The sequence below is a fragment of the Pedobacter sp. B4419 genome (assembly GCF_059693725.1).
In genome coordinates this window covers 1960834-2076176 of the sequence record NZ_JCASSL010000001.1, presented here as the reverse complement: position 1 = coordinate 2076176, position 115343 = coordinate 1960834, and the positions used below count along the sequence as shown (strand labels likewise).

Annotated in this window: 100 protein-coding genes and 1 other RNA gene (2 of these 101 only partly in view); 53 read left to right on the top strand and 48 right to left on the bottom strand. The window is 41.9% G+C overall.

Features of this window, described 5'->3' with window-relative positions; translation table 11 throughout:
* The 6 genes from AC570H_RS08630 to AC570H_RS08605 all read right to left on the bottom strand — a co-directional run.
* Positions 1-1517 carry the 5' portion of an ABC transporter ATP-binding protein gene (locus AC570H_RS08630; RefSeq protein ID WP_497353723.1) on the bottom strand. 208 nt of this gene lie to the left of the window's left edge, so 1517 of the gene's 1725 nt are visible here — the first part of the coding sequence; the start codon lies at positions 1515-1517; the stop codon falls past the left edge of the window.
* A complete protein-coding gene (locus AC570H_RS08625) occupies positions 1518-1775 on the bottom strand; it encodes an Imm32 family immunity protein (RefSeq protein ID WP_497353721.1) in 258 nt (85 codons plus the stop codon).
* Entirely contained in the window at positions 1776-2489 is a 714-nt protein-coding gene (locus tag AC570H_RS08620) for a 3'-5' exonuclease (RefSeq protein WP_497353719.1), read from the bottom strand.
* 116 nt (positions 2490-2605) lie between these two features.
* Complete coding sequence (locus AC570H_RS08615; protein WP_497353718.1) at positions 2606-3997, bottom strand: arginine decarboxylase; 1392 nt, start codon at positions 3995-3997, stop codon at positions 2606-2608.
* A gap of 260 nt (positions 3998-4257) precedes the next feature.
* Positions 4258-5169: a citrulline utilization hydrolase CtlX gene (gene ctlX / locus AC570H_RS08610; protein WP_497353716.1), complete on the bottom strand. Its 912-nt coding sequence runs from the start codon at positions 5167-5169 to the stop codon at positions 4258-4260.
* Between the two features lie 183 nt (positions 5170-5352).
* A complete protein-coding gene (locus AC570H_RS08605) occupies positions 5353-6798 on the bottom strand; it encodes an arginine deiminase family protein (protein WP_497353714.1) in 1446 nt (481 codons plus the stop codon).
* A 298-nt stretch (positions 6799-7096) separates the two neighbouring features.
* Here AC570H_RS08605 and AC570H_RS08600 point away from each other — a divergent pair, with 298 nt between their 5' ends.
* Positions 7097-7423: a hypothetical protein gene (locus tag AC570H_RS08600; RefSeq protein WP_497353712.1), complete on the top strand. Its 327-nt coding sequence runs from the start codon at positions 7097-7099 to the stop codon at positions 7421-7423.
* Between the two features lie 92 nt (positions 7424-7515).
* Here the strand turns inward: AC570H_RS08600 and AC570H_RS08595 are convergent, their stop codons facing one another.
* Together AC570H_RS08595 and AC570H_RS08590 are read right to left on the bottom strand one after the other, a co-directional pair.
* Entirely contained in the window at positions 7516-8835 is a 1320-nt protein-coding gene (locus tag AC570H_RS08595) for an alpha/beta fold hydrolase (RefSeq protein WP_497353710.1), read from the bottom strand.
* A 13-nt stretch (positions 8836-8848) separates the two neighbouring features.
* Complete coding sequence (locus tag AC570H_RS08590; protein WP_497353708.1) at positions 8849-10231, bottom strand: hypothetical protein; 1383 nt, start codon at positions 10229-10231, stop codon at positions 8849-8851.
* 136 nt (positions 10232-10367) lie between these two features.
* On the opposite strand from AC570H_RS08590, the gene argS reads away from it, so the two are divergent.
* The 3 genes from argS (at position 10368) to AC570H_RS08575 (ending at position 13680) form a co-directional block, all read left to right on the top strand.
* Positions 10368-12143: an arginine--tRNA ligase gene (gene argS, locus AC570H_RS08585; RefSeq protein WP_497353707.1), complete on the top strand. Its 1776-nt coding sequence runs from the start codon at positions 10368-10370 to the stop codon at positions 12141-12143.
* 113 nt (positions 12144-12256) lie between these two features.
* The gene (locus tag AC570H_RS08580; RefSeq protein WP_497353705.1) at positions 12257-12913 is read left to right on the top strand and encodes a hypothetical protein; all 657 of its coding nucleotides are present in this window, start codon (positions 12257-12259) and stop codon (positions 12911-12913) included.
* Positions 12914-12918: 5 nt separating this feature from the next.
* Entirely contained in the window at positions 12919-13680 is a 762-nt protein-coding gene (locus tag AC570H_RS08575; protein WP_497353703.1) for a sulfite exporter TauE/SafE family protein, read from the top strand.
* A 220-nt stretch (positions 13681-13900) separates the two neighbouring features.
* Here the strand turns inward: AC570H_RS08575 and AC570H_RS08570 are convergent, their stop codons facing one another.
* Positions 13901-15025: an AI-2E family transporter gene (locus tag AC570H_RS08570; RefSeq protein ID WP_497353701.1), complete on the bottom strand. Its 1125-nt coding sequence runs from the start codon at positions 15023-15025 to the stop codon at positions 13901-13903.
* Between the two features lie 326 nt (positions 15026-15351).
* Here AC570H_RS08570 and mnmE point away from each other — a divergent pair, with 326 nt between their 5' ends.
* The 7 genes from mnmE (at position 15352) to AC570H_RS08535 (ending at position 26827) form a co-directional block, all read left to right on the top strand.
* Entirely contained in the window at positions 15352-16713 is a 1362-nt protein-coding gene (gene mnmE / locus AC570H_RS08565) for a tRNA uridine-5-carboxymethylaminomethyl(34) synthesis GTPase MnmE (RefSeq protein ID WP_497353699.1), read from the top strand.
* A gap of 316 nt (positions 16714-17029) precedes the next feature.
* Positions 17030-19156, top strand: a complete 2127-nt coding sequence (locus tag AC570H_RS08560) for an AIPR family protein (protein ID WP_497353697.1) — start codon at positions 17030-17032, stop codon at positions 19154-19156.
* Positions 19157-19242: 86 nt separating this feature from the next.
* Positions 19243-20268, top strand: a complete 1026-nt coding sequence (locus tag AC570H_RS08555) for a type II toxin-antitoxin system RnlA family toxin (RefSeq protein WP_497353695.1) — start codon at positions 19243-19245, stop codon at positions 20266-20268.
* 14 nt (positions 20269-20282) lie between these two features.
* A complete protein-coding gene (locus AC570H_RS08550) occupies positions 20283-20633 on the top strand; it encodes a type II toxin-antitoxin system RnlB family antitoxin (protein ID WP_497353693.1) in 351 nt (116 codons plus the stop codon).
* A gap of 585 nt (positions 20634-21218) precedes the next feature.
* Positions 21219-24461, top strand: a complete 3243-nt coding sequence (locus tag AC570H_RS08545; RefSeq protein ID WP_497353691.1) for a DUF6443 domain-containing protein — start codon at positions 21219-21221, stop codon at positions 24459-24461.
* A 1214-nt stretch (positions 24462-25675) separates the two neighbouring features.
* Positions 25676-26365: a dihydrofolate reductase family protein gene (locus AC570H_RS08540; protein ID WP_497353689.1), complete on the top strand. Its 690-nt coding sequence runs from the start codon at positions 25676-25678 to the stop codon at positions 26363-26365.
* Between the two features lie 117 nt (positions 26366-26482).
* Positions 26483-26827: a hypothetical protein gene (locus AC570H_RS08535; RefSeq protein ID WP_497353687.1), complete on the top strand. Its 345-nt coding sequence runs from the start codon at positions 26483-26485 to the stop codon at positions 26825-26827.
* 174 nt (positions 26828-27001) lie between these two features.
* On the opposite strand, the gene AC570H_RS08530 is transcribed toward AC570H_RS08535, so the two are convergent.
* Complete coding sequence (locus AC570H_RS08530; protein WP_497353685.1) at positions 27002-27568, bottom strand: TetR/AcrR family transcriptional regulator; 567 nt, start codon at positions 27566-27568, stop codon at positions 27002-27004.
* 306 nt (positions 27569-27874) lie between these two features.
* Here AC570H_RS08530 and AC570H_RS08525 point away from each other — a divergent pair, with 306 nt between their 5' ends.
* From AC570H_RS08525 to AC570H_RS08515, 3 genes are all read left to right on the top strand, one after another.
* Positions 27875-28678, top strand: a complete 804-nt coding sequence (locus AC570H_RS08525; RefSeq protein WP_497353683.1) for an SDR family NAD(P)-dependent oxidoreductase — start codon at positions 27875-27877, stop codon at positions 28676-28678.
* Between the two features lie 756 nt (positions 28679-29434).
* Positions 29435-34525, top strand: a complete 5091-nt coding sequence (locus tag AC570H_RS08520; protein WP_497353681.1) for an MBG domain-containing protein — start codon at positions 29435-29437, stop codon at positions 34523-34525.
* 24 nt (positions 34526-34549) lie between these two features.
* Positions 34550-35437, top strand: a complete 888-nt coding sequence (locus tag AC570H_RS08515; protein WP_497353680.1) for a PorP/SprF family type IX secretion system membrane protein — start codon at positions 34550-34552, stop codon at positions 35435-35437.
* 96 nt (positions 35438-35533) lie between these two features.
* Here the strand turns inward: AC570H_RS08515 and AC570H_RS08510 are convergent, their stop codons facing one another.
* Complete coding sequence (locus AC570H_RS08510) at positions 35534-36172, bottom strand: NAD(P)H-binding protein (RefSeq protein ID WP_497353678.1); 639 nt, start codon at positions 36170-36172, stop codon at positions 35534-35536.
* Positions 36173-36421: 249 nt separating this feature from the next.
* Between AC570H_RS08510 and AC570H_RS08505 the strand changes: the two genes are divergently transcribed.
* Complete coding sequence (locus AC570H_RS08505; protein WP_497353676.1) at positions 36422-36991, top strand: sugar O-acetyltransferase; 570 nt, start codon at positions 36422-36424, stop codon at positions 36989-36991.
* A 28-nt stretch (positions 36992-37019) separates the two neighbouring features.
* Here AC570H_RS08505 and AC570H_RS08500 read toward each other — a convergent pair whose 3' ends face one another.
* Together AC570H_RS08500 and AC570H_RS08495 are read right to left on the bottom strand one after the other, a co-directional pair.
* Complete coding sequence (locus tag AC570H_RS08500; protein WP_497353674.1) at positions 37020-37379, bottom strand: DUF1801 domain-containing protein; 360 nt, start codon at positions 37377-37379, stop codon at positions 37020-37022.
* A gap of 107 nt (positions 37380-37486) precedes the next feature.
* The gene (locus tag AC570H_RS08495; protein ID WP_497353672.1) at positions 37487-37738 is read right to left on the bottom strand and encodes a hypothetical protein; all 252 of its coding nucleotides are present in this window, start codon (positions 37736-37738) and stop codon (positions 37487-37489) included.
* Positions 37739-38028: 290 nt separating this feature from the next.
* Between AC570H_RS08495 and AC570H_RS08490 the strand changes: the two genes are divergently transcribed.
* Positions 38029-38457 carry an SRPBCC family protein gene (locus AC570H_RS08490; protein WP_497353670.1) on the top strand — a complete coding sequence of 143 codons (429 nt, stop codon included), beginning with the start codon at positions 38029-38031 and terminating at the stop codon, positions 38455-38457.
* A gap of 106 nt (positions 38458-38563) precedes the next feature.
* Here AC570H_RS08490 and AC570H_RS08485 read toward each other — a convergent pair whose 3' ends face one another.
* Entirely contained in the window at positions 38564-38899 is a 336-nt protein-coding gene (locus AC570H_RS08485) for a hypothetical protein (RefSeq protein WP_497353668.1), read from the bottom strand.
* 680 nt (positions 38900-39579) lie between these two features.
* Between AC570H_RS08485 and AC570H_RS08480 the strand changes: the two genes are divergently transcribed.
* Positions 39580-39771, top strand: coding sequence for a cold-shock protein (locus AC570H_RS08480; RefSeq protein WP_497353666.1), 192 nt, complete (start codon positions 39580-39582; stop codon positions 39769-39771).
* Between the two features lie 157 nt (positions 39772-39928).
* Entirely contained in the window at positions 39929-40384 is a 456-nt protein-coding gene (locus tag AC570H_RS08475) for an NUDIX hydrolase (protein WP_497353664.1), read from the top strand.
* A 1-nt stretch (position 40385) separates the two neighbouring features.
* Here the strand turns inward: AC570H_RS08475 and AC570H_RS08470 are convergent, their stop codons facing one another.
* The 7 genes from AC570H_RS08470 to AC570H_RS08440 form a co-directional block, all read right to left on the bottom strand.
* Positions 40386-41096: a DUF2931 family protein gene (locus AC570H_RS08470; RefSeq protein WP_497353662.1), complete on the bottom strand. Its 711-nt coding sequence runs from the start codon at positions 41094-41096 to the stop codon at positions 40386-40388.
* 3 nt (positions 41097-41099) lie between these two features.
* Complete coding sequence (locus tag AC570H_RS08465; RefSeq protein ID WP_497353660.1) at positions 41100-41405, bottom strand: hypothetical protein; 306 nt, start codon at positions 41403-41405, stop codon at positions 41100-41102.
* A 3-nt stretch (positions 41406-41408) separates the two neighbouring features.
* Positions 41409-41978, bottom strand: coding sequence for a peroxiredoxin family protein (locus tag AC570H_RS08460; RefSeq protein ID WP_497353658.1), 570 nt, complete (start codon positions 41976-41978; stop codon positions 41409-41411).
* A 51-nt stretch (positions 41979-42029) separates the two neighbouring features.
* Positions 42030-42797, bottom strand: a complete 768-nt coding sequence (locus AC570H_RS08455) for a carboxylesterase family protein (protein WP_497353656.1) — start codon at positions 42795-42797, stop codon at positions 42030-42032.
* A gap of 616 nt (positions 42798-43413) precedes the next feature.
* On the bottom strand, positions 43414-45816 hold the full coding sequence (locus tag AC570H_RS08450) for an ABC transporter permease (RefSeq protein ID WP_497353654.1): 2403 nt from the start codon (positions 45814-45816) through the stop codon (positions 43414-43416).
* A 148-nt stretch (positions 45817-45964) separates the two neighbouring features.
* Positions 45965-46780, bottom strand: a complete 816-nt coding sequence (locus tag AC570H_RS08445; RefSeq protein WP_497353652.1) for a hypothetical protein — start codon at positions 46778-46780, stop codon at positions 45965-45967.
* 18 nt (positions 46781-46798) lie between these two features.
* Complete coding sequence (locus AC570H_RS08440; protein WP_497353650.1) at positions 46799-47170, bottom strand: hypothetical protein; 372 nt, start codon at positions 47168-47170, stop codon at positions 46799-46801.
* Between the two features lie 124 nt (positions 47171-47294).
* Here AC570H_RS08440 and AC570H_RS08435 point away from each other — a divergent pair, with 124 nt between their 5' ends.
* The 3 genes from AC570H_RS08435 (at position 47295) to AC570H_RS08425 (ending at position 49722) form a co-directional block, all read left to right on the top strand.
* Positions 47295-47927 (top strand): GyrI-like domain-containing protein, encoded by a 633-nt coding sequence (locus AC570H_RS08435; RefSeq protein ID WP_497353648.1) that lies wholly within the window; start codon positions 47295-47297, stop codon positions 47925-47927.
* Between the two features lie 330 nt (positions 47928-48257).
* Positions 48258-48998: a carboxy-S-adenosyl-L-methionine synthase CmoA gene (cmoA, locus tag AC570H_RS08430; RefSeq protein ID WP_497353646.1), complete on the top strand. Its 741-nt coding sequence runs from the start codon at positions 48258-48260 to the stop codon at positions 48996-48998.
* Between the two features lies 1 nt (position 48999).
* Complete coding sequence (locus AC570H_RS08425; RefSeq protein ID WP_497353644.1) at positions 49000-49722, top strand: methyltransferase family protein; 723 nt, start codon at positions 49000-49002, stop codon at positions 49720-49722.
* A gap of 337 nt (positions 49723-50059) precedes the next feature.
* Here the strand turns inward: AC570H_RS08425 and AC570H_RS08420 are convergent, their stop codons facing one another.
* Both AC570H_RS08420 and AC570H_RS08415 read right to left on the bottom strand, forming a co-directional pair.
* Positions 50060-51499: an alpha/beta fold hydrolase gene (locus AC570H_RS08420; protein WP_497353642.1), complete on the bottom strand. Its 1440-nt coding sequence runs from the start codon at positions 51497-51499 to the stop codon at positions 50060-50062.
* Positions 51500-51561: 62 nt separating this feature from the next.
* Positions 51562-52371 carry an AraC family transcriptional regulator gene (locus tag AC570H_RS08415; RefSeq protein ID WP_497353640.1) on the bottom strand — a complete coding sequence of 270 codons (810 nt, stop codon included), beginning with the start codon at positions 52369-52371 and terminating at the stop codon, positions 51562-51564.
* 379 nt (positions 52372-52750) lie between these two features.
* On the opposite strand from AC570H_RS08415, the gene AC570H_RS08410 reads away from it, so the two are divergent.
* The 11 genes from AC570H_RS08410 to AC570H_RS08360 all read left to right on the top strand — a co-directional run bounded on the left by AC570H_RS08410 (position 52751) and on the right by AC570H_RS08360 (position 67311).
* Positions 52751-56095 (top strand): TonB-dependent receptor, encoded by a 3345-nt coding sequence (locus AC570H_RS08410; RefSeq protein ID WP_497353638.1) that lies wholly within the window; start codon positions 52751-52753, stop codon positions 56093-56095.
* Positions 56096-56153: 58 nt separating this feature from the next.
* Entirely contained in the window at positions 56154-56936 is a 783-nt protein-coding gene (locus AC570H_RS08405; RefSeq protein ID WP_497353636.1) for a S1/P1 nuclease, read from the top strand.
* Between the two features lie 20 nt (positions 56937-56956).
* Positions 56957-58225, top strand: a complete 1269-nt coding sequence (locus tag AC570H_RS08400; protein ID WP_497353634.1) for an alkaline phosphatase family protein — start codon at positions 56957-56959, stop codon at positions 58223-58225.
* Positions 58226-58392: 167 nt separating this feature from the next.
* Positions 58393-58770, top strand: a complete 378-nt coding sequence (locus AC570H_RS08395) for a BlaI/MecI/CopY family transcriptional regulator (protein ID WP_330106373.1) — start codon at positions 58393-58395, stop codon at positions 58768-58770.
* A 59-nt stretch (positions 58771-58829) separates the two neighbouring features.
* The gene (locus AC570H_RS08390) at positions 58830-60770 is read left to right on the top strand and encodes a M56 family metallopeptidase (protein ID WP_497353631.1); all 1941 of its coding nucleotides are present in this window, start codon (positions 58830-58832) and stop codon (positions 60768-60770) included.
* A 26-nt stretch (positions 60771-60796) separates the two neighbouring features.
* Positions 60797-63259: an outer membrane beta-barrel protein gene (locus AC570H_RS08385; protein WP_497353629.1), complete on the top strand. Its 2463-nt coding sequence runs from the start codon at positions 60797-60799 to the stop codon at positions 63257-63259.
* Positions 63260-63608: 349 nt separating this feature from the next.
* Positions 63609-64499, top strand: coding sequence for an SMP-30/gluconolactonase/LRE family protein (locus tag AC570H_RS08380; RefSeq protein WP_497353627.1), 891 nt, complete (start codon positions 63609-63611; stop codon positions 64497-64499).
* Positions 64500-64765: 266 nt separating this feature from the next.
* The gene (locus AC570H_RS08375) at positions 64766-65503 is read left to right on the top strand and encodes an SDR family oxidoreductase (protein WP_497353625.1); all 738 of its coding nucleotides are present in this window, start codon (positions 64766-64768) and stop codon (positions 65501-65503) included.
* On the top strand, positions 65481-66137 hold the full coding sequence (locus AC570H_RS08370) for a Crp/Fnr family transcriptional regulator (protein WP_497353623.1): 657 nt from the start codon (positions 65481-65483) through the stop codon (positions 66135-66137). The genes AC570H_RS08375 and AC570H_RS08370 overlap by 23 nt, the downstream gene beginning before the upstream one ends.
* A gap of 15 nt (positions 66138-66152) precedes the next feature.
* A complete protein-coding gene (locus AC570H_RS08365; RefSeq protein ID WP_497353621.1) occupies positions 66153-67004 on the top strand; it encodes an NAD(P)-dependent oxidoreductase in 852 nt (283 codons plus the stop codon).
* 118 nt (positions 67005-67122) lie between these two features.
* Positions 67123-67311: a hypothetical protein gene (locus AC570H_RS08360; protein WP_497353619.1), complete on the top strand. Its 189-nt coding sequence runs from the start codon at positions 67123-67125 to the stop codon at positions 67309-67311.
* 5 nt (positions 67312-67316) lie between these two features.
* Here AC570H_RS08360 and AC570H_RS08355 read toward each other — a convergent pair whose 3' ends face one another.
* Positions 67317-68102, bottom strand: a complete 786-nt coding sequence (locus AC570H_RS08355) for a mechanosensitive ion channel family protein (RefSeq protein ID WP_497353617.1) — start codon at positions 68100-68102, stop codon at positions 67317-67319.
* Positions 68103-68298: 196 nt separating this feature from the next.
* On the opposite strand from AC570H_RS08355, the gene AC570H_RS08350 reads away from it, so the two are divergent.
* Positions 68299-68481, top strand: a complete 183-nt coding sequence (locus AC570H_RS08350) for a hypothetical protein (RefSeq protein ID WP_497353615.1) — start codon at positions 68299-68301, stop codon at positions 68479-68481.
* 106 nt (positions 68482-68587) lie between these two features.
* Entirely contained in the window at positions 68588-69682 is a 1095-nt protein-coding gene (locus AC570H_RS08345) for a serine hydrolase domain-containing protein (RefSeq protein WP_497353613.1), read from the top strand.
* Positions 69683-69685: 3 nt separating this feature from the next.
* Here the strand turns inward: AC570H_RS08345 and AC570H_RS08340 are convergent, their stop codons facing one another.
* Positions 69686-70402, bottom strand: a complete 717-nt coding sequence (locus tag AC570H_RS08340; RefSeq protein WP_497353611.1) for a L,D-transpeptidase family protein — start codon at positions 70400-70402, stop codon at positions 69686-69688.
* A gap of 8 nt (positions 70403-70410) precedes the next feature.
* Positions 70411-70746 carry a MerR family transcriptional regulator gene (locus AC570H_RS08335; RefSeq protein ID WP_199139355.1) on the bottom strand — a complete coding sequence of 112 codons (336 nt, stop codon included), beginning with the start codon at positions 70744-70746 and terminating at the stop codon, positions 70411-70413.
* A 118-nt stretch (positions 70747-70864) separates the two neighbouring features.
* On the opposite strand from AC570H_RS08335, the gene alaS reads away from it, so the two are divergent.
* Entirely contained in the window at positions 70865-73474 is a 2610-nt protein-coding gene (gene alaS / locus AC570H_RS08330) for an alanine--tRNA ligase (protein ID WP_497353609.1), read from the top strand.
* 72 nt (positions 73475-73546) lie between these two features.
* Here alaS and AC570H_RS08325 read toward each other — a convergent pair whose 3' ends face one another.
* Together AC570H_RS08325 and AC570H_RS08320 are read right to left on the bottom strand one after the other, a co-directional pair.
* The gene (locus AC570H_RS08325; RefSeq protein ID WP_497353607.1) at positions 73547-74041 is read right to left on the bottom strand and encodes a hypothetical protein; all 495 of its coding nucleotides are present in this window, start codon (positions 74039-74041) and stop codon (positions 73547-73549) included.
* 17 nt (positions 74042-74058) lie between these two features.
* Positions 74059-74514 carry a hypothetical protein gene (locus AC570H_RS08320; protein ID WP_497353605.1) on the bottom strand — a complete coding sequence of 152 codons (456 nt, stop codon included), beginning with the start codon at positions 74512-74514 and terminating at the stop codon, positions 74059-74061.
* A gap of 140 nt (positions 74515-74654) precedes the next feature.
* Here AC570H_RS08320 and gatB point away from each other — a divergent pair, with 140 nt between their 5' ends.
* From gatB to AC570H_RS08295, 5 genes are all read left to right on the top strand, one after another.
* Positions 74655-76118 carry an Asp-tRNA(Asn)/Glu-tRNA(Gln) amidotransferase subunit GatB gene (gene gatB / locus AC570H_RS08315; protein ID WP_497353603.1) on the top strand — a complete coding sequence of 488 codons (1464 nt, stop codon included), beginning with the start codon at positions 74655-74657 and terminating at the stop codon, positions 76116-76118.
* A 1-nt stretch (position 76119) separates the two neighbouring features.
* The gene (locus tag AC570H_RS08310) at positions 76120-77232 is read left to right on the top strand and encodes a redoxin domain-containing protein (protein WP_497353601.1); all 1113 of its coding nucleotides are present in this window, start codon (positions 76120-76122) and stop codon (positions 77230-77232) included.
* Between the two features lie 103 nt (positions 77233-77335).
* Complete coding sequence (locus AC570H_RS08305) at positions 77336-78025, top strand: response regulator transcription factor (RefSeq protein WP_199139343.1); 690 nt, start codon at positions 77336-77338, stop codon at positions 78023-78025.
* A 269-nt stretch (positions 78026-78294) separates the two neighbouring features.
* Entirely contained in the window at positions 78295-79017 is a 723-nt protein-coding gene (locus AC570H_RS08300) for an RluA family pseudouridine synthase (protein ID WP_497353598.1), read from the top strand.
* A 66-nt stretch (positions 79018-79083) separates the two neighbouring features.
* On the top strand, positions 79084-80874 hold the full coding sequence (locus AC570H_RS08295; RefSeq protein ID WP_497353596.1) for a chloride channel protein: 1791 nt from the start codon (positions 79084-79086) through the stop codon (positions 80872-80874).
* Between the two features lie 53 nt (positions 80875-80927).
* Here AC570H_RS08295 and AC570H_RS08290 read toward each other — a convergent pair whose 3' ends face one another.
* The 8 genes from AC570H_RS08290 to AC570H_RS08255 all read right to left on the bottom strand — a co-directional run bounded on the left by AC570H_RS08290 (position 80928) and on the right by AC570H_RS08255 (position 87565).
* Positions 80928-82331, bottom strand: coding sequence for a sigma-54-dependent transcriptional regulator (locus AC570H_RS08290; protein WP_497353594.1), 1404 nt, complete (start codon positions 82329-82331; stop codon positions 80928-80930).
* Between the two features lie 59 nt (positions 82332-82390).
* Positions 82391-82764: RNase P RNA component class A (gene rnpB, locus AC570H_RS08285), an RNA gene on the bottom strand.
* Between the two features lie 353 nt (positions 82765-83117).
* Positions 83118-83540, bottom strand: a complete 423-nt coding sequence (locus AC570H_RS08280; RefSeq protein ID WP_497353592.1) for a c-type cytochrome — start codon at positions 83538-83540, stop codon at positions 83118-83120.
* A 1-nt stretch (position 83541) separates the two neighbouring features.
* On the bottom strand, positions 83542-84195 hold the full coding sequence (locus AC570H_RS08275) for an SCO family protein (protein WP_497353590.1): 654 nt from the start codon (positions 84193-84195) through the stop codon (positions 83542-83544).
* 70 nt (positions 84196-84265) lie between these two features.
* The gene (locus AC570H_RS08270; protein WP_497353588.1) at positions 84266-85273 is read right to left on the bottom strand and encodes a hypothetical protein; all 1008 of its coding nucleotides are present in this window, start codon (positions 85271-85273) and stop codon (positions 84266-84268) included.
* Complete coding sequence (locus tag AC570H_RS08265) at positions 85236-86267, bottom strand: cytochrome-c peroxidase (protein WP_497353586.1); 1032 nt, start codon at positions 86265-86267, stop codon at positions 85236-85238. The genes AC570H_RS08270 and AC570H_RS08265 overlap by 38 nt, the downstream gene beginning before the upstream one ends.
* Before the next feature lie 4 nt (positions 86268-86271).
* The gene (locus AC570H_RS08260; protein WP_497353584.1) at positions 86272-87045 is read right to left on the bottom strand and encodes an MbnP family protein; all 774 of its coding nucleotides are present in this window, start codon (positions 87043-87045) and stop codon (positions 86272-86274) included.
* 142 nt (positions 87046-87187) lie between these two features.
* Positions 87188-87565, bottom strand: a complete 378-nt coding sequence (locus tag AC570H_RS08255; protein ID WP_497353582.1) for a hypothetical protein — start codon at positions 87563-87565, stop codon at positions 87188-87190.
* 352 nt (positions 87566-87917) lie between these two features.
* Between AC570H_RS08255 and AC570H_RS08250 the strand changes: the two genes are divergently transcribed.
* Positions 87918-89912 carry a glycoside hydrolase family 2 protein gene (locus AC570H_RS08250; protein ID WP_497353580.1) on the top strand — a complete coding sequence of 665 codons (1995 nt, stop codon included), beginning with the start codon at positions 87918-87920 and terminating at the stop codon, positions 89910-89912.
* Positions 89913-90191: 279 nt separating this feature from the next.
* Complete coding sequence (locus AC570H_RS08245) at positions 90192-90737, top strand: transposase (protein WP_497353578.1); 546 nt, start codon at positions 90192-90194, stop codon at positions 90735-90737.
* A gap of 526 nt (positions 90738-91263) precedes the next feature.
* Here AC570H_RS08245 and AC570H_RS08240 read toward each other — a convergent pair.
* Entirely contained in the window at positions 91264-92997 is a 1734-nt protein-coding gene (locus tag AC570H_RS08240; protein WP_497353576.1) for a phospho-sugar mutase, read from the bottom strand.
* 248 nt (positions 92998-93245) lie between these two features.
* Here AC570H_RS08240 and AC570H_RS08235 point away from each other — a divergent pair, with 248 nt between their 5' ends.
* The 3 genes from AC570H_RS08235 to AC570H_RS08225 all read left to right on the top strand — a co-directional run bounded on the left by AC570H_RS08235 (position 93246) and on the right by AC570H_RS08225 (position 97000).
* A complete protein-coding gene (locus AC570H_RS08235; protein ID WP_497353574.1) occupies positions 93246-94559 on the top strand; it encodes an aspartate kinase in 1314 nt (437 codons plus the stop codon).
* Between the two features lie 177 nt (positions 94560-94736).
* Positions 94737-95927, top strand: coding sequence for a diaminopimelate decarboxylase (gene lysA / locus AC570H_RS08230; protein ID WP_497354908.1), 1191 nt, complete (start codon positions 94737-94739; stop codon positions 95925-95927).
* An 11-nt stretch (positions 95928-95938) separates the two neighbouring features.
* The gene (locus AC570H_RS08225; protein ID WP_497353572.1) at positions 95939-97000 is read left to right on the top strand and encodes a metallophosphoesterase; all 1062 of its coding nucleotides are present in this window, start codon (positions 95939-95941) and stop codon (positions 96998-97000) included.
* A 152-nt stretch (positions 97001-97152) separates the two neighbouring features.
* Here the strand turns inward: AC570H_RS08225 and AC570H_RS08220 are convergent, their stop codons facing one another.
* From AC570H_RS08220 to AC570H_RS08195, 6 genes are read right to left on the bottom strand one after another with little or no spacing between them, the layout of a single operon-like run.
* Positions 97153-97365 (bottom strand): YidH family protein, encoded by a 213-nt coding sequence (locus tag AC570H_RS08220; protein ID WP_497353570.1) that lies wholly within the window; start codon positions 97363-97365, stop codon positions 97153-97155.
* Positions 97366-97419: 54 nt separating this feature from the next.
* Positions 97420-98232 (bottom strand): hypothetical protein, encoded by an 813-nt coding sequence (locus AC570H_RS08215; protein ID WP_497353568.1) that lies wholly within the window; start codon positions 98230-98232, stop codon positions 97420-97422.
* 19 nt (positions 98233-98251) lie between these two features.
* Complete coding sequence (locus AC570H_RS08210; protein WP_497353566.1) at positions 98252-98593, bottom strand: DUF1801 domain-containing protein; 342 nt, start codon at positions 98591-98593, stop codon at positions 98252-98254.
* Between the two features lie 15 nt (positions 98594-98608).
* Positions 98609-98989: an SRPBCC domain-containing protein gene (locus AC570H_RS08205; protein ID WP_497353564.1), complete on the bottom strand. Its 381-nt coding sequence runs from the start codon at positions 98987-98989 to the stop codon at positions 98609-98611.
* The gene (locus tag AC570H_RS08200) at positions 98976-101651 is read right to left on the bottom strand and encodes a DUF3857 domain-containing protein (protein ID WP_497353562.1); all 2676 of its coding nucleotides are present in this window, start codon (positions 101649-101651) and stop codon (positions 98976-98978) included. Before AC570H_RS08200 ends, AC570H_RS08205 begins: the two co-directional genes overlap by 14 nt.
* A 25-nt stretch (positions 101652-101676) precedes the next feature.
* Positions 101677-102867, bottom strand: coding sequence for an acyl-CoA dehydrogenase family protein (locus AC570H_RS08195; protein WP_497353560.1), 1191 nt, complete (start codon positions 102865-102867; stop codon positions 101677-101679).
* Positions 102868-102993: 126 nt separating this feature from the next.
* Between AC570H_RS08195 and folB the strand changes: the two genes are divergently transcribed.
* Positions 102994-103359, top strand: coding sequence for a dihydroneopterin aldolase (gene folB, locus AC570H_RS08190; protein ID WP_497353558.1), 366 nt, complete (start codon positions 102994-102996; stop codon positions 103357-103359).
* Between the two features lies 1 nt (position 103360).
* A complete protein-coding gene (locus tag AC570H_RS08185) occupies positions 103361-104761 on the top strand; it encodes an FAD-binding oxidoreductase (protein WP_497353556.1) in 1401 nt (466 codons plus the stop codon).
* 68 nt (positions 104762-104829) lie between these two features.
* Here AC570H_RS08185 and AC570H_RS08180 read toward each other — a convergent pair whose 3' ends face one another.
* Positions 104830-105321, bottom strand: coding sequence for an acyl-CoA thioesterase (locus tag AC570H_RS08180; protein ID WP_497353554.1), 492 nt, complete (start codon positions 105319-105321; stop codon positions 104830-104832).
* 77 nt (positions 105322-105398) lie between these two features.
* Between AC570H_RS08180 and AC570H_RS08175 the strand changes: the two genes are divergently transcribed.
* On the top strand, positions 105399-105833 hold the full coding sequence (locus AC570H_RS08175) for an Hsp20/alpha crystallin family protein (protein WP_497353552.1): 435 nt from the start codon (positions 105399-105401) through the stop codon (positions 105831-105833).
* A gap of 212 nt (positions 105834-106045) precedes the next feature.
* Positions 106046-107359 carry a nicotinamide mononucleotide adenylyltransferase gene (locus tag AC570H_RS08170; RefSeq protein ID WP_497353550.1) on the top strand — a complete coding sequence of 438 codons (1314 nt, stop codon included), beginning with the start codon at positions 106046-106048 and terminating at the stop codon, positions 107357-107359.
* A gap of 66 nt (positions 107360-107425) precedes the next feature.
* On the opposite strand, the gene AC570H_RS08165 is transcribed toward AC570H_RS08170, so the two are convergent.
* The gene (locus tag AC570H_RS08165; RefSeq protein ID WP_497353548.1) at positions 107426-108358 is read right to left on the bottom strand and encodes a hypothetical protein; all 933 of its coding nucleotides are present in this window, start codon (positions 108356-108358) and stop codon (positions 107426-107428) included.
* A 170-nt stretch (positions 108359-108528) separates the two neighbouring features.
* Between AC570H_RS08165 and AC570H_RS08160 the strand changes: the two genes are divergently transcribed.
* A complete protein-coding gene (locus AC570H_RS08160) occupies positions 108529-109461 on the top strand; it encodes a glycoside hydrolase family 43 protein (RefSeq protein WP_497353546.1) in 933 nt (310 codons plus the stop codon).
* A gap of 168 nt (positions 109462-109629) precedes the next feature.
* On the opposite strand, the gene AC570H_RS08155 is transcribed toward AC570H_RS08160, so the two are convergent.
* Positions 109630-110067: a GNAT family N-acetyltransferase gene (locus AC570H_RS08155; RefSeq protein WP_497353544.1), complete on the bottom strand. Its 438-nt coding sequence runs from the start codon at positions 110065-110067 to the stop codon at positions 109630-109632.
* 127 nt (positions 110068-110194) lie between these two features.
* Entirely contained in the window at positions 110195-110686 is a 492-nt protein-coding gene (locus AC570H_RS08150) for a YajQ family cyclic di-GMP-binding protein (RefSeq protein ID WP_497353542.1), read from the bottom strand.
* Positions 110687-110904: 218 nt separating this feature from the next.
* Here AC570H_RS08150 and AC570H_RS08145 point away from each other — a divergent pair, with 218 nt between their 5' ends.
* The 3 genes from AC570H_RS08145 to AC570H_RS08135 all read left to right on the top strand — a co-directional run bounded on the left by AC570H_RS08145 (position 110905) and on the right by AC570H_RS08135 (position 114566).
* Complete coding sequence (locus AC570H_RS08145; RefSeq protein WP_497353540.1) at positions 110905-111507, top strand: hypothetical protein; 603 nt, start codon at positions 110905-110907, stop codon at positions 111505-111507.
* 113 nt (positions 111508-111620) lie between these two features.
* On the top strand, positions 111621-113678 hold the full coding sequence (gene ppk1 / locus AC570H_RS08140; protein ID WP_497353538.1) for a polyphosphate kinase 1: 2058 nt from the start codon (positions 111621-111623) through the stop codon (positions 113676-113678).
* A 3-nt stretch (positions 113679-113681) separates the two neighbouring features.
* The gene (locus AC570H_RS08135; RefSeq protein WP_497353536.1) at positions 113682-114566 is read left to right on the top strand and encodes a Ppx/GppA phosphatase family protein; all 885 of its coding nucleotides are present in this window, start codon (positions 113682-113684) and stop codon (positions 114564-114566) included.
* A 381-nt stretch (positions 114567-114947) separates the two neighbouring features.
* On the opposite strand, the gene AC570H_RS08130 is transcribed toward AC570H_RS08135, so the two are convergent.
* On the bottom strand, positions 114948-115343 hold the 3' portion of the coding sequence (locus AC570H_RS08130) for an alpha-ketoglutarate-dependent dioxygenase AlkB family protein (protein ID WP_497353534.1). The gene runs 219 nt beyond the window's last position; 396 of the gene's 615 nt are visible here — the last part of the coding sequence; its start codon lies off the right edge, out of view; it ends in the stop codon at positions 114948-114950.

The following is a 115343-nucleotide window of genomic DNA, read 5'->3' as shown; positions in this document are numbered from 1 at the left end:
AATTCGCGCAAAAGGTTAAGCACCTGTGCCTGTACCGATACATCGAGCGCAGAAACCGATTCGTCGCAAATGATAAACTTGGGCTGCAGGGCCAAGGCTCTTGCAATTACAATCCTTTGACGTTGTCCGCCGGAAAATTCGTGCGGATAGCGATCAAAATGCTCAGGTTTGAGGTTTACCTTTTCGAGTAAGCCCAATACATGTGCTTTTCGTTCTTGGTCGTTTTTAAAGATGCCATGCACCTGCAAAGGCTCCATGATCGAATTGCCTACGGTTATTTTGGGGTTGAGCGAAGAGTAGGGGTCTTGAAAGATGATCTGGATATCTCTGCGCATTTTACGCAATTCCTTTCTGCCCAACTGGGTGAGGTCGGTTCCGTTAAAAAGCAGTTTGCCAGAAGTTGGTTCTACCAATCGCAATATGCTTCTGCCCAAGGTAGTTTTGCCACAGCCCGATTCGCCAACCAAACCTAGCGTTTCGCCTGGAAAAACCTTGAAACTGATATCATCGACTGCTTTTACAAATGTTTTGCCCTTACTAAAAAGTCCTTGATTGATCGGGTACCAGGTACAAAGGTGCTGTACTTCAAGTAATGGCTGTTGCTGGTATAGTTTTTCGCGCCTTTGTTCAATTTCGGCATCGGTATAGCTGTTGATTTCCAGCTGATGCTGCAGGGCGACTTCTTTGTTTTCGTTTAAGAAATCGGCTACGGTAGGCAATTTTTTTAATCTTCTTTGTGGCGATGGTCTGCAAGCCAAAAGCCCTTTGGTGTAGGGGTGTTGTGGATTTTTGAACAGTTCCTTGGCTGGTCCCTGCTCTACGATATCGCCTTTGTACATCACCAACAGTTCATCGGCAATTTCGCTGATGACACCTAAATCATGGGAGATAAAAATAAGCCCCATGTTGCGTTCGTCTTTGAGGCGGAGCAGTAAATCGAGGATCGTCTTCTGTACGGTTACGTCTAGCGCGGTTGTAGGCTCGTCAGCGATCAGCAATTCCGGATTGCAACTGAGGGCCATTGCAATCATCACGCGTTGTTTCTGTCCGCCAGAAAGCTGGTGTGGATAGCTTTCAAAAATCTGCTCGGGCCTAGGCAATTGCACTTCTTTAAAAAGAGCGATGGTTTTTTCCTTGGCGGCCTGCTTATCTATTTTTTGGTGAAGCATAATGGCTTCCTGCACTTGGTAGCCACAGGTAAATACCGGATTTAAAGAGGTCATCGGCTCCTGAAAAATCATGGAGATTTTGTTGCCCCTAAAATTCCTGATTTCGTTATCGGAAAGGTTAAGCAGGCTAATATTTTCAAAATCTATCTCGCCATTGATGTGCGTGTTTTTTGAATCGTGCAGACGCATAATGGAGAAGGAGGTCACCGATTTGCCGGAACCCGATTCGCCCACAATGCCGAGCACCTTGCCCTTATCGAGCTTAAAGCTGATTTTATGTACGGCTTCGGTCCAGGTTTTATCTTCCTGGCTATAAAATTCAATCGCGAGTTCCTTAACGTTTAGCATTTATATTTTCTGAATGATTAACTCCTTGGAACCTTCCTCTAAACAACCGTATTCGTCATAGTGAAAATGAGCTCCAGTTGGCACTTCTACTTGGGCTAACGTAAGTAATTGTTTAGCCAAAGAAATTAACCCAGCCTGATTTGCAGAAATAACGATTTGATTGTCAATAATGTTGCTTTCTATAGCAAATCCATCTTCCCAAGTGTTTTGAAGACCTTGCTCCGGATTATATTCAGGAATATTTAGCTTTGTTTCCATCTACATCACTAAGGTAATATTTTCGGATGGAATTGCATTCAAACCTTTAAAGCGCAATAGAATTTGTGCCGTTGTGATGACATCTTTTTGGCAATAGGTCACAATGCGTTGCAGGTCTTTTTCCTTATAATATACCTCTTTAACCTTGCTGCCATCTATATCGTCTTTTGGCGTTGGAATATTGAAAATGGTAGCCAATAAATTAAGCGAGGTATAGTTTTTATAATCGCCAAATTTCCAAAGCTCCATGGTATCGATATGGTTAACCTCCCAAGGCTTTTTGCCGGCTATTTGAAGCTGTGGCGGAATAGCAATGCCATTAATCAACATGCGGCGGCACAAATAGGGGAAATCGAATTCCTTACCGTTATGGGCGCAAAGCAACTGATCGGTTCCCTGTTCGCTTAACAATTTGGCAAAGCCGCTTAAAACTTCAAATTCATCCGCCCCGGAAAAAGAACGGACTCTTAAAAACTGTTGTTTGTGCTGGGCGTGGAAAAGACCAATGCTGATGCAAACGATCTTGCCAAATTCGGCCCAAATGCCGGCGCGGTCGTAAAATTCGGCTGCCGTAAATTCTTCTTTGCGCTGGAGCCTGGTTTTGTGCTCCCAAAGTTCCTGCAAGTGTTCGGGCACTTCTTCGTAGTGCTCAAATTGAGGTACGGTTTCAATGTCGATGACAAAAACCTTGTTTAAGTTGATTTCTTTTAACATGAGCGTATTGTTTTTGATAGGCAATACAAGTTAACAAAAAAAGCCGAAGCTTTTATTCGCAGCAAAACCTCTTCAAACAAAAAATCCTTCTCGGTTGGAGAAGGATTGCTGTATGTTTAGGTGTAGCCCAGAATTTTGAGTACTTGCTTGCTGTTCTGTTCCTCTCCAAATACCTCGAAGTTAAACGTCTCGTCTCTATTGCGTCTGATGATGACGTGCTTAGGACTTGGCAACAAACAGTGGTGGATACCGCCGTAACCGCTCAATACCTCTTGATAGGCACCCGTATTGAAGAAGCCTAAATATTGTACTTTACGTGTTTTTGGCATAAACACACTGTTCATGTGTGCCTCTTGGTTGTAGTAATCCTGACCGTCGCAGGTAATGCCGCCCAAGTTTACGCGTTCATACTCTGCATCCCAATTGTTGATGGGCAACAAGATGTATTTTTGGTTCAAAGCCCAAACATCTGGCAGGTTGGTAATGAAAGAACCATCCAACATCAGCCACTTTTCGCGGTCGTTTTGTTGTTTACGGCCCAATACCTTGTATAAAATGCCCGATGCTTCGGCTACGGTGTATTTTCCAAACTCGGTAATGATATCTGGTTCAACTACATCGTGCTCGGCACAGATTTCCTTGATCCGTTTTACGATTTCGTTAACCATGTACTCATAGTCAAAATCGAATACCAAACTATCTTTAAATGGCATACCGCCACCAATGTCTAAAGTATCCAGGTCTGGATTGATTTTTTTGAACTTGCAATACAAAGTCACGTATTTCTCTAATTCGTTCCAGTAATATGGCGAATCGGTAATACCAGAGTTGATAAAGAAATGCAACAGTTTTACCTTAAAGTTAGGGTTGCCCGAAACCTTGTTGTTGTAAAAATCGATTACATCTTCTAAACGAACACCTAAACGCGAAGTATAGAATTGCGAATCAGGTTGCTCTTCTGCCGCGATACGGATGCCCAGGTTACAAGGGGTATCCATTTCTACCTCGTCGTCGTAAAGGTTAAATTCTTCCTTGTTATCGAGTACGGGAATGATGTTTTTATAGCCATCGTGCAACATATCGATGATATACTGCTTGTACTGGTAGGTTTTAAAGCCATTGCAGATGACAGTGATGCTCTTGTCAAGCACGCCTTTTTTCTCCAACGCATCGATCATCGGCATATCAAAAGCAGAAGAGGTTTCCAAGTGGATGCCGTTTTTAAGGGCTTCTTCTACGATATGTCTAAAATGCGAGCTCTTGGTGCAATAACAATACTTGTAATCGCCGCGATAATTGTTCTTGATAATGGCAGTTTGGAACAACAGTTTGGCCTGTTGGATCTTCTTGCTCACCATGGGCAAATAAGTGAAACGCAATGGCGTACCATAGGTTTCTATCATTTCCATTAAATTTAGATCGTGAAAGTATAGCTCATCGTCTATAACGCTGTAGCCCTCTTGTGGAAAGCCTACGCTCAGATCAAGAAATTCGGAATAACTCTGCATTTATTTACATTAAATATTTTTGCAAAAATGTAATTTTAAATTGAGAATTAGCCGTTAAAAACAAATTTTTTATGCTGCAAACTAGTCATTAGTTTATTGGGTAATTAGCATAGGAATTGCCATTCGGAGTTTAGCGAGGAATCTGCCTCGTGAATAGGTGCCTCGCGCTGTGCTGCATAACAAATCATTCTTGGGTTCCTCAACTATAAACTGGCAATTGAAAACTGCTATTTGGGAACTGAAAACTACCTACTGAATACTTATCTAACCGGCAAATGTACCTCGGCCAACATGCACCTGGCGCTGCCTCCGCCATTGGTTTCAATGGTGTACAAAGGCGCATAAATCAGCTTGCAGTATTTTTCTAGCATAGAAATCTGGTTTTGATCTAGCGATAGATAAGCCTGTTCCGACATCACCAATAAACTGTCGCCCTGATCATTTTGAACCTGTAGCATATTGCCCGCAAAATGGTTCATTTGATCGAAAGTAATCGAAACGATTTCCTTGCCGGTTTGGCTCAGGCTGCCTCTTACCAGTGCCTGCTCGGTTTGGTCTGGAATAGAGTCGAAACAAACAACCGCAAACTTATCGCCCACGCACATCATCACATTGGTATGGTAAATAGGATAGCCCGTTGAATCCACTGCCTTAAAAACAACTGCAGTATAGCCAGTTTTTTGGCAGAATTCTTCCAACACCTTTTCATTAGTTCTCAAAGATAAACAGGCATAGGCTACCTTGTTATCGCGATCGAGCACCAAACTACCGGTACCCTCTAAAAACTGTTCGCTGTTTTCGTAAGTGCTGAGGTCGGTTACTTTGCTGATGTCAAAATCCTTGCCTAAGCTATCAATGATATCTGTTCTGCGTTCGGCCCTGCGGTTCACCGAAAACATAGGGTAGAGGATCACTTCGCCATTGTTATGGAAAGAAACCCAATTGTTCGGAAAGATCGAATCTGGTGTTTCTGGTTGCAGGGTATCGTTAACCACCGTTACTTCAACACCGTTTGCACGCAAGAGCGCTACAAAGCCATCAAACTCCTGTAATGCTTTTTGCTGTACATCGCTTGCCGAATTGGCCTGCTGAAATTTGTTGTTGCCCGCCGTCTGCTCGTTAAATTTGAAATCAACAGGACGGATCATTAAAATATGGTTGGTTGTCTGCATTACTCGATTGTTAGCTGGTTAGTTGTTGGTTTTTTAGTATTAGCTGCTTGCATCTTTCGATTATTGCTTCACTTGTTAATTAGAAATGGTCATTCTGAGCTAAACGAGGAAAATCAACTTTTAACTCTCCACTCCAAACTCCCCACTCAAAACTCCGCACTCCCAACTCTCCACTCAAAACTCTTAAATATCGTCTCTTAAAATAGGCAAGCTCATGCAGTGGAAACCTCCTCTGGCTCTAGAAAGCTCTGCCGACGGCATTAAAATCAAAGTATCTGTTAGCGTATCGGCATTTGCCTTGCCGTTTTCTAAATCTTGGATCAGGTCTTGTACCTTAATCACGTTAAAACCATGGGCCTCAAATGCTTCTACCGTTTTGTCATTGCGGTCGTAGCCCAAAACCACACCTTCTTTAATGGCCAATAAGTTACACGAATCCGTCCACTGCTCTCTCGAATCGTATGGGAAAGTATTGTTGCCACTGTAAATGATCTTTGTAGGTTCGGTACAGCCCAAATCATTTTGACTGATATCGTTTAGCAAAGCCTCTACATGTTCGAAGTATTTTGGCTCGCCCGGTTTGTTTTTGTTAAACTGGATGGCTGTGGTGGCTTCCAATCTTTCAGGTTCCTTTAAAAAATTGATAGGTTCTGAAGCATTGTATTTTGGCGAGTGGGCAATCGAATTCAAAATTACCCAGGTATTGCGTTTCACTTGCGTAAAAACGGTATCCAAGTGCATGTAATCGCGTTTGCTAGGAATTTTTACTACGGTTACTTTCTCCACTACGTTTTGCTCGAACAGCAATTTAATGGCTTCGTTAGCACCCTCTTCTGATGTTCTTTCGCTGCAGCCGATCAGCACATGGTTCGGACTTACCATCATCACATCGCCTCCTTCTAGGGTAGTGCGGTAATGCGTTTCTTCGCCAGGCCTTAAAAAGTGCTGGGTAGGATCTGGAATTTCGATGATGTTGTTCCGGTATTCGGCAAAAACAGGATGGTTAAAGAAAATGTAACGCATCAGCAAGGTTTCACGCACACGGGCCTTTTTTGCCGGTTTATTCAGTAAGATATGGTTATTGATGGTTGTGCCCACATCCCTGGTAAAGATAAGATTGGGAATAGGGGCAAAGATCATCGTATCATCTGCCAAGGTGCCTGAAATAAAGATTTCGGCCAATTCCTGTGGCGCGGTATCTACCAATTGCAATTGCAGTTTATAGGTACAGCCTTCTATAGCCGCTACAGCTGCCACCAGTTTTTTTCTGATCGATTCATTTGCCAAGATCTCGCCCAGCAGGTTTTGTACTTCAATAACCGATTGGGAATTATGGAAATCTGGATCGTTGGGTTTGAAAAAGGAACGATTGGATTCCTCCGAATCGATATGTGCCAATTTGCCTTTGATTTTTTCTGGATCCAGAAAATACATCAACAATTTGATATAATAGTCGTATTCGCCTTTGCGGATGGTATCGAGGTGTACAATGTCTTCGAAAAGCCAATCTTGCGCCTTTGAAGGAACTACTTTGCCTAAGCCGCTGTCTGGGCTATGGATCAGCAATTTACGTAGCCTACCGATTTCTGTATTTACCTTTACTTTGAAATTTTCGTTCTGTGCGCTCATATTTTGGTCTGTATAATGCAAAGCTATCAGATTTTTCGAGAAAGAAAAGCACTGCTTTATTGCTGTAGTTGATCATTTGATGAAGCTTTTGGATGCTCGGAAGCTGGCTTAAGGCTTATGGGTCAGTGGGTTGTCGCTGTTTGTGCCTGAGGTATAGTCAAATAATCAAGTGCTGAATTTAACACGGCAATGCGTTTGCTATTTACATGGCTTTGTCAAAAAATAGAGCATCATTTAAAGATGCGTTATGACTAAATTGTAAAACAACAATTAACCGGAACCCTTAAATTAAATTGCAATGAAAAAAATCATCCTTATGCTTTTGCTTTCTTGCGCTTTTGTAAGCGTAACTGCAGAAAAATCGAATGCTGTGATGCTGAAAAGCGATCCGCCACCAGAACGGACCTATTATTGTGGTTATTTTGAATGGGGAGGCAGCAGCGGTTTGCCCGCAGGAACCTATCAGGTGCTTTCCAGTCCGAGCGACCCTTCGCAAGTACTTTACCTTTATGACCAATGGAATAACGTTACCTACAACTGCTATTTCAGCACTTTCGATTCGACCAATAACGTGGCCTACATTAATACAGGTATAGAAATGATCGGCATGGTCTTGTTGTTCTAAATATTAGTCTCAACACTACGTGTACTTATGATGTACTGACTAATTCAAATTGCCCTAGACGATAGGCCTAGGGCAATTTGATTATCCTTTATTTAGTTCTGTTTTAAAAAATCCAGCACGGTTTGGTTAAAGAGGGCTGGGTTTTCTTCCGGTACAAAGTGGGTTTGGCCTTTTAAAATAAGCACCTGGGCATTCGGGATGCTTTTGCCGATCAGCTGGGTATGCGGTTCCAAAATCAGGTCTTTTTCTCCCGCCAATATCAATGTTTTGGCTTTGATGGCTTGCAGGCTGTTGGAGTCTATCTGCGGTTCGGCCAATATCATTTGCAACAAACGAACGGTGGTTTGTTCCTTAGGGTCATTTTTAGCCTGCAGCTTGCCCAAGTCTTTTTTGGTCTGGTTTAAAATCTTCGAACTTACGGCTTCTTCGCTGGGGTTCAGGTTGGCACCTAGGGCTACAAGCTTCTTCACATAGTCTGGATATTTCATGGCCAAGATCAATCCGGTATTGCCACCATCGCTCCAGCCTACTAGGTTTACTTGTTTCAAATGAAGGCTATCGAGCAGGGTTTTCATGTCTTCGGCAAACTGGTTGTAAGAAAAGCTGGTGCTTTTGGTATCTACGCTCTTGCCTTGTCCGCGCGTATCAACCGCAATTACTTTGTAATGGTTGGCCAATTCGGGAATCTGTGCCTTAAACGCTGCAATAGATCCACCGTTGCCATGCAACAGGAGCAGGGGTTCGCCGGTGCCATAGGTTTCATAATAGATTTTGCAACCCTTGCTGTCTACATATTTTCCCTTGCTGCTGTTTTGTCCGTAGCGCTCAACCACCTTGCCACCTGTAGCGAGAATATGTATATAGTGTTGATACTGCGGGTCCTGGCTCTTTTCTAAAGTAATATTGATCCCCGTTTTGGTTTTGAGCGATTCGGTGCCTTTGTAATCTTTTAAGGGGTTGGTCGATTGTTCGAAATCGCCATTAGACACCTCCATTTTGGTCCACACGCCGGGCTCGGTTTCAATTTCAAGGCTAAAATTGTCATAGTAGAAATGGCCATTGCCTGTGGTATTGATGTACAGCCAGATTTTTTGCGTGTTAGCGCTTATTTTTCCTTTGATCTCGTGTTTACGCCAGGTGGTATCGTTTTTGGCCGCTTTGCTGCTCCTGGCCGTATTGGCAATAAAATCGTAATCGCTTTTGCCTACCTGTAACACGAATAAACCCGCTTGTCCGGTTGAGTCTGTTGGCTGGCTCTTAATGTCAACGCTTGCCCTAAAGGCTTTGTCTATAAATTTTTTAACGGGTATTTCCTTAACCAGGTTTACATCGGTAGTGGTGCTGACTTGGGCAAATGCAGCAATGCTTAAAAACGTTGCAAGTAAAGTAAGGATCGTTTTTCTATGGTTCATATCAGTTGGTGGTTTAGTTAGGGAAGTATTTCGTAAGCAAAGACGCCAAAGTTGACCGATGGCGATTGACAATGAAAAGCTTGGTGCGGTCGCTCAGTGTAAAGATTTTAATGAACTCGGTTTTGCCATCGAGCCTTATGTTTTTGAGTTCGCTAAAATTGCTTTTGATGAAGTCGAGGGTCTGCTGATTTTTTTCCGATACCACCACAACCTTGGTAATCGGCATCGCCTTCATTTTTTCGATTTCCGTTGCCGTAATGGGCGAGCCCATCCTGCTATAGGAATATTTGCGGTAGGTTTTGCGCAAATACTGCATATCCGCCTCCTTGTCTGTTACCATGTAGCGATAGGCGAACAAGTGGTTCAATTCTTTGTTCCAGTGCGCAAATTGGGTATCGTAAATACCAACGTAGGTTTTTACAAAAGCCTCATCCATTGGCTTTTTGGCATCGATGTAATTTTTTACCGTGGGATAGATGGCTTTGGCCATTGCCGCAATGTATTTGTTGGCATACCAATCGTCTTCTTCTATTTTTCCTTTGAGCTGTTCTGTTACATAGGCATTGCCCAAAGCGGTGGCCAGTACTTCGTTTAGTAGCAGCAAGGCATATTGGCTATTGGCTGATTTGGTTTGGTAAAACCATTGCTGCACATTGTTTTTCATAGCCAGCGACTGGTCGTTGTACACAATATGGTAGATTTCGTGCATGGCTACGCTAAACAGCGTCTGGTGGTCTTTGAGCCCTAATGATGCTTCGCAAATAGCTACATTGATAAACGCCCTGGCGCCCAAATTGCCTTTTTCGAGCGAGGGCAACAGACAGATTTCAAAGGGGACCTGCTTATCCCAACTGGTGTTATAGAAAGTCAGTCCCGTTTGAAAGTAATCGGCAAACTGGTTGGAGTTTACGTAATTTATCAAATTGTTTTTTTGTTTATCAAATGCCGCTTTATTTGGTTCGAAAACAAGCTCACGGTAGATGGACTGAAAATGCACTAAAATGGTTATAAAGGCCGAAAGATCTTCGTTTGGAATTAACCCCAACGATTTAGACCTGAATTCGTTAATCGTTTTGCTGGTGGCTAAATTCTTTTCCAATATATCTCTAGACATTAGGCCCACTTTTAATGGCACCGGATATTGGCTAAAAGGGTAGGTGTAATCCAAGCGGAGCTGTTCAAATGTGGCAATCTGTTTTTGGTTGGCTTCGGTAGCATAGGCAGATTTGGCGAAAATAGACTTGAGGTCATTGTCGGGGTAATTGTCTGAAAGCTTGCCGATAAAATCGTAGGTGGCATAAAGTTCCGAGTACTGTACGTTAAAGGAAACGCGGTCTTGGGCAAAAAGCCTGGCACTGGCAAAGAGCATTAATAAAAGAAGAGCAGTTGGTTTCATGAGGATGTTCGGTCGATGGTAAATAAATGCTTGTGCCGGCCAATGTACGAAATTATTCGTAAATAAATAATAGTCTTTGCCACAGATTTGGAGGGTTTGCTCTTTCAGCTTTACGCTTTATTCGCTATTTTTGGGCATGAATTTTATCATTACCGAAACGCTCAAGGCCATCAAAGAACTTTATAACCAAGAAGTTGACGAAAGCGTAATCAATCTGCAAGAAACACGTAAAGAGTTTGAAGGACAAGTAACCATCGTTGTTTTTCCGATTGTGCGATTCTCTAAGCAATCGCCAGAAGAAACTGCAAATGCAATTGGTCAATATTTGGTAGATCGGGTAGAGGTGGTGAGCGGTTTTAATGTGGTAAAAGGATTTTTGAACCTGAGCATTGCCCATAGCTATTGGCTCAATTTGCTGAACAAAGAATTGCTCAGTGCCGATTTTGGCCAAATCAAGCCTAATGGCAGCAAGGTAATGGTCGAATATTCATCGCCAAACACCAACAAACCCCTGCATTTGGGCCACGTGCGTAATAATTTGCTGGGCTATTCGGTAGCCGAGCTCTTGGGCGCTGCAGGCTATGAAGTAATCAAAGTTAATTTGGTGAACGATAGGGGCATCCATATCTGTAAATCGATGTTGGCCTGGCAAAAATGGGGCAACGGCGAAACGCCAGAAAACTCGGGCCTAAAAGGCGACCACTTGGTAGGGAAATACTATGTGGTGTTTGATAAGGAATACAAAAAAGAAATCGATGCATTGGTGAAAGCTGGCCAAACCGAAGACGAAGCCAAAAAGAATGCGCCATTGATCAAGGAAGCGCAACAAATGCTCTTGGCTTGGGAAGCTGGCGATGAAGCTATCATTGCGCTTTGGAAAAAGATGAACGGCTGGGTGTATGAGGGTTTTGAAGTAACCTATCAGAAGCTCGGGGTTGATTTTGATAAATACTATTACGAAAGCAATACTTACCTGCTAGGCAAGGATACGGTTGAAGAGGGATTGGCCAAAGGCGTTTTCTTTAAAAAAGAAGATGGTTCGGTATGGATCGACCTGACTGCCGAAGGGCTTGACCAAAAACTGGTATTGCGTGCCGATGGTACTTCGGTTTACATTACCCAAGATTTGGGTACTGCCCAAATGAAATACGACGATTTCCAAATGGACGAGTCGATTTATGTAGTGGGCAATGAGCAAGACTACCATTTTAAGGTGCTGTTCCTCATTTTAGAGAAATTGGGCAAGAGCTGGGCCAAAGGCTTGCATCACCTGTCATACGGCATGGTTGATTTGCCAAGTGGCAAAATGAAAAGCAGGGAAGGCACGGTAGTAGATGCCGACGACCTGATTGCCGAAATGGTAGACACTGCCAAGGAAAAAACAGAAACCTTAGGCAAAACCAACGATTTTACAGAAGACGAAAAAGCAAAGCTCTACAGCCAGATAGGCTTAGGTGCATTAAAATATTTCTTGTTAAAGGTTGAACCTAAGAAGCGTTTGCTGTTCGATCCTTCAGAATCGATCGATTTTCAAGGCAACACCGGACCGTTTATTCAGTATACACATGCCAGGATCAAATCTTTGCTCAGCAAGGCAAATCATCAGTTAACGGTCGACAGTGCGCTGTATACGGTAGCGTTGGCACCTACAGAGTTAGAAATGATCATGTTGTTGGCTAAATATCCAGAAGAACTGGTCAATGCGGCTAAAGCCTATAGTCCGGCTTTTATGGCTAATTATTTGTACGAGGTGGCTAAGTTGTTCAATAAGTTTTACCATGAAACACCACCAATTGTAAGGGAAGAAAATCAGGTATTGAAACAACACCGCTTAAATATCTGTAAGCTTACGGCCGATGTGCTCAAAAACGGCACACAATTATTGGGTATCCAGGTACCGGAGAGAATGTAATGAAGAGTTCGTTGGTTCACTGGCTGATTAGCTTACTAATCATTGGTTGATTAGCCTAGCGGATTCATTAATCATTTGTTATTACCTATAATAGAAAGTGCTAAATTAATCTTATGAAAAAAGCAATACTGGCTTTTTGGCTAATTGTTTTAAATATTTCAATTTCAAAAGCGCAACAGAAGATTGTCTTTAAAGACGATTTTGAAGATGATACTAATGATTGGAGATATGTTAACAATAAAGAATTTGTAGTTAAGTTAGAGGAAGGCAACCTATTTGTTAGTAAGGCTAATACGAATCGCGTAAATAATGGTTGTCTTTGGTACAAAAAAACAATTAACGATTTCAAGGCGGACCAAGATTTTTCCATCAAGTTTGACGTAAAGGTGCTTGAAAGAGAATTTGATTATGTAGACTTTGATTTTCAATGGGGTAGGATGCAAGAGGCTGACGGTGTTAAAATCAAATCTTTATATCAATTAGATTTTGGAAGAAGAGGCTTGCGACTGTCTAAATTTGAATGGCCAAAAGGATGGACATATTATTCTTGGTCTTATGAATTATTTGATAACAGTCTTTCACCAATTGAATTGAAACAGGATGATTTTAATAATTACGAAATTATTCAGGAGGGAAAGATATTGTTTGTGAAAATTAATGACAAGCTGGTTTACAAATACCCAATCGAGGTAAAGGTTGGAAGTGAAATTGGTTTTCAGAAATGTTTAAAAGGGGGTTGGCTAATGGATAATTTAGTCATTAAACAATAGAACTAATGGTTCAAGAATTAGTGCTCCTCTGTTTGGCTGCTTTTGCCGCTGGTTTTATCGATGCCATAGTAGGTGGAGGTGGCTTGTTGCAAACGCCTGCCATCTTGCTCATCTTACCCCATTATCCGGTTGCCACTTTATTAGGTACTACAAAAATCCCTTCCTTGGCCGGCACCAGTATTGCGGCTTATAAATACAGCAAACAGGTAAAGTTTAATTTTAAGGTCTTGCTGGCTTGCGCTTCTATGGCCTTTTTGGCAGCCCTATTGGGTGCCTATTCGGTAAGCATGATCAACAATCAAGTGATCAAGCCCGTTATTCTGGTGGTGCTGATCTGCGTTGCCATTTATACCTATTTCAACAAACAGTTCGGTATTCAAAAACACAAGAGCCATTCGGTAGCGCAACAGGTTGGCCTGGCTGCGGTTTTCGGACTGGTTATTGGTTTTTACGATGGATTGATTGGTCCGGGAACGGGCTCTTTCCTCATCTTGGTGTTTATCGCCGTATTGGGTTTCGATTTTATTGGGGCAAGCGCACACGCCAAAATGGTCAATATCGCCACTAACCTTGCGGCCATTATCTATTTCAGTTCTACCGGACATGTACTGTTTCAGTATGCCCTGCCCATGGCTGTTTTTAATATTGCTGGTGCATTTTTTGGCACAAGGCTGGCGCTACTCAAAGGCAATAAATTTGTAAGGGTCTTTTTCCTGATCGTTGTTTTCGGTACGATTTTAAAATTCGCTTTCGAACTTTTAAAATAAAGTCCTTAGTTCCTTAGCCATTAACTGATTCGATCCATTCTAGAAAAGGTAACAACAGGTTATAGGCCATCAACTCCTATTCCATCTCACATTTCCCATAATATGCTACGGACTTCAGACTTGGAACTACGGACTTCTTTTAACCCATCTTCCATTTCCCCTCTTACATCTTCTATATACACTTCGTGCTCCGGACTTCAGACTAACCTTGGACTCAAACCTACTTCTTATCAATCACCCCCGATTTGGTAGTTACAGGCCTCTTTTTCCTAAAACCAGGAAAGCTCATCGGACTTTTGCTCGGCCTTTCATCGCCCAATAACACGCCCCATTGTTTAAATGATTCCGTACGGTCGAAAATGATTTTGAGCACGGCAATAATAGGGAGGGAGAGGAACATGCCGGAAACTCCCGCTATGGCCCCGCCAATCAGCACGCCCAAAATTGAGAACAAGGCATTGATTTTTACTTTAGAGCCCACAATGCGTGGCATCAGGATGTTGTTGTCTAAAAATTGAACCGCTGCAATTACCCCTAAAACGGTCAGTACCGGCCAAAGCTCGGTTGAAGAAGTCAAGGTAAGCAATACGCCAATCAGGTTGCCAATCAGTGCGCCTACATAAGGGATCAGGTTCAAGATGGCAAAAATAACGCCGATCAGCAAGGCATGTTTAATGCCGAACAACATCAATAAGCCACCCAATAAAATGGTCATGTAGGTGATTTGGATCAGCAAACCAACCAAATAGCTTTTGATGATCGATTCAGTTTCGTAAACCACTTCTTTTACTTTGGGATGGTCGTCGGTTTTGAACCACATAAAGGTAAAACGAAGCAAAATATCTTTGTAAAAAAGGATCAGGTAGATATAAATAGGCAATAACCCCACAAACACAAACACGCCGCTTAGGGTTACGGCTGCGCCACTGGCTGCACGTCCGCCCATAGAGAGGAGGTCATCGCTTTTTTCCTTTAAAAAGGCTTCCTGTTTGGTGGTTTCTACGCCGGTAAGGTCTTTGATCCACTCTTTGAGCGATTGCAGGTGCTTGGCCACGTTTTGCTTGATCTGCGGAAAATCATCGGCCAAAATGCCGATCTGTGCCGAAAAGAACCATACAATGCCTCCGATAAAAACAAGTACAAACAAAATAGGAAGGATAATGGAAAGCGATTCTGGGAATTTATGCTTCCTTAAAAAACGGTAGATCGGTAAAAGCATAATGCTGATGAAAAATGCCATAATCACCGGCATAATGATGTCTCTGCCCAAAATCAGGATGGCAGCCACCAAAATAATGCCCAATAGTTCAATAGATCGCCTTACGGTTAGCGGTAATTCCTTCATAAGTAGTTTTTAGTTTATGTTTTTCCTGTAGTGTAACACGAATATAGCAAATTTGTTTGCGGCCTTAGCTGATTAGCTTGTTGGTTCATCGGTTGATTGGCTTATTAGTCATTGGTCGATTAGCTTATTGGTCATTCGTTTACCGCGAAGAAAATAGGGATGGAGGCAAACTTCCGACTTCTGACTTCGGACTCCCGACTTCTAAACTCAACCACGGACTTCCGACTTCGGACTCCCGACTTCTAACCCGTCTTCCATTTTACTCCAACCACAGACTTCAAACTGCGGACTCATTTAGCTATCTTTGCAATTCTTCCCATTCGCACATGAGCTACACTACAGATACCATTATTGCCTTGTCTACTCCTCCCGGAAGCGGTGCCATTGGCGTTATCCGTTTATCGGGTCCAGATGCCGTTAATTTAACCAATCAGGTTTTTAAGGGAAAGGACCTGAGCCAGCAGGCAACGCATACCTTGCATTTTGGGCTGATCAGCGATGGAGAAACGATCATTGATGAGGTGGTGGTGGGCTTGTACATCGCGCCCAAATCTTACACCAAAGAAAATGTGGTGGAGATTTCTTGCCATGGCTCTAATTACATTATCCAGCAGATTCTAAATTTGTTGATCAGAAAAGGGGCAAGGGCAGCCAAGCCTGGCGAATTTACCTTAAGGGCATTTTTAAATGGCGCTTTTGACTTGAGCCAGGCAGAGGCCGTGGCCGATTTGATTGCTTCTGATAGCAAGGCTTCGCACGATGTGGCCCTGCAACAGATGCGTGGCGGTTTTGCCAACGAACTGAAAGGCCTACGTGAGCAATTGATCCATTTTGCCTCAATGATCGAATTGGAACTCGATTTTGCCGAAGAGGATGTAGAGTTTGCCAACCGCGAGCAATTGCGCAACCTGATTATGCAGATCAACAAGGTATTGTATCGCTTGATTGCTTCTTTCGAAATGGGCAATGTACTCAAAAACGGCGTGCCTATTGTAATTGCCGGCCGGCCAAACGTGGGCAAATCTACCCTGCTCAATGCCTTGCTCAACGAAGAAAGGGCCATTGTATCAGACATTGCCGGCACCACCCGCGATACCATTGAAGATGAACTGAACATTAATGGGGTGATTTTCCGTTTCATCGATACGGCGGGCATCCGCGATACGGCTGATATCATCGAAGCCAAAGGCGTAGAACGCACCTTAGAACGCATGAAACAGGCCAAGCTGATTATTTACATGGCCGATGCTTTGCAAACGCCCGATGAACTGGCCGAACAGCTGCGTGATCTCAACAAACTGGCCATTCCTTATTTGGCCATCGTGAACAAGGCCGATCTGTTTACGCCCGAACAGCGTGAAGCTTTCGAACAGCAGGAGGTCTTATTTTTAGCAGCCAAAGAGGGCAAAGGCATCGAAGAATTAAAACAGCAGTTATTAGCCAAGGTGAACCTGCACCACATCAATACCAGCGAAACCTTGGTCAGCAATATCCGCCATGTAGAGGCGCTCAAAAATACCGAAACCGCTTTGCAAAGGGTATTGCAAAATATCGACAATCCGGTTACTTCCGATTTCTTGGCCATGGACATCAAGCAGGCGCTCCATTACCTGGGCGAAATTACCGGTACTGTAACGACTGATGATTTGCTGGAGAATATTTTTAACAAGTTTTGCATCGGAAAATAGCTACTGTAAAATCAGTAATAATATTCTCTCTAATCCCTTAGTAATCTGCTTATAAGGGATCATTTTTAAGCATGGGAAATTCATTCTTTTCCTTTGGAACGTGCTTTTAAAGAGGTATCATTAATACGTCAATTAGTACGGTAGTTTTGCTTGCAAAGGCTTTAGGTATTGAGACTTAACAGTTATTTGAGAATGTTTAGGTTAAAATATTTCTTCTTAGGAAACTAATACCGTAATTCATTCATTCATTCATTATTAACTTGTTGTTTCACTCTCATTTTAGTAGTATTGAACTTAGAATTAATACTTTTTATAAATGAGCAAATATACTAGGCAAGATTATTCCTTAATCACAACTTCAATAGAAAACATAAGGGATAATGTTAATGCCTCAACTCCTAGCGAAGCTTTTTACTTTATGGTTTTAGGGGATTTGTTTAATCTTCAAACAGATGAGATTCAAAGTTGCATAACTGATTCACATTATTTATCAAAGCAAGACGGATATAAAGGTCATGATAGAGGAATTGATGCTATATATATTGATGAATCTGTTAAAAATCCAGTCATACATTTATTTAACTTTAAACATGTTGGTAAATATGAAAAATCTCTTTCCAATTTTCCAAGTGGTGAAGTAGATAAAATTCTCAGCTTTCTTAGTCATTTATTTGAAGGAGAAAATGATGCTGTGTTTAAAAACTCAATTAATCAACTTTTGTATGAAAAGGTTCAGGAAATATGGGGTCTATTTGCTGAAAAATATCCTGTTTTTGTGATTCATTTGGTTTCAAATGGCTCTTTGCCTCTAGAAAGTGGAGAACAACAAAGGTTTCAAAAACAGTTAGAGTCATATAGTAACATTGAGCTTAGGTATTTTTTAGCTCAGGATATTGTTGCCAAACTTACGGGCAAACATAGAAAGATAATTAACGCCAAAATTCAAGTAAGTAAAAAAGATTTATTTGAGCAATCTGGTGGGGATACGAGAGCATTAATAATAAATCTAGGTGTATTAGATTGCATTAGAATAGTTTTAAATCAAGAGGATTTAAGAATGGAAGCAAATCTTGATGACTTCTCAAGATTAAAAGATAGCGAAATTTGTGAAGATGCTTTTGATGATAACGTAAGGGTTTATTTGAAGCAAAGGCCTCGAATCAACCAAAATATCAAGCGAACTGTGCTGTCAGATGATAGTTCCAAGTTTTTCTATTATAATAATGGAATAACAATCACTTGCAAAGAGCTAATCTATAACTTAAATCCTTCTTTGCCATTAATTGAATTAAAAGACATACAAGTTGTTAATGGCAGCCAAACTATTCACGCATTATATGACGCCTTAAAAGAAAATTATAGCAAACTAGAGACTGCTACTGTGTTGTGCAGGATTTATGAAATTAAAAGTAGGGAATTAAGCGGTAAAATTGCCCAATTTACTAATAGTCAAAACCCAGTAAATAATAGGGATATAAAATCAATTGATTATGTACAATTAAAGCTGGAGCAAGAATTTAAGCTAAAGGGTTATTTTTATGAAAGAAAGAAGAATCAGTTTGCAGATGAGGCAAAAAATGCACGTTTAGATTCGGAAAAGGTGGGTCAGGTGCTAATGAGTTTTTATAATAATAGTCCGTATGAAGCAAAAAATTCAAAGGCCTCTATTTTTGCGGAAGAGTACGATAAAGTTTTTAGTGAAGATATAGATACAGATAAAGTTTTACTTGCCTACAAATTGTTTGAATTTATTGAAGATAAAAAAAATAAAAAAAGACCTGAACTGTTCACTAATGAAAGTATATATGAAGAAAAATCATATATCATTTATGCTAGTTTATACATTCTTTACTTCGTAAAGGAGCTAGCTTTAAAAAATAATATTGAAATAAATTATAAAAATTTAAATCTATTGGAGGCTCTCTACCCTAAAGCGATTGAATTAACTGAGCGGATTAACAAAATTGGTAAGATTAAATTTAAAAGTGAAAATAGAAGCTTCGCCTTTAATACATTTTATAAGTCACCATTACCCATTATAATTTTTAATTCTCTTGATAGGGAGTCTAAGTTAAGTGACATAAGTTCAATTAAAGATAAAGTTGAGGCATATGGTGATAATGTGTATGTATTAATAAATAAGAATAAGAGTTTAGTTGCCTATGGCGAACCTTCTATTAAGGGCTTTAAAGTGCTTGCCAAAAGCGATATGAGTTTAGATAACTCTCCATCACTAACTGGCAGTCAAACTGTATTGAGAAATTCGTTGATTGAAAAAAAGATTGTCGCTTTAGATAAAGGTAAATATACCTTTACAGAGGACTACATATTTTCTAGTTCTTCCTTGGCTGCAAATGTAATTAATGGCTATTCATCAAATGGACGTGTTATCTGGAAAAACTCCAACGGTATTTCTTTAAAAGATTTTGAAGTTAAAAAATAGTTAAAAGGAGGGTGCGTTTGGGGAAAATATTAAGTATTAGTTAAAATGGGTGTAAATGTTATATCTTTGTCCACATTTTTGACTGAATGGTATTTAAAGATTTATCCTTATTAAGAAGCGGAATAGATAATGCAATTGTTTCATTTGCAGATGGCACTAAATTTATAGCTGAGAAAAAGGGTAATATGATTAAGTATACAATTGACGTGCCGAATGAGAAACAGGCTTTGTTAAGTGTTTTTCCTATCAAAGATGGAACGACAACTTTAAATGCTACTGTAGGCAAGAATGTAGATTTGTCTTTGAAAATTGCTTATCACGTCATTAAGGAATGCGAAGTTCCGTCTGTTGACAATAAGATATTGACTGTTCGTAAGATGACAGATGATGAATTTGAAGCTTTGCTTGAATATGTTTCAGGTCATCATATATCATTAACACACGAAAAGGATTTAAAACTTGGTAAACAATATAAATTAGAGTGGCACGAAGGCGGTACAGTTTTCATAAATAGATTTAATACTGGTCTATTTTCAGTTCAAGGAACCAGCAACATTTTGAAAAATGTCGTAATTGAAGGACTAACGAATTTACTCCCATATAAAGATGTTATTGATATTCAACTTGAACAGTTTAAAGCTAAATCGAAAGCTGACGATGTTCTAAATGATTTGAAAAAAATTATTCCTAGTTCATTTGATTATTTAGGTAATACCTTACAGGTAATAATTAGTCCAGCATTGATTTTACGAAAAAGTGGCTTAGAATTATTAGAGTATTCATCATATACTTTTCCTGCTTTAAAAGGCTTGGAAGGGTATATCAAGAAACTATTTTTGGATAATGGAGTGGAAGTTATAGGGCCAACGCTTGCACCATATATAGATGCTGGAAAAGTTAGACAAGAACACGTAGATGTAATTAAAAATCTTAAAATTATTAAGGCTATCGAAGACTGTTATGCTTATTATAAAGGTAATCGGCATACTTTATTTCATATAGATGGTACGATTATTGGAACAAAAGTAATTGATGATATTGATGTTGCTGATGAAACAATTAATGAAACACTTCATCTAATTGAAAGTTCATACAGTGAAATAATACAATGACGACCAGTTCAAATATGTACGATGCAATAAAATTTGACAATAGCTTTATCTATATAATAGCTAATGGAAATGTTTTATTGTCTGAACTCATAAATGATGTTAATTCAAATTTCATCAAAAATGAGTTTCAAGGAACGATTGTTTTTGATATGCTTATTGTAAATGGTAATAACAAAAGACGATTTTTCCAATCATTTGCGAATAATGATTACATTAAGTTTAAGAATGTTGAGTTGATAGAAACAGTTCCTGAGGAAATTATCGATATTTCAAATAAATATTTAAAGGATCACATTGATATTTTGTATCATGGTGGGCTATCCAAATATGAAATTAATAAGATTAAAAAATCTTTATTAGATTAAATCTTCTCTTTAGTCATTCATTTATTGAATAAAAAGTTCTTCATAAAAGTGTTTTTGTCTCTATGCTCCTATAATTGTGAGGTAAATCACATTAATGTGATATATAGGTTTTGTAAAAATTCTGCATCGGGAAGTAACTATTTTACAAACTAAATGTATTGGATAAGCAAAAAAAAATGCTTAAATAATGACATTTGTGATTGTTGCCAACCTAATTATAATTGAACTCAATATCAATTTGCCATTAAAAATGCAGTTGAAGAACTCAGTGATAGCAGGGACAATTAACTGATCACATTTTTCAGATCACAATTAATGTGAGCAAAAAGAATGGGCTAAAGATATCGAGGTCGGAAGTATTTCTATTTTAGCAAACAGCTTCCGTAAAGTTTAGGAGATTCCAATATCAAGACCCTAATCGATTAGTCGAAGGTATAGAGAAAGTCATATTGAAAATGTTATTATGACTGAATAAGGCTAATTTCAAAGCATGGCTTTTCTCTGTAAGCCATTTGGTTGAGAAGTATTCATTTCTTACAAAAAATAACTAAATTAGACAAAGTCTTTTTTAAGATTATAATGAAAATGAAAACGCTCTTCTCTACCTTTTTATTTCAGGTTATCGGTATTTTGGTTTTTGCCCAAAGCCCTACCAATTCGAGAAATTATGTAATGGAAACAACGGTAAAAGCAAGCGGAGTTACCGATGTTTCACAATTAGCCACTTTAGATGTAGATTTTGCCAACCGTAGCGTAACCTATTTTGACGGTCTTGGAAGGCCAATTCAAACTGTTCAATGGAAAGCAACTCCGAACAGAAAAGACATTGTACAGTTTATGGTCTACGATGCGCTAGGGAGAGAAGCGGTTAAATATCTTCCCTACGCAGAACAGGTAAGCAATAATGGGAGCTTTAAGGATTTGGCATTAGCCAACCAGACAAGTTTCTACGGTACGGGAAGCTGGGATGCAAATGTTGCAAGAAGTCAACATCCCTTCAAAAAAACAGTTTTTGAATCATCTCCGCTCAACAGGGTTTTGGAGCAGGGCGCAGAAGGTGCTTCTTGGCAACCTTACAGTGCCAGTATACCAAATTCGGGCCACACGATTAAAACAGATAGCAAATTCAATTCCATTAACGAAGTACTTGACTGGACGATAACAGGCTCTGGTGCAACGGCTTCTTCAAGTTTTCTGCCGAACACACTATTTAAGACGATAGGTAAAGACGAAAACTGGACAAGCGGAAAGGACGGTATTGTAGAAGAGTTCAAGGACATGGAGGGAAGACTAGTTCTAAAGAGGATTTGGCAGAATGAAAGCACAGCTTTGTCCACTTATTATGTGTATGATGAAATTGGAAACCTGAGATATGTAATCCCACCTGCAGTTTCTTTGACAACCTTTACAGAGACTGATGCTGTTTTTAAGAATTTGATCTATGGCTATCACCATGATGGCAGAAAAAGGGTCGTAGAAAAGAAAATCCCTGGAAAGGGCTGGGATCATCTGGTATATAATAAGCTTGACCAGATTGTAATGACTCAAGACAGTGTCCAACGATTTAATAGCAAATGGTCCTTTATCAAGTATGATGCAATCGGGAGAGCAATAATAACTGGAACTGCAAATAGTTCATCTGACCGAGCATCATTACAAGCAAGTAGTGATGGTCAATCTGTACTTTGGGAAAGCAGAGACGATGCCAACAGCAACGGCACTGGCACAGGCTATACGAATCTCACTCTTCCTGTTGTCGCAATAGCCGAATACCTTAACATCAGCTATTACGACGACTACAATTTCTACGGAAATAGCTTTGGCCAACCCATTCCTCCTCAGGTTGCAGATGGGCGGACTAGAAGTCTCGCTACCGGAACAAGGATTGGTATATTAGGAAGTGGCAACGGGTTACTTACCGTTAATTATTACGACAACAAGAGTAGGATCGTACAGACCAAAAGTGAAAACCACTTGGGCGGTATCGATATTGTTGATAATGTTTACAATTTCGCGGGAGAACTAACGGCCAGTACAAGAACGCATGCGGCCAACGGTGCAACTACTGTTATAGCCAATTCTTACACTTATGACCATGCAGGACGCAAGGTAAGCACCAAGGAAAACATAAACAACCAAGGTGAGGTTATACTCTACAGGCTTGATTACAATGAAATTGGACAGCTAAAGCAGAAGAGTTTACACAGTGCGGACAATGGGGCTACCTTTCTGCAATTGACAAAATTCTCTAACAACGAGCGGGGATGGCTTACCGGCAGTACTTCTCCCGAGCTAAATATCAGGCTGGGCTATGATACGACTGCCAATCCACAATATAACGGGAATATCAGCACGCAGTTATGGGGTACTAGTTTCGGGAATAAATTCATATATGCTTACGATAAGCTGAGCAGGCTGACAAATGCAACAAGTACTGGTATTTATATGAGCGAGGTAATAGGCTACGATGCAATGGGAAACATTAGCTCGCTGAGCAGGGACGGTGCAACTACGGGTATTTACAATTATACAGGCAATCAATTATACAACATTACAGGAGGGCCTTTTGCTACTTGGAACTATGTCTATGACGGCAACGGCAATGCGACCACTGCGACCGTTGGCTCAGCAAGAACAGCGGTGACGATGGGCTACAACCAATTAAATCTTCCTGTTACCGTAACAGGTTCGGGTATCAGTCTATCTTATGTTTACAATGCCGTAGGGCAAAAACTGAGAAAGACGAATGGCTCAACTGGGGCTATATCAGACTATGTAAATGGCATTCAATACAAAAACGGCTCAATAGATTTTATTCAGACGGAGGAAGGAATCGCAAGAAACAGCAGTGGAAGTTATAGCTATGAATATAACCTCACAGACCATCTTGGAAACGTGAGGTACACATTTAATAAACATCCAACCACAGGAGCCTTACAAAAACTACAGGAAGATGATTACTATGCCTTTGGACAAAGAAAATCTGCCCTATTTGGCAACAACAAATATCTTTATAACGGAAAGGAGCTACAGGAAGAACTGGAGCAGTACGATTATGGTGCACGGTTTTATGACCCTTTGATAGGAAGATGGAATGTAATTGATCCCTTGGCTGAAAAAATGAGAAGGTATTCACCTTACAACTATGCGTTTAACAATCCAATAAGGTTTATCGATCCCGATGGAATGGCACCTGTTTGGAAGCCACAAGTTATAAACAATAAGCTTCAGGTGGTAGCAGAAAAAGGTGACAATGCGCAGACCCTAGCAAAATATCTTAACGTTAGCCAAGCCAAAGCTACTGAACTCTATAAGTCAATGGGCAATGGAAGAATAGCCTTGACGGATGATATAGCTGGAGTAAAAGCAATTAACTCAACAATAAGCCATGCGACTAAAAATCCTGATTCATATGGAAGTGGAGGACTATTTGCCGGCCTATATCAACCAAAAAACTATAACTGTTATGAATGTTCTTTAGCTGTGTCCAGCAATGAGAAACCTAATTTTACGGAAAGTAGGGCACCTGAAAACAGTGATTTTGCAAGCCTTCTTAGCAGAGATTATACCGAGATAACAGGAAAAACAAGTCAATATTCTTTTGGCAAGACTGTTTTAAGCTTTAATGAGAAAAGTTGGAATATGATCGACGGAACGATAGAAACACCAATTCACACGGCTATATATCTAGGAAAATCTAATGATGGTACTGTTTATACTTGGAGCAAAAACGGTTGGTTCGTGGTTCCCGCTATCCAAACTGAAAAAAAACTGGAAACAGATGTTTATGATTCTACTGATAAAGTAAGATATTATAATAAAAACTAACTTATGAAAAAAGTGATATATTTTTTAGCAGGTCTAATTTCTTTAATGATAGTTGCCATAGCTATATTAATGTTTAAGCAAAAGTGGTTTTCCTACATGAATGAAATAGGTATATTGTCAATGTTGCTAATAGCACTGTTGTTTAAAAATAGAATAACCTGGTGTATAGCTTTAATTATATGTTTGGTGGGAATATATAATTTGGGTGTGATCCAGCCTAAATACAGTTCGCCAACTATTTTCAACCCTCTTGAAACGCTTTATTTTAATACGTTTTATAAAGTCTTCAGCAACACACAGGTTTTACGGATTGTATTCTTTTTTCAATTAGGGTTTTACTGCCTTATACTCTTTGCTATATCAAAAAAGACAGGTCGTAATCAATATTTTGCCAAATTAGTCTAAAAATAAGATCATTATGAAAAGTTTGGGAAAGGTTTTGCTTGGAATAGCTATTTCTATCCTATTTTTTCAACTCTTTACCATAGTACGGGATAGGTTAACGTTCAGGCAGAGCAATTGCCTGATCTTATCATTGATAATTGTTGCATCATTACTTCCAGAAAAACTTTCGAGAATATCGTTATTGGTTATCTCAGTTTGTGGAATTGGGATTATGTTTTATTATGGTCGTACAGCAGCGGTGCCCACTAGGATGGAATTTACTTATGGAGTAAATCTTGCCCTTTTTGAAAGTAGTGAAAGATCAACATGGAAATTTTTAATACATATATTTCCATTTTATTTCTATTTAGCGCAGATTATATTAACAGCCGTTTTCTTTCTTAAAAGAAAAAAAACTCTTGTTCCTTAAACTTGAGGGACTCTTTAACAATAAATAACAGCAAAATGACTATAAATCAATCACATTTTATTACTCTATCTAAAATTCCTGCCCTTGTAGAATACGGATGGTGTAGCCTCCTGCTGCTGTCCTGGGCTTGAAGAGGAATGCGGCGCACTTCTTTCATCCGCTCTAGAAAGAGTCAATACCGGCAGATCTTCATCTTGTGTGGATGTTAGTTCTTTCAATAACCCTGTATTTTCCAGCTAATGTCTCGAATGCCCCTCTTTTTTGTATAGAACAACCCTTAGCAATCTTAGCCGATTGATTAGCTTTGTAGGACTGCTCCACAAAGCACCCAAACAATAGAGCATTACCCAGCACGGATGGGGCGCAAGATCCGCAGAGCCACAACCTTAACAGCAATACAATGAGAAACCTGATTTTTTTTATGCACACCTCGCTCGACGGTTTTGTAGCCGGGCCCAATGGAGAAATGAACTGGATTAAAGTAGACGAAGAGTTGTTTGACTTTGTAGGCACCATGACCGACAATGCCGATGCGGCACTTTACGGGCGGGTAACCTACGAAATGATGCAAAGCTATTGGCCTACGGCTGGCGACGATCCGAATGCATCAAAACACGACAAACAACATGCAGCCTGGTACAATAAAATTCCAAAAATTGTGCTGTCGAAAACCCTCAACCAAAAAGAACTGAACAATACCACCGTAATCAGCGACCAGCTTGCCGCAAACATCAATGGCCTAAAAAACCAGAAAGGCGCCAACATTTTGATTTTTGGAAGTCCCCGTGCCTCGCATTCCCTCTTGGGCGAAGGGCTGATAGACGAATTCTGGTTATTTGTAAACCCTATCTTACTTGGCCAGGGGATTCCGGTATTTAAAGGAATTAAAGAAACCACAAAGCTGGAACTGATTGAAACAAAAACCTTTTCGAGCGGTGTCATTGCACTTCATTACGGTACCACCGAAATTAAGGGTGCTGGTAGTCCTGTAAATAATGCCCCAAAAAAGGGGAGCAATTGGGCTAAGAACCCAAGAATAAAATATTTCCCGCTTAGGGGAAATATTTTTTCAAAGCTTATTGCCAATTAACGCAGGATAATGATTAATTGTTGATAAATTGTGCCGGTCATTTCTTTCCTGCTGGAGGGGAGCCGACACGATGCCTTTGGCGTCGCGAAAAAAAATACAGGAAATCAAAAAAAGAAGATGAAAAATTCTCAAAAACTAATCATTAGTCTGCTCATGTTTGTCCTTACTGCGGTAGGGATGACTGTTTGGTACATCAGCGATCGGCTATCGGTTAAATTTGAGCTCAAATCAACCCTCAGTGTGTTAACCCAAATAGGATTGCCTGCGGGAGTAATCATGGCATTGCTGTTTTTGCTGGTGGTATTTTGCCTGAAAAAAATAAAAAATCCCTTCCTCATCACGCTCGCCATGAGTTTGGTGTTCCTCTTATTTCTCTTTTTGGCCTATTGGTTCATTTTGCACATGGTCTTTTATAATCTCGACGATAAGGAACCATTCATCAGCCAGTTGTTTGATTTTTAAAAATCAAAGCTGGTGTCTTTTTATAGCGAAAGGGCTGTGCACCGTCATCTCCATGTTGAGCGCCAGCTTGTATGGCATTAATATCTAGCCAAGAACAGGTTAGGGGTATAGGTGGCTAAATTGGAGTATAGGGAAAGGCGCCAAAAACCTATCACCAGAAATGGAAAAGAAATTTTATCGGGGTTTTAATGTTTCTTTTAGGTTTTCTAACAATTGCCTGAAATATGCTGACCCAAGAATTCGACCAATTTGTAAAGAACCGGTAAGTGTAGCCACCCAAAAACCTGCAAGTTGCACGGCAGCGCCCTTGAATTTAAAATGGCCCAATTTGCGGCCCGTCTCAAATGTATCCACTAGCCAATCTAATACAAAATCAAGATAGGCCTTTGCTCCGTTTTGTATTTTCTCCGGAATTTCATTAAAGGCCGAACTAAATGTACCGATCACGCACATCTTGTTACGGTCATCAAAATAGCTGTTGTAGTTTTGGATGAAGGCTTCGATTTTTTTCATAGGGGCTTCGTTTGCTACCCGATTCATCATCTGGGTAAAATCTTCCCTGTCTTTATCGATCACGGCAAGTCCCAGGTCTTCCTTTGCCGGGTAATAATAATGGATCGCCGCATTTTTGATCTCCAACTCCGTAGCGATCTGTTTATAGTTAAACGAATGGTAGCCCCCATGTTGAATAAAAGCTCTTCCCAACTCTACTATTTTTTCTTTCGTTGCACCAGTTGCCATAATCACAAATTAGCTGCAAAGATACCTACTTACAAGTAAGTAACCAAGCTGGAGCCTTTCACTTGTAAGCCGAGGTAGGAAAACCTTGTGCAAATTGTAATGCTCTACTTTGATTGTCAAACCCAGGTAAGGATTGGAGGACATTGGCAACAAATACTTATTAATATTTACTTACTTATATGTAAGTAAATATATTTGTGGTACTAAAGCTTGATAGGCCATAATAGCGGGTTTAGATAGGCTAAGCTGCAGCTAGGCAAATGACAGCTGCCAGCCATTACAATAATTGAAATTAAAATAGAACACATGCAAGAAAGAAAAAAAATGGGTACTGCCGTAGTTACGGGAGCATCATCAGGGCTCGGCGCAGTATATGCGGAAAGACTAGCCGAAAGCGGCTATGACCTTAAGCTTGTTGCCCGTAGGGCTGAGCGCTTGGAAGTACTTGCCAGCAAGCTTCGCAATCGGTTTGGGGTAAAAGTGACCAATATCACCGCAGACCTGGGTTCGGCAGCAGATTTGCAATCACTCGCAACCCAGCTCGCCAGTGATGAGGAAATTACGATGCTGATCAATAATGCGGGAACTTCTACATTGGGAAACTTTACCGAAACGCCTGCCGAAAAGCAAGTTGCAATGATCGAGGTAAATATTACTGCACTAACCGTATTGTCAAATGCCGTATTAAAGGGATTTAAAGAACGTAATCAAGGGATATTGGTCAACATTGCATCTGTGCTGGGCTACCATACCTTACCCATCAGTGCAATATACAGTGGAACCAAAGCCTTTGTGGTACATTTCACAAACGGTTTGCAACAAGAATTTAAAGATACCAACGTTACCATTCAGCTGGTGCTACCAGCCAGTACCGCAACAGAGATTTGGGAGGTAGGCGGAGTTCCTATATCAGCCCTCGACCCAGAAACAGTAATGACCGTAGACAACTGCGTTGACGCCTCTTTGGCCGGACTGAACCTGAAAGAGCAGGCTACTTGGCCATCGCTTGAAGACAACACACGTTATAAGGCTTATGAGGAGGCAAGGCTAGCCCTGTTCAAGGCTACCCAGACAAAAAAAACGGCTTCGAGATATCAAGTAAGCCAATAAGGATCAACACCAATTTTTTGTGGCCCTATCGTCTTCATACAAAGCCTTCCCTTACAAGAAGGCTTTGTATTTTAATCGGTCACTGCAACTTAGCCAAGCTTTTCAATAAATGGCTAAATATACCACATCCCCAGGGTGTAAAAACTGTCTAGGAACGCTGAAAGTAAGATTCAATAACTTTTTCGTTGCACAGCCAAATTTGTACCTTTCTTTTTTTTGATCTTAAGTAACTTTGAAAGGCAAGGCTTTCTTGCGTCCCCCTATTGTTCAACTATTAACGCCATTACATGATGAAAATCTACGATCCTCTCTTTACCAAAAACCGCAAGGCTCTGCCCAATGCAGGCACCTAGGTTTCCTTTTCACTAAAACGAATTTTTTCTTTGTTTTAGCCTGTTGCTCTGCCGGCAGGGTATCCTTAATAAATTGATCATTTGCGGTAAGTTGCAGGGCTTTAGGGTCTTGTAGAAGCCTTGCGATTCTTTGTCCGCTTTTTGTCCGCCTTAAAATTTGCAATAGGAGGCACTTGGCGAGAGATTTACGCTAAAGAAGCGCATATGGACTTTTTGTTTAGCTATGCCCGATAGAAGCTGTGGAGGTTCAACGAATTTATGTATTAACCAATTAGCATTGCCTATGCCCAACAATTACCCCAACAGGATTGGTTTAGCCCTTTTAATGGCTGCCAGTCCTAAACGATTTATCCATTTGGTTTTTTGCCAAAGCATCCCTATTTATCCATTTAAACCAGCTCTTATGAACAAAAAAAGCTACTTAATTTTATTGATTGCCTTCTTCTTTCTCTGTCCCGCTTTGCTGTTTGGACAAACAAGTACGGAGCAATTTGAAACGGAATCCAACACGAGCACGAGCTTTACCGACAACGGCGTGATTTTCAGTATCGTTTCGCATGTGAACACTTTCCGTGTCCAGGCCAATTATCCGGGAACGGGCTGGAACGGAACGGCGCCAGACAACAGGTATATCGACAATTCAAACACTACTGTCAGTTCGCCCTCATTCAGTATCAAAACTACCTCTAATCTATTTAAGGTAAACAGGTTCTGGATATATCTGTCTAATAACGCCTTAAACCTGAACGTAGTTGGAACGCTGACCATAACGGGTAAACTGAGTGGAGTGACCAAGTTTACCCAAACCAAGACGACGGGCTTTGTCACTTCCCTAGGCGCGACAAATGGCTATACACTAATCGACTTGACCAACCTGAACGGGCAAAATTACTCGAACATTATTATCGACGAACTTCAGCTTACTTTGGGCGGTGCCTATACCTATGGCGGCCTTGATGCATTTACCTGGGTAAAGGATTCCAATACCGTGCTGATGCCCTTTTCTTTAAGCTCGGGCGCAAAGACCGATGTGCTGTGCTATGGCGCAAGCACGGGTTCGGCCACGGTTAATGCCACGGGAGGCACGGCGCCTTACAGCTATTCATGGTCTCCATCTGGAAAAACCGGGGCTACGGCAACTGGCCTGCCTGCCGGAACCCATACCGTTACCGTTACCGATGGGGTAGGTATGGTCAAAACGCTCGACTTTACCATTAACCAACCCGCTGCCGCGCTGGTGGCCACGCCGGGTTCGCAAAGCAACGTGACCTGCAATGGTGGCACAAACGGCATGGCTACAGTTAACGTAACCGGAGGCACCGGAGGCTATACCTATGTATGGGCGCCATCGGGCGGTACGGGAGCAACAGCCAATGGCCTGGCCGCAGGTACCTATACCGTTACGGTTAAAGATGCCAACCTTTGCCAAACCACCCAAAGCTTTACCATTATGCAGCCTGATGCATTAAATGTAACTACCGCACAAACCGATATATTGTGCAACGGTTCGGCTACTGGCACCGCTTCGGTAAGCGTAAGCGGTGGAACAGGTACCTATACTTATTTATGGTCTCCAAGTGGCGGTACGGCAGCTACGGCTACTGGTTTAATGGCCGGCAACTATACGGTAACCATTAAGGATGCCAACCTTTGCCAAACAACCAGAAACTTTACCATCAATCAGCCTGCTGCACTAACTGCCAGTAGCTTTAAAACCGATGTACTCTGCAACGGTGGTGCAAATGGTACAGCTGGTGTACTCGTAAACGGTGGAACAGGTGCATATACTTATGTATGGTCGCCATCTGGAGGAACGGCGTCAATGGCTACAGGTATTACAGCAGGCAATTATTCGGTGCGCATTACCGATGCCAATGGTTGTAGCCTGACCAAAAACTTTGTAATTAATGAACCAACGGCATTAAGCGCAACACAGAACCAAACAAATGCCACCGCCTTTGGTGCAGCCAATGGTTCGGCCACTGTAAGCGTAACTGGCGGCTCACCGGGTTATAGCTATTTATGGTCTCCAAGGGGCGGTACAGCCGCCACGGCTTCAGGTCTGTTGGCAGGTAACTATACCGTAACCGTAATCGATGCCAATGGCTGTGCCCTTATCCGCTATTATACCATTACCGAGCCATCGGGAGTTACTGGGGTAACTGCAAGTACAGCCGACGGCACCTATAAGATCGGGAGCCTCATTCACATCAAAATGGACTTTCAGATGCCGGTAACCGTTACCGGTACGCCGCAACTGGCCCTCAATACCGGTGCCAATGCCCTTTACAGCTCAGGTTCTGGAACTTCCTCGCTAGTGTTCCAATATGCAGTGGCTGCCGGCAACCAAACTGCCGACCTTGACTATGCTTCTATAAGCGCATTGGCTTTGGCAGGCGGAACCATCAAGGATGCGGCAGCAAACAATGTTTCACTGGTATTGCCTGTTCCGGGAACGGCAGGCTCGCTTGGTGCAAATACAAACATCGCTATCGATGGTATCGTACCGAGCGTAGCCTCGATCAATCGCACAGGCGCAACACCTAGCAACGCAACGAGCCTAAATTATACCGTAACTTTCTCTGAACCGGTAACCGGTGTAAGTGCAGCCGCATTTGCCTTAACCCAAACAGGTACGGCCACCGGTACGGTAGGAAGCGTTACTCCGGTAAGTACAACCGTTTATACGGTTAATGTGAATTCGATTAGTGGCGACGGAAGCCTGCGCCTTGACCTTAAAGCGGGCAGTACAGGCGTAGCCGATCTAGCTGGCAATCCTACAAACACAGGCTTTATCAATGGCCAGGTTTACGATATCGATCAAACTGCACCAGGCCTTAGCCTGAGTGCGCCTTCGGTAGCCCTGACCAAGAATGGTCCGGTTACCTATACTTTAACCTATACTGATGGTACCATTTCCCTAAGCAATGCCGATATCGCCATCATCACCAGCGGAACGGCAAACGGAACTGCTACGGTAAGTGGCACAGGCTTAACCAGAACGGTAATCCTTAATGGAATAACCGGTGATGGCACCATTGCCTTTAGCGTGGCTGCCCAAACAGCTACCGATGCAGCGGGCAACAAAGCCCTAAGTGCGGCCTCAACTGCGGTAACGGTTGACAATACCGCTCCAAATACGGTAATGGCTAGCCATCCGGCAGCCGTGACCAATGCAACAACGGCCACATTTACCTTTACAGGTACCGAACCGGGTACCTTCGAGGCCCAGTTGGATGGAAGTGCCTATGTAGCAGCAAGCAGTCCATTGACCTATACCGGATTGGCGCCGGGTCCGCACACCTTCAAAGTGAGGGCAATCGATGCCACGGGCAATGCAGATACCAGTCCGGAAAGCTATACCTGGACGATAGACCTTACGCCGCCGCCAGCGCCAATCGTAGCATCGGTAGCAAACGGTGCAACAGTTAATACCGGCCTTCCAGCCATCGGCGGAACCGCAGAAGCAGGCTCAACACTTACCCTGGAGCTGGATGGAGCCACGCTAAGCAGCAACATCGCGGTTGACGGAAGTGGCAATTGGACCTATGCCTTGGGCACAGCCTTGCTGGATGGTCCGCACAGCCTAAAAGCATTGACTACCGATGTGGCAGGAAATGCAAGTGCATACAGTACAACGAATACATTTACTGTAATCACCGTTCCAACAATAACGGCAACGGGTACATTAAATGCCTTGAATACGGTTTATGGAACCGCTTCAGCTTCAACCCAGTTTACAGTTTCTGGCCTAAACATGAGCGCAGGCATATTGGTGACACCACCAACTGGCTTTGAGGCAAGTACAGATAACAGCAGTTTTAGCAATACGGTAACGGTAGGCGCAGCAGGCACAATTGCCAGCACTCCGGTTTACCTCAGGTTAAAAAACACAGCAGCCGTAGGCAATTATAGCGGCAATGTAACGCTGAGCAGCACAGGCGCTGTTGAAGTAGCCAAGGCAACCATTGCCAGTGCGGTAAGCGCTGCGCCATTAACCATTACGGCAAACAACGTGAATAAAACCTACGGCGAGACCTTGGCAAATGCAAGCGGTGCTGTAGCCTTTAGCTCGAACGGACTGAAAAACGGCGAAACCATAGGCACGGTAAGCATCGCTTACGGAACCGGGGCGGCGGCCAACGATGCTGTTGGAACTTATACGGCCAAAGTAACGCCTGATGCGGCTGTAGGCGGTACGTTTGCGGCAGGCAATTATGCCATTACCTATGTGGCCGGAAATATTGTAGTGGGGGTTAAAGCCCTAACCGTTACGGCGGAAGCGAAAAGCAAGGTTTATGGGAGTAACGATCCGGCCCTGACCTATACCTTTAGTCCGGCCTTGGTAGCCGGCGACAGCTTTAGCGGTTCGTTGAGCCGTACAGTTGGCGAAAATGCAGGAAGCTATGCCATTGGGCAAAACAGCCTGACACTGGGCAGCAACTATGCCTTGACCTATGTTCCAGCTAGTTTGGTCATCAACAAAAAGGCTTTGGACATTACGGCTAGCAATGCCACCAAAACTTATAACGGCCTGGCCTTTACAGGAGGCAATGGGGTAACTTACAATGGATTTGTGGGTGCAGACAATGCAGCCAACAGCTTAACTGGTACGCTAACTTATAGCGGTACGGCGCAGGGAGCCATCAATGCAGGCACGTATGCCGTTACGCCTGGCGGTTATGCTTCGGCCAACTACCAGCCTAATTATGTGAATGGAACCCTAACCGTAGGCAAAGCCCTTTTAACGGCCAGGGCAGACGATAGGCAACGCTGCTTCGGACAGCCAAACCCAGAAAATAACCTCAGCTACACCGGTTTTGTAAACGGCGAAACGGCAACTGTGCTTAGTACCCTACCAGTAATTACTACAACTGCCAATGCCGGTTCGGCGGTGGGTAATTATGTATTGGCTGTTGCCGGTGGTACTGCTGCCAACTACACCCTGCAGTATCAGAACGGTACCTTAACGGTCAATGCCCTTCCGGTGATTACTATTGTTTCGAGCAGAGGCACTTCGATCAGCAAAGGCGAAATTGCAGTACTCACCGCAACTGGCGGCAGCAGCTATAGCTGGAAAGAAGGAAACGGAACCATCAGTAACCAGGCAGCGGCTACGGTTAGGCCAAGCGTAACCACAACCTATACCGTAACGGCAACCAATGCAAATGGCTGCAGCGAGGTGAAGAGCATTACAATTGAAGTAAGGGACGATTTCCAAGCGGTAGAGGCCACCAATATCCTGACGCCAAACGGCGACGGGGTGAATGACAAATGGATCGTAGAGAACATCGACAAGTATCCGAACAGCGAAGTGTTCATCTTCGACAAGGCAGGCCGTGTGCTGTACAGCAAGAAAGGCTATGACAACAGCTGGGATGCTACCCTAAACGGGGTGCCGCTCAACGAAGGTACCTACTTCTACATCGTGGATTTCGGACCAGAAAAACTGAAGAAAAAAGGATTCATCACCGTGTTGCGCAACAGCAAATAAGGGAAAAACTAAATTAGCTTAACAATGAAAAAACAACATATTTTAACAGTTTTAGGGCTCCTTTGCTGTGCCCTAAGCAGCAAGGCTCAATTAGATCCTTTGTCGTCACAGTACTATTACAACCGCTACCAGACCAATTCGGCCTTTGCCGGATTTGAGCAGGGCGTAAACCTGAATGTAGGCTACAGGAGCATGTGGAACAATATTCCCGGTGCTCCGGTAACCCAGGCCATTACCCTGGATTATGGCTTCCAGCGTTCTGGGTTAGGCCTGAATGTGTACAATGATAAGGCCGGCCTGCAGCGCCAAACCAAGGTATTGGCCAGCTATGCCTACCACTTGCCCCTCAGCGAAAAAAACAAGCTGAATTTTGGGGTATCCTTGGGCTTCACCAACGAGCGTTTGAGTACTTCCGACATCAATGGCAACCCCAACGATGTATTGGTAGGGCAGTACAACGACCGCGAAACCTATATTGATGGAGAGTTTGGGGTAGCTTTTACCAACGATCGTTTAACGGTAAGCGCATCCTTGCCAAACCTGAACAAGCTGTTCAAGAGGGATGATTCGAAAGTAGCGGATATTTCCAGGTTCTATTCTTTGGTGAGCTATAAAATTCCATTGAATGCCAACCCTAACGGCGAACAGGTAGAGCCTTTGGTGGCTTACCGAATGGTAGAAGGCTATAAGGACATTTGGGATGCAGGTGCACAGGTTGCAGTGCTCGACCAGCAGATCCTGCTATCGGCCATTTACCACAGCACCGAAAACGCCACATTCGGCATAGGGATGGACTACAAGAAGAAATACCTGATCAGTGGCTTGTACACTTCCAATACCTCTCAGCTCAGCAGCTATACCAATGGTACCTTTGAGCTTTACCTGAGGGTAAAATTCGGAAAAAACAGGTAAATGCCTAATTTAAAATAGAAAAGGGACCGCGAAAGCGGTCCTTTTTTTTAGCCTAGCATTTGCCTCAAACCGGTAGCGGGACCTATTTCATCAGGCTTATAATTTAAAGATTTCGTCAAGCTTGATCAGGTGCAGCCCTTCGGGAAAAATTTGGGTTGCCTTGGCAATTTTTGTAGCCAATACGGCGGTAGGCAAAGGCCTAAATTTTCGGGCAATTCCAATGCCGTTCAAAAAGCCCAGCAGGCCTGCCGATAGGCGTTCGCCCAGCCGGTCTGAATTTTCCCTCAGCAATAAGCTCGGCCTAAACAGGATGCACTGGGCGAAACCGAGTTTGGCCATTTCATCTTCCAGTTCTCCCTTTAACCTGGAGTAAAATACGCTGCTGGTGGCAGCCGCCCCATAAGCAGACAGCAAAACGGTTTTGGAAACACCATTGCTTTTGGCGATCTCCGCAAATTTTAGGGGAATTTCATAATCGATATGCCTTTGCTTTTCTTTAGAACCAGCTGCTTTCAGGGTAGTACCGAGGCAGGAAAACAATACCTCTCCATTAATGTATTCGGATACTTTCTCCAACTGGTCAAAATCGGTTAGGATTTCTGAGAGTTTGGAATTGCTTATTCCGGTAGGGTGGCGTACAAATATAACTACTTTGGTATAGTAGGGGTCCTGCAACAGGACATGGACGAGGTCTTTGCCGGTGGCTCCGGTAGCTCCAATGATCAGCGCTTTCATATTTTTTCCTCTAAAATACCTAAATAAATCTTAAAGCGGGAGAGGGATGTGCTGAGCTACGCTAAAGACCAATGCATGATCGCTTGCCTTAGCCTGGGCTATTTGTATGGTCAATTTTATCCATTTATGGACCATAGGTATTATGAAAAGCAAGATTTTAAACAGACCTTTGCCTGGCTTGGCTTTGCAAAAATCGCCCGGCACACAATAGAGTATCCAAAACAGCAAATCCCGAGCCCTTAAGCGCCCATGAAAGAGAAGAACGACAAACATTCGAAGGTTATCAATAGAGGAACAACGGAATCGGCGGCGATGGTGGCAAATACCAAACGGGCAATGGAGCTTACGGCCAAGCTAAACAGGCTAACCTTTAGCGATGGTGATGAAATCAGGTCGCTGTTTAGCGAACTCATCAAAAAAGAAGTTGATAAAGGATTTATACTGATTCCGCCATTTTACACCGCTGGTGGCGACGAAATAAGGGTAGGACGCAACGTCTTTGTAAACCAGAACTGTACGTTTTACGATCTCGGTGGCCTTGAAATAGGCGATGAGGTAATGATTGGGCCAAATGTAAGCCTGATCACAACCGGCCATCCCATTGCTCCTTCGCAGCGAAGGGGCGTTACCATCGGCAAACCCATCGTGATCGAAAGAAATGTCTGGATTGCTGCCGGAGCAATCGTGATAGGCGGTGTAACCCTTGGCGAAAATTCAGTGGTGGCAGCAGGCGCCGTAGTTACCAAGGATGTACCGCCAAACACTGTTGTTGGCGGCAACCCTGCCCGTATTATTCGACTTATCGGCGAAGAGGAGTAAAAGCGAGGTGCTGTTGTTGCAGCAACGCCTATTTATCCATCAGTTCGATCCAAGTCTTCACCATTTTTTCGATAAGTGCTTTGTGCGCGATCACCTGGTCCATCGAATAGAACTTGGCGTACACCTTTCCCTTGCTGGCCTCTTCCAAAAAGTCGGATTTGATATTGAGCAGCTCTCCCTTATGAAAGATCACGGCAACATAGTTTTTGATCCTGGGATTGAAGGTGGCCAGGTCTTCCTTGTAAAAGAAGCTTGGGCCGCCCCATTTTACATCTTCTGCTATTTTGGGATCGGCACCGGTAATCATCAACCTTACTGCGTCCATTTCGGCTTTCAGCGGATGATCCAGCTTGGCCATGAATTCGTCTACTTTCTTTGTATTGCTCATCGTAATTTAGTGTGGTTTGTTCCTCACAAAGATCAACATCTTTTTGGAGGAAGACAGATGCAGAAACGACAAACTAAAGGGCTGATTGCGGCTATCGTGGCTCTTGTTTACTTGAGCCCCCGTTCTTTCAAGAGATTTTCTAGTTCCTGCCCATCATATTTGGCATTGTTCGCCATTTTATAGGCCAGAAACAAAGGAATAAGCGTAAACCATCCCAAGCTGTTTTTCATCACGCTGTAAAAGACGATTCCGATCAAAAAACCAATCAGTATCGCATTAATTACAGCGGTTGATTTCTTTTTTTTCGCTAGTTGCAACAATTCCTGGTCTGTTAATTCCTGTAGGTTTTTGGGTGTCATGGCTAATATTCCGGTTTAAATGGTTTGGTTTTTTCCTCAAAACCAAACCAAGAGAAAAGCTGGGCGTTAATGGTACCTAAACTAATGCTTCCATTTAATATATGCAAATTATCCAGCTGTTCGTTGGCGGTTTTTGATGGCCCTTAAAGGGGTAGAATGAACAAGCTACTTATTGCTGAGATTGAAAATTTATTCATTGGCTGATTTGCCCCTCTAGCTTGTCCAATATGCCCATAAGGCTAATTGTCAAACTTGTTAGCTTTGTGCTTGCAACTCATCCCTAAATGAACATGGAAAAAATAGAACACATCAATTACATCAAATCGCCCATTGCCAAAGTTTACCAGGCATTAACCACACAAGAGGGCCTTGGCGCCGTTTGGACGGAAGCCCTGATCGTTAAACCAGAACTGGGCTTCGTTAATGAGTTCGATTTTGGCGATAACTATGGCACAAAAATGAAAGTGCTGGAACTATCTCCAAATCAAAGGATATTGTGGGAATGTATCGCAACCGACCCGGAGTGGGTTGGAACAGGTATCTCTTTCGACCTGACAGAGAAAGATGGCGTAACGGCAGTGGTGCTCAAACATTTCGATTGGCGCGAACTGACCGAATTTTACAGGTGGTGCAATTACAATTGGGCCATGTTCCTGCTCAGCCTCAAAAGCTATTGTGAAGAGGGGCAAGGTACGCCCTACCAGCAGCGTAAATTCTGACAGGGGTCCTTCGCCTAAAAGATCTTTAGTCTATACTTGATCAAAACAAACAAAAATCCCCGCTAATGGCAGCGGGGATTTTTATTAATGGGGGTAGCTGCTGTGCTTAGTTCCACAAGGTGCCTGCCAGGCCCAAAACCGTACCCATCCAAATGGCAATGAAGCAGCCCATAACGGTGATGGCGATGAGTACTGCTTTTTTCCAGCCTCCCAAATAAAAGAACTGGCTCATAAAGTAGTAAAAGGCACCGCCAAATGCCACTACGATAGGGGTTACAATTAAGGGCTTAATTCGCCAATACTCGCCCCATTCTGGTCTGGGATGGTTAACCCCAAATACAAAAAGGCTAATTAAGATTAAGCCAACGGCGGCGCCGATAAGCATGGTTTTGCTGAGCGATGTTTTTTGCGCCTGTGGGTTTGCATGAGTTGTCTGTGTCATGGTCTTTTATTTTAATGTCTTGTTTTAAGAAGTGCTTTGTAATTCAAAGTTAAATAAAAGTACTTTGCATTTCAAAGTAATTATGAAAAAAAATAACAATTTTAAATTGTTGATTGCTGAAAACCTGTAGGTTGAAAGAATTTATAACGTTAAAACGGCCAGCTTATGGTTTGTTTACGAGCTGACATACTGCGCATCTAGTTCCAATAAATAGGCAAAAGGAGCCATGCCAAAGCGATGTAGCTCTACCATTAAGGCAAACGGCCAAGGGACAATAGGGGACGAAAAAAAAGCCCCAATGATTGGGGCTTTTTTTTAATGATGTGCTTTATCGCTGGTATCTCTTTTGGCAAAAAACGTTAAAGAGAAAGCAGTGATTAAGATAATTGCGCATATACTGGCCAAAGTTACAAGTAAAATTAGGCCGTCTGTTGATTGTGGTCCCATAGTTGATTTATTGTTTTGATAGGCAAATCTACTAAAACCAGCTTAGCTGCTGAAGAAATTTGTGTTTTTTTTAAAACGGCTATTTTGGCCCTGATCATAGCCCCATTTGTTTTAAACCCATTATTTGTAGCAAAGCCCTTGGCCTAATTGAAGAAATAAACTAGGCTTAAAATAATAATAATTTGACTATCAATAAATTATGTTACCTTTGAGCATAATTTAAATAAAATATAATGCAACAAGGAACAGTAAAATTTTTCAATGAGACAAAAGGTTTTGGATTTATCGTACCCTCAAATGGTGACGCCGAAATTTTTGTTCATGTTTCAGGCCTATTAGATAACGTTCGTGAGAACGATACCGTAAGCTATGACGTAGAGCAAGGCAAAAAAGGCCTAAACGCAATTAATGTTAAGATCAGCTAATTAGAATCCTTCATAAATTGGTAAACGCATCCATCGTAAAAGGTGGATGCTTTTTTTTGCCTTTTATTTTCCATCCATCCCATTGGTACTATCCAGCACCTTAAACGCCTCTGGTTGTTGGGCTACTTAAAAACTAAAAGATTTCTTAACTTGAGCCATGCAAGAAAGCGCAGGAATTTTAGGCTATAGAAAAGGCAAAGGGGGAATCGAGTTCTTTCTCGTTCATCCCGGCGGACCGTTCTTTGCCAAAAAAGACGAAGGGGTGTGGACCATACCCAAAGGCCTTATCGAAAAGGGCGAAGGCCTGTTGCAAACTGCCATTCGCGAGTTTGCCGAAGAAGTGGGCCATACGCCAAGTGGCGATTTTATTCCTTTAGGCAGCATTAAACAAAAGGGTGGCAAACTCGTTCATGGCTTTGCCGTGCCGCTTGAATTTGATCCTGCCCAATTAACCAGCAATACCTTTACCATCGAATGGCCCCCGCGTTCGGGCAAGATGGCCAGTTTTGCCGAAGTAGACCGGGGCGATTGGTTTAGTTTGGCCGAAGCGCAAGCCAAGATCAATCCGGCGCAATTGGATTTTTTGCTGCGCCTGATCGAACAGCAGGCATAAGCTATTGTTGCAGGTCTAGGTAGTGCGTAGGACTATCGATGTAATTGGTTTTGGCCGCCAGCCCTTTTTCAAGCTGGAGGCGCATGCTGTCGGGCAGGGCTTCAAATACCTTTTTAAAATAGACTTCTTTAGGCAAAGGCTTTTCATAATAGGTTTCGGCTCTGCTGGGTTCAAAAGGCATGATCTGGGCTTTTAAAATCACTCTTTCCATGTTTTTGCCCCGAAGCCAAAGAATGATGTTGCCGTTTTCGGCAATGCCTAAATGAAATTTAAGGCCGTTTTGATGCATCCCTGGGCTATACAGCTCTTCCAGCTCCCCACTTTTTTGGGCTTCTTTAAAGCAGGCCCTTATTTTGTCGACAGGCAAATCGAGGCTGGCTTTGTAAAAACGCTTGTCGCGGTAGCCTACGTATTGTATTACCAGTTGCTTAGGCAAACGCTGCGGTTCGCGTACTTCGGCAAAATAATAGTCTCGGCCCCAAACCGAAGTAAACTGATTGATGTCTTCGGTATTGAAATAGGCATCGTCATCACTATTGGGCAATACAAAATGACATTCGCGAATAACGATGGGGTAGTTTTGCGGCGTACTGGCGCTAGAAAAATAATAATAGCGGTCCCAGCTCTTGTAGCTAAATAGCCTGAAGCCAATGGCAATCAGCCCGGCAATGGCCAAAACAAGGTAGACTTTATTGATCAGGTTCCATTTCATGGCTTAGTGTGAAAAGCCCTTGCCCAAGGCAGTAACGTACCACAACAGACCAAAATAGCCCAAACCAATAAGCAGAGCGATGGCAAAAAGCCATTTTCCCAAGCGGTAGCCCTTGCCGTGATAGCTAAAGGCATAGCCACCCAATAAAACCACCAGCCCTGCAATTAGCCAAAGCAGCCGAGCCGCCGATTCGTCTTCGCTAGCATAGCCGATACTTACAAAAATGGCCAAGAGGATCAGGTTCATCACAATCAGCAGGATGGAAATGTAGCTGTTTTTTTGCTTTTGTATTTCTTGTTGCGTTTCCATAGGCTATAATTTTTGATGGCGTTTAAGGCTGTCTAGCTTAAAGTCGATGTAATCGCTGCCACCGCCACAGCCGTTGTACAGTACTTTCCCTTTCGGATCGATGAGCAATTTGGCCGGCGTACAAAAAATGTTGTCGTTTAGCTGCGCTTCGCGCTTAAATGATTCGGTATTGTCTATCTGTTTAAATTTGAGCTGGGCCGTGGCCAATAGGTTTTTCAATTCCTTTTCATCTTCAAGATGCCCGTTAATGATGCCAATAAAGGCCACGTCGTCCTTGAATTTTTCATAGGTGGCATTCAGCTCTGCCGGCAGGTTGTAATCGCTTCGGGGTTTGAGGTAGCTTTTGTCGTATACAAAAATAACCCAGTATTTGCCGGCATTGGCCGTCGTGTTAAACACGGTGCCATCAATTGTTTTGGCACTAAAGGCGGTGGCCGTGCTTCCAACCATTAAATCTACTTTGGGTTTTGCCTTTTCGGCAGGCTTTTGGGCTTCCTTTGGAGCAGTTCCAGATTGGCAGCAAAGCCAGAGGCTACTTAATAAGGCGAGGAGGGGGAGGTAAGTTTTGCGCATTAATGAGGGTTTATGGGTATAACAGTTAAAAAGCCAAAAGAGTTTAGCCTTTTAAGGTTTTGATTGGGCAAACAGCCATTCAAACAAATCCTTTTCGGCATAGGCCTTATCCCAACTGTTGTGCTTAACGCCGGGATATTCGGTGTATTTGGGTTTGCCACCCTGTTTTTTAATCGCGGCAATCATTATCCGGGTATATTTTACGTCGTTTACATCATCTTGGTCGCCATGAAATGCCCAAACAGGCGTACGGTAAATCAATTTGGCCTTTGCGGTATCGGCTACGGCACAAATGGGGATGGCTGCTGCAAAGAGTTTGGGCTTTCGGGTCAGGAAATCGAATGTGCCCTCGCCACCCATAGAATTGCCCATCACATAAATCCTTTTGCGGTCTATGGGCAATTGTTGCTGCAACTCGGCTAATAAGGCAAGGGTGGCGCCCGCGCTTTTGGTGGCTTGGGCAGTTGCCGCTAGGCTATTTGGAAACTGCGGAAATTTTACCCAAACATCATTGCTAGGGCACTGCGGAACCAAAACAAAACAGTTGTAGTGTTGTCGGCCCTTGGCATCTAACAAGGCCTTGGGCAGGTTATTGATCTGTTTCTGGTTGTCGTTGCCCCGGGCGCCCATGCCATGCAAGAACAGCAGCAATGGATATTTTTGCTTGGGATTATATTCAAGGGGGTAAAGCAGGCGATAAGGCAAGGTGTCTTGCTTGTTGCTGTAAACAGCCTTTTCGAAAACAGGTAGTTCCTGTGCCCTCAACTGCAAGGAACAAGAGGCTAGGAGCAATAAACTAATCAGGTAGGGTTTCCTCATTTCCAAAAATAACATTTTAGAAGCTTAAGTAATGAGCTTGCTTGGTAGCAATAACGATTTAACTAACAAACTAGAAACTAACAACGAGGAACTAACAACTAACAACTAATAACTAACAGCTAAATATTCAGGAGCGCAATGCCTTTGCTGATTTTAAAGATGGTCCCGCTTTTCGCTGTATCTTTTTTGCTATGAGGGACAAAAAAGGATGTCGCTTCAATCTGGGCTATTTACCTGGCCAGTGCCACTAACAACTAATAAATAACAGACTAACAACGAAGAACTAACAACCGAAAAAAAACCTCTTGCACAATATTTCTCCTAAACCATCGTCTTATAGTAGGAGAGCGTTAATTTGAAAGCGGGAACCGTCTACGGATGGTTCCCGCTTTTTCTTTTGCAGAACATCATATTTCAAGAAAAAATCCTATCCGACAATTTCAGGGGAAGTTTTAGGGTTGAAAAGTTTTAAGGTTTGAATGTTGTAAGGTTGTAATGTTGAAAAGCTTTGAACGAACAGCACCAACAACTCACAACTCACAACTTACAACTGATAACTAACAACTAACAACGAACAACTGACAACTAGCAACTTCCAACTCACAACTAAAAAAAGCTACTCATACTTCAATGCCTCAATAGGATTAGCAGCAGCGGCCCGGTAGGCGCGCAGGCTTACGGTAAGGATCAGAATCACTACCGACGATAATCCGGCCCAGATAAAAGGTTGCCAAGGCAAATCAATCTTGTAGGCAAAGGTCTTTAGCCATTTATTGATAAAGATGTAAGCCAAGGGCCAGGCGATCAAATTGGCAATCAGCATCATTTTTATAAACGATTGGTTCAGTTGTTTCACCAATTCGGCAGTTGTGGCGCCCAATACCTTTCTAATGGCCATTTCTTTGGTCCGTTGTACGGCTATGAAAGAAACCAGGGCAAAAAGACCAAAGCAGGAAATAAAAATGGCGATCGAGGTAAAAGTGCTCAATAAGGTTGCTGTTTTTTCTTCTACCAAGTAATAGTTGGCAATGTACTGGTCGTAAAAGCTGGGTTCGAAAAACTCTCCGGGAAAAAAGGTACCAAAATCTTCGCCAATGGCTTTAATGGTGGCTTGCATTTGTTGTGGGGCCAGCTTTACAAATAAGCTCTCGTATTCTTCTTTGCTGGTGTAGAATACAACCGGACTGATTTCGCCATGCAGGGATAGGTTGTTAAAGTTTTGGACTACCCCAATAATAGGGGCCTTGGCTCTTCTGTTGATTTGGAACATTTTGCCTAGGGCATCTTCAGGCTTGCTAAAATGCAGGTTTTTCAGCATGGTCTCGTTTAGGATATAGCCATTGGTGGTATCGCTTTTGCTCAGGGCTTTTCCGGCAAGCAATTTTAGGCCAAACAGTTTAAAATAATCTTCGTCTGCAGGTTTGTTGCAGAGCAGGAAATCTCCTCTTTGTGGCGAATTATTGAGGAAAAAGCTGGTGTAATTGTTTGTTGCGGTGCTTGGTGGATTATAGGCATAGCTGGCCATTTCTACACCGGTTTGGCTTAATATTTTTTGTTTGAAAGCGGCGAAGCGCAACTTGCTTAGGCTATCTGTTGGCATATTTACCTGTACAATGGCCCTGTTATTAAAGCCCATTGGCTTATTTTTAAAGAAATCGAGCTGTTTAACCACAATGAGGGTAGAAATAATGAGTACAAGCGTTACGCTGAACTGTACTACCACCAGCACACTTCTTAAGCTGAAAGCGCCCATCTTGCCCGTACTGATCTTGCTTTTGATGGCATTGATCGGATTAAAGCGCGATACGATTAAGGCAGGATAGGTGCCGGCCAACACACTGATGCCGATCCACAGGCCAATGATAAATACCAACACCATAGGGTATTGTGTGATGTTGAAGGAAATTTGCTGATCCAGAAAATTGCTCACAAAAGGCAGGCAAATCTCGGTGAAGATGCAGGCCAAGATCATGGCAATGAGCGTAATGATAAAAGTTTCGCCCAAAAACCTCAGCAACAACTGTTTATGGCTGCTGCCCAATACTTTTCGAACACCCACCTCTTTAGCCCTGCTTACGGCCTGTGCCGTTGCCATGTTGATGAAGTTGATGCAGGCAATGAGCAATAAAAAGGCGGCAATAATCTGAAGGGCATTCAATTGTCCGCTGCTGTAGTGCTTGCTTGAAAAAGTGCCATAGCGCTCGTCGAGATGGATGGCCGAGAAGGGTTGAAACTCGTGCGTATTAGCTAAAGGATCTTTTGGGTCGTAGTATTTCTTGGTAAAAGCGCTGAGCTGGCTTTGCAAGCTTGCCATATCGGTGCCTGGTTTGGCCAATACATAACAATTGTGCCCAATGTTTACCGAATTCCAACGGGTACTGGTGGCATTATAGTAATTCTGATAAGAAATAACCAAATTAATTGGAAAGTCTGAATTGGCCGGGATATCCTTCATAATGCCGGTTACTTCGTATAAATCGGCTGTGCCACCTAATTTCAGTTTCCTGCCAATGGCATTTTGCCAGCTTCCGAAATACTTAAGCGCCGTGCTTTGGGTAAGGGCAATGTGGTTTGGGGCTTTTAGCGAATTGGGATTGCCCAGTATCCATGGAAAATTGAGGATATCGAAAAATTCCGGATCCGTATAAAAAGCACTGCCATATTCTTTAAAAAGCTGTTTGGCTTTGCCATTGGCAGCTGGAACTTCGACCACGTTTGCCGACTGCGCAATGTTAGCCACCTTTTCCAATTGCGGAAACTCGGCACGCAAGGCATTGGCCATGGGAGCCGGAACACCCATCATGGGGCTTTTGCCATCTTTACTTTGTCCAATAGAAACCACGCGGAAAACCCGCTCAGCCAATGGATGAAAATTATCTACGCTCAGCCATTGGTTGATGAAAAGAAAAATAATGAGCGCACAGGTAAAGCCAATAGAAAGTCCGATGATGTTCAAGGTGGCATAACCCCTGTGCTTCCAAAGATTACGTAAAGCTATTTTGAAGTTGAGTGTAAACATGGCAATTTAATTTGCTTAGCCAATAGCGAAGCTGATGCCAACTTTGCAATATTGTTTATCTGGCTTATTATCAGATGATTAATTATATTCTGTTTATTAACCCTGTTCGTATTCGGACAAAACACTGTGCGCCAATGAACAATCCGGCTTAGCCGAAAAGCCGTTTAAAAAAGCCTTTCTTTTCCTTGGGCTCTGGTTCTGGCGGCGGCGGAATGTTAACGACTTCGCGTGTTGCCCTTTTCGCAAATTCGCCTTCGGCCAGGCCTTCCTGCCTTTCAATTTCCCTAAACTGTTCTTGTGCCGCTTCCTGATAAAGCAAAGCGCCTTCAATATCGCAATTGAGCAGGTAAGAATAGCATTTGGTATCCTTGAGGTCGAGCGGATTGGGCTCAATTACTTCGGTAGCCTCCAATAAGCCGTCTTCTTGCGCTTGGGCGGTTTCTAATGCCTTTAAAAAGATGGCGATCCTTCCGTGGGAGAAAAATTCGTCGAGATCCTGCTTTACCTGTCCGCCAGCCTGATAGGCTGCCCACAAAGCTTTTACCTTGGCAGGAGGGAGGTAAACCCCAGAACTATAGTTTTGGTTCAGCACATTGCGGATAGGATTGCTAATGGGCTTGGCCAGTATCTCTTCCCAAGGCTTGGTGTAGGCCTTAAAATAGGGCTTATCTGCCACAAGGAAAGAAAAGCCGCTGCCACGGGTATAAAAATAGGGCTTGAAAAAACCCTGTACTACGGCCATAAAGTAGCCGTGCGAATTTTCGAAAGGCTCATCTGGCTGAATTTTAACTGCTGCGGCCAAAACGTCGGCATACAGCTGTTCGTATTCTTCCATCTGGTATTCGGCTACAAATGATGCTATCGCACTGTAATTTCCGTTGGCGATTTGAGCAAAATCGAGATTGAAATACCAATCGTGCATTTCTTGTTCTTTGATAGGGTGGTAGCTGATGTCGTAGCCCATAATTGCTGTTTTGAGGTGTTATCCTTTATTGCTTATTCTTTTTAAGGTGAGGTACTGTCGGTCCCGGCCTACAATAAAAACCACTTTAATGCTTTGGGCCGGCCGATCTTCGTCGGTAGTGGCCAATTCAAAGCTCGACATGGGCGAAGTAGGTTTCTCTGGTCGAAAAATCAGTTTACCCTCTGTGGCTGGCTCGGGCAAATAACGGCTGATTTGATTGGCTGTGCCTAGTTTGATTACGCTGCCCATCAAATAGCCATCGGCCAGATCCAATTGCACAGGCTGACGGCCCATTTTACCGATATAGCTCACCATTTCAAATGCTTTTTGCGCTTGCGACAGCGTAGAGGCAAACAGGAGGATGCACAGTAAATACAATGCTTTTTGCATGAGTGAAGGTTTGGAATATAAAGCTAACAAATAAGCAATGGATTTGTTGGCGCAACAAAAGAATTTTACACTGCCATAGGGCTGTCAGTGGGCTGCTTTTATTTTGGGTTTAAAATAAATGATCATGGAAAAACTAGAATTAACCAAGCATTATAAATCCTATTATAGTGCCGGTTCGAAACCCGAGCTAAAAAGCTTGGAAGCCTGTAACTATTTGGCTATTGCGGGTAAGGGCGATCCTTCTGGGCAGGCCTTTCAGTCGGTTTTGCAGGCGCTCTACAGCGTGGCTTACAGCATCAAGTTTAGCTGCAAGGCCGAGGGCAATGATTTTGTAGTGCCCAAACTGGAAGGGACCTGGAGCTTCGACAGCCAAAAATTCAAAAACCTTTCGATGGCAGAGGCGCCTGTAAAAGTGCCCCGAAGCGAATGGAATTACCAAATGCTGATCCGCCTGCCCGATTTTGTAAGCCAAAGACACATTGACAAGGCCAAGCTGAAGGTAATGGCTAAAAAGGGATTGGAATTGGTAAAAACAGTAGGCCTGTTTCAGCTGCCGCCCAGAACGGTGGTAGAGATGATGCATTTGGGCCCCTTTGAAACCGAACCTGTTACGCTTTTGAAACTGCAGCAATTTATACAGGAACGCGGCTTGCTGGCCGATGGCCTGCACCATGAGGTATACCTGAGCAATTTCAATACCACGGCTCCAGAAAAGCTGAGAACCATTTTAAGGGAACCGGTAAAAATGCCTAATTGAAAAAAAAATGAAGGCCAACACAATATTTGCCCTAAAGGATCGTCTATGTATATGAGAGCGTTAATTTAATAAGCGGGAACAGTCTTCGGATCGTTCCCGCTTTCTTTTTGGAAAAAGCTCTTCCGCCTTGCCCATTCTGTAATATTAAGGTTACCCAATTTCCTGTTTTAAACTATTAGCTAATGGATTTGTCAAATCCGCCGAAAGTATGTAAATTAATAGTTGGATGAGTATAAACTAATAGTTAACAACTGTTTGTCTATCAGATAACTTACAAAAGGGAATACAAATAAGACAGTATATTTAACTGGAAAAACGATTTAACTATAGATGAGCAAGAATCCACAGGTAGATAAAGTATTTAGCGAGGAAATCAAAAAACCTTCAGACTTTAAATTTGGTGCAACCGTAGCCAACGCATTCGACGACATGGTAGAGCGCTCGGTGCCATTTTACAACGAAATACAGCGCATGATCATTGAGCTGGCCACAGAACATGCCATTCCACACACGCAAGTGGTAGATTTGGGCTGTTCTACCGGAACAACCATGATCGGCCTCAACCCGTATGTAGACCCCAACATTAAATTTATTGGAGTAGACGACTCGGCCGAAATGCTCAAAAAATGCGATGCCAAGCTAAAGGAAGCCAAATTTGAGCGAGCCTACGAATTGGTACTGGCCGATCTGCACGAAGAACTGCATATTGAAAATGCATCTGTTGTAATCCTCTGCCTAACCCTGCAGTTTGTGCGCCCCATTTACAGGGAACGCCTGTTGAAAAAGATTTACGATGGACTGGTACCGGGTGGCGTACTGATCATTTCTGAAAAGATATTGGCCGAAGACAGTTTGTTTAACCGCAATTTTATCAAGTACTACTACGATTACAAGCGACGCAACCAATACAGCGACATGGAAATTTCTCAAAAACGCGAAGCCTTGGAAAATGTGCTTATTCCCTATAAACTGAGCGAAAACTTCAAGATTTTGAAGGAAGCCGGCTTTCAGCATGTAGAAACCTTTTTTAAATGGTATAACTTTTCAGGATTCATCGCCGTAAAAAACTAATATGATCGCAATTGGTAATTTCTTTTTCAAATACCGCAACTTCTTATTTATCTTTCTCTACCTGGCGCTGTTTATCCCTTCGCCCCAAATTTTTCGCGAGAGCAGCCTGGGCGCCGATTATTACCTGTACCCTTTAATTATAGGCTTAAGCATTACCATTATCGGACAGCTGATTCGTGGCATTACCATTGGCCTCGCATACATTGTGCGTGGGGGCAAAGACAAAAAGGTGCATGCCGACGATCTGGTAACCGAAGGTTTTTTTAACCATTGCCGCAATCCGCTTTACGTAGGCAACATCCTGATGCTGGTGGGTGTGGGCATTTTGATCAATTCTTTGCTCTTTTTGGTGGTTTTTATTCCTTTGTTCCTTTTTATTTATCAGGCGATTGTATTGGCCGAAGAAAACTTTTTAAGAGGCAAGTTCGGCCCTCAGTTTGATGTCTATTGCAGCAGGGTGAGCCGTTGGATGATCAACTTTAAGGGAATAGGTCAAACCATTTCGAGCATGAGCTTTAATGGCAAGCGCTGGCTGATTAAGGAATACAATACCCAAACCATTTGGCTGTTGGGCATTTTTGTAATCCTCTTGTACTATTATCCGCAAATTACCAATGGCAATGTAGAACTGAGAAATACCTTGGCTATGATTGGTGCGGTTATCCTCGCTGTTTATTACCTGCTGATCCGCTACCTGAAAAAGAGTGGAACTTGGGTGGGTTAGTTTGTAGTTGGAAGTCTTTAGTCCGGAGTCAGAAGTCCATATGCGAATCGTCATTGCGAAGAACGCAGTGATGAAGCAATCTCTTTAGACAAATCTCTTATTGATTTATTCATCGATCGTTTCAAAGAGATTGCTTCGTGCCTCGCAATGACGCTCCATCTTCCATTTTACATCTTCCATCCAAACCATTAAATACTGTTATGCGCAGCATCTCACTCAAGTTAGATCCTTCACTGCGTTCTTGATGACAAGTTAGTCGGAAATCTTTAGTCTGGAGTCGGAAGTTCATTTTCCATCTCCCATCTTCCATCTTCCATCTTCCATTTTCCCTTCATCCTTACTCCACCTTCACATTCGGGTCCTTGGAAACCAGTTTTTGATAAGGATTTTTTAAAAATGTCTCCAAATAATCTACCCCGTTAGCGCCAAAGCCAGAGCCATGGGCGCGGTTATGCACAATGAGCAACTGCGCATTAGGCATGGTGCGTTTAATCAGCTGGTTATAGAAAGGCCTACAGAAAGGATCGGCATCGCCTGCAGAGACAAGCACCGGAATATTGCTGTAAACAGGGGTTTTTACAATTGGAGGTTCAGGTTTTACCTTCCAGCAGTCGCATATGGCATGGTTTACGTTATTAAAAGGATAGCCTGCAAACCAGGGCATTACTGTTTCTTGCTGTTTAATGAGCTTTGGGTCTGCATAAGCGATCTGTTCGCTGCAGTAAATCGAGTAGCGCATGCCCAGGGTGTAACCAGGATTGCCGGCAAATATTTCATCCAACACCCCTTTAACGTACTGTTCATGCCTCCCTGCAATAATTTCGGAGATGACAAAAGGTGCATTTTTTAATTGGCCAGCAACCATATGGCTCATTATCGCATCTATCAATTCTCGCTTTCCATAAGAAATTTGACGAGCAACAGCGCTTCCTTTTTCCTGGTAAGCGAGGCTAAAGTGCTTGCCGGTAATCGAGGTAAAATAAGCTTGAAAACGTTTCTTTAAATTACCGTACAGGGCCTTATTGGTCGAATCGGCTTCACAATTGACAAATATCTGATTTAGTGCTTCGTTGATGTTAAATAAGCCATGTTCTTCGTAATTCACGAAGCTGGGCAGGGGACTGTTCAAAACCAGGGTCCGCACACCTTCGGGATGGTTGCGCGCAACGGTCAGCATCAGGCCGCCACTATAGGAAATACCCACCAGGTTTAAGGATTTGATGTGAAGTGCTATTCTCAAATCGTTGATGTCTGCCGCACTTTCGATGGTGGTATAAGCAGAAAGGTCTATGCCTTGCTTGATCAGTTTATTTCGCAGCTGCTGCGTAGCCAACAACACCAAGCTGTCTTTATCGAGGTTTTCGCGATAGGAACGTTTAATGGCCTCCTCAATTTCTGGACTTTCTAGTGCCGGAATGGATTTTTTGGTACCGCGCTGATCGAAGGCGATAAATGCACCGTATTTTAAGAAACCTGAACTTGCATTAATTTCAGCGATATTGGCAATGGTGCTGTAGCCCGGACCACCTGTGGTATAAAGGCTCACATTTTGTGTAGAATCTGTATCCGCTTTTCTCACGAATACAAACGGCACCTTGATTTGATTGCCCTTTGGTTGCTGTCTGTTCTCGGGCACCAGCAAATAGCCGCATCTGGCAATTACGCCTTCGCCAATTTTGATGGGGCAGGCCGTAGTTTCGATTTTAGGTGTATAGCTTTGGCCACTGGCCAATTGAGCGAGCAGGGAAAAATACAGTAGGACGATGAAAACTCTCATGATATTCTTTTTAACAAAGAAAGGGCAATTGCCTTTGGCCGTAAAGTAAAAATCGGACAATCTCAATTTGGCTTTCTACCTAAGCGATGGCCGGTAAAATTAAATACGTCTTTATAGAAATGGCTGCGGTCATAATAGCCATAAACATAGGGGTTGAAATTTTGAGCATCATCAACGTAGGCAGCTAAGGCTGTTCTGGCCCTGAGCATGGCCATATAGGTTTTGGGGTTGGTGCCAACGGTTTGCGTAAAATAGCGATAGAGGCTTTTGTCTGTCAGGGCCAACTGTTGCGCCAGCTCTTTGTTTTTGTTGGCCAGGCCAGAAACGGCAAAAAGCGAGATTGCCTTTTGTACATAGCTATAATAATGGCTGGCCTTGTTTTGCTGATGGCACTTGGCAAGAAAGAAATCCTCCAATAGCTTTACGCGGTCTTTAAAATCGGCCAGATTCTTGAGTTTTTGAAGGATGGAGCTTGGGATCAGTTCGGTAGCCTGTAATACCTGGCTGCCAATTTTCGCCTGACTGGCTCCGTATAAGGCCTCGATAGCCCCTGGAAAGAATTTAATGGTGAAAATATTATCAGTTGGCAGGTTTCTTCTTTCGATAATCTCGTTACGCAGTACCAATACATCCGTTTGTTGGTCTACATTCTTCCAATCTTGGCCATTTTTTAACCAATAGGGAGAGCCGAGGTTGATCCAAATGGTAGGCGTATAGCTTGGAAAGAGCTTAACGGTAAATTCTTCGGTGTCGATGTAGTTTTGGGTGGCAATTAAAGAGGTTTCGGAGAAAAATTCTATATAAGGTGCCAACTCACCACATGGTTGTTCAAACTCATAAAGCTTTTTAATGTTCTCGAAAATCTCTGTCATGGCACAATGCTAAACTACCTATATGACGCTGAATAAGAAAAATAGTTGCGCCATACTTATGTGTTTAAACATTTAAATTTTTTGCTGGCGCCTGTCGGCTTCATTTTAAATTCATTTTTTTCCAACAATAGGATAACGCCCTGCTCATTTTAATTTAACAGTAAAAAAAATGAACATTTGAATCTGTGGGATAACTGGTTTTCAAGTATTTGAAAAACAGTGTTTTACCTTTTTTATATAACTGCGATGTTACTGTAACAGCGTTTATACAAGATTAAGCCTAGGTTAATCGCTTCATAATATAGGCTTTACTTGAGCCCGAGAACTTTGTGGCAAATCTTCTGTGGTAGGGGGATTAAAAAGTAAAATAAAAACAAATATGAAGAAAATCATTACTTATTTACTCTTGTTGTTTGCCGTGGTTAACGCCCATGCGCAGATTACAACTGGAAGTTTAACCGGGACAGTTCGAGATGCCAAAGAGGTATTGCCTGGGGTAACTATTAAAGCTACGCACGTGCCATCGGGTACCGTGTATACAGGTAGCAGCAACAAAGACGGACGCTATACGCTTCCCAACCTAAGGCCAGGTGGTCCTTATCGTATCCAAGTGAGCTATGTTGGCCGTGCGCCAAAGGTAATCGAAAACATTACCCTAGCCTTGGGCGATCCTTATGTATTGAACCTGACCATGGACGACAATGGCAATCAATTGGGCGAGGTGAAAATTACCGGTGTGGCCAAAAACTCTGTTTTAAATGCCAACCGTATGGGTTCTTCAACCAATTTATCGAGCAAGGAAATCCAGGCTGTACCTACTTTAAACCGTAGCTTGAACGATTTGATCAGGTTATCGCCACAGGCAAACGGCGTAAGCATTGGTGGGGGTAACTCTCGCCAAAACAACGTTACTGTTGATGGTGCCGACTTTAACAACAACTTTGGTATCGGCAACAACCTGCCAGGCAATGGCAATCCGGTTTCTATCGATGCCTTGGAAGAGATTTCGGTAAACGTAACGCCTTATGACGTAAAACAAAGCGGTTTTATCGGCGGTTCGATCAATGCCGTTACACGTTCGGGTACCAATGAGTTCTCGGGATCTGGCTATACTTATTTCAGAAACCAGAACCAAATCGGCAGAAAAGTATCCAACTATCCAGAATTGGCCGAGCCAACTGATCAGAGCTATAAAACCTATGGTTTCCGTTTGGGTGGTCCGATTATCAAAGACAAATTGTTCTTCTTTGTAAACGCCGAGCGCGAGCAAGAGAACAGACCAGGCCAGACCCGAGTGGCTGCAACCCCTGAGGCGCCATTCGGTACGGGTGGTACCAACGTAGTGAGGCCAACGGCAGCAGAGCTGGATATGATCAGCAAATACCTGAAAGACAAATACGGTTATGAAACTGGTCCATACCAAGGCTATGGCTTCGAAACAGAAAGAACCAATTTATTGGCGCGTTTAGATTGGAACATCAACCCTAACAACACTTTCAGCATCCGCGGTAGTTATGTAAAAACCAAAAGCCCTTCTTTTGTAAGTACTTCAAGAAGTCCGCTAGGCAACTTCCCAGGTGGTGGTTCGCGTACGGGTAACAGCGCTTTGCCATTTAAAAACTCTAACTATTACCAAGAAAGCAATCTGTATTCGATCACTGCCGAGTTGAACAGTAAATTGTTCAGCAGGTTTTCGAACACTTTGCGTATGTCTTATACCAACCAAAACGACCCTCGTAGTTCAGACAGCCAGATTTTTCCTTTGGTTGATATCTTGAAAGCCGATGGCAATTCGCCGCCTACGCCATTTACTACCTTTGGTTACGAGCCGTTTACTTATGGCAACTTAAGGGATGTTCAGGTGTACTCGTTAAACGATTACATGACCTGGTCTGTTGGTAAACACAACATTACTGCAGGTTTGCAAGGCGATTACAACGTAACCAAAAACGGTTTCCAGCGTTTTGCAACCAGCTATTATACCTTTAACTCATGGGATGATTTCGTAAACGGTGCCAAACCGATCGAGTTTGCCCAAACCTATTCATTGTCGCCAAACTATGAGCAGGCTTTCCCGTCGTATAAGTTCTGGCAATTCTCTGCCTACGGTCAAGACGAGATTTCGTTAACCGATCGTTTGCGTGTAACTGCTGGTGTTCGTTTAGATTTAGGTACTTATCCTAATGTATTGCAAGAGCATCCGTTGGTATCGGCATTGACTTTTGCCGGTGGCGAGCACTTGAATACTGGCAACTTGCCAAAATCAAGGGTAGCTATTTCTCCTCGTTTCGGTTTCAACTGGGATATGAAAGGCGACCGCTCGCTGCAATTGCGTGGTGGTGCAGGTATCTTTACCGGAAAAATTCCAAACGTTTGGATCGTAGCCCAAGCGGGCGATGCGGGTATGTTGCAGATTACCGAAACCTACTCAGGCCAAAACAATACCCCTGGTCCATTTAATCCGAACATTGGCGCTTACCGTCCTTCAACACCTCCAGTTGCAGGTACCGTATTGCCAAACCCAATTACGGTAATGGCCAAAGACTTGAAAATGCCATCGGTATTTAAGGCAAGTGTGGCTTTCGACTTTAAATTGCCATTGGGCATTACCGGTACTTTAGAAGGTATCTATAATAAAGATCTACGTACGGTATTGTTCCGCAATGCCAACTTGGTTGATCCAACCCCGTTGAACATTCCGGGCTATCCTGATCACCGTATGATCTACCCAAGTGCCAATACCGATAAGTTCATCAACCCAATTTTGAATGGACAGGCTGTTCCAAACGGTACTGTAATTCCGTCAACGCCAACCAATCCGAACCCTGCACAGCCAGGTGCGTTTAACGTAATCGTGTTAGACAATGCAACCAAAGGCTGGTACTATTCGGTAACTGCTACTTTGAGCAAAAAATTCAACAACGGCTTTGGTGCTAGCTTATCTTATGTGAAAAGTGCAGCGAAAAGCTTATTTGAAGGCAGCGGCGACCAAACCTTGTCGTCATGGCAAGGTGTGAGTACCGTAAACGGTGCTAACAATCCAGAATTGGGTTACTCAGGTTTTGTATCGCCTGATCGTATCATTGCTTCGCTTTATTACCGTAAGGAATTCATCAAACACTTAGGTACCCAATTGACCTTGATTTATGATGGTTCAAACGGTCGTACTTCTTATACCTACTCAACGGATATTAACCGCGATGGTGTAAATGGCGATTTGATCTACGTACCAAAAGATGCTTCTGAAATTACCTTCGTGCCTTTAACCGTGGGTTCTGGTGCCGATGCGGTAACTTATTCGGCTAAGCAACAAAGCGATTACTTTTTCCGCTACATTGAGCAAGATAAATATCTTCGTGGCAGAAAGGGCCAATATGCAGAAAGAAACGGTTCGATTACGCCTTTTAACGGTTCGTTCGATTTCAGGTTCCAACAAGACATCTTCACCAACATTGGTGGCAAACGCAACACTTTGCAGTTTAACTGGGATGTAATGAACTTTGGCAACTTGTTGAACAAGGACTGGGGCATTCAGCGAAATTTTGGTACTTCATCAATATTGGTGCCTACCAACGTAGCTTCTTTAAGCCCTAACGGAACAACTAAACCAACTTTCAGGTTGGCTACAGACCGAAACCTGCCAGTTACTTACGGATCTAGAGATCAGGTAAGTGTAGCTTCAACTTGGAGCATGCAGTTCGGCTTAAGATACATTTTTAACTAATCAACGCTCACCAAAAAAGGGAAGCTAGTCTTCCCTTTTTTATTTAAAGAAAATCAAAATGTTAAAGAAATTTATTTTTCCTGTTGTTGCACTTGCTGTTTGTTTCAGCTTGATTTCTTGGGGCGTAGTAGGGCATAGGGCCATAGGGCAAATTGCCGAAAACCATTTGAGCGATAAGGCAAAAGCCGAAGTAGAGAATTTGTTGGGTAGCGAATCGTTGGCCATGGTGAGTACCTATCCAGACGAAATCAGGTCGTACGAGCAATACCGTTACACCGCACCTTGGCATTATGTAAACCTGCCGCAAGGCTTAAATGAGGAAACCTTTACCACCCAGCTGAAAGGCATGGAAAAGGAAAACATTTACAAAGCCTTGCTCAATTGTGTAAGCGACCTTAAAAACCCGGCCAAAACCAAAGAGGAAAAAGTATTTGCCTTGAAATTCCTGGTTCATTTGGTGGGCGATCTGCATCAGCCCATGCATACCGGACGTTCAGAAGATTCGGGTGGCAATGGCATCAAAGTCAAACTGATGCGCAAGGAAAGCAACCTGCACGGCCTATGGGATAGCGGACTGATTGATTATGCAGGCTTAACTTATAAAGAACTGGCCAAAGAATGCGATGTAATCAGCAAACAAGAAACCAAGGCATGGCAAAAAGACGACGTGGCGAAATGGGCTTACGAATCTTACCAGATCAGTGAGCAATTGTATACAGAAGCGGCGCAAAGCTCGGATTTCGATTATAACTACTATCCAAAACATGCCGACATCGTTAAAAAGCGCTTGGCACAGGCAGGTTTGCGTTTGGCAGGTCTGTTAAACGAAATCTATAAATAACCTTAATCCAACATATCCCCATGTTAAAATTATCCCTTCAAAAAATTGCCCTATTAACTGTACTGTGCTTAAGTGGTGCTGGTGCTTTTGCACAGACCGATAGCCTGGAGCACGTGAACAAGGCAAGTAAAAATGGTGCGGCCCAACAAAAACAGCCTTATGTGATCTTGATTTCGGCCGATGGCTTTAGGTACGATTATGCCGAAAAGTACCAGCCTGAACATTTGTTGGCCTTGGGCAATGGCGGCGTAAGGGCGGCTTCTATGATCCCAAGTTACCCCTCGGTTACTTTCCCCAATCATTATACCCTGGCAACTGGCTTGTACCCATCGCACCATGGCTTGGTGAACAATACTTTTTACGACAAGAAGAAAAACGACAAGTATTCGATGGGCGCCAAAGACAAGGTGCGCGACGGCAGCTGGTACGGAGGTACGCCACTTTGGGTGCTGGCCGAAAAGCAAAATATGATTGCTGCCAGTATGTTTTGGGTAGGCTCTGAAGCTGCGGTTCAAAATGTACGTCCATCTTATTATTACGATTATAACGAGAAGATTCCGGTAGCCAAACGCATTGAGAAAGTGAAAGAATGGTTGAGCCTGCCAGAAGACAAAAGGCCACATCTCATTACCTTTTACCTTTCTGAACCAGACCATGCTGGGCATCGCTACGGACCAGAATCTACACAGGCTGCACAAGCGGTAAAAGAAGTAGATTCGATTGTGTATGCCTTAACAGAGGCCGTAAAAACAACCAATTTGCCGGTTAACTTTATTTTTGTGGCCGACCATGGCATGACTGCCGTTGATACCGAACATCCTTTGGCTTTGCCGGCTGCGGTTAACCCAGATAAATTCATTATTCCTGCTATGGGCACCATGGTTGATTTGCACGCCAAAGATACCGCCGATATCATGCCTACCTATAAGGCTTTAAAGGCTAGCGAAAAAGATTACAAAGTGTACCTGAAAACCGAAATGCCCGCGCATTTTCATTATAATGCCACAGACGACCGCTTCAATAGGATAGGAGACATCCTGATTATTCCGGAATGGCCTAAGGTATTTTCAAAAAATAAGCCAGGAATTGGCCACCACGGGTTCGATCCCTCAGTTGTAAAAGACATGCATGCTACTTTTATGGCCTGGGGACCAGCCTTTAAAAAGAAACTTCAAATCCCAGCATTCGAGAACGTGAATGTTTATCCCCTGATTGCCGAAATTCTTCATTTGACTATTGATGAGCCGATTGATGGCAAAAAGGAAGTGCTGCACGGAATATTGAAGTAGTTCTTACCCACAATTTTCGTTTTGTTATCCCTAGCTCAAAAGGCTAGGGATATTTTTTTGGAAAAAAAATCTGTGATTTCAACTGCTTTAAGGCGCTATCTGCAAAATTTAAGAAATTTTTTCATCCTAATATTTGCATCGTACGAAAAACATCGTACCTTTGGATTATGGAAAATACATCAACTGGAAAACAACTACCAGAACCAACAAAGGCCGAGCTTGAAATTTTGCAAGTGCTGTGGGAATTCGGTCCTTCGACAGTTCGTTTCGTGAACGAGCAACTAAATCTGCAAAAAGACGTCAATTATACATCAACCTTAAAGCAGATGCAGATCATGACCGAAAAAGGCATATTGAAAAGAGACGAAAGCCAGATGAAGCACATTTACATTCCGGTAGAGGCAGAGGAGAAAACAAAAGACCAGTTATTGGATCGTTTTGTAAATACGCTGTACAAAGGTTCGGCTTCGCGCCTGATGATGCAGCTGCTGGGCAATGAAAAAATCTCGAAGGAAGAAATCGAAGCCATTAAAAAAATGTTATAACCTGAAATAAATAGACAAATGAAGTCTTAAACTATTTAAAAACCTTAAGAACCACACAAATGAAATCCTTTTTTGCAAACCTCATTCCCGAAAACTGGCTCCATGCCATAGGGGCTGCCTTGTTCCACTCGCTTTGGATCGGCGTTGTATTATCGGTTATTACCGCTTTGATTTTATCGGTTTCACGCAAATCGAGTTCGGCTTTGCGCTACCAGTTGCTGGTAGGATGCCTGTTGCTTTTTGTGGCAGGTGTTGGCGCCAGTTTCATTTATGAACTGAATAATACCGTAGCCGTTGCATCAGTTAACCCTGCTGCAGCCCAGGCTAATGTACAGCCAATTCTCACGCCAATGGCAGCGGATAGCACTCCTGTAAGCAACCAGTTTAACTTCAAGATTAATGGTTTAATGGATTTATGGAATGCCTATTCCGCACAAATCGTAATGATCTGGTTTTTGATTATTTGTGCCAAAAGCATCCATTTGTGGGTAGGCCTGAGCGGTATTGCTTTCTTAAAGAAAAACCAAACCTTTGATGCCGGCAAATTTTGGGAAGTAAAGGTGATCGAAATCGGCCATAAACTGGGCATGAGCAAAGCCATTAAGCTGGTACAGTCGGGCATAGCCAAAGTACCCATGGTGGTAGGCCATTTCAAGCCGGTTATCCTTTTGCCTTTGGGCTTGATTAACGGATTGAGTATTGTTGAAGTGGAAGCTATTTTGGCCCATGAACTGGCGCATGTTAAAAGACGCGATTATTTGGTAAACCTCTTGCAAAACCTGTTGGAGATTGTATTTTTCTTTAATCCGGCTGTGCTATGGATGTCGAAACTGATCAGGACAGAAAGAGAACATTGCTGCGATGATTTGGCCCTGCAATGCGTAGGCGATAAAAAGAACTATGTAAATGCGCTGTTGTATTGCCAAGAGTTTCAGGTCAATACGCCAGCCTATGCCATGGCGCTTACCGGTGGCAAAAACCAATTGTTGAACCGCGTTAAAAGAATGCTGTTCGATACCCGTACAACTTTAAACAAAATGGAGAAAGCGGTGCTCACCATTGCCCTGGTGTCGGTATTTATATTTTCGGCTGCCTTTACGCAGGTGCACAGCGCCATTGCCACGGGTTCGTTAAGCAACAGCTTTTTTCAGGATAAACCTAAAAAACAGCAAGAAACCAGCCCTGCCAAAAAAAGCAAACCGAAAGCCAAATCAAAGCCTACTCAGAAAAGCGTAACGAAAGAACGTCATATCATCACCGAAAATGGTGTGGTTATTCAGGATCTGTCTAGAGAAGTGACCGTAGAAGACAAAGCCCGCTATGTGGCCGATAGCCTTAATTACGTAAAGCATAATGCGCTGTTTAAAGAAAATCAAGCGAAGTATGCCGAGAATAATGCCAATTACAAAAAAGCGCAGGAAGATTACAACAAACAGCAATTAAACTATTTCAAGGAACAGCAAAAATACGAGGTTAGTCAAAAAGTATACGAGCAAAACGAGCGTATTCATCGTAAATTGTTCAACAAAACAACTGATTCGCTTAAAAGAAATAGAAATAAAAACTTTAGGTTAGATTCGGTCAAGGCAAAACTATCGCCACTTTCAAGGCCAATGCCAACCCCTCCGGCTACACCAATGACTCCGATGACACCCTTGAAGGGAAATCTCAATGTTCGGCCCAGCTTTAATCCACCAGCAACACCAGCAACGCCTGCAACACCACAACCAGCAAACAGGACCTCAAAAAGCACGACAGAAAGTATTTCGGTAACCGATGGCGGAGGTTTGAGTGGCAAAAATTTCTCGGATATGGTAAACCGCGAGATGATCAAAGACGGTATCATCAAAGACACAGATAACCTCAATTATAGGTTAGATGCCAATAATTTCATTGTAAACGGCAATAAACTCGATGCCGAAACCCATCAAAAATACAAAGCAAAATACCTCAAAAGACCAGGTACCGCTTTGCTTTACAATTACGAAATAACCAAATAACCTGCCAAACTAAGCCTCCCTAATTTATGAAACTGAAATTATTTGCTTTTTTAGCGATATGGATAAGTATTGCCCTAACTGATGCAAAACCTGTAAAGGCGCAGCAACCAGGCGCTAAAATTTATGGAACCCTAAAAGACAGCGACAATAAGAACATCGAATATGCAACCGTAGCCTTGTACAGGGCAAAAGATTCGGTGCTCGTTAAAAGTGCCTTTACCGAAGCCGATGGCAAGTTTAGCTTTGAACAGCTGGCCAACGATGCTTACCAGATCCGCATAGCTGCCATGGGCCATAGCAATTATAAAAGCGCAACGCTTCAAATTGATGCCACCCAGCAAACTATTAATCTTGGCGACATTAAGCTAAGTGCAACAGCTAGTACCTTAAAAGAAGTAAACATTACCCAGAAAAAAGCATTTGTAGAACGTAAGATAGACCGAACTGTAGTGAATGTAGATGCCCTGATCTCTAATGCGGGTACCACAGCACTGGATGTGTTGAGCAAATCGCCGGGCGTATTGGTAGACCAGGATGGAGGCATCAGTCTCAAAGGCAAAAAAGGCGTAAACGTTTTTATAGACGACAAGCCAGCTTATTTATCAGGTGCCGATTTAGAAAATTACTTGAGGTCGCTGCCTTCATCGGCTATTGACCAGATCGAATTGATGACCAATCCACCGGCCAAATATGATGCGGCTGGCAATGCTGGGGTCATCAATATCAGAACCAAGAAAAGCAAAGTGGTAGGTTTTAACGGCGGATTGAACCTTTCGGTAAACCAAGGCGAATTGACCCGTTCAAACAACAGTTTCAACTTCAACTACCGTAACAACAAAATCAACATATTTGGGAACCTGAGCTATAACCTGAACAACAGCTTTACCGATCTTGACCTGAACCGCGTGTATAAAAACCCAGACCAGAGCGTAAAATCCTTCTTTAACCAGAACAGCTATTTCAAAAGACATGGCAATACCTTTAACCTAAAAACAGGATTGGATTATTATGCCTCCGAGCAAACGACTTGGGGATTGGTTTTAAGCGGGATGAACCGTGTTTCTAATCAGGTAAACAACAATACCAGTAACCTTTTTAATCCGGCGATGCAGCCCGATTCGGTTATCGTGGCCAAGAATGTTGACGATATCCATTACAAAAACGGAGGCGTTAACCTCAACATGAGGCATAAATTTAAAAAGGAGGGCAGCGAGCTTACTTTTGATGCCGATTACATTACCTATCGCAACCAAACCGACCAAACCTATTACAATTACAGCTACTTCGCCGATGGCAGCCTCAAATCGCATGATATTTTAAGTGGTGATTTGCCTTCTAATATTGATATCTATTCGATAAAGACCGATTTTAGCCATCCATTGGGTAAAACATGGAAACTGGCTTCAGGTTTAAAATCCAGCTATACCAAAACCGACAATATAGCCGATTACCGCAATACCGTAAATTCCCTTACTACACCAGATTACGATAAAAGCAATCACTTTTTGTATAAAGAGAACATCAATGCAGCTTACCTGAACATGAGCCGCGAAGGCAAGCGTTTTTCTATCCAAGCCGGGTTGCGTTTAGAAAATACAGTTTCAGACGGTCACCAATTGGGTAATTTGGTAAAGCCTGATTCGAGTTTCAAAAGGAGCTATACCAGTTTGTTCCCTACTTTTTACCTGAGCTATAAATTAGATACCGCTGGTCACCATCAGCTGGGCTTTAACTATGGCAAAAGGATCGATAGGCCCTATTACCAGGATCTGAATCCGTTTTTCTCGCCTTTGGATAAATTCACCTATTATGTGGGTAATCCATTCCTTAAGCCTGCCTACACGCAAAGCATTGAGGTTTCGCACAGCTTTAAAAACATGCTGACCACCACCTTCAGCTACAGCAATATCAAAGACGATGTAAATGAAACCATCGAGATTGTAGATGGAACCTATTACAGCAGACCGGGCAACGTGGGCAAAAAAGAGATCATCAGCATATCCATGGACGGAAATTTCGACATCAACAAATGGCTAACCATTCATGCCTATGCAGAATATGCCAATTTTAGGTCGAAAACAAATTTCTACACTGGCTTTCTAAAAACCAATGGCAATCTGTTTACCGGAAACACCAATATTCAATTGAAATTTACGCCAACCTGGAGCGGAGAACTGAATTACAGGTACCAGAGCAGCTTACGCGATGTACAGTTCGATTTGGGTTGGCTGCAAGAAGCAGGTTTGGCCGTACAAAAGAAATTGTCTCAAAAAACCACTTTAAAGCTGGCCATGAACGATATTTTCAGGACACGGATATTTAATGGGGTGATCAACAACTTGGCCAATACAGAAGCCAATTGGCGCAACAGAAACGATTCGAGAAATGTGGCCCTGAGCTTAAGTTACCGTTTTGGAAAAACCTTTTCTACCAAGGCCAGAAGCGAACAGTCGGGTGCGGAAAGCGAAAAAAACCGAGTAAAGAATTAGTTAGTTTAGTTATCCATAAATTCGTCATGCTATCCAAAAGATACTTCGCCTTGGAGTGCGATCCGAGGTTTATCTAGAGGTAGGTCCCGAAGCAAGTTCGGGACGACGGGTTGGTGGATCGCCAATAAATCTTTCCCTTTCCACAATTGGGATGATGTTTCGAATGAACAAGGTTTGAAATTAGCTTGCTAACTAAATAAAATAAGAATTTGTCATCCAGAACGAAGTGATGAATCTATCTCGAGTTAGATTCCTCATTGCATTCGGAATGACAAATCGCTATTAATGAACTAATCTTTTTTGCATTTCCCCTTGCAAATCGTCAATTTCACAGGCTAATTCCCGTAACATGAAATTGAAACTGTTCGTTGCTCTTTTGGGTCTGTCGCTCGCAGTGCAGGCACAAACAGAAGAAAACCGCGATTTATTTGTTCAAGATAGCCTGAAATTGGTTTCTTCGCAATTTAAATTTACCGAGGGTCCGGCGGTAGATAAAAAAGGAAATGTCTTTTTTACCGATCAACCCAATAATACCATCTGGAAATACGGCATAGATGGGAAATTAAGTCTTTTTACCGATAAAGCCGGCAGGGCAAACGGCACCTATTTTGATCAAAAGGGCAACCTGATTGCCTGCGCCGATGAGCAGAATGAACTTTGGCAGCTCGATAAAAATGCCAAGCCAACCTTGCTGTATAAAAATCCGGCAGGACAAGCCTTAAACGGGCCAAACGATTTATGGATAGATGCCAAGGGAGGTATTTATTTTACCGATCCCTATTACCAGCGTAATTACTGGGCCAGAAAAGCGCCAGAAATTGTTGGCGAGAAGGTTTACTATTTTCCTAAAGGCAAAAAAGAAGTCATTATGGTTGAAGACGGCCTATTGCGACCAAATGGCATTGTGGGCACGCCCGATGGCAAATTGCTCTATGTGGCCGATGCCAAGGCTGGAAAAATCTATCGCTACCAGGTTAATGCCGATGCAAGTCTAAGCGATAAACAGCTGCTCATTAATCAAGGTTCTGATGGGATGGTCCTAGACAATAAGGGGAATATCTATTTGACCGGTAAAGGCGTAACCATTTTCGACTCGACAGGCAAACGAATCGGACATATCAATGTACCAGAAAACCATACGGCCAACCTCTGTTTTGGTGGCAAGAAAAGAGATCTGCTCTTCATTACCGCCTCTAAATCGATCTATGTACTTCCGATGAAGGTGAGGGGAGTGGAGTAGGTTTTTAGTCGATAGCCGATAGTTAATAGTCGATGGTTCCTAAACGATAGTTTAATGGATGATGGAAGATGTAAAATGTAAAATGGAAGAGGGGATAAATCGTCATTGCGAGGCACGAAGCAATCTCTTTAGATAAATCAAGCTTACCACCTTTCAACATTATACCTTTTCAACCTTCCAACAATTTATCGGTGCCGAACTTACCATTTGTTAAGTGGCTTTCCTTTCTGCCTATAGAACTTTGTGTATTCAAAAAAATAGAACAAATGAAAACACAAGATCACAACACATTGGAAGGAAAAAGAGTAATTGTTTTAGGTGGCAGTGCTGGTATTGGATTGGCAACCGCCAAACTGGCCGCATCGAAAGGTGCACAAGTCAATATCGTTTCCAGCAATCAAAAAAGAGTTGACGTAGCCCTGAAAGAACTACCTGCCGATAGCAAAGGCCACATAGCAGATTTGAGCAGCGAAATACAAATACGAGAACTGTTTAACCAATTAGGCCAATTCGATCACCTGATTTATACCGCAGGAGAAAACATCAAATTAAGTTCTCTGAAAGAAACATCCTTAGAAGAGGCGCGCAATTACTTCAACATCAGGTTTTGGGGTGCCTTAACTACGTTAAAATATGCTTCTCCATTTATTAATGAAGGCGGCTCAATTGTGCTGACCAGTGGCATTGCGAGTGCCAGACCAAATACGGGTTGGGCTTTAGGTGCCAGTATTTGCGCAGCAATGGAAGGCTTTACGCGTGCCATGGCGATGGAACTGGCGCCGGTTAGGGTAAACATTGTTTCGCCGGGAGTAGTGAAAACCGATTTATGGGCCGGTTTTTCCGAAGCTGAAAGAGAACAGATGTATGCGCAAATTGGCAGTTCACTCCCTGTAAAACATGTAGCCGATGCTGCTGAAATTGCAAAAGCTTATGTGTACCTGATGGAGCAGACTTTCGTAACCGGACAAACATTGATTACCGATGGAGGAACTGTTTTGGTTTAACCATTTTAAATTTGGGCAGATTAACGGATATTTGTGCATGTCGCATCCGGTTGTTGCCCTTTTTAAAACCATTCAAAATATCCCTTTGGGAGATGAAGAACTCATTGAGAATGCTTTTGAATGCAAAAACTTTAAAGAAGGCGACCTTCTTTTTGCAGGAGGAAAAGTGTGCAATGAGCTCTTTTTTATTGAAACAGGCGTACTGCGCATCTTGATGATCAATGAAAAGGCAGTAGAAGTAACGCATGTGTTTTTGAAAGAAAACCAGTTCTGCACCATATTGAGGAGCTTTACCGAGGGCAGGTATGCCAGCGAACTGATCCAAGCATCTAGTGATGGTACAGTATGGGTGATTAACAAAGCAAAGCTGGAGACGCTTTATGACCAAATTCCTTACCTTAAAAATCTCATCAGCGACCTGATGCAAAAACAGCTTTTGGATAAGATCAATTTCATCAATTCTTATTTGGGTTTGGATTCTTTGGAAAAGTATGACCTGTTTCGCACTCAACAGGCCTCGATAGCTAATCGCATTCCTTTAAAAGACATCGCATCTTACTTGGGCATTACTCCACAATCCTTAAGTAGGATCAGAAAAAACAGTATTCATCGTAACCAGTCTGCTAAAGACTGACAAAAAACATATCAAATGGAACAAACAAAAATTGGCTGGATAGGCCTAGGCAAAATGGGCATCCCTATGGCCAGCAACTTGGTTAAGGCAGGATATCCGGTTTCGGTTTACAATAGAAATGCGGCTAAAGCAGAATCATTGGTTCAAGAAGGTGCACAATTGGCTCAATCGCCAGCCGAATTGGTCCAAAATACTGCGGTTGTAGTTTTAATGGTGAGTGACGATGCTGCGGTTGATGAAATCTTTAACGGCCAGCAGGGCTTGTTTACGGCTACAATAACTGGTAAGGTAATTATCAATATGAGCAGCGTTTCTCCATTGATTAGCAAAGAGATGGCTGCCTTGTGCGCGCAAAAAGGTGCGTCGTACCTAGATGCCCCCGTGTCTGGCAGCGTAAAGCAGGCCCAAGAAGGATCGCTGGTAATTATGGCAGGTGGCGACGAACAAGCATTTGAAGAGCTAAAGCCCATATTTGGCGTGCTTGGAAAACTGGCATTGCGTTTAGGAGAAGTAGGGGTTGGCAATGCGGCAAAGCTTGCCATTAATAGTTTGCTCGCACTTTATGCATTAGGCTTGGCAGAAACAGTGGTTTTTGCTGAGGCGCAAGGTGTAAAAACAGCCGATTTGATGCAGTTGCTCAATAATGGTGCCTTAAGCAACGTATTCACCACCATAAAAGGCAATGCTATTCTGCAGGATAATTACGAAGTTGCCTTCGCGCTGAAGCATATTGTGAAAGATTTGGGATTGGCTAAGGCAGCGGGAATCCAGTCGCCATTGGCCAAAACAGCTTTAGATACCTTTGCCGCTGCACAGCATGATTTGGCAGAAGAAGATATCATCGCCATTATTAAAAAGCTAACCTAATAGTTGTAGCCCAAACAATTTTACAAGCTGTATTGTTAAGTTTCTTTGTGTTCTAATTGCTTACAAACAAGGTGATTATGAATTTTAATTCAACTTTGGTCTAATTAATTTAAGTTTTATGAAAAACCAGGATTTCAGAAAAGAAGGAACCCAAACCGCAAACAGCAAACAACTAGAGTGGGGGGCGCATAACCCGAAACTCACCAAAAGTAATTTTATCGACAGCCATCAGAAGAAGATCAGTGACCAGAATGAATTATTGGCCGAGGTAAGCACGCCGTTAAAAGGCCAAGAAAAAGATAAATAGCTGGATTAAAGTCCGGCTATTTTTATTCCTGCATCCTTAACATCCTGTAAAATGGTTTCTTGTATGGCCAGTTTGGTGTCTTGAAAGCCATGTGCGTTTACCCATACATTCACGCCCACCTTATAGCCGTCGGTTTCTAAAACGGCAACTCCAATACGTCTTTCGGGTTTGCTCAGGATATTCTGGCACTTGTCTATTGAAGCATTAATGATGGATTTGATCTGTTTAATGTCTATTGCATTGCTAAACTTTAGCTCGAGGTCTAACCTTCTAATTCCCTCTCTGCTAATGTTGATGATGATTTCATTGGAGAGTTTGCTATTGGGCACAATAACCGATCTATTGTCGAAAGTAGTTACCAGCGTGTAAAATATTTGGATGGATTTTACGGTACCTTCCATGCCCTGGGTAATGATATTGTCGCCAACGGCAAATGGCTTAACCAATAAAATGATAATGCCACTGGCAAAATTCTGCAGGGTTCCCGACAAAGCTAAACCGGCAGCCACACCAAATGCCCCAACAAGGGTAGCAAATAAGGTCATCTCTATGCCCACAACCTGCATTACCCCCAAAATCAAAAGCACACGTAAGGCTACACCAGTAAGGCTCACCAAAAAGGGCTTAGCAGTTACGTCTATATTTCTTTTTTGCATGCGGCCTTGTAGCCATTTAATTAATAGTTTAATCAGCCACAACCCAACGATGAGGATGAAAATACCTAAAATCAAACGAGGCCCAACAGTGATCAACCATTGGTAAGCGCGGTTATAAAACTTATCTAAATCCATAATAATCTTATTTAATAGTTAACAACTTGCTTTACGTTGGGTTTTTATCTTTTTAAAATTTGGGCGAAAATAATGTAGGTAATTGTCTTGATTTGAGGTTATTATAAAATAATTAAAACTTTTTTGGCCTAAAGTTTATTTAGAATACAAGCTGCTATTTAATAAAAGAACATTTATTAACCTTAAAGAAATAACAATGAAATTTAAATTTTTGATAGTTCTTGCAATAGCCGGTATGGCTGCGGTAGGATGTAGTTCGAGTAAAAGTGGAAATGGAACCATGGATTCATCAGCGGTAGATAGCTCTAGAAGAGATTCTTTGCTAAAAGATACCACCAAAACACCGCCTGATACCACAAAAAAACAAGGCAATCCATAATCATATATTACCTATGATGATAAATGCACCGGTCATAATTGGCTGGTGCATTTATAGTTTTTGCCCAGCTCATTAAACCTTATTCAAGTTTCAACATCTTTAAGGAATGAAAATGCTAAAAATCTCTCTGCTTTGTTTCATTTGCCTATCTGCCTTGCAAAGTACTGCGCAATACAATTTTAGTAAGGTAGATGCCTGGCTCTCGGCCAATGCAAGCGGTACTGGCGGACGCGGCTTTTTGATGGTTTATAAAGATGGCAAAATCATTTACGCCAACGCTGTTAAACAATCAAATGCAATACAGCGGATAGGTGCACGTTTGCAGGCTAGGCAAGAAAAGAAGGAGGTTAGCCTAAGCGATTATACCGCTAGTACGGTTTTGCCCATTGCCAGTTGCAGCAAATGGCTCAGCGCAGCACTAGTAATGACTTTTGTTGATGAAGGTAAGCTTAAGCTCAGCGATACCGTGGGCAAGTTTCTGCCCGTGTTAACAAAAAATGGAAAAGGAAAAATCACCATTAGCCAATGCCTTTCGCATTTGACGGGCATTAAGGCTCATTCATTGAGAGAGGACCTCGAAGGGATGAGAAAAGCCTCCAATATGGACGAAACCATTGCTTTTATTGCTCCCCTGCCTATGGAAGGCGAACCTGGAAAGGTATTTCATTACAGTAACGTAGGTCTGCAAATAGCGGGCGCTGTTATCGAAAAAATAAGTGGCAAGAGCTTCGAAACACTCTTTCAAGAACGTATTGCGCAACCCTTAAACATGAAAAATACAAGTTTTGGCAAAAGGAAGGTCGTGTTGCCTGCTGGTGGCGCAAGCAGTACCGCCGAAGACTACATCAATTTTCTAGACATGATTTTGGCTAAGGGCCAATATCAGGGCAAAAGAATCTTAAGCGAAGGAAGCATTGCCCAGATGCAGGTAAACCGCATTGTTGCAGGAGTAAAGGTGGCCTATACACCTGCTGAAGCAGGTAGTGGTTTGGGCTATGGCTTTGGCGAATGGGTAGCTAAAAGTTCTACATTAGGCAATTTAAGCACTTATGTGAGCAGTCCGGGTTTATTTGGCAGTTTTCCCTTGGTGGAGAAAGAACATGGTTATGTAGCCATCTTAATGACCTATAACCTCAAAAATGCAGGTCGACAGGCTAAATATGAAGCCTTAAGGCAATTGATCAATGAAGCCCTAAAATAGGCGCTATTTTTTGATCTCAATTTGTGTATCCTGATAAACCAGGTTTCTGAATTCGATCATATTTACATTGCTTAGGGCTACACAGCCATTGGTCCAATCTTTTTTCTTTTTGATCCCTTTAGAAGTACCGTGTACCATGATGTTGCTGCCAGGGGTTAAACCTTTTGCTTTGGCCCTGGCCGAATCGATTTTGTTTGGATAGGAGATATGGAAAGAATGAAAAACAGAGGTTTCCCACCTTTGCCAATCTAAAGTGTAAATGCCTTCAGGTGTGCGACCATCGCCTTCGTATTCTTTTTGGCCAACCGGATTTGGTCCCAAGGCAATTGGAAAGGTCTTAACGGTTTTGCCGTCTTTTAACAGGTACATTTTTCGCTCGCTCTTCACAACCAATACCTTGTTTACCTGATTACGGCGCCTAAAGTTTTCTTCTGCTGCTACCAAGGCTTCTTCGTAGTCTTTTTTCATTCCCCAGTTTAGCATCGATCTTGTCCACTGCAGAATTTTCACGTAGTTTTTGGTCTTGCCCGTAGTGTCTTCCGTTATTTTTCTATGCGCCAGATAGTTGTCTACGTCACCTTGTGTAATGATTATCTTTTGTTTGCCTGCATAAGTGGGTAAAGTATCTACCAACAGTACTCTGGCTTTAGGATCATCTTGCGCGTTAGAGTGGCAAGAAAGCAGGCAAACTATCGCGAAAAGCAAAAAATACTTCAGCATACCGGAAATTAGATTTCTTCGTTCAACTTCAGCAAAAAGTCCTTTAATCGTTCTAATGAAGCGATTACCTTTTGGTTTTCCTTTACGTCGCTGCTGTTGTTCTTCAAATGTTCCTTGGCGCCCTTTAGGGTAAAGCCCTTCTCGTCAACCAAGTGAAAAATGATCTTGAGGTTTTCGATATCTTCAGGGGTAAAAAGCCGATTTCCCTTCTTGTTTTTCTTAGGCTGCAGCACATCAAATTCCTTTTCATAAAACCTGATTTGCGAAGCATTTACGCCAAACATTTCGGTAACCTCGCCCATGGTATAATACATTTTATTAATTTCTCTCTCTTTGTACGGCATGTTCTAAACTGATAATGAGTAATTTGTGGCTTTTATTTGAAGTATTCAAATGTAAAGGGATTTTAGTAGAATACCGCAATAAAATTTTAATTTTGTTCTCCTAAATTTTCTACACGAGATGACAGCAAAAGAAATAAGACAAACCTATTTAAGTTTTTTCAAGAGCAAACAACATCATATTGTTCCGTCGGCACCAATTGTGGTTAAAAACGACCCAACCCTTATGTTTACTAACGCCGGGATGAACCAATTTAAGGATTTGTTTTTGGGCGAGGCTGCCATCAAATATCCGCGTGTGGCCGATACCCAGCGTTGTTTGCGCGTTTCGGGCAAGCACAACGATTTGGAGGAAGTAGGTATCGATACCTATCACCATACCATGTTCGAAATGCTGGGCAACTGGAGCTTTGGCGATTATTTTAAAAAAGAAGCCATTGCCTGGAGCTGGGAACTATTGACAGAAGTTTTTAAAATCCCGAAAGATCAATTATACGTTTCCATTTTTGAGGGTGATGAAAAAGAAGGTTTGCCACGCGATACCGAAGCTTACGAACTTTGGAAGCAATATGTGCCCGAAGAACGCATCATCCTAGGAAATAAAAAAGATAATTTCTGGGAAATGGGCGATACTGGGCCTTGTGGGCCTTGTTCTGAAATCCATGTAGATTGCCGTAGTGCCGAAGAACGCAAAGATGGCAAGGGCAAGGATTTGGTGAATGCCGATCACCCGCAGGTAATCGAGATCTGGAATAATGTATTTATGCAGTTTAACCGTTTAAAAGACGGTTCATTAAAGCCGCTTCCTGCCCAACATGTGGATACGGGCATGGGCTTTGAGCGCTTAGTGCGTGTATTGCAGGGCAAATCATCCAACTATGATACCGATGTTTTTCAGCCTCTGATCCAATTTGTAGCCGAAAAATGCGGAATCGCCTATGGCAATGCCGAGCAAACCGATATCGCCATGCGTGTAATGGCCGATCATATCCGCGCCATCTCTTTTGTAATTGCCGATGGTCAATTGCCATCGAATAATAAGGCAGGCTATGTGATCCGTCGTATTTTGCGCAGGGCCGTGCGCTATGCCTATACTTTCCTTAACCTCAAAGAGCCATTCTTAAACCAATTGGTACCTGTATTGGCCGATCAGTTTAAGGGCGTATTTGATGAGCTTTACCTGCAGAAAGATTTTGTACAAAAGGTGGTTTTGGAAGAAGAAGTTTCCTTCTTAAGAACTTTAGCTACAGGGATACAACGATTTGAACGTTACGAAACTAAGGATACTATCGATGGCAATTTTGCCTTCGAATTATATGATACTTTCGGTTTTCCAATCGACCTTACAGAATTGATGGCTAGGGAGAAAGGCTGGTCGGTAGACATGGACGGTTTTAACAAAGCCTTGGAGGCTCAAAAGAACCGTTCGCGTGCAGCAACCGCTATCGATACCGAAGATTGGGTAATTGTAAACGAAGGCAATGATACCGAATTTGTAGGCTATGATGATTTTGAAGCCGAAACCGAAATCTTAAAATACAGAAAGATCAATGCCAAAGGCAAAGAACAATACCAGATCGTATTGCGCCAAACTCCATTCTATGCCGAAAGTGGTGGCCAGGTTGGAGATACCGGTCGCCTAGAAGACCATAGTCGCCTCTTTTCGGTAACCATTACCGATACCAAAAAGGAAAATGGGGTAATTGTGCATTATGCCGATACCTTGCCGATTGATGTAGATGGCAAGTTCTGGGCGGTAATAGATGAAGATAAACGCGCCTTAACCGAAGACAACCACTCGGCTACGCACTTGTTGCACGCTGCCTTGAAAAAGGTGTTGGGTACACATGTAAACCAAAAGGGAAGTTTGGTAAATGCCGATTACCTGCGTTTCGATTTTTCTCACTTTGCTAAAATTAGCGAAGAAGATTTATTGGCCATAGAGCACATTGTGAATGAGAAGATACGTGAAAACGTAGTGCTTAAAGAGCAAAGAAACGTACCTTATGATGAAGCCATTAATTCGGGTGTAACTGCATTGTTTGGTGAAAAATATGGTGATTTTGTACGTGTCATCACTTTCGATGACCATTTTTCGAAAGAGCTTTGCGGAGGTACACATGTAAAGGCCACCGGACAGATCGGTTATTTCAAAATCATCTCAGAAAGTGCCGTGGCTGCTGGTGTTCGTCGTATTGAGGCCATCACTGCAGCTAAGGCCGAAGAATTTATCGTAAATCAAAGCAAGGAAATCAGCCAGTTAAAAACCTTGTTAAAAGGTGGACAAAGCATGAGCCTTGCCGTACAAGCCTTAATTGAAGAGAATGCCCGATTGAAAAAAGAAGTAGAGAAGAGCATTTTGGCCAAAGCAGGCGATATGAAACAGGATATTGCAGCCAAAGCAGAAAATATCAATGGAATTAATTTCATCGCTGCCCATGTAGATTTGCCAAATGCAGAAGCGGTAAAGAATTTGGCCTTTGAGGTAAAAGCCATTGTGCCTCATCTTTATTTAGTACTTACCACTTTAATTGATTCGAAACCAGGTATTACCGTAATGATCGCAGAAGATACGGTGAGCGAGCAATTAAACGCCGCTAAAATCGTACGCGAATTGGGCAAGGAAATCCAAGGTGGGGGCGGTGGACAGCCATTCTACGCAACTGCAGGCGGTAAAAACGCCGATGGACTGGAGCAGGTGTTGGCTAAAGCCAAAACATTTATCCCCTAGCATTTCTTAATTCTATCAAATAAAAAAGGGTTTCAATTCAATTGAAACCCTTTTGTTTATTATAAGTATTGGTTAATGCTTTCCTTTTCCATGGCCTTTTCCGTTGCCATTGCCATGTTTATTGCCATATAGCTTTTTAGCCTGCCCTGGAGGCATGCCGTGCGGATGTCCTTTAACCACGTAATATTTACTGTCGTTGCTGTTTCTGATTACGACCTGTTTGCCACCCCAATTTTTATATTTTACATACTTAACCCTATCATCGTTAAAGTTTAAATAAGGCTTATCCCTATTGATGACAACTTTATAGCCATTGTATAGGTTGTAGTTGCTGTATCGGGTTGGAAGCGAATTGCTAAATACCCAATTGTTGCCATTTAAGTAAACAAATTGGCGTTTCGGCACATCATAGTAGCTTTCTATATCTGGCAAATAATAGTATTCTGCGTGGTCATAACCTACCGGACCCCAAAGTGGCTGTGAACCAATATTGATATTCAGATTTACCTGTGCTTTGGTACTTACTGATGCAATTCCGAGCATGAGTAAGAAAATTATTTTTTTCATAACTGTTATAGTTGAAATTAGTCTCTATGTCCTCTTTTGCCCCAGTGACCACCACGGCTATGTTTGTTGTATTTTTGCTCATACCTCACACTACGGTATTGTGGACGGCCGAAAGACGAGTGCCTTACTGCTGGTCTAGCATAATAATTGGTTCTGTAAACCCTGCGCTCTAAATAAGGATGTGGCCTATTGATAACTACTTTTCTGGCCTTGTACAAATTGTAATGGCGATACCTTGTCGGCAGGTAGGTACGGTGCACCCATCTGTTTCTTTCTAGGTAAACAAATTGGCGAGTAGGCACATAGTAATAGCTTTGAATTTCTGGCAGGTAATAATAATCTACGTAATTATAACCTCTTGGTCCCCATTGCGGCTGTGCGCCGATGTTAATGTTTACACTGATTTGTGCTTTTGCAGGTTGATAAAAGGTGCTTGCCAAACCAACTGCTGCGATTAGGATGAACTTTTTCATAATTTTCGATTTTGTGTGTACCAACATAAATCCAATTCTGTGCCACAACCAGAATATTACCTTATTTCAATAAAATTGATACATATTTAATTTATCTTTGGCAAGCATTCAATGCCTATTTAAACAGAAATTGCCCATTAATGAGTACAAAAACTGCCACAGCAAGCGTAAGCTATGAATTGGTTTCTGGATTAGAAATACATGTACAGTTAAATACACAATCTAAAATTTTCTCATCAGATAGTGCCGTTTTTGGAGCCGGTCCCAACGAACATATTTCAGCAGTATCTTTGGCTTTGCCGGGTGCTTTGCCCAAGCTCAACAAAGAGGTGGTGGCAAAAGCCATTAGAATAGGCTTGGCGCTCAATTGCCAGATCAATCAATATAATTTCTTCGACCGTAAAAATTACTTCTATGCTGATTTGCCTAAAGGCTATCAGATTACCCAAGACAATAGTCCCATTTGTAAAAACGGCTATTTAGACGTGGTTTTGAGCAATGGCGAAGAGAAGCGTATCGGTATTAATCGAATCCATTTGGAAGAAGATGCCGGAAAAAGCATGCACGACCAGGATCCCCGCTATTCGTATGTAGACCTGAACAGGGCGGGTGTGCCACTTATCGAGATCGTAACCGAACCCGATGTACGTTCGGCTGAAGAAGCGGCTGCCTTGCTGACCGAGATCAGAAAGCTGGTTCGCCATTTAAATGTAAGCGATGGAAACATGGAGGAAGGTTCATTGCGATGCGATGCGAATATTTCGATCCGTAAAAAGGGAGAAACCAGCTTTGGTACCCGTTGTGAGGTAAAAAACCTGAATTCGATCCGTAATGTACGCCGTGCGATGGAGTTTGAATTTAATCGTCAAATTGAAGTAACCGAAGCTGGCGGAGAGATCAAGCAGAGTACGTTGAATTTTGATGCAGATCAAGGCACTACTTCGCCCATGCGAACCAAAGAAGAAGCAAACGACTACCGTTATTTCCCGGATCCAGACTTGCAGCCGGTGGTGATTTCTGATGAATGGCTCAACGAGATCAAAACCAATATGCCTGCTTTGCCAAATGAAATAGCGAAGCAATTGATAGCGACTTATAACCTGAATAAAACCGAAGCGAACATGCTTGCCGAAGACAGCGAGCTATTGCAATATTTTGAACAAGGCAAAACAACGGTAAGTAACCCTAAAAGTTTAATCAACTGGTTGCTAGGCGCGGTTAGGGCATTGTTGAGCGAGCAGGAGCTAACTATCGCCGATTATCAGGTTAAACCACTGCAATTGGCTAAGGTTATTAATTTGGTCGATGCCAAAAAAATAAGTCAGCAAAATGCATTGCAGCAATTATTGCCTGCCTTGGCCGATCAGCCAAACCAAGAGGTAGAAGCATTAGCTGCACAATTGAACCTGCTCATTGTAGAAAACACCGATGAGCTGAACCAGTTTATTGAAGAGGTGCTGGCCAAGTACGAACCACAGGTACAGGCATACAAAACCGGCAAAAAAGGCGTTTTAGGATTGTTTGTTGGCGAAGTGATGAAACTGGCCAAAGGCAAGGCTGATGCCAAGAAAATCAGTGACTTAATTATAGAAAAATTAAAATAAAATGAAGAAATTAAGCTATGTTGTTTTGGGCTTGGCCCTTGCGTTAACAGCGTGTAAAGACAAGACCAAATTTGTGATTGACGGTAAGATCGAAAACCCGGGCGCCGAAAAAAAGGTATATCTGTATGGCATGGGCGATAACAATATGAAGGTATTGGACTCGACTGTACTTTCTGAAAAGGGAGAATTCAAATTTAGCAGCGCATCGCCAGAAGCCAATTTCTTTCGCGTAAACATTGGTACAAGCGAATACATCCTGGTGGCTAAAAATGGTGATAAAGTTGATTTTAAAGCAGATTTAACCAATGCCAAGCACGACTATGAAATGAGTGGTGCCGAGGATGCAGATAAGCTGATGGAATTTAACAAGCTTAAAACAGCCGAAAGCGCCAAAATAGAAGCCATCAAAACTGATTTTGAACAAAAAGTAGCGGCTAATCCCAACAACCGCGAAGCTTTGGTAGCGCAGCTTTCTCCGGTTTATATGAAAGCCGTGGAAGGCCTGAACCAAGCCATTGTTAAGTTTGCATTGGATAATACCAAATCATTGGTGAGTTTTTATGCCATTAGCTTGGTTAATCCGACAGGAAATGAAGCTTCATTGGTAGCTTATGCCGATAAGGTAGACGACAACCTTAAAAAAAGCAATACAGCGGTTAAGAATTTTGTAGAAAAGGTACAAAAACTAAAGGCTGTACAAGTTGGACAGCAGGCTCCAGATTTTACCATCAACGGATTAGATGGAAAGCCAGTACACTTGGCCGATTTTAAAGGAAAATATGTATTGATCGATTTCTGGGCTTCGTGGTGCGGACCATGCAGAGGCGAGAACCCTAACGTAGTTAAAGCCTACAACAAATACAAAGACAAAAATTTCACGATCTTGGGCATTTCATTGGATAAGGATAAAGCTGCTTGGGAACAGGCCATTAAACAAGACGGATTGGCTTGGCACCATGCAGGCGAATTGGCCGATTTTGAAGGTCCAACGGTGAGGTTGTACCAAGTGGAGGCTATTCCAAGTTCTTTCCTTTTAGATCCAAACGGCAAAATCGTGGCCAGGAACCTCAGAGGCGAAGAATTAGATGCTTTTTTAAACAAAACCTTACTTTAAGCCTAATTCAATGTTAAAAATATTACATGTATTAACAATTTGTTAACTTCGCTTTAACGTTGTAGTACAATTGTATACTTACTTTCGTAATAAAAAATAAACGATGAGTACAGCCAAGCAAAAGATATTAATTGTTGATGATGAGCCGGATATTTTAGAGCTGATCGAATATAATCTAAAGAAGGAAGGGTATCAGGTATTTTTAGCAAGCAATGGCCAAGATGGTATTTCGGTAGCTAAAAAGGTACATCCAGATTTGATTATTCTCGATATCATGATGCCTAAAATGGACGGAATTGAGGCTTGCCGTTTAATGCGGGCCATTCCAGAGTTTAAGAATACCTTTATGGTGTTTTTAACCGCCAGAAGCGAAGAATATTCTGAAATTGCCGGTTTTAATGTGGGTGCCGACGATTATATCGCCAAACCTATTAAGCCAAGGGCATTGGTAAGCCGTATCAACGCTATTTTGCGCAGAAATGCCAGTGGCGATGAGGTTTCTGATAACAAAGTAGAAATTGGTGACCTGGTAATAGACAGGGAAGCTTATTTGGTATTTAAAGATGGCGAAAAGGTAATCTTGGCCAAAAAAGAATTCGAACTTTTGTATCTATTGGCTTCTAAGCCGGGTAAAGTTTATACCAGAGAAGCGATTTTAAAGAACATTTGGGAAGATTCTGTAGTGGTAACCAATCGTACCATCGACGTGCATATTCGTAAACTGAGAGAAAAGCTGGGAGAAAACTATGTAGCTACCGTAAAAGGAGTGGGCTATAAGTTCGAACTCTCTTAATTATAAAGTATTTCTAGTAAAAAGAGCCTTGGCATTATTCGCTGAGGCTTTTTTGTTTTTCGTCATTGAGAGGAGGAACGACGAAGCAATCTTTCCAGACAAAGAAATGTATATAAGCAATGACGAGTTTATGGACGGGCGAATCAATGACTAATGAACCAGTGAACTAATAAGCCAATGACCAATCAACCATTGACCAATCAGCCAATGAACTAATGAGCCAATGAACGGATAAAATTCGTACTTTTGCATTTTATATCCATTATTGAGTGAAATATCCCGTATTTAAAGACCTTATTATATTCGAAAACGACGACTACATCGTTGTAAACAAACCACCGTTTATTGCCTCGCTTGATGAGCGCAGTACAGCTGGCGAAACCAACATCCTGCGCATGGCCAAACAATACATAGCTGATGCACAGGTTTGCCACCGCTTGGATAAAGAAACTTCAGGAGCCATTGTTATTGCCAAGCATCCGGAAGCCTATCGCTCGCTTTCCATGCAGTTTGAACGGAGAAAGGTAAATAAGATCTATCATGCGGTAGTAGATGGACAGTTCCAGTTCGACAATTTGTTTGTCGACCTCCCTATTTTGAACGATGGCAACAAAAACGTAACCATCGATAGGCAAGAAGGCAAACGCGCAGAAACCTATTTCAATTCTTTAAAGTACTACAAGCACTATACTTTGGTAGAATGTAAACCAGTTACGGGAAGGATGCACCAGATCAGGATCCATTTGGCTACACAGCGTGCGGCCATTTGTGGCGATCACATGTATCGGGGGAAACCGGTTTTCTTATCGAACATCAAAAAAGGCTACCGTTTGTCTAAAGACGAAGAGGAGCAGCCGATTATGAAACGCTTCGCCCTGCATGCCAAACAAATTACATTTAAAGGTATGGATGAGCAGGAAATTACAGTTGAAGCAGCTTATCCAAAAGATTTTGCCACGCTTTTAAAACTACTTGATAAATTTGATGCCTAACTTAATGTGCATTAATGTTATCAGTTAAGACGCTCTATATATTTTTAAAATCAAATCACCAATCGGATGTATGCAAGATTTGTAGAGAATGTTAATCGGCTTAATGCGTATAGAAAAAGCAAAATCTCTAACAGGAATTTTTTAGTTGTAGCAACCTTGATTGTAGGCGTTTTAGCAGGATTGGCGGCAGCTCTGCTCAAAACAATTACTCACCACATCGAGGAATTTCTGCAAACCGATCTGCATTGGCAATATAAGTACTATTTATACCTTTTGTTTCCTTTAATCGGCATTTTACTATCGGTAACCTATGTTCGTCGTTTTATTCGCAAAGGGAAATTTGAAACAGGTTTAACGCCATTGCTGTATACCATCTCCAAGAATTCGAGCAAATTGGAGCTTCACAATTCTTATTCACAGATTATTACGGCAGCCTTAACGGTTGGTTTCGGTGGTTCTACCGGATTGGAGGCCCCAATAGTAACCAGTGGATCTACCATTGGTTCGGCAGTTGGCCGTTTTTTGGGCCTATCTTATCGTGAAGTTACGCTTCTGTTGGCTTGTGGCGCCGCTGGAGCTATTGCCGGTGCTTTTAACAGTCCGATAGCCGGAATTGTATTTGCCATTGAAATCTTATTGCCAGAATTTACCATACCGGCTTTTATTCCTTTGCTCTTGTCTGCAGCAACTGCGGCGGTAGTGGCCAGGTTCTTTTACAACGAACAATTGTTTTATTTGGTTACAGAAGGCTGGCAGGTGTCGGCATTGGGCTTTTATGTAATTTTGGCTGTATTGATTGGATTGTTCTCCATCTATTTTGGCAAGGCCAATTATGCCATCAAGGGCTTTCTCTATAAAATTAAACATCCTTATAAAAAAGCGATTTTAGGTGGTCTGATGTTGGGTGCGCTGGTTTTCTTGTTTCCCACTTTATATGGCGAAGGCTATATCACCATCAAAAGTTTGCTAAAAGGCGATACTACAGCCGTTATTCACAATAGCATTTTCGCCGATTATGGTGGCTTGCCTGCGGTGGTATTGCTCTTTACGGTCATTACTGTATTTGCCAAGTCCGTAGCCACTTTGATTACGTTAGGTGCTGGAGGTAATGGCGGGATCTTTGCGCCTAGTCTGATTATTGGTGGACTGATTGGCTTTATCGTAGCTTTCAGCATCAATACCTTGGGCATTGCACAAGTAAATACTGCCAATTTTATTGTGGCGGGTATGGCGGCTTCTTTAGGGTCGATTATGCACGCACCTTTAACGGGTATTTTCCTCATCGCCGAAATTACTGGAGGCTATGTTTTAATGGTACCATTAATGATTACCACTGCAATTGCTTATTTGATCAACCGCAGTACCAACAAATATTCGATCTACACCAAGCCCTTGGCCGATAAGGGTGAGCTTTCTCACCACGAAGACAAGGATACTACGGTATTGAACATGATGAAGCTGCGTTACCTGGTAGAAAAGGATTACCTGGTATTAAGGCAGGGCGATTTGATTAAAGATAGGATGGGAGAGCTGTTGCAATCAAAGCGGAACATATTTCCCGTAGTTGATAATGATAACAGCTTATTCGGGATACTGTATGTGGAAGATATCCTTAAGGTAACGGTTGGACAATCGATTGATGAAACCCTAAGCGTTGATGAATTGGTACAGACACCGCCTGCATTGGTAAATGTCAATGCCGATCTGAAGCAGGTATTGCAGGCAATGGAAGCCGAAAATGTGTGGATTTTGCCAGTGGCCGATGATCGTGGTCAATATGTAGGCTTCATTTCCAAAACAGCCATATTCAACAAGTACAGGGCAATGCTAAGCCGTCAGGCAGATTATTTGAGTTAGAAGTTAACAGTTTTCTTTTGCTCATAACCGTTAACTCCCAACTCAATACTAGCTTATTCGCTTCTCTTTAAGCCAAATTTTTCAATCTTGCTGTACAAATGGCTTCGTTGGATTTCGATGTCATCTGCCGTTTTAGAAACATTCCAGTTATTTTTTTCCAGCTTGAACTTGATAAACTCCTTTTCGGCATAGTCTTTATAATCCTGAAAATTAGAGAATTTATCATAGTTGATGGCCGAACCTGCGTGTTGTGCAACCGCACCGCCATTTCCGTTTGCGGCGCCGATGTTGGTGCCACCGGTTGGATTGGCAAAGGCCACCACATCGTTCTCGGTAATGATCTTGTCGCTTAAAATGATCAATCGCTCAATCATGTTGTGCAACTCGCGTACGTTACCTGTCCATGGCAAAGCTTTTAGGGCACCCATGGCGCTATCATTGATTTTCTTTACAGGCATGCCATAATCATTGCAGATTTCTTCTAAAAAGTGCTGTGCAATTACCGGAATATCGTCTGTACGTTCTGTTAGATGAGGTACGTGGATGTTGATTACGTTTAAGCGGTGGTAAAGGTCCATCCTGAAATTACCGTCTTCAATCTCTTTTAAAAGATCTTTATTGGTCGCCGCAATTACACGCACATTTACGTCAAGTTCTTTTTCGCCACCTACACGGGTTATTTTATGCTCTTGCAAGGCACGTAATACTTTGGCCTGTGCCGATAAACTCATATCGCCGATCTCATCCAAAAACAAGGTACCGCCATTGGCCAGTTCAAATTTGCCGATCCGTTGTTTTACGGCAGAGGTAAATGAACCTTTTTCGTGACCAAATAATTCGCTTTCGATCAACTCTGAGGGAATAGCCGCGCAGTTCACTTCAATTAACGGACTTTCTGATCTGTTCGATTTTTCATGGATCCATCTGGCCACCAATTCTTTACCACTACCATTCGCTCCGGTAATCAATACACGGGCTTCGGTAGGGGCAACACGCTCAATGGTTTCCTTAATTTTATTGATGCTTTCCGAATCACCTAAAATGTGACGGGTTTTGCTAACTTTTCGCTTTAAAACCTTGGTTTCGGTAACCAAAGTACCGCGGTCTAAGGCGTTGCGGACCGTAATTAATAACCTGTTGAGGTCAGGTGGTTTGGATACGAAATCGAATGCCCCTTTTTTGCTGGCTTCGATAGCTGTTTCTACGGTTCCATGGCCAGATATCATGATAAACGGGAGGTCTGGTTTCAAGGCAAGTGCATTTTCTAGCACTTCCATACCATCCATTTTATTCATTTTGATATCGCAGAGAACAAGGTCGTAATTGTTCTTTTTGATGAGTTCTAATCCGTCTATGCCATTGTCAATGTCGTCAACATCATAGCTTTCATATTCTAAAATTTCGCGTAGGGTACTCCTTATCGCTCGCTCATCATCAATTATCAGCAATTTTGCCATAGGTGTGTTATTCTTTTTAACTATTCGCTAATATATTGTTTTTATTTAATCGTCAAATTAAAAAATGCAAACCGGTAAGCCGGGTTCTGTCCCCGATAAATCGGGTTCCTATCATTAATCTAGTCTAAATGTTGCCATTTATCTCTAACGACCTACCCGCTAACATCGGGCGAGCAGCCCTACATACGTTAGCCTATTTGGTCTTTCAACTCCCGGGGTTTACCAAAACGCTAATCGCTTAGCGAGCTCGTGAGCTCTTACCTCACGTTTTCACCCTTATCCCGATCAATCGAGACGGTATATTTTCTGTGGCACTTTCCGTCACCCAGGTCTTCAATCCCAAGCGCCTTCCCGTTAGGAAGCGAGATGCTCTATGTTGCCCGGACTTTCCTCCTCTCTAGTAAACTAGAACGGCGATAGAATGGTTTGCATTTTTACAAAGATAGGCATAAATGAGTTTATAGTTCATAGTTGTTGGTTAATAGTCAATAGTACATGGTTTATAAGTCGTAATTCTTTGAGAACTACAAACTAGCTACTAACAAACTAACAACGAATAACGAATAATTTGAAAAACTAAGCCGGTGCTGCTATTTTACAACAGTCCCGCTTTTTGCTTTACTGCGCCTCATGCTTCGGCTTCGTGCTCGCGCCAATCGGGTTTAAGAACAGTTGGCATCGCACTGAGAACTGGCAACTGGCAACCGAAAACTGGCAACTGAAAACTGGACTGGAAAACAACACTTACGAAGTTCTAAAAACTTCGTAAGTGTCTATCAGATTATTCTATTTACAATTTTGCAGATCGGCTGTAACTTTCTGGTAGTCGTACATGCCTTGCTTATTGCCAAACGAATTGGTAATGTAAACCACTACCTGCGCAATATCAATATCGTGCAGGTTAGGAAAATCGGGCATTTTGCCCTGATACGCTTTACCATTGATTGTGATAGCTTCGTTGCTGCCGTTTTTAATGATACAGGCCAGTTTTGCCTTGTTCTCTTTTAAAAACAGCGTGTCGGTTAGTGGCGGAGCCAATTCGCCCAGACCTTCGCCGTTTTCGCCATGGCAATTTTGGCAATAGATTTTGTACAAATCCTTGCCATTTGATATGTATTTGGCTTTTTCTATTTCGCCTGCATCTTGGCAGGAATAAATAATAGCAGCTACAGTAAGCGAGAAAATTGTAAATAGAACGGTTTTACGCATGTTATTCTTTTTCGGCCAGTAAAATGGCGATATCATTTTTCAGCTTGTTTACCTCTTCCATTTTGGTGCCATCGTAAGCACCACGCATCCGCTTGTGCTTATCAACCAATACCAGCCAGCCCTGATGGATGTAGCCATCTTTTGCGGTGCTGTCTTCTTGTACGGCTACCAAATAGTTATGTTCGGCCAAATGATAGATCTCATCTTTGGAGCCATAAACAAAAGCCCATTTTTTAGTGTCTACGCCTAATTTTGCAGCATATTTTTTTAATACCGATGGCTTGTCATATTTAAAATCGATGGTATGCGATAAAAATGATACCTCTGGATTGCTTTTATACTCATCGTAAACGGTTTTAAGGTTACGGTGCATGGTAGGGCAAATGGTGGTACACGAAGTAAAGAAGAAATCGGCCACATAAACCTTGTCCTTAAATTGGTCTTGCGTAATTTCCACGCTGTCTTGGTTAAGTAATTTGAAATCAGGAATGGTTTGGTATACTGTATCAACTTTTTCGTTTCCGTCTTTGTCTTTTACTGTTTGTGCTTCGCGCTGGCCATAAAACGGCAGTTTTTTATTGTTGTTACAGGCAACTAAAGCGATGCTAAATGCAACTGAAAGGCCCAAAAAGGCGATGTTTTTAAATTTGATCATGATGATTAAAATTTAGTTTACAAACATACGCTAAACATTTTAGGCGTTTAGCGTATGCGTGATGATTTGTTTAAGATTTTAATAAATAATACAATTGATTGATGTTATACGTAATGCCTACATAAACCTTGGCCGCGCTTTGAGGATGGTCCGTTTTGGCCTGCCACATATTGGTTTGCATGCCCAGGTTAAGGGCAATGTTTTTGTAATAGAGATCGGCACCTACACCACCCATTAGGTTGTTCATTTCGTGTTCTCCGGTTTTAATGCCCTTGTAGGTTTCTCCGGCAGAATTTTCATAGAAGAACTGCACTGAAGGCATGACCTGCCAGTTTTTACTCAGCTTTTGCGTATAGAAGAAATTAAGAAAAGTGGTACTGCTGTTGGCAATGCCCTCTTGTTCGTTATTTTCTCCGTTTATTTTGTAGGAAGTGTTAATGCTCATGCCAAACTTTTTAAAGCCCAACAGGTAATTGGCGTAGATGAAGCCATCGGTACTTCCTGTTCCGGGTTGCATCAGGGCCGAATAACGGATGCCGTCCACGGTTTTGATGCTGTTTTTTCCGGTAGGCAATTTGAGGCCTGCACCAACAATTAAACGTTGGTTAAACACGGGCTGATCCAGTTTTCGGATCAGATGATAACCTGCATAGAGGTTGACGTCGCCCATGCCCGAAATAGAGTTGGTGTAGCCATTGTAGCGTTCGCTGTTCGAATTGTAGGGAATGATGGCATTCAGCTCGATGCGCTTGTGCAAGAAATAGCGGCCACGTATTTCCATGGTTCGGTATACCTCATAATCCTCGGGATTATTGTTGTGCCCCGTTAAAGGTTGGGTTCTGTCATCTTTAGGAAAGAAAAAACTGCTACCCTTTGGAAAAAACTGATGGTTTTGGCCACGATAACCATTAAATGAACGATAGCGGTACAGCAAGCCAAAGCTGCTTTGGTTGTCGTAAGGGGTTAAGCCCATAAAACAGCCACAAATATCGCAGGCAAAGGCGCTCGTGCTCAGGAGGCATAAAGCAAGGAGCAATAGTCTACTCTTCGCTAAAGATTTTATTTTTGATGAATTCATCGTCGGTTAGTGTTTTTAAAAAAGAAATGATTTGTTGTTTTTGTGCTACAGACATCGCAATGCCTGTTTTTAGGGAGGGATCTAAATTAACTGCCTGTTGCACACCAGTGTTATAGTGTTCCAAAACCTTGTCGAGCGTGTTGAAACGGCCATCGTGCATGTAAGGCGTAGATAATTCGATGTTCCTTAAGGTTGGAACCCTGAATTTCCCTTGGTCGCTTGCCAAGCCGGTAATGATTTTACGGCCTTCGTCAATGCTGTTTACATCCAGACCATTGCTTCTGTAGCTGAGATCGGTAAATAAGGGTTCTGCATGGCAACTGGCACATTTATCCTTAAACAACTGGTAGCCCTGCTGTTCGTCGGCAGTAAAAGCGTATTGCTGTGGATTGCGCATTACCTTGTCGTATTTGCTGTTTCCGGAAACCATTGTTGCCGTAAATTGGGTCAAAGCCCTCAACAGGTTTTGTGAAGTGATGGAATTTTGTCCAAAAGCATCGGCAAAAAGCTGTGGATAGGGGTTGGTCCCTTTCAAAAAACTGATGATGGTATTCAGGTCGGTTGCCATCTCACAGGCATCGGTAATGGCATTTACAGGTACGATTTCCAGGTTTTTGGCACCGCCATCCCAGAAGAATTCCTTTTGCCAGGCCAAATTAAACAGCACCGGTGCATTGCGTTTGCCTAAACAATTATTTACGCCATGGCTTACGCTGTGATCGAGTTGTGCAAATGCGGCAAATTGCTGATGGCAGCTACCACATGACACGCTTTTGTCGGCCGACAGCCTCACATCGTAAAACAGCCTCTTTCCCAATGCAAAGGCCTTATTGTTTAAAGGATTGCCTTCAAACTGGTAAAATGGCGTGGGGAAATTGGCAGGTTTTACAAAAGTGATCTGCTCCTCGATCGGCTTGTTGGCCTCTCGTTTGCTACAGGCATAAAGCAGCGCCATACTTGCCAGCAAGGCAAGATATACTTTCAAGTGCTTCATGTGCTTAATTATGGATATGGTCTAGCTGAAACATTCCATCTACATAATTATCGGCTACGGTAACTGAGTTGGCACCGCCCATGGTGAAGTTCAAATTGTCGAATTTGATGTTCTGTTTGCCGGTAAACATACTGGCTACATTTACCTTGAAGTGCAACTGTGGTTTTTTATCGGCCCTAATTCTCAAAGGATTACCCGCGCTAAAAGATGTGCTAAATGTTCTGATGGTATTGTTCGGATCAACAATGCCCCCAATATGAAAGGTGAGGCTTTTGTTGGCTGCAGTCGATTGTGGCGAAGTACCTTCAAATTTTACAAAAATATAGCCACTGTTCCAGGTCCAGAACATACCCAGTGCCGGGTCTAAGGCGCCTGTTTGTGCACCGGCCAGGTTTCTGTCTTTGTCAACCCCTATGAGGAAAGAAATTTTGGTATAATCGCCAGCAGGAATATTGTTTAAGCTGTTTAGCAGGCTTGCCGGTTTAGAAGCGTCAACCAAAATATAGCTTTCAGGAGCACTGTAAACCGAGCCATCGGCCTTGGTGAGTTTAACATTGCTTACATAATATTTAAATACAGATACGTTAAAGCTGTCGCCATTGGCATTGGTATAGTTCTGTGTTTCTAAAACTAGCGGGTTGCTGTTCACTACGTTCTCGAACTCTAAGGTGAAAGCACCTTTTTCGTCTGTAGGAGTGGTAGTTTCGTCTTTTTTGCATGAAGTAAATACGATAGTAAAAAGCGCAACAAATGCGATGGATATATTTTTGATATTCATTTTTTTTAAAATTTAAATAAGGTTGAGGCATAAAATGCCCATCAATTGAATTTTGCTAAATCAATAGGTAGTGCTGGGCCAGTTGTACGGCAAAGCCGATCTCTAAGTTGTGGAGATTACAATTGGCCTAAAAATGATGGGATTAGCCCAGCTGGGGAGGATGGAAGATGGAAACAGCCGTTTGAATAGGCTTTTTTTGCAAATAGTTAGGTACGGCCGTGGCCAAACGAACTTCTAAAACCGGTGCCAAAAAAGCTACAGTTTCTGGAGCCAGGCTTTCGATCATCCTTTTTAGGTTTTCCTGATCCTGTTTGTTTTTTTGCTCCAGCTCCTTCAGTTTAATATCCATGAAACACTTGCCCTCGCAATGCAGTTCGGGTTTGTCTTTATTGGTACATAAAACAGAAGAAATATAAGCCTTGTTAAAGGCATAAGAAGTGGCCAACAGCCAATAGTTAAAGCAATTGGTAGCAATACCAACGACTAAAAAAATTGCGATGAGTTTTCTGTAGCCAGCCATTGGGCGCAAAAGTAGGAATTAAATCATTGTTAAGCCATAAAAGGTGGATATTTTTTGAAAGGTAAAAATGGAATAGGTAAGATGTGAAATGTAAGATGGGAAATGGAACTGCTTTTTCAATTGTGCGTTTTGTTGTTAATTTAAAGCTGCGAATAGAAAACTTACATTGGTTTGGAAAACAATGACAATGCCTGTCGGTAATTTTAGCCCTTCTTTTCGCTTTACTCCATTGCATTTCGTGTTCGCTCCAATAAGGTTTAACAGACAAAGAAGGTGGTTCTTTTGCTGATCTTTTTAATAATAAATCCCTAGAAATTTCACTTATTTCTTTCTGTTTGCCATCTTTAAGGCTATGATCAACAGACCAGCTAAGTTTTCTTTTATTATTTTCTCTGTTTTTATTGCCTTTAAGCTCAACGCACAGGTAGTTACGCAAAAACTCAACACCAACTGGCAATTTCAGGAACAGGATGAAGCCAAATGGTATTCCGCAAAAGTTCCTGGCGAGGTGCATACAGATTTAATGCAGCATAAGTTGATTCCCGATCCATTTTATAGGGATAATGAGAAAAAGGTACAATGGGTAGAAAAAGAGAACTGGGATTACAAAAGCAGTTTTGCGGTTGATGCGAATATCTTCGGTAAAAAGCAGGTTGAATTGGTGTTTGATGGATTAGATACCTATGCCGATGTATACCTGAATGGCCGATTAATTCTAAAGGCGGATAATATGTTTCGCCAGTGGCGCGTGGAGGTGAAAAAAATACTGAAAGAGCGGGATAATCAACTCAAGATCAGGTTTTATTCGGCACAAAACAAAGTCGATTCGATGGCCAAGGCTGATTTGCCTTTTGTTATTCCCGATAACCCACGTGCCTATGTACGCAAGGCCCAGTTTCATTTTGGCTGGGACTGGGGGCCAAAACTAACCACTTGTGGCATATGGAAAGAAGTACGTTTAGAAGCTTATAATTCGAAGCTGGTTGAAAAGCCCTTTGTTGCACCCATTCAAGTAGAACTGGTTCAAAAACCTGATGATAAAGGCAGTTCTTTCTATTTCAACATCAATGGAAAGGCTACCTATATGAAAGGCGCCAATTACATTCCTTCGGATGCTTTTGTAACCAGAATGAAAAAAGCCGATTATCGTAAAATGTTAATGATGGCTAAAGATGCCAATATGAACATGTTGCGCGTTTGGGGTGGAGGTATTTACGAATCAGACGATTTTTATGACCTCTGCGACTCGCTGGGCATTTATGTTTGGCAGGATTTTATGTTTGCAGGTACCATGGTGCCCGGTGATAAACATTTTATCGACAATGTAAGAGAAGAAGTAAAATATCAGGTGAAACGTTTAAGGCACCATAAAAGCATTGTGGTATGGTGTGGCAATAACGAAATAGACGAAGCTTTTGACCGCTGGGGCTGGCAAACACAGTTTAGGATGAGGCCAAAAGATTCGGTTAAGCTTTGGCATGATTACACGAAACTATTCAGAGACAGCATTCCGAAATGGGTTAAAGAGGCGGGAGATAGCCGACCTTATATCAGTACTTCGCCAAAGTATGGTTGGGGTGTTAAAACCAGTATTACTGAAGGAGACAGCCATTATTGGGGCACTTGGTGGGGCGGAGAAGATTTTGAAGTATTCGAAAACAAAACGGGGCGCTTCATCAGTGAATACGGGATGCAGGCCATGCCTAATTATTCGAGTATTTTGGCCTTTACCCAACCCCAAGATCGTTATTTGGCTTCTGATGTGATGCAAAGCCACCAAAAAGCAGGCAATGGCTATAAAAAACTGGATGGCTACCTCAAAAACTACATGATTGATTCGGCTCGGATCGGTAAGCTTTCTGTGGAAGATTATACCTACTTGACTCAATGCGTGCAATACTATGGTTTCAAGAATATGATTTTGATCCACCGGAGCAAAGAACCTTATAACATGGGCACCTTGCTGTGGCAGCTGAACGATTGCTGGCCGGTAGCCAGTTGGAGCATCACCGATTATTATAACCGGGCTCCCAAAGCCGCTTGGTATGCCGTAAAAGAGGCGTATAGAGATGATGTAAGGCCGGCAAGAGATACAGTGAGACCAAAAGACCTTAAATTGAGTGATCCACAAATCAGCTATCAACTTAAAGGCAATCAGTTGGTGTTGAAATCGAAGGCATTTGCCAAGTATGTTTTTGTTGATTTATCAGGTTACAAAGGCAAATTCAGTGAGAATTATTTTGATCTTGAACCAGGCAAGGAGAAGGTAATTACTTTTGATTTGAAGGATTTGGCCAATAAAAAGCCTTTGGTAAAAGTAAAGTCGCTTTGGGAAGTAATCAAGTAGTTTATTCTAACAAAGGGAAGAATCCGATGGTATAGATTTTTCGCTTTAAGCGTTATTTCTGAATGATAAGTTAATAAAAAAGGTTGGCGAGGACGCCAACCTACTAATTAAAATAATTTGTCATTCCGACGATAGGAGGAATCTATACAACAGATTCTTCACTTCACTGCGTTCCGTTCTGAATGACAAGTGGTTTTGATTTAGAATATAGGGCAAATGTGACTATCGGTTGGTGTCATCACCAACCGAAAATATATAACCGAGATCAATAGTAGCGTGATGAGTATGTTTCATAAAAGGCAAGGCCAAATGATTTGTGACGAAGTATATTTTTATACCCAAAGTATAAATAACTTCAAGCATTTACTTGCTGATGATAAGTTTAAGCTGATCGTTATGAGTTCCTTGCAATATTTGTGTTTACAAAAACTTTTAAAAATATATGGCTTCGTAATCATGCCAAATCATGTTCATCTGATTTGTAATAGTTTGAAAGTTAATGGAAAGGAAAGCCCAATAACAAGTTTTTCTAAATATACAGCTCATCAGTTTAAGAAGCAGCTCTTAGCCGCTTCTCCAGAAAAACTAAGTGATTATAAATCGGATAAAATAGACAGGGAATTTCAATTTTGGAAGAGAGACCCACTGGCAGTACCGCTGAGTTCAATTAAAATAATTGAGCAGAAGTTGGAATATATACATCACAATCCTCTACAGGAGAAGTGGCAATTGGCCGATCTTCCTGAGAATTACAGATGGAGCAGTGCTGGTTATTATTTAAATGAAACTGATGAATTTGGCATAATCACTCATTATATGGACTGAATTTCCTAATATATGGTTGGTAAGGATACCAACCATTAGTGATTTAGGGAAGCTTGCTGGTGAAGAATACCAAACAGTTTGAGGAAACTAACCTTAAAATAACATTGGTCCCGAGGTAAATGTCACTATCGGTTGGTGTCGTCACCAACCGATAATATCATATTGACTAAATTTCTTAATACATGGTTGGTAAGGATACCAACCATTAGTGATTTAGGGAAGCTTGCTAGTGAAGAATACCAAAAAATGTTAGTGAGGGCACCAACCTTAAAATAATATTGGTCCCGAGGTAAATGTAACTATCGGTTGGTGTCGTCACCAACCGATAATAATCACACATTACATGGATTGAATGTCCTAATACATGGTTGGTAAGGATACCGACCATTATTGACAACAGATTCTTCCTTCCACTGCGTTTCGCTCTGAATGACAATTAATAAAAAAGGTTGGCGAAATGCCAACCTTGGATAATATCTGTATTGAAATAGATTGCTTTGCTATGCTCGCAATGACGAGTATAGGATTATGCCTGCAAATCTTCCATTATGGTTTTGATCTTGGCTTGCAGCTTTTCTTCGGTTGCATTATAAGCTGTCGCGCTCTCTAATGGTTCATTTACGCTGCAATAGAACTTGATTTTCGGCTCGGTACCACTCGGACGAGCAGAAATAATGCTTCCATCGGCAGTGATAAATTGTAAAACATCTGATTTTGGAAAGCCTAAATCTTTGCTCGAACCAGCCTTGATATCGGTTTCCTTGTTCAATTCATAGTCTTTTAGGGTCACCACATCAGATCCACCTAGTTTTGCAGGCGGATTGTTCCTGAATTTTTCCATCATGGCCTTGATTTCTTCGGCGCCTGTTTTGCCTTTCTTGGTAATCGACACCAGGTCTTCTTTGTACATACCGTAGGTTACATACATCTCGATCATGGCTTGGTATAAGCTGCTTCCTTTGTCTTTGTAAAAAGCAGTCATTTCGGCAATAAATGCACAAGAAACCACGGCATCTTTATCTCTTACCAAATCCCCAACAAGGTAGCCATAACTTTCCTCGCCACCGGCAATAAAGGTTTTTTTGCCTTCTAAACTGGTCATTACCTGGCCAATCCATTTAAATCCGGTTAGGGTATTGAAGTATTCTACATTTTTGGCGTCGCAAATCGCTTTAATCAAGCTGGTCGTCACAATGGTAGAAACCACGTATTCTTTGCCAGTTAACTTGCCTTTTTCCTGCCAAGCGGTTAAAATATAGTTGATCAACAAGCTTCCGGTCTGGTTGCCGTTCAGCAGTACAAACTCGCCATCGTTGTTTTTTACGGCAATACCCACGCGATCAGCATCTGGATCGGTAGCCAACACCAAATCTGCATCGATCTCTGCTGCCTTTTTCAGGGCCAAGGTTAGGGCTTCTTTCTCTTCCGGATTAGGGTAAACTACCGTAGGGAAGTTGCCGTCAGGCTTGCTCTGTTCTTCTACTACGGTAACATTGGTAAAGCCAAACTGCGCCAAAGCATTCGGTACCAAGGTAATTCCGGTACCATGGATAGGAGAGTACACAATTTTAAGGTCGTGCTCGCGTCCAATGGCATCTGGCGATGCCGAAAGTGCCGTAATCTTATCCAAATAAAGCTGATCAATCTCTTCGCCAATCAGTTCGATATTGCTGTCAACACGCCCAAATTTTACTTCGTCGATGTTTTGGATGGCAGCTACTTCTGCCATTACCATTTTATCATCTGGCGAGGTAAACTGACCACCGTCGTTACCATAAGCTTTGTAGCCGTTGTATTCTTTCGGGTTATGCGATGCCGTTAACATTACGCCGCTTTTGCAGCCCAAATGACGAATAGCAAATGAAAGCTCTGGTGTAGGCCTCAATGCCTTGAAAAAGTAAACATGAATGCCGTTTGCAGAGAATACATCGGCTGTTATTTTGGCGAAGTAATCTGAATTATTACGACTATCATGCGCAATAGCCACACTGATCTTTTCGCCTGGATATTTTTTGTTCAGGTAATTGGCTAGGCCTTGCGTGGCGGTGCCGATGGTGTATTTATTGATGCGGTTGGAGCCTGGGCCCATAATGCCGCGCAAGCCGCCGGTACCAAATTCCAGGCTTCTGTAAAAAGAGTCGGTGAGTTCGGTAAAAGCTTCTTTATCTAATAGGGATTGGATTTCATCCTTGGTGGCTTGGTCATAATTGCCTTTAAGCCATTGATTAATAGTGTCTAATGTAGATTGTTCTAGTTGCATACACAGAATCTGGTTGATGTTTGATATAAGACAAAACAAAATTAAAATTGTTCGCTCGGCGTTAAAATGCTTAGCAATCAGAATTTTATTTTGTGAGTTTAGCAGAAATTAGCCGTCTTTTCTTTAATTTCACGCCCCGTTACAATATTAAGAAAAATACCTATTCTAAAAATTAAAATGAAACCATTTAATTTTTGGCAAATAAAAATTAGATAGCTTCATTACGATCAAAAACAATATTAAACTAAATGAAAATATTAAAATTCGGAGGCACGTCAGTAGGAAGCCCTGAGCGCATGAAAAAACTGTTGGATATCATTAATCCGGCAGAAGAGCAAATCGTAGTTTTATCAGCCGTGTCTGGTACTACAAATAGTTTGGTTGAAATTTCAGGAAAGCTGCTTAAGGGTGAGAAGAAGGAAGCCATCGAATTAATTAATAGCCTGCACCAAAAATACAATGATTTTGTAACAGAGCTTTTGTCGGCAGGCGACTTTAGGGAACAGGGGCAAGAAGTGGTGGATTATCATTTCGCTTTCTTAACCGGCTTGACCAACGATTTGTTTACCAATATCGAAGACAAGGTGGTATTGGCGCAAGGCGAGCTGCTATCGACCACTTTATACCATATTTACCTGAAATCAATCGATGTACCTTCGGTTTTATTGCCTGCGCTTGATTTCATGAAGATCGACGAAGACAACGAACCTGATGTTCCCTTTACAACAGAACATTTAACACCCTTATTGGCCAAACATAAAGGCAATAACCTGTTCATTACGCAGGGCTTTATTTGCAGAAACAGCTTTGGAGAAGTAGATAACCTGCGCCGTGGAGGCAGCGATTACACCGCATCTTTATTAGGTGCCGCTATTATGGCCGAAGAGGTACAGATCTGGACCGATATTGATGGAATGCACAATAACGACCCTCGCATAGTAAAAGGAACCAAACCCATTTCGCATTTGTCGTTTGACGAAGCCGCCGAGCTGGCTTATTTCGGTGCCAAAATTTTGCATCCGCAATCGGTTTTCCCTGCTCAGAAATATAAGATTCCCGTTCGTTTGTTAAATACCATGGAGCCTAAGGCTACAGGAACGGTAATTAGCACCGAGAGCGAAAAAGGAAAGATCAAATCGATTGCCGCCAAAGATGGCATTACGGCGATCAAGATCCAGTCGAGCCGCATGTTGTTGGCCTATGGTTTCTTAAGAAGGATTTTTGAAATCTTCGAGCGCTACAAAACACCGATCGATATGATTACCACTTCGGAGGTTGCCGTATCATTAACCATCGATTTTACCGATAACCTGGATGAAATTGTAAAAGAACTGAATTCTTTTGGCAGCGTAGAAATTGATAAAGACCAAACCATTGTTTGTGTGGTAGGCGATTTTGGTGCAGAGAAGCATGGCTATGCCGCCAAGGTATTGGATTCGATCAAGCACATTCCGGTAAGGATGATTTCTTACGGTGGCAGTGCCTATAACATTTCTTTATTGGTAGGTACCGAAAACAAAACCGAAGCCCTAAGAAGTTTGCACGATCGCATTTTCGAATAATTGATTACTTGAAAAGGTAATAAACAAAAATAATAAACAACAAAAGCAGTATAGAGAGTCGAACTCTTCTTTCAAATTCGCGTCGGGTAATGTTTTTTACTCTGTAGTCGAGGTAATTGATGGCATAAATGCCAGCTAGGAAGATCAGGAAGACTGTTAATAGAAATTTCAACGATGATGTTTTCCGATAAAGATATAGCACATTTTTCTAATTTAGAAACCCCGTTTTATTATTACGACCTTAATTTGCTTCAAAGCACTTTAAAGGCTTGTGCAGCAGCAGCGAAACCTTATCAGTTTCATGTACATTATGCCATGAAGGCCAATTTTAATCCGAAGGTATTGGCTAAAATTGAGCAGGCAGGCTTTGGTGCCGATTGCGTAAGTGGCGGCGAAGTGAAAAAGGCTTTGGAAGTAGGCTTTGCAAAAGAAAAGGTGGTGTTTGCAGGTGTCGGAAAATCAGACAAAGAAATTAACGAGGCTTTAGACCAGGATATTTTCTGTTTCAACGTCGAGTCTATCCAAGAACTGGAGGTTATTAACCAGTTGGCAGAGAAAAAGCAGAAAAAAGCCAAAGTGGCCATTCGGATCAATCCCAATGTTGATGCGCATACCCATGCCAATATCACTACCGGATTAGATGAGAATAAATTCGGTATCAATTCTTGGGATATGCCGGCCTGTGCCGCTATCTTGAACATTTCGGCCAATTTAGAGTTTGTGGGAATCCATTTCCATATCGGTTCGCAAATCACCAATTTAGACGTGTATAAGAACCTTTGTACCCGTGTAAACGAGTTTGCAGCATGGTTCGAAGATCATGGCTTTAAAGTAACTGTATTGAATGTTGGCGGTGGCTTGGGTATCGATTACTACAATCCAGATCAGCAGATCCCTGATTTTGAAGCCTATTTCAAGATATTCTCAGATTTCTTGGACGTAAAACCTTACCAAGAAGTACATTTTGAATTGGGCAGGGCATTGGTAGGACAGAGCGCATCGCTAATTTCGAGAGTGCTTTACGTGAAGAACGGCAAGAAAAAGAACTTTATCGTACTAGATGCAGGTATGACAGAATTGATGCGTCCGGCATTGTACCAGGCTTATCATAAAATCGAGAATATCAGTAAACAGTTTGCAGTGAGCGGTTCACAGACACCAAACGCAGAACACCAAACGCCAAGCCTAGTGAAATACGATGTAGTGGGACCGATTTGCGAAAGCACCGATTGTTTTGGCAAGGAAGTAGAACTGCCTGAAAGCTTTAGGAACGATTTGATTGCCATTAGAAGTACAGGCGCTTATGGCGAAGTAATGGCTTCGCACTATAACCTGCGCGATGCAATCGTAACTATTGTTGCAGAATAAAACCGTACACAATGAAGAGCTTATTTGTTGTTTTACTGATTTCGATTTCCCTGCAGTTAAATGCACAGCAATTAAGTGATGGTCCATATGTATTTTATTCGAACAACAAACCTGTAGCCAAGAGATTGGTGGATGGCGTCTTAAAAACCGATACGCTCAAACAAGCTGTTCCATTTGTTGTTGATGTTCCAAATCATCCCGAATGGAGCTTTAAAGTAAAGCTCAAAAAGAGTATAGCCGTTGAAAAACCGGAATCGGCTCAGCCTAAAAAGATTTTGTTCCTTTCTGATATTGAAGGCGAATTTGCAGCGCTTCGCTTGTTGTTGATCGGCAATAAGGTAATTGACAGCAACTATAATTGGATTTATGGCAAAGGCCAATTGGTTATCTGTGGCGATTTGTTCGACAGGGGCGAAGATGTGGTTCCTGTTTTATGGCTGCTGTATAAACTGGAAGAGGATGCCAAGGCCAAAGGTGGCTATGTACATACCATTTTGGGCAACCATGATATGATGAACCTGAGTGGTGATTACAGATATGTGCGGCCAAAATATTTAGCCGAAGCAAAAGGCCTGGGATTAAGCTACGACCAGCTCTATACTCCAGATACCGAATTGGGACGTTGGTTGCTCAGCAAAAATATAATCGAAAAAATAGGCGATAACCTTTGTTTGCATGGCGGCGTATCGCCAGACATCAACAAAAGCGGACTTTCTTTAACAGAAATCAATACCAGGTTTAGACCATACTATACCAATTATGGAAAAACCAAAGAGATGACCGATCAAAGCCTGGTTTCGTTTTTGAAAAACGGTACAAGCCTTTTTTGGTATAGGGGTTATTTTAGCGAGCCAAAAGCCACACAAAGCGATGTTGAAGAAACATTAAAGCTGTTTAAGGTAAAACGCATCATCGTAGGGCATACCATTACCAAAGAAAACATCTCGTTTTATTATGATCAAAAGGTAATTGGAATAGATGTAAACCAACATGCCGGCGATCATCGAGGTGCCTTATATGAAAATAATACCTGGTATAAAGTAGACGGACAGGGCAATCAAATTAAATTGTAGCGAAACCAAGCTTCATAGTTGATTAACAGTTCAATTTGTCATTCAGAGTGCAACGAGGAATCTAACTCGAGGATAGACACTTCACTTTGTTCTGGATAACAAACTTCGTTTTTATCAGGAGCCTTTGCCCTAAGCTCTTCCACCTTTAACCTCTATTTCTTCTTCGATCCAATAAAAACAATAACACCAGCAATGAGTACCAATCCGCCAACATAAGGAGGCCAATCCACTGTTTTTTGTTTGTCGGCCGAGATTTGGATGGGGCCAGCATCAACTACTTTTTCTTTTTTGGTGTAGGTAAAGCCGGTCCACACCAGCATTACAATGCCTACAATCATCAAAATAATACCTATTGTACGTCCCATATGTTTTAGAATTTAATTGTTGTATTAACAGATGGGCGGGCTTATGGTTTGCTGCTAAAAAGAGTAGCCAATTGCGAAGCTTGCGGAAAAATGAGAAAAATCGGCTTGATAAGTTGTACTGAAACCTTTGTAAGCAAAAAAATAGGTAAACTGAAAACTGCCGCGATCAAGTCTTGAATCGTCCAGAAATTCATATTTCTTTATGTCACTATCAAAACTCTTGTTAAAATTAGGGTGTCCACCAACAAACAGTTTGAATGCATGTTTAAAGTACTTATTTCTTCGATGATGAAATATAATTTCTGAAGAAATTCCAGTAGTCCAAACAGCTTTACTATTAGAAACGAGCAATCGTTTATAGGTTAAATCTCCATATAATTGTTTTCTAAATTCTGAATAGTTGCCAAATTCCCTGGTTAATGCATTTTCCCAATTAATAATCCTATAATCAGTATTGCCTCTGCTAGAAGTAAATTGATAACCTATTGACGAATTAATACCAATGCCTGAAGCTGTTTTATCAAAGGCATCTAAATAAACAATCTCATTTTTAGGGTCGTTTACTGGGGAATGGTCTTTACTTACCTTTCCATAATAGCTAAATAGCCCATAAGAAAAATTAATATTTTTATAGGTATGCCCGCGATTTATATTGAGGTAGCCTAATGTAACTGTTCCTTCGTCAGAGATGCCATCTGAGCCCACTATGCCAGAACTTATGGTAATATTAGATCTTACACTGTCCGCAACCATAGGTTTTTGCTTATAGGTCATGTCATTTCCAATACTTGCAGGAATAAGGTAACGAGTGCATGAACTTAAAAAAATAGGGACTAAACATAAAAAGAGAGCGTAATTATTTTTCATGAGAGCAACAATTTATTTCCTATTTGTACAAATGTATTAGTGCCAATGTTAAGATAGCATTAATTTGTTCGATAGGCAGGTCTTTGGTAGGGTCAATGGGCAGAACTTTCATCTTTGCTCTATTTTCTTGTATCAGGGATGGATGGTTAATCTGTTTGCCATCTACAAAGCCAATATAAGGCCAACCAGATTTCTTGTCTATCCTGGTATAGCAGAGCATTTTGCCACGGTAATAAAAGAAGGGAAAATTGAATTTCCATTCTTTGGTAATTTCAGGATCATGACCGGCAATTATATCCCTCAAAGCCAGTAAACAACTTCTTAAAGGCTCTTCTTTGCTAAGGTAATAATTGTCGAGCATGCTGGTCATTTTTGGTTACTCTACTTCAAAAAAGTCGGCCAAGCCACCTAAGAAATACTCTTCGATACCTTCGGTAAAATCTTCAAAATCTTCGTCAGGAATATTGGTTTGCCTAAACTCTAACGAAGTTCCATTTCCGTCAGGGTGAAGCTTGATGGTCACGATAGACGGTTCTCCATCGCCAAAATACCATTGCTGTACAATTTTCTTGTTTGGTTCAAACTCCAGGTTTTTGCCTACAATATCTCCTTCCCAGAAAGAAAATTCAGTATCAGGCGATTCGGTAAATTCTACCTCTGCGCCAGTCCACAACTGGATGCTCTGCGCTTTGGTCAAGGCTAAATAAACTTCATCTGGAGGTGCAGGTAGGGGCAGGTATTTTTTATAGTCTTTCATTATTCTCTTGTTGTGTTTGTTCGTTGATGTCTTGTATGCTTTGTCCTTCTGAATTTGGCATTGGCACATTAATATTACGAGATAAATCCATAATTAGTGCATTTCGCCAATCTTTTGCTGGATAGGTAAAGACAAAGGTTTGTTTCACTCTTTCTGATTTCAGAAAATAAATAGTCCAAATAACGGAAACTGCGATATCAAAAAATAATCTGGCAGTATTGGAGCTGTTCATGTCCAAGTCTGTATTTGCATTGATTAAGGCAACCATTCCGAGGTCGATAATGCTAACGATCAGGTAGCCAAGTCTAAAATAGATATAGAACATTGGCAGGCTTTTCCTTCGTTTAATAAATAGGATGACAAGCAAAATACTACATACGTAGATGAAAATATTTGCAATTCCCTCAAATATATAGGTAGATTTCAAAAGTAAACGACCAATGCCCGTTGCATTATTCGCTTGATCCCAGCTGGCCTGATCAAATATTGGAGAATTGATGATCGTATACATCATCATCAACGGTGTTAGGCAAGCGCCAATCAAAAGCAGGATCAGCCATCCGCCAATGGGTAAAGCCGTCTTGATTTGATCAAGGTCATAGTTTTCTTTTCTATGATACAGAAAAATACAAAAAGCGGTCGCTATGATGAAAGTAAAAACACCGATGGCGATCATCAGTTCATTTTTTGGTGTAATACTGTCGTCTACGCTATCAGATCCCCAATAAACATTATAAGCCAAATAGTCTAGGATATTCTTTCTGTCTTTTATATATTTTGAAAGATCTTCGGGAGCAATCTCGTCACTTAGATTGGCATATTTATAATCTAGAGTTAGCGTATCTGCGCTATGTTTCACGCTGTAATTAAAAGTATAATTGGCTGTGCTGATATCAATGTTTTTCTCTTTGATGTTCCAGCCTTCGGGTACGGCCACCTTAACCGTTTGATGGATATCAACAGGATATTTTAAAGCCATTGGACAAGGCCTGCCTTTGTTGATCTTTCTCAATTCAGAAGCAATCAGTTCACTGTAAAAAACAGCATTGTAACGGTTTGCAATCGAATCGTCTTTTTCCCAAAGGTCTTTTATCTCGTATTTTTCGATCAGTGTAACTACATTGTTTTTCTGATCGTCTTTGATTTCAATATTATTGACCTTGGCAATTCCCGGATAAAACTTAGTATAATACTCTAAATAACTTTTTTCCAGTTCCTCCATACCCGATGAATTGATTTGGCCTCTTATATCATCTGCATAGTTGGCTGTGTACGTTGAGGTAATATCTAAAACAGACTTGTTACCAAGCAAGGTATCGGCCAATTTGATGATGGAGATAGAGCTTAGCTTACCTGTTGGATTCGACTTTGCGAGTTCCAATTTGTCATTGCCTGGCTTAACCACCAGTGCGTTGGTGGTATAAGGAAAGTAATTGTCTTTAATTGGGCCGCGCTGGCCAGAAATGGTAGGATCTATCCAGATTTTTTTTCCTTCAAATTCAACCACCACAACAGCATGGTTAAATGCACCTGGGGTAGGTAGCAATTCATTGGTTTTGTATCCTAGATATGTATTTAAGTAAACAGGGAAAGCACTGATGCCATTGGCCTTTAGAAGGTTGACCAATAAAACAGATTTATCTTTGCAGTCTCCGTAACGTTGCTTCAATACTTTTTCTGGCGAATTTGGCCGATGGGAATACTCGCCCATTTCAATACCCATGTAGCGTACCTCGTCTTGTACAAATCTGGTAGCCAATTCTAAATAATTTGTTGTGTTTCCTTTGGCTTTGTCCTTCAGCTCTTTTACCTTTCCATTAAAGGTAATAGCTTTACTCAGGTCATAGTTGTTGATTTGCAGACCCCAGTCTACGATTTCTTTCCAGCTTTTGTATTCGCTTACCTGAACTCGGGCCAAAGGATCATACCAACTTGGTTCATAATCTTCATTATTGATGACTTTGGTAAGCTGACTTTGCCATTCGTAAATCTTTAGGTCGCCACGGTCTTTTGTTTTTTGCGCAGTTACATTATTGAAGCTTTTGAAGCACAACTGTCTGTCTTTCTTTGCTATAATATTGGCATAAACATTAACAATCTTACTGCCTCCCTCAAGGTAAAGTGTATTGTTATAGCTGTTGCTGAAAATGGGGTTTCTGCCTTGGATGGTATAGGCATATTCAATACGATCGCCCTTCCTTACATCGTCAAGAATTAGATAGGCATCGTACGTGCCGCTATAAATAAATCGAGAGAGCTCCTTTTCGTTTTGGAGAACTTTAAAAGCACTTGCATTGAGCTTGTCGATTGCTTGATTGTTGCGCCAAATAATGACCTTGTTAAAGACAAGCTTTTGATAAGAAGGATCGTAGGTTACAGAAATTTCTGAACCATTTTGCACGCCGTTATCCGATGCAATTTCTCTTCTTACATGCGAATAGGATTCATGAGTCTCAATATTGTTTTGCAGCTCATAAAGAGAAATATAATAACCGTCTTGAATGTCCCTGTCGGCCAGTTTTTGATCGGTTATCGTAATTTTTTCTAGCCAGGCAGGTTCTTTTCTGTCAACAGCAAAATTTTTCTTTTGTGCAAAGGCTAGAAGATTTGTAAAAAGTAATAAAAATACGAATAGGGATTTTTGAGGCGTTAATTTGTGCATTAGTGATAATAATATTTAGCGTTTCTTATTTAAAAGCATTTAGACCAGTTACGTCCATGCCAGTAATCAACAAATGCACATCGTGCGTGCCCTCGTAGGTTACTACAGATTCGAGGTTCATCATGTGGCGCATGATCGAATATTCGCCGGTAATGCCCATTCCGCCCAGCATTTGACGGGCGTTTCTGGCAATGTCCAAGGCAATTTCTACGCTGTTGCGTTTAGCCATCGAAATCTGCTCAGAACTAGCTCTGTTTTCACTTTTAAGCGTGCCTAATCGCCATACCAGCAATTGGCCTTTGGTAATTTCGGTAATCATTTCGGCCAATTTCTTTTGCTGCAATTGGAAGCCACCGATGGGTTTGCCAAATTGGATACGCTCTTTTGAATAGCGCAAAGCAGTATCATAGCAGTCCATCGCTGCACCCAAAGCACCCCAGGCAATACCATAGCGGGCTTGGTTTAAGCAACCTAAGGGACCTTTAAGTCCTTTTATATCTGGAAATACGTTTTCTTTGGGAACTTTTACGTTATCGAATACCAATTCGCCGGTGGCCGAAGCCCTTAAGCTCCATTTTCCATGGGTTTCTGGTGTAGTAAAGCCTTCCATGCCGCGCTCCAAAACCATTCCTCGTATTTTACCTTCTTCATCTTTTGCCCAAACTACAGCGATATCCGCAAAAGGGGCATTTGAAATCCACATCTTGGCACCATTCAATAAGTAGTGGTCGCCTTTGTCTTTAATGTTGCTCACCATGCCACCCGGATTTGAACCGAAATCTGGTTCCGTTAATCCAAAACAGCCCATTAATTCGCCAGTAGCCAATTTGGGCAGGTATTTTTTGCGTTGTTCTTCTGTGCCATAGGCATAAATAGGATACATGACCAAAGAACCCTGAACCGAAGCTGTAGAACGGATACCCGAATCGCCACGTTCAATTTCTTGCATGATAATGCCGTACGCCGTGTAATCTAATCCGGCACCGCCGTACTCAACAGGAATAGTTGGTCCAAAAGCACCGATCTCGCCAAGCCCTTTAATCAAGTGTTTGGGAAATTCTGCACGCTGTGCAAAATCTTCAATGATGGGGCTTACTTCTTTCTTTACCCAATCTCTTACCGTAGAACGGATAAGCAAATGTTCTTCAGATAAAAGTTCGTCCAATTGATAATAATCTGGGGCTTCGTAGAGGTCTTTTTTGGCTGATTTATTCATGTTTTACACTATATTTGGTTATACGATGTGATCAAACCAAAGGTAATAATTTAAAGAATGAGTAGTTAAAACCGTTCAAAAAATTAATTTTGCCGAAGATTTATCGCTTTAAATCATTTAAACCTAATGTTTGTACAAACTGTAGCCTTAAGAGACGTTAAATTTTATGCTTTTCACGGATTTTATCCCGAAGAACAGCTGACCGGAAATCATTTTTTGGTAGATGTTGAAGCCACTTTTATCCCTCAGAAAGGCGATACAGAAGACCTTTCGCTTACTGTAAATTACGAAGTGGTCAATGCCGTAATGAGGCAGGAGATGGAGCGTACGCAAAAACTGTTAGAAACCGTAGTTAAAAATATCATTGCTTCCTTAATTGAAACTTATCCCTTTCTGCAGACCTTAACGGTAGGAATCAGGAAACTGCATCCGCCAATGCCAGGAGAAATAGGCCATTCGTTTGTTCAGTTAAGTTATACTTCCCCAAATTAAAATGGAATACACCAAAATTACCAGTGCAATTTTAGCAGCCATTGAAGAAGCTGTTGGCGCAGCAAATGTTTTTGTTGATGACGAATCGCTGCAGAATTATGCGCATGATGAAACCGAAGACCTCCGCTATTTTCCAGAAGTAGTGGTGAAACCTAAAGATACGGCTGGTGTTTCGGCTTTGCTTAAATTGTGCAACCAGTATCACGTACCAGTAACTCCGAGGGGCGGAGGTACCGGGTTAAGTGGCGCAGCCTTGCCAGTTCATGGCGGGGTACTCTTGTCTATGGAGCGCTTCAAATCGATTATCGATATTGATACGGAAAACCTGCAGGCTACGGTAGAACCAGGCGTTATTACAGAAGTGTTTATGAGCGCCGTGGCCGAGAAAGGTTTGCTTTATCCGGTAGATCCCAGCAGCAAAGGCTCTTGCTTTATTGGGGGCAATGTAGCCCATGGTTCTGGTGGACCAAGGGTGGTTAAATATGGTACGATTAGAGAGTATATATTAAACCTGGAAGTGGTTTTAGCCAATGGCGATGTCATTTGGACAGGTGCCAACACGCTTAAATATGCTTCGGGCTATAACCTGACGCAATTGTTGATCGGCTCTGAAGGTACCTTGGGCGTAGTCACCAAAATTGTAACCAAGCTCATTCCCGCAAGCACGCAGAGTGTGTTGATGTTAGGTTCATTTACCACTAACGAATCGGCTTGCGCTGCTGTTTCTGCCATATTCAGGGCTGGAATTACACCATCGGCATTGGAGTTTATGGAACGAAAAGGAGTGGAATGGGTAATTCAGTTTGATGATATCAAGTTTGACCTCAAAGATAATGCGAATGCTTTTTTGATGATCGAATTTGATGGAGACGATTTAGATACCATCTTTGCAGCCTGCGAAAAAGTAAATATGGTACTCGAAGAATATGGTTGTACCGAAGTGCTTTTTGCAGATACCGCCCAGCAGAAAGAAGAGCTGTGGCGTATGCGCAGAACCATGGCCGAATCGGTTAAATCGAATTCTGTTTACAAGGAAGAAGATACGGTAGTGCCAAGGGCGGCCTTGCCAAAACTGATTAATGGCATTAAGGAAATTGGCGCCAAATATGGTTTCGAAAGTGTTTGTTATGGCCATGCAGGCGATGGCAACCTGCACATCAATATCATTAAAGCTGGCATGAGCGATGAAGATTGGAAATATAAGCTCAAAGACGGCATTGTGGAGATTTTTGAACTGACTACAGCTTTGGGTGGCACCATTTCTGGCGAGCACGGCATTGGCTTGGTGCAGAAAGACTATATGCCGATCAAATACAGCGAAATCCATCTCAACCTGATGCGCAACATCAAAAAGGTGTTTGATCCAAATGGTATCTTAAATCCTGGCAAGATCACACCCTAGTGCTTTGTCATCCTGAGCTTGTTGAAGGATTTTTTTGAGTTCTGGTCTTCGACAGGTTCAGATTGACATTAGACAGCGGTCAACTGCTCAAATTCTATCATTTTGTTTCTTTCCTTATCGGGAATAACCGTAGGGCTTTTGGTGGTGTAATCAAAGGTCACACATACGGTTTTTCCTTTGCTACACGGCACTTCTTTTCCGTTTACCGTTTTAACGATCAGGTATTCGAGATCGAAGCTTTTATTGCCAATTCTCGAAGTACGAACGTACATGCTGATCTTATCTTCTAAAAATATCGGTGCAATATAATCGATTGATGCTTGGCCTATCACTACACCGGTAGTCCGCCAATCCCAGTTAATGGCATGTTTCCAGTATTTGGTGCGCCCAATTTCCATGTAGGTGAAATAGATGGCATTGTTTACATGGCCCATCGCATCTATATCGGCAAAGCGGAGTTCGATGTTCGTTTTATACTTGAAACTGTCGAGATTACCGAGTTTATCTGACTTTTTGTCTTGTTGTTTTTCTTTTTTGCGCCAAAATGTCTTAAAAAACATAAATAAATGGTTTGGAATAGGGTTTGAATAAGGACAATTATAATTTGAAAAAAATAAAATAAACGGAGGAATATAAAATGACTTTAGTAAAATTCAACAACAAAACCAGAAACACAGCACCTTACTTTAACAATGTTTTCGATTCATTGTTTAGCGATGCCTTAAATAAAAACTATGGCGTAAACAAAGTGCCTCATGTAAACATTTACGAAGGTACAAACGAATACAAAATTGAGTTGGCTGCTCCAGGCTTGAAAAAAGAAGATTTTAAAATCGACTTGAAAAAAGATAACCTTTCTGTTTGGGTAGAAAAAAAAACAGAAAACACAGATGTACAAAAAGATTTTACACGCAAAGAATTTGAGTATAGCTCATTTGCCAGATCGTTTGTATTGCCAGAAGGCGTAGATGCAGATCAAATCACTGCAGCTTATACCGATGGAATTTTAACCATCACCATTGGTAAAAAAGACGAGGCTAAATTGGCACATAAAGAGATTGTAGTTTCATAATACAATAGTTTGATTTTGAGTTTAAGGTTGATAAGGGCACACCGGATGGTGCTGCCCTTATCTTTTTTATAACATTTCGTCATTCCCTCGCAGTAAAGATTTGCTGATGAAAACCTCTAACTGGAAACTGTAAAATTAAAACTGTTAACTGAACGGGCTATTTAGAACAGTTATTAGTTGATTCTCGCCATATTTTCTTATATTTTTGCGGCATGGAAAGAGAAATCCTTGATACCAAGCGTAAAGCCTTAAAAATAAACCTCGACGAAAAAATTTATGGCACGTTTGCTGAGATAGGAGCTGGGCAGGAGGTAGCCCGGAATTTTTTTACTGCTGGAGCTGCATCGGGTACAGTAGCCAAAACTATGTCGGCTTACGACATGACTTTTAGTGATGCCATTTATGGCGCAGAGCCATCGGGCCGCTATGTAAGCCAAAACAGGCTGTTGCGTATGCTCGACCATGAGTTTGGCTTGTTAAACGAACGTCTTTCTGGTGTGAAATACGAATCGCGTACTTTCTTCGCCTTTGCCAATACCGTAACTACCTTAAACTTTAAGCGTACCAATGAGCCTCATGGCTGGATCGGAATTCAGTTCCAAACCGAGCCGGGTGGTTTGCCAAATGAGATATTTTTTCACGTACGTTTGCTCGATACCGATGTAAATATGCAGCAAAGGGTATTGGGCATCATTGGCGTAAATTTGGTGTTTGCTGCTTTTTACCTCTATCAAGATCCTAAAATGATGATCGAATCGTTGGCCGATAACCTAACCGTTGGCTCTGTAGAGATCGACCTGATTTCGGTAAAAGGACCAGCCTTTGGTGAAGTCAATAACATTTTGTTGAATCTCTACCTGATCATGAAAGACTTTTCTGCTGCCGCTATTTTCGATGCAGAGGGCCATCCACGCCAGGCAAAAGATCTTCTTTACAAAAAGGACATCATGATTTTGCGTACCAAATATGGTCAGAAATCTAATCCAAACTTTAATCTCTTTAACAAGGCTACCGAACAGTTTACCCGTACCAATGGAGTAGAGCCGGGCAATTTGAGCGTATTGATTGAAGTTTTGCTCACCAATGTACTTACCGATGAGCAGGAAACCCCTGATGATATCGATTTGGAATCTGTAGCCAAACGTGCCGAAGACATGTGCAACACCGGCAACTTGGTGATCGTGTCTAATTTTACCCGCCACAACAGATTGGCCAAGTATTTAGATCGTTGCCGACCAAAAAGCGTTGGAATTTCTACCAATATCAATAACCTGAAATTCGTGTTCAATTCGACCAATTTCGGCGAGAATTATTCTAGCCAGCTCTTGGCTTATGTGAGTGATATGTTTACCAAGAATGTAAAGCTTTTTGCCTATCCGTTTATGGACAAAAAGAGCAATAAGGTAATTACCACATCGAATATGCCAGTAACGCCAGAAGCAAAGCCATTATTCGATTTCTTGTTGGTAAACGGTTACATTACCGATATCAAAGACTATAGCGAAGAGGACGTGAAGACGGCTTAATCAAATTTTTATTGATCTTTATAAGGGTTAGTTTTCAATAAATTCAAAATGGCTTCTCTCAATAAGTTAATTTTTCTTTAAAGATATTTCGAGAGGAACATATCCATTGAATTTACCAATATACTTAACATCAGATCCAGAAACTTTAGTAATTTGAAAAGTATGAGAATACTTATCAGCAGGATCAGAAATAGCAAAATAAATCTCACCATTTTCACCAGGTGAGCTAAACTGAATTTTGTATTCACCTGATAAAGGTATAAAATCAGAGAAGGCGCTGTCAAGAGAAACCGTTGTTATTTTTAGTTTCATAGTGGTGTTCACAAAAGATATTAGTCCACTAACGTTTGCTCCAGATAAATTTATAAATTTAACTTCATATTGTTTTAGGAAAAAAGCATTTTTGTACTTGAGACCTTCTTTACTGTGCTCTAATTCATTTTGACTTCTTTTGTTCTCATTTTTTACATTCTTAAGTTCGGAATTAATGTCGTTAAATTTATTTACTAGTTCGTTGTATTTAGATATTGCTTCAGAAACGTTAAGTTTTAGCTGATCATTTTCAACTTGTATTTCAGTTTGGGTGTTATAAAAAGTAGTGAGCTGAACCACTTTTTCTCTCAGTTGCCCTTCTAGCTCTTGGTGTCTAGCAATTGAAACATAACCTTTATCAACAGATTTCTTTAATATGGCGGCATCAAGTTCGATATTCCTATTAGCATGAAACTTTTTTATTTCATTTCGTATAAAAGGATAGATGAACGTATAGGAAACTGAAAAACAAAATGGCAAAAGGAAACTGTCATAAAAATTAAGATAGCCATTAAAGGCATCAATGTATGAGGCTTGCAGATCCCTATATAAGTCATCTTGCTTGTAGAAAAACAGGGTGATTGGAATTTTCCAGTTCAATAAAAGCCAAGAAATAATGAATGATCCAAACAATGGGCTTGAAACCCTTTCTTTCAGTTCGGAAAAGAAATCTTTAATTGTTTCCATCTTTTGAGAGGTTAAAGTCAAATTTAAGTATTTTTTGCTGGTTTTGTTTGATACTAAAGATTATACAGAAGAGGACGTATAAATGCTTAATCAAAATTTTTATTGCTAGCTTAAATAGGATATTGTATTTTAGTGAAATGAGACTAAATCGATTTATCTTGACGCTTTTTATGGCGGTTCCATTGTTTGCCAATGCCCAGACTTCTGGCAATCCATTGTTTCCAGGTTGGTATGCCGATCCTGAGGCCATTATTTTTGGCAAAACCTATTGGATTTATCCTACCTATTCGGCCAAATATAGGGAACAGGTGTTTATGGATGCCTTTTCTTCCAAAGACCTGATCACTTGGACCAAGCACCCGAGGATTATTGATACAGCTTCCATTAAATGGGCTAACAAAGCGATGTGGGCACCATCTATTACCCAAAAAGACGGCAAATATTACTTGTTTTTTGGAGCCAATGATATCCAAAGCGACAAAGAAATAGGCGGCATTGGGGTAGCGGTGGCCGATAAGCCTGAGGGACCGTTTAAAGATCACTTGGGGAAGCCTTTAGTGGATAAATTTTATAACAAGGCACAGCCGATTGACCAGTTTGTATTTAAAGATAAGGATAGCCAATATTACCTGATTTATGGTGGCTGGTCGCATTGCAACATTGCCAAGCTGAATAATGATTTTACAGGCTTTGTGCCTTTTAGTGATGGCACTACATTTAAAGAAATTACACCAGAAGGTTATACAGAAGGCCCTTTCATGTTCATCAGAAATGGCAAATACTATTTCATGTGGTCTGAAGGAGGCTGGACCGGTCCCGATTATTATGTGGCCTATGCCGTGGCCGATTCGCCTTTAGGTCCGTTTAAGCGCATTGGCAGGATATTGAAGCAGGATCCGACTATAGCTACAGGCGCTGGCCATCATTCGGTTATCCACGACGAGAAGAAAGATTTATATTACATCGTTTACCACAGGAGGCCATTGGGCGAAACAGATGGTAATCATCGCGCAACTTGCATAGACTTGATGACCTTTGATAAAGATGGATTGATCAATCCGGTTAAGATTACCAAAGAAGGGGTGAAGAAGAATAAGTTATAAATGTAAGATGTAAAAGGGAAGCTGTAAGGCTCTCGGTTTCATCATTGCGAAGAACGATTGATGGAGCAATCTTTTATCGGAAAGCTAATGGATGGAGAATTGCTTAATTGTTGAACTGTTTAATCGATGAATTGCCAATTTTCCATCTTACCTTTTCCATCTACCATCTTACCTCCCATAAATATCCGGTATCACAATAGCCATTTGCCTTTCTACATTTTCTATGGCCTTAAAGCCGAATTGCTCGTAAAGTCCATGCGCATCTAAGGTGGTTAAATGGTAGCGCCTCAAGCCTTGCAGGTCTGGATGGAACATCATCAGCGACATTAGTTTTTTAGACAATCCTAAGCCTCTAAAATCGTTTTTAACATACACATCGCACAAATAGGCATAAGTTGCCTTATCGGTTATCCAGCGCGAAAAAGCTACCTGTTCGCCATCTTTGTAAATGCCAAAGCAAAGCGAGTTTTCGATTGATCTTTGTACGGTTTCGAAAGGAATGTTTTTGGCCCAATACGATTCTTCGCTCAGGTACTGGTGCACGGCTTTTACATCAACCAGATTCCTGTCGTCAGAAAAAATAAAGCCATTTTCTTGGATTTCCATGTTTGAGAAGGTGGAAGGTTAAAGGGATGAAGGTGAAATGGGGAATAGGAAATAAAGAATAAGTAAATCAGGGAATAGCTCTTTTAACTAAAAACGTATAACCTACAACTCATAACACACCACTCAATTAATTCCTCATATTAATAAACTGCAAGGGCTGTCCGAAGTCTTCGCCACGGCACAAAGAGATTACTTTTTGCAAATCGTCAATGTTTTTGCCCTGTACGCGAACCTGGTCGTCCATCATCGAAGCCTGTACTTTTAGCTTGCTGTCTTTGATTTTGGCTACGATTTTCTTGGCGGCTTCCTTATCTATCCCTTCTTTAATCTGCAGTTCTTTTCTAATCATATTGCCCGAAGCGATGTGTTCTTTTCCAAAATCCAAACTTTTAGGGTCTAAATTTTGTTTCATCATGCGAGAGATGATCGAATCGGTGATGGCTTTCAAACGCATATCATCTTCGGTTACGATGGTGATCTGATTGGTTTTTTTATCCAAATCAATCGTGCTTTTCGAACCATTGAAATCGTAACGGTTTAAGATCTCCTTTTTAGCATTGTTGACGGCGTTATCGAGAGTTTGCGCATCTACTTTGCTTACAATATCAAAACTGGGCATAGGGTTAGCTTTAGTTAAAGAAATTAGTTAGATTTAATACAAAAAATATTGCCTACAAAAAACGCTAAAAAATAAATGAAACCATCATGATTTTGCAATTAAAATCTAAAACGTTAAATGTCGAGATTTCATTACCCTCAAATTAAACTGTTTCCGATTGATCGGCAACATTCACTGATAAAGATAAAAACAAAAAAACTTCAATAATTAAAAAGCAAATGAAAACCAATAAAACTAAAGCCAAGAAAAAAACGGCTAAAAAAGTCGTTAAAAAGCAAATAGAACAAAGCCTAACCGAAAAATTTTTAGAAGCAGTTAAAGGGTTGGGCCACAATGCCGAACTCATAGCCGATGATATTGCCAAGGCAAGCAAAGTAGCGGCCAGAAAGCTTTCGAAAAAATTCAAGGAAGTAAAAGAGGCGGTAGAAAACAAAATAGAAGACCTTAAAACCCCTAACGAACCTGTTGCACCTGTTAAAACTGTGAAAAAGGCGGTAAGCAAAACTGTTAAAAAAGCATCTAAACCGGTTAAAAAAGCAGTAAGCAAAGCGGCGCCTGCTGTAAGTAGCGTTAAAGTTGCTACAATAGCAAGCGAGCAAAAAGTAGCCTCGGTAATGAAAAAGGCACCAGCGAAGAAAGCTCCAGTAAAAACCGCTGCTAGCCAAGCTGCAACTCAACCAAAAGTTATGGAAAAGAAACCAACAGCCAATTCGGCTCAAGAAACCAAAAAAGCAGTGGTAAAAGCAGTAACCAATAATCCTGTAAAGAAAGTGGCCACAAAAGCTATCCCTCCAAAGACAAATACAACGACCAAAAAATAGCCTTGGTTAAAATTCTTGGAGAGATTAGTTTATAATTAACACTAACTTAACACTGAAATTCGCAGATTTGGAAATCCGCCGATCAAATCTGCGGATTTTTTTGATTTGACTACATGGCTAAAAAAAAGCTTCCATTTTTAAATAGAGAAATCAGTTGGCTATATTTTAATGAAAGGGTATTGCAGGAGGCTGCCGATGAGACAGTTCCTTTAATTGAACGCATTAAATTCTTGTCTATCTTCTCTTCGAACCTGGAAGAGTTTTACCGTGTGAGGGTAGCCACCCTAAGTCGTTTGGTAAACCTGAACGAAAAGGCGAAGGCTTTGTTGGGCTTCAATCCCAAAAAGGTGCTTAACGAGATCAAAAATATTGTAGTAAAGCACGAACGCAGGTTTGAGGCTTTATTTCAGGCTACCTTGATCAACGAACTGGCCCAAAACCGTATTTTCATTTTAAACGATACCCAGCTGAACGTGGCCAGGGGCGAGTTTGTGCGAAACCATTTTAGAGACAAGATTTTATCTAACCTGGTTCCGATCATGATCGATTTGGATGATCCTTTTCCGGAGCTCAAAGACCGTTACCTCTATTTTTTTGTAAGGCTGAAGAAAAAAGGAGCCAAAAAAGGTGAAAAATACGCCTTGATTGAACTGCCTGAGAACCTGCCCCGCTTTTTGGTGCTGCCAGAAACCAATGGACTCAAGTTTATCATCTTGGCAGAAGATATCATCAAATACTGCTTGGATGATATTTTCTATGTGTTCAATTATAACCAATTAGAGGCTTTTTCGATTCAATTGACTCGAGATGCCGAATTGGATATCGACAAAAATATCAGCGACAAATTTATCGAAGAACTGAAAAGCAGTTTGGATAAACGCAAAAAAGGCAAGCCGATGCGTTTGCTTTACGATGCCGAAATGCCTTTCGAAATGCTGAGCGTTTTGGTCAACAAAATGAAAATAGAGGCCGAAGGATTGATCCCTGGCAACCGTTACCATCGTTTTGGCGACTTTATCGCTTTCCCTAACGTAGGTTCCAGTGATTTGGAGTATCCGCCAGTTGCTCCATTAAAGGTTCATGGCCTGCACCGCACCGAGAGTATTTTCAACAAGTTAGCCACAAGAGATTATGTGGTAAACCTTCCATACCAATCTTACGATTACATCATTTTATTCTTAAGAGAGGCAGCCATCGATCCAAAGGTAACCGAAATCAATATTACGCTTTACCGCCTAGCCGAGAATTCTAAGGTGATCAATGCCTTAATCAACGCCGCCAAAAACGGCAAAAAAGTAAACTGCTTGGTTGAGCTCAAGGCCAGGTTTGATGAAAAGGCCAATATTTTTTGGACCAACCGCTTAATGGAAGAAGGCGTAAACGTAAATTATGGCCTAACCGATTATAAGGTACACTCTAAAATTTGCCTGGTGAAGCGAATGGAAAAAGGCAAGGCGATGTACTATGCGAATTTGGCTACTGGTAACTTTAACGAGAAAACGGCCCGCATCTATTGCGATCACAGCATATTTACCGCCAAAAAGGAAATTACTTTAGATCTGCTCAAACTATTTAATGCCTTAAACAAGCGAACGGTAGCAAAAGATTTTAAGCACCTCATTGTATCGCCATTGGATTCGAGGGACAAGATTTATACGCTGATCAACCGCGAAATGAGATTTGCCAAGGCAGGTAAGCCAGCTTATATGATCTTAAAGGTGAACAGTTTGGCTGATGAAGGCATCGTGCAAAAACTATATGATGCCAGCAACGCCGGAGTTCAGATCAGGCTCATTGTGCGTGGCATTTGTTGCCTCGTGCCGGGTATGCCTGGTTTTAGCGAAAACATTACGGTAATCAGTATTATCGATAAGTTTCTGGAACATGCACGGGTATTTATTTTTGGCAATAATGGCAAGGAAGAAATGTTTCTTTCTTCGGCCGATTTAATGAGCCGAAACTTTGAACATCGGGTAGAAGTAGGTTTTCCAGTGCTCGATGAACAAGTGAAGCAGGAAATCAGGGATATCATCGAATTTCAGTTGCAAGACAACGTCAAAGCCCGCGACATTACCAAATTAAACAATAACAAATACCATAAAAACCGCTTGGGTACCAAAATAAGGGCTCAGGTGCAGACTTATAACTACCTCAAAAACAAACACCAATAATCCATGCTAAGATACGCCGCCATAGATATAGGTTCGAATGCCGTTAGATTGCTCATTGCCGATATTACCCAGAACGAAAACGGGTACGGATTTAAGAAGAATACCTTGGTAAGGGTGCCGCTGCGCTTAGGTGATGATGCATTTTTGGATCATCAGATCTCTCCAAAAAAGATCGACGACCTGATCAAAACCATGAGCGCCTTTAAAAACCTGATGGACGTTTATCACGTATCGAAATATCTGGCTTGCGCTACTTCTGCCATGCGAGAAGCAGAAAATGGAGAGGAAATCATCAAAACCATCAAAGCAAAAACAGATATCGATTTAGAGATTATTGAAGGCCAACGCGAAGCCAATATCATCTATTCGAACCATATTGAGCAGAACCTGGATAGCAAAAAGAACTATCTGTACATTGATGTGGGCGGTGGCAGCACCGAACTATCGGTATTTGTAAACAAACAGCCACAGGCTTCTAAATCGTTCAATATTGGTACTATCCGCATTTTGGATAACCAAGATAAAGACGAAACCTGGGACGAAATGAAAGACTGGGTAAAATCGAATACCAAAGATTTGAAAAACTTGGCTGGAATTGGTACAGGTGGCAACATCAACAAGCTTTTCCGCATGTCGGGAGAAAAAGAAGATATGCCCTTGACGTTTCTGAAGCTCAAAACCATGTACAATGAGCTGAATGCCTATTCGCTCAAGGAAAGGATCACTTTGCTCAAGCTGAACCAAGATAGGGCAGACGTAATTATTCCTGCCTGCGAAATTTACCTCACCTTAATGAAGTGGACAGGAATTAAACAGGTTTATGTGCCTAAAGTAGGTATGGTAGATGGAATTATCAATTTGCTGATCGAAGAGAATTTGGAGGTTTAACTTATCGAATTGTCATCCCTGACCTGATTCGTGAGCTCACTCGCGGTGTGAACTGAATCAAGAGCATTGCTATAGGTTTTGAAAAACTATGGCAGAGGTCGTCGGCAGTTGTAGCCCTTTTTTCCGCTTTACTTCATTGCATTCCGTGTTCGCTGCAATAAGGTTTATTTGACAAAGCCAGTACGGCATGGCTTAACAAGAACTGAAAACTGTGAACTGCAAACTGAAAACTGAAAACTGAGAACTGAAGTTGGTCTTGCGAAGTTTTTAAACGGTATAGCCCTCAACTTTGCTATTGAAAACAATATAATTAAAAGTTAAATCTCGTAAGTGTTAGCGCATTTATCTCAAGGCATATTGCTTCGTCCCTCGCAATGACGATTACTTTTGTTCGACAATCATTCTAAAAGTCAGGTTAATCCTTGCTTTGCTGACTAATTTAGTTGGAGGCAAGCGGTGCAACCAATGGGTTTGGGTCGTATCTTTCATCACCAATAAGCTTCCGTTTTCTAATGACAAAGAAATCATTTCCTTGCTTTTCTTGTGTTTGAAAGCAAATTTTCGCTCTGCACCAAAACTTAATGAAGCAATTGCCCCATCTTTTTTCAGATCCTTTTCCGCATCGCTATGCCAAGCCATCCCTTCGTCGCCATTGTGGTAAAGGTTTAGCAAACAGGAATTGAATCGTTCACCCGATTTTTCTTCGGCCAATGCCTTTAGCTCGAGTAGGGCTGGTGTCCAGGGCAATGCCTGCTTGGTGACATTAGAATAGGTATA

Bases quoted from the DNA above. Each gene is read 5' to 3' on its own strand.
- AC570H_RS08155 (WP_497353544.1), bottom strand. From the start codon at position 110,067: ATGGAAATCCAAGAAAATGGCTTTATTTTTTCTGACGACAGGAATCTG.
- AC570H_RS08225 (WP_497353572.1), top strand. From the start codon at position 95,939: ATGAAGAGCTTATTTGTTGTTTTACTGATTTCGATTTCCCTGCAGTTA.
- AC570H_RS08135 (WP_497353536.1), top strand. From the start codon at position 113,682: ATGCTAAGATACGCCGCCATAGATATAGGTTCGAATGCCGTTAGATTG.
- AC570H_RS08515 (WP_497353680.1), top strand. From the start codon at position 34,550: ATGAAAAAACAACATATTTTAACAGTTTTAGGGCTCCTTTGCTGTGCC.
- AC570H_RS08570 (WP_497353701.1), bottom strand. From the start codon at position 15,025: ATGAAGGAATTACCGCTAACCGTAAGGCGATCTATTGAACTATTGGGC.
- AC570H_RS08260 (WP_497353584.1), bottom strand. From the start codon at position 87,045: ATGAATATCAAAAATATATCCATCGCATTTGTTGCGCTTTTTACTATC.
- AC570H_RS08625 (WP_497353721.1), bottom strand. From the start codon at position 1,775: ATGGAAACAAAGCTAAATATTCCTGAATATAATCCGGAGCAAGGTCTT.
- AC570H_RS08435 (WP_497353648.1), top strand. From the start codon at position 47,295: ATGGAAAAACTAGAATTAACCAAGCATTATAAATCCTATTATAGTGCC.
- AC570H_RS08375 (WP_497353625.1), top strand. From the start codon at position 64,766: ATGAAAACACAAGATCACAACACATTGGAAGGAAAAAGAGTAATTGTT.
- AC570H_RS08310 (WP_497353601.1), top strand. From the start codon at position 76,120: ATGAAGAAATTAAGCTATGTTGTTTTGGGCTTGGCCCTTGCGTTAACA.
- AC570H_RS08290 (WP_497353594.1), bottom strand. From the start codon at position 82,331: ATGGCAAAATTGCTGATAATTGATGATGAGCGAGCGATAAGGAGTACC.
- AC570H_RS08265 (WP_497353586.1), bottom strand. From the start codon at position 86,267: ATGAAGCACTTGAAAGTATATCTTGCCTTGCTGGCAAGTATGGCGCTG.
- AC570H_RS08250 (WP_497353580.1), top strand. From the start codon at position 87,918: ATGATCAACAGACCAGCTAAGTTTTCTTTTATTATTTTCTCTGTTTTT.
- AC570H_RS08475 (WP_497353664.1), top strand. From the start codon at position 39,929: ATGCAAGAAAGCGCAGGAATTTTAGGCTATAGAAAAGGCAAAGGGGGA.
- AC570H_RS08380 (WP_497353627.1), top strand. From the start codon at position 63,609: ATGAAATTGAAACTGTTCGTTGCTCTTTTGGGTCTGTCGCTCGCAGTG.
- AC570H_RS08455 (WP_497353656.1), bottom strand. From the start codon at position 42,797: ATGAGGAAACCCTACCTGATTAGTTTATTGCTCCTAGCCTCTTGTTCC.
- AC570H_RS08255 (WP_497353582.1), bottom strand. From the start codon at position 87,565: ATGGCTGGCTACAGAAAACTCATCGCAATTTTTTTAGTCGTTGGTATT.
- AC570H_RS08495 (WP_497353672.1), bottom strand. From the start codon at position 37,738: ATGACACCCAAAAACCTACAGGAATTAACAGACCAGGAATTGTTGCAA.
- AC570H_RS08425 (WP_497353644.1), top strand. From the start codon at position 49,000: ATGATCGCAATTGGTAATTTCTTTTTCAAATACCGCAACTTCTTATTT.
- AC570H_RS08480 (WP_497353666.1), top strand. From the start codon at position 39,580: ATGCAACAAGGAACAGTAAAATTTTTCAATGAGACAAAAGGTTTTGGA.
- AC570H_RS08465 (WP_497353660.1), bottom strand. From the start codon at position 41,405: ATGGAAACGCAACAAGAAATACAAAAGCAAAAAAACAGCTACATTTCC.
- AC570H_RS08500 (WP_497353674.1), bottom strand. From the start codon at position 37,379: ATGAGCAATACAAAGAAAGTAGACGAATTCATGGCCAAGCTGGATCAT.
- lysA (WP_497354908.1), top strand. From the start codon at position 94,737: ATGTTTTCCGATAAAGATATAGCACATTTTTCTAATTTAGAAACCCCG.
- AC570H_RS08520 (WP_497353681.1), top strand. From the start codon at position 29,435: ATGAACAAAAAAAGCTACTTAATTTTATTGATTGCCTTCTTCTTTCTC.
- AC570H_RS08360 (WP_497353619.1), top strand. From the start codon at position 67,123: ATGAAAAACCAGGATTTCAGAAAAGAAGGAACCCAAACCGCAAACAGC.
- AC570H_RS08365 (WP_497353621.1), top strand. From the start codon at position 66,153: ATGGAACAAACAAAAATTGGCTGGATAGGCCTAGGCAAAATGGGCATC.
- AC570H_RS08345 (WP_497353613.1), top strand. From the start codon at position 68,588: ATGAAAATGCTAAAAATCTCTCTGCTTTGTTTCATTTGCCTATCTGCC.
- AC570H_RS08620 (WP_497353719.1), bottom strand. From the start codon at position 2,489: ATGTTAAAAGAAATCAACTTAAACAAGGTTTTTGTCATCGACATTGAA.
- AC570H_RS08350 (WP_497353615.1), top strand. From the start codon at position 68,299: ATGAAATTTAAATTTTTGATAGTTCTTGCAATAGCCGGTATGGCTGCG.
- AC570H_RS08270 (WP_497353588.1), bottom strand. From the start codon at position 85,273: ATGAATTCATCAAAAATAAAATCTTTAGCGAAGAGTAGACTATTGCTC.
- folB (WP_497353558.1), top strand. From the start codon at position 102,994: ATGTTTGTACAAACTGTAGCCTTAAGAGACGTTAAATTTTATGCTTTT.
- AC570H_RS08335 (WP_199139355.1), bottom strand. From the start codon at position 70,746: ATGCCGTACAAAGAGAGAGAAATTAATAAAATGTATTATACCATGGGC.
- AC570H_RS08420 (WP_497353642.1), bottom strand. From the start codon at position 51,499: ATGAGAGTTTTCATCGTCCTACTGTATTTTTCCCTGCTCGCTCAATTG.
- AC570H_RS08210 (WP_497353566.1), bottom strand. From the start codon at position 98,593: ATGCTCGACAATTATTACCTTAGCAAAGAAGAGCCTTTAAGAAGTTGT.
- AC570H_RS08580 (WP_497353705.1), top strand. From the start codon at position 12,257: ATGAAAAAAGCAATACTGGCTTTTTGGCTAATTGTTTTAAATATTTCA.
- alaS (WP_497353609.1), top strand. From the start codon at position 70,865: ATGACAGCAAAAGAAATAAGACAAACCTATTTAAGTTTTTTCAAGAGC.
- AC570H_RS08575 (WP_497353703.1), top strand. From the start codon at position 12,919: ATGGTTCAAGAATTAGTGCTCCTCTGTTTGGCTGCTTTTGCCGCTGGT.
- AC570H_RS08445 (WP_497353652.1), bottom strand. From the start codon at position 46,780: ATGGGCTACGACATCAGCTACCACCCTATCAAAGAACAAGAAATGCAC.
- AC570H_RS08510 (WP_497353678.1), bottom strand. From the start codon at position 36,172: ATGAAAGCGCTGATCATTGGAGCTACCGGAGCCACCGGCAAAGACCTC.
- cmoA (WP_497353646.1), top strand. From the start codon at position 48,258: ATGAGCAAGAATCCACAGGTAGATAAAGTATTTAGCGAGGAAATCAAA.
- AC570H_RS08160 (WP_497353546.1), top strand. From the start codon at position 108,529: ATGGCGGTTCCATTGTTTGCCAATGCCCAGACTTCTGGCAATCCATTG.
- argS (WP_497353707.1), top strand. From the start codon at position 10,368: ATGAATTTTATCATTACCGAAACGCTCAAGGCCATCAAAGAACTTTAT.
- AC570H_RS08405 (WP_497353636.1), top strand. From the start codon at position 56,154: ATGTTAAAGAAATTTATTTTTCCTGTTGTTGCACTTGCTGTTTGTTTC.
- AC570H_RS08615 (WP_497353718.1), bottom strand. From the start codon at position 3,997: ATGCAGAGTTATTCCGAATTTCTTGATCTGAGCGTAGGCTTTCCACAA.
- AC570H_RS08305 (WP_199139343.1), top strand. From the start codon at position 77,336: ATGAGTACAGCCAAGCAAAAGATATTAATTGTTGATGATGAGCCGGAT.
- AC570H_RS08205 (WP_497353564.1), bottom strand. From the start codon at position 98,989: ATGAAAGACTATAAAAAATACCTGCCCCTACCTGCACCTCCAGATGAA.
- AC570H_RS08245 (WP_497353578.1), top strand. From the start codon at position 90,192: ATGAGTATGTTTCATAAAAGGCAAGGCCAAATGATTTGTGACGAAGTA.
- AC570H_RS08400 (WP_497353634.1), top strand. From the start codon at position 56,957: ATGTTAAAATTATCCCTTCAAAAAATTGCCCTATTAACTGTACTGTGC.
- AC570H_RS08505 (WP_497353676.1), top strand. From the start codon at position 36,422: ATGAAAGAGAAGAACGACAAACATTCGAAGGTTATCAATAGAGGAACA.
- AC570H_RS08240 (WP_497353576.1), bottom strand. From the start codon at position 92,997: ATGCAACTAGAACAATCTACATTAGACACTATTAATCAATGGCTTAAA.
- AC570H_RS08485 (WP_497353668.1), bottom strand. From the start codon at position 38,899: ATGACACAGACAACTCATGCAAACCCACAGGCGCAAAAAACATCGCTC.
- AC570H_RS08410 (WP_497353638.1), top strand. From the start codon at position 52,751: ATGAAGAAAATCATTACTTATTTACTCTTGTTGTTTGCCGTGGTTAAC.
- AC570H_RS08460 (WP_497353658.1), bottom strand. From the start codon at position 41,978: ATGCGCAAAACTTACCTCCCCCTCCTCGCCTTATTAAGTAGCCTCTGG.
- AC570H_RS08195 (WP_497353560.1), bottom strand. From the start codon at position 102,867: ATGAATAAATCAGCCAAAAAAGACCTCTACGAAGCCCCAGATTATTAT.
- AC570H_RS08450 (WP_497353654.1), bottom strand. From the start codon at position 45,816: ATGTTTACACTCAACTTCAAAATAGCTTTACGTAATCTTTGGAAGCAC.
- gatB (WP_497353603.1), top strand. From the start codon at position 74,655: ATGAGTACAAAAACTGCCACAGCAAGCGTAAGCTATGAATTGGTTTCT.
- AC570H_RS08595 (WP_497353710.1), bottom strand. From the start codon at position 8,835: ATGAACCATAGAAAAACGATCCTTACTTTACTTGCAACGTTTTTAAGC.
- AC570H_RS08385 (WP_497353629.1), top strand. From the start codon at position 60,797: ATGAAACTGAAATTATTTGCTTTTTTAGCGATATGGATAAGTATTGCC.
- AC570H_RS08150 (WP_497353542.1), bottom strand. From the start codon at position 110,686: ATGCCCAGTTTTGATATTGTAAGCAAAGTAGATGCGCAAACTCTCGAT.
- AC570H_RS08525 (WP_497353683.1), top strand. From the start codon at position 27,875: ATGCAAGAAAGAAAAAAAATGGGTACTGCCGTAGTTACGGGAGCATCA.
- AC570H_RS08180 (WP_497353554.1), bottom strand. From the start codon at position 105,321: ATGTTTTTTAAGACATTTTGGCGCAAAAAAGAAAAACAACAAGACAAA.
- AC570H_RS08295 (WP_497353596.1), top strand. From the start codon at position 79,084: ATGTATGCAAGATTTGTAGAGAATGTTAATCGGCTTAATGCGTATAGA.
- AC570H_RS08280 (WP_497353592.1), bottom strand. From the start codon at position 83,540: ATGCGTAAAACCGTTCTATTTACAATTTTCTCGCTTACTGTAGCTGCT.
- AC570H_RS08175 (WP_497353552.1), top strand. From the start codon at position 105,399: ATGACTTTAGTAAAATTCAACAACAAAACCAGAAACACAGCACCTTAC.
- AC570H_RS08590 (WP_497353708.1), bottom strand. From the start codon at position 10,231: ATGAAACCAACTGCTCTTCTTTTATTAATGCTCTTTGCCAGTGCCAGG.
- AC570H_RS08550 (WP_497353693.1), top strand. From the start codon at position 20,283: ATGTACGATGCAATAAAATTTGACAATAGCTTTATCTATATAATAGCT.
- AC570H_RS08215 (WP_497353568.1), bottom strand. From the start codon at position 98,232: ATGAAAAATAATTACGCTCTCTTTTTATGTTTAGTCCCTATTTTTTTA.
- AC570H_RS08440 (WP_497353650.1), bottom strand. From the start codon at position 47,170: ATGCAAAAAGCATTGTATTTACTGTGCATCCTCCTGTTTGCCTCTACG.
- AC570H_RS08490 (WP_497353670.1), top strand. From the start codon at position 38,029: ATGGAAAAAATAGAACACATCAATTACATCAAATCGCCCATTGCCAAA.
- ppk1 (WP_497353538.1), top strand. From the start codon at position 111,621: ATGGCTAAAAAAAAGCTTCCATTTTTAAATAGAGAAATCAGTTGGCTA.
- AC570H_RS08390 (WP_497353631.1), top strand. From the start codon at position 58,830: ATGAAATCCTTTTTTGCAAACCTCATTCCCGAAAACTGGCTCCATGCC.
- AC570H_RS08145 (WP_497353540.1), top strand. From the start codon at position 110,905: ATGAAAACCAATAAAACTAAAGCCAAGAAAAAAACGGCTAAAAAAGTC.
- AC570H_RS08370 (WP_497353623.1), top strand. From the start codon at position 65,481: ATGGAGGAACTGTTTTGGTTTAACCATTTTAAATTTGGGCAGATTAAC.
- AC570H_RS08220 (WP_497353570.1), bottom strand. From the start codon at position 97,365: ATGGGACGTACAATAGGTATTATTTTGATGATTGTAGGCATTGTAATG.
- AC570H_RS08600 (WP_497353712.1), top strand. From the start codon at position 7,097: ATGAAAAAAATCATCCTTATGCTTTTGCTTTCTTGCGCTTTTGTAAGC.
- AC570H_RS08555 (WP_497353695.1), top strand. From the start codon at position 19,243: ATGGTATTTAAAGATTTATCCTTATTAAGAAGCGGAATAGATAATGCA.
- AC570H_RS08185 (WP_497353556.1), top strand. From the start codon at position 103,361: ATGGAATACACCAAAATTACCAGTGCAATTTTAGCAGCCATTGAAGAA.
- AC570H_RS08605 (WP_497353714.1), bottom strand. From the start codon at position 6,798: ATGAGCGCACAGAACGAAAATTTCAAAGTAAAGGTAAATACAGAAATC.
- ctlX (WP_497353716.1), bottom strand. From the start codon at position 5,169: ATGCAGACAACCAACCATATTTTAATGATCCGTCCTGTTGATTTCAAA.
- AC570H_RS08560 (WP_497353697.1), top strand. From the start codon at position 17,030: ATGAGCAAATATACTAGGCAAGATTATTCCTTAATCACAACTTCAATA.
- AC570H_RS08275 (WP_497353590.1), bottom strand. From the start codon at position 84,195: ATGATCAAATTTAAAAACATCGCCTTTTTGGGCCTTTCAGTTGCATTT.
- mnmE (WP_497353699.1), top strand. From the start codon at position 15,352: ATGAGCTACACTACAGATACCATTATTGCCTTGTCTACTCCTCCCGGA.
- AC570H_RS08545 (WP_497353691.1), top strand. From the start codon at position 21,219: ATGAAAACGCTCTTCTCTACCTTTTTATTTCAGGTTATCGGTATTTTG.
- AC570H_RS08325 (WP_497353607.1), bottom strand. From the start codon at position 74,041: ATGAAAAAAATAATTTTCTTACTCATGCTCGGAATTGCATCAGTAAGT.
- AC570H_RS08320 (WP_497353605.1), bottom strand. From the start codon at position 74,514: ATGAAAAAGTTCATCCTAATCGCAGCAGTTGGTTTGGCAAGCACCTTT.
- AC570H_RS08415 (WP_497353640.1), bottom strand. From the start codon at position 52,371: ATGACAGAGATTTTCGAGAACATTAAAAAGCTTTATGAGTTTGAACAA.
- AC570H_RS08470 (WP_497353662.1), bottom strand. From the start codon at position 41,096: ATGAAATGGAACCTGATCAATAAAGTCTACCTTGTTTTGGCCATTGCC.
- AC570H_RS08170 (WP_497353550.1), top strand. From the start codon at position 106,046: ATGGAAAGAGAAATCCTTGATACCAAGCGTAAAGCCTTAAAAATAAAC.
- AC570H_RS08200 (WP_497353562.1), bottom strand. From the start codon at position 101,651: ATGCACAAATTAACGCCTCAAAAATCCCTATTCGTATTTTTATTACTT.
- AC570H_RS08165 (WP_497353548.1), bottom strand. From the start codon at position 108,358: ATGGAAACAATTAAAGATTTCTTTTCCGAACTGAAAGAAAGGGTTTCA.
- AC570H_RS08355 (WP_497353617.1), bottom strand. From the start codon at position 68,102: ATGGATTTAGATAAGTTTTATAACCGCGCTTACCAATGGTTGATCACT.
- AC570H_RS08235 (WP_497353574.1), top strand. From the start codon at position 93,246: ATGAAAATATTAAAATTCGGAGGCACGTCAGTAGGAAGCCCTGAGCGC.
- AC570H_RS08530 (WP_497353685.1), bottom strand. From the start codon at position 27,568: ATGGCAACTGGTGCAACGAAAGAAAAAATAGTAGAGTTGGGAAGAGCT.
- AC570H_RS08340 (WP_497353611.1), bottom strand. From the start codon at position 70,402: ATGCTGAAGTATTTTTTGCTTTTCGCGATAGTTTGCCTGCTTTCTTGC.
- AC570H_RS08395 (WP_330106373.1), top strand. From the start codon at position 58,393: ATGGAAAATACATCAACTGGAAAACAACTACCAGAACCAACAAAGGCC.
- AC570H_RS08540 (WP_497353689.1), top strand. From the start codon at position 25,676: ATGAGAAACCTGATTTTTTTTATGCACACCTCGCTCGACGGTTTTGTA.
- AC570H_RS08535 (WP_497353687.1), top strand. From the start codon at position 26,483: ATGAAAAATTCTCAAAAACTAATCATTAGTCTGCTCATGTTTGTCCTT.